Below are 109,260 nucleotides of genomic sequence, written 5' to 3'. Positions count from 1 at the left end.
CGGCCTGCGCGGAAGATGTAACGGGGCTCAAACCATGCACCGAAGCTACGGGTATCATCTTATGATGATGCGGTAGAGGAGCGTTCTGTAAGCCTGTGAAGGTGAGTTGAGAAGCTTGCTGGAGGTATCAGAAGTGCGAATGCTGACATGAGTAACGACAATGCGAGTGAAAAACTCGCACGCCGAAAGACCAAGGTTTCCTGCGCAACGTTAATCGACGCAGGGTTAGTCGGTCCCTAAGGCGAGGCTGAAAAGCGTAGTCGATGGAAAACAGGTTAATATTCCTGTACTTCCAGTTATTGCGATGGAGGGACGGAGAAGGCTAGGCCAGCTTGGCGTTGGTTGTCCAAGTTTAAGGTGGTAGGCTGAGATCTTAGGCAAATCCGGGATCTCAAGGCCGAGAGCTGATGACGAGTGCTCATTAGAGCGCGAAGTGGTTGATGCCATGCTTCCAAGAAAAGCTCCTAAGCTTCAGATAACTGGGAACCGTACCCCAAACCGACACAGGTGGTTAGGTAGAGAATACCAAGGCGCTTGAGAGAACTCGGGTGAAGGAACTAGGCAAAATGGCACCGTAACTTCGGGAGAAGGTGCGCCGGTGAGGGTGAAGCACTTGCTGCGTAAGCCCACGCCGGTCGAAGATACCAGGCCGCTGCGACTGTTTATTAAAAACACAGCACTCTGCAAACACGAAAGTGGACGTATAGGGTGTGACGCCTGCCCGGTGCCGGAAGGTTAATTGATGGGGTTAGCGCAAGCGAAGCTCTTGATCGAAGCCCCGGTAAACGGCGGCCGTAACTATAACGGTCCTAAGGTAGCGAAATTCCTTGTCGGGTAAGTTCCGACCTGCACGAATGGCGTAACGATGGCGGCGCTGTCTCCACCCGAGACTCAGTGAAATTGAAATCGCTGTGAAGATGCAGTGTATCCGCGGCTAGACGGAAAGACCCCGTGAACCTTTACTATAGCTTTGCACTGGACTTTGAGCTTGCTTGTGTAGGATAGGTGGGAGGCTTTGAAGTGGGGACGCCAGTTCTCATGGAGCCATCCTTGAAATACCACCCTGGCAACCTTGAGGTTCTAACTCAGGTCCGTTATCCGGATCGAGGACAGTGTATGGTGGGTAGTTTGACTGGGGCGGTCTCCTCCCAAAGAGTAACGGAGGAGTACGAAGGTGCGCTCAGACCGGTCGGAAATCGGTCGTAGAGTATAAAGGCAAAAGCGCGCTTGACTGCGAGACACACACGTCGAGCAGGTACGAAAGTAGGTCTTAGTGATCCGGTGGTTCTGTATGGAAGGGCCATCGCTCAACGGATAAAAGGTACTCCGGGGATAACAGGCTGATACCGCCCAAGAGTTCATATCGACGGCGGTGTTTGGCACCTCGATGTCGGCTCATCACATCCTGGGGCTGAAGCCGGTCCCAAGGGTATGGCTGTTCGCCATTTAAAGTGGTACGCGAGCTGGGTTTAGAACGTCGTGAGACAGTTCGGTCCCTATCTGCCGTGGACGTTTGAGATTTGAGAGGGGCTGCTCCTAGTACGAGAGGACCGGAGTGGACGAACCTCTGGTGTTCCGGTTGTCACGCCAGTGGCATTGCCGGGTAGCTATGTTCGGAAGAGATAACCGCTGAAAGCATCTAAGCGGGAAACTTGCCTCAAGATGAGATCTCACTGGAGCCTTGAGCTCCCTGAAGGGCCGTCGAAGACTACGACGTTGATAGGTTGGGTGTGTAAGCGCTGTGAGGCGTTGAGCTAACCAATACTAATTGCCCGTGAGGCTTGACCATATAACACCCAAGCAATTTGCGCCGAGGCCAAATTGTGGTGGTGAAGACGAAAGAACCGAAAGTTCGCGACGAACCACAAAGATCACATATCCGAATTGGCTGGAGTATCCATCTGGATGTTCTGGCAACAGAATTTCTTGACGACCATAGAGCATTGGAACCACCTGATCCCATCCCGAACTCAGCAGTGAAACGATGCATCGCCGATGGTAGTGTGGGGTTTCCCCATGTGAGAGTAGGTCATCGTCAAGATTCATTTCGCAAAACCCCTATCTGCGCGAGCAGGTAGGGGTTTTGTCTTTTCTGCGTTGCAAAATAAACACAGTCTCCCCCTGTAGGAGCGGCCTTGCGCCGCGAAAGGGCCGCAACGCGGCCCCAGGATTTGTGCATCAAGCTGATATCGCCGGGTCTGCTACGCAGCCCTTTCGCGGCACAAGGCCGCTCCTACACAGGCATCGCGCCGGCGGCAAGCCCGGCGGTAGCCCTTTTCCTATGCAAGCCCTCGGGGCGTGGCTATCATGCCAGCCTTATTCCAAGTCGAGACTGGCATGCTGAAGTTGTTGAATCTCCTCAAGGATGGCCGGTTCCATTCCGGTGAAGCCCTGGGGGCCGCCCTCGGGGTAAGTCGCAGCGCCGTCTGGAAGCAGCTGCAGCACCTTGAGAGCGAACTGAACCTGACCATTCACAAGGTCCGTGGCCGTGGCTATCAGCTGGCAGCGCCGCTGAACCTGCTCGAATCGCAGGCGATCGCCGGGTTCTCGGAAGCTGAGGCGTGGCCGACCTTCATTCACGACACCATCGACTCCACCAATGCCGAGGGTCTGAGGCTCGCCGCCCAGGGGCAAGTCGCGCCGTTCCTGGTGCTGGCCGAGCGCCAGAGCGCCGGGCGCGGACGTCGTGGCCGCCAATGGGTCAGTCCGTTCGCCGAAAACCTCTATTACAGCCTGGTACTGCGCATCGATGGTGGCATGCGCCAGCTCGAGGGCTTGAGCCTGGTGGTTGGCCTGGCGGTCATGCGCACGCTGAAGGCGTTCGGCCTGAAGGATGTCGGGCTGAAATGGCCTAATGATGTATTAGCCAGCGGGCGCAAGATCACCGGCATCCTCCTGGAGCTGGTCGGCGATCCGGCGGATGTCTGTCATGTGGTGCTGGGCATCGGTATCAATGTGAACATGCAGGGCGGGGATCAGATCGACCAACCCTGGACCTCCATGCGCGGCGAGACCGGACAACTGGTGGACCGTAACCGCTTGGTGGCGGAGCTCAGCCAGCAGCTGCAGCACGAGCTGGCTCGTCATCGCCGCTATGGTTTCGCCGCGTTCCAGGAAGAATGGGAGCAGGCGCACCTGTGGCAGGGGCGCAAAGTCTCGCTGGTCGCCGGCACCACTCGCGTCGATGGGGTGGCGTTGGGTGTGGATGGACAAGGCGGCTTGCGTCTCGAGGTGGAAGGTGTGGAAAAGAGCTTCAGCGGTGGCGAGCTCAGTCTGAGGTTGCGTGATGATTCTTGAGCTCGATTGCGGAAACAGCTTCATCAAGTGGCGCGTCATCCATGCGGCCGACGCCACCATCAATGGTGGTGGTATCGTCGACTCCGACCAGGCGCTGGTTGCGGCCGTCGCGGCGCTTTCATCCCTGCGCCTGATCGGCTGTCGCATGGTCAGTGTGCGCAGTGAAGAAGAAACTTCGGCGCTGTGCGCGTTGATCCTGTCTTCGTTCGGGGTCGCAGTACGCGTGGCCCAGCCGGTGAAAGAAATGGCCGGCGTTCGCAATGGCTATGAGGACTACCAGCGCCTGGGTATGGATCGCTGGCTCGGCGCGCTGGGCGCCTATCACCTGGCGGGTCGCGCCTGCCTGGTCATCGACTTCGGTACCGCGGCCAAGGCCGACTATGTCGCGGCCGACGGTGAGCACCTCGGTGGGTATATCTGTCCGGGCATGCCGCTGATGCGTAGTCAGCTGCGCACCCACACCCGGCGAATCCGCTATGACGATGCCTCGGCCGAGCGTGCCCTGGGCAGCCTGGCACCGGGGCGCTCCACGGTCGAAGCGGTCGAGCGTGGTTGCGTGCTCATGCTCCAGGGGTTTGCCCGTACCCAGATCGAGCAGGCCAGGGGGCTTTGGGGTGAGGACTTCACGGTCTTCCTGACTGGGGGCGATGCGCCGCTGGTGCAGGACGCCGCACCGCAGGCGCGCATCGTGCCGGATCTGGTCTTTGTCGGCCTGGCCATGGCCTGCCCAATTGAGTCGAGGTGACTATGCGCTGGTTATTTCTGCTGTTGGTGGTGCTCAACGTCGTCTATTACGTATGGCATCAGCAGGAGGCTCCACTTAAGGTCAAGGAAGTCGCCCCGTTATCGTTGTACAAAGGTTCCCAGCAGGAAATACGCCTGCTGCGCGAGACCGGGGCCGCGGCACCGGCCAGGCGGCGCGACGAATGCCTAGTGGTGGGCGGGCTGGCCGCACGCGAGCAGCTCGATGCCCTGCGTCAGCGCCTGCTCAGCCTGGATATCGCCGCCCTGCCGGTGGTTGGGCAGCTGCCGGGAGCCGAGGGTTTCTGGCTCAAGGTAGCCCCTGAAAGCGAGCGTTTGTTGGACCCTGCGGTGCTCTCGACTCTTTCCAAGGATTTCAAAGACTTAAAACACAAAATTATTTTGTGCGAGGGTATTGCAACTGCTGAATAGCTTGATAGAATGGCGCCCGCTTCACAGGGAACACCACCGAGGTGGTAGAGCTGGAGGCGGTGTCAAAGCAGCTAAGTTTCAGATTTGATTGAAAAAATTTGAAAAAACGCTTGACACTAGGACGGCAGACAAATAGAATGCCGGCCACATCTGGAGGGATTCCCGAGCGGTCAAAGGGGACGGACTGTAAATCCGTTGCGAGAGCTTCGAAGGTTCGAATCCTTCTCCCTCCACCAGTTTTAGCGAGAGCCGCAAGCTCCGCGGGTATAGTTTAGTGGTAGAACCTCAGCCTTCCAAGCTGATGATGCGGGTTCGATTCCCGCTACCCGCTCCAAGTTTGCTGTTGTTGCACAAAGTGTTTCGCTCTTGTAGCTCAGTTGGTAGAGCACACCCTTGGTAAGGGTGAGGTCAGCGGTTCAAATCCGCTCAAGAGCTCCATATAAACAAGGCAGATATGAAAATATCTGCCTTTGTTTTATAGGCTGTATGACTATTTCTTCTGCGGAGGACTGTATCGATGGCTAAGGAAAAGTTTGATCGTTCGCTACCTCACGTTAACGTCGGCACTATCGGCCACGTTGACCACGGTAAGACCACTCTGACTGCAGCGCTGACTCGCGTTTGCTCCGAGGTTTTCGGTTCGGCAATCGTTGAGTTCGACAAGATCGACTCGGCTCCGGAAGAAAAAGCACGCGGTATCACCATCAACACCGCTCACGTTGAGTACAACTCGACCATTCGTCACTACGCTCACGTTGACTGCCCAGGTCACGCTGACTACGTGAAGAACATGATCACCGGTGCTGCCCAGATGGACGGCGCGATCCTGGTTTGCTCGGCCGCCGATGGTCCGATGCCACAAACCCGTGAGCACATCCTGCTGTCTCGTCAGGTTGGCGTTCCGTACATCGTGGTCTTCCTGAACAAGGCTGACCTGGTAGACGACGCTGAGCTGCTGGAACTGGTCGAGATGGAAGTTCGCGACCTGCTGTCCACCTACGACTTCCCAGGCGACGACACTCCGATCATCATCGGTTCCGCTCGTATGGCCCTGGAAGGCAAAGACGACAACGAAATGGGCACTACCGCTGTCAAGAAGCTGGTAGAGACTCTGGACAGCTACATTCCTGAGCCAGTTCGTGCCATCGACCAGCCGTTCCTGATGCCGATCGAAGACGTATTCTCGATCTCGGGTCGTGGTACCGTTGTTACCGGTCGTATCGAGCGTGGTATCGTCCGCGTTCAGGATCCGCTGGAAATCGTTGGTCTGCGTGACACCACTACCACCACCTGCACCGGTGTTGAGATGTTCCGCAAGCTGCTGGACGAAGGTCGTGCTGGCGAGAACTGCGGCGTTCTGCTGCGTGGTACCAAGCGTGACGACGTTGAGCGTGGCCAGGTTCTGGTCAAGCCAGGTTCGGTCAAGCCGCACACCAAGTTCACCGCAGAAGTCTACGTCCTGTCGAAGGAAGAAGGCGGCCGTCACACTCCGTTCTTCAAAGGCTACCGTCCTCAGTTCTACTTCCGTACCACTGACGTGACCGGTAACTGCGAGCTGCCGGAAGGCGTTGAGATGGTAATGCCAGGTGACAACATCCAGATGACTGTCACCCTGATCAAGACCATCGCGATGGAAGACGGTCTGCGCTTCGCCATCCGTGAAGGCGGTCGTACCGTCGGCGCCGGAGTCGTAGCGAAAATTATTGAATAAGTAGTTGATTTACTTGATCAGGCCGGTATAATGGCCGGCCTGATACAGCGTTATAGGTCAGTAGCTCAATTGGCAGAGCGACGGTCTCCAAAACCGTAGGTTGGGGGTTCGATTCCCTCCTGACCTGCCATTCACCTCGGTGTGATGGCTTTCTTCTCACAGGATCCTCCTCGATGACTCCCAAAACTGAAGCCCAAGAATCGCGTTTTGATCTGTTCAAGTGGCTCGCTGTTGTCGCATTGGTAGTCGTTGGTGTCGTGGGTAATCAGTATTACTCCGCTTCTCCGATCCTGTATCGCGTACTTGTCCTGCTTGCCCTGGCTGCTGTCGCTGGCTTCGTTGCCCTGCAGACCGCCAAAGGCAAGTCGTTCTTTGCGCTGGCGAAGGAAGCTCGTACCGAGATCCGTAAAGTCGTGTGGCCGACCCGCCAAGAAACCACTCAGACCACGCTGATTGTCGTGGCTGTAGTTCTGGTCATGGCGTTGCTGTTGTGGGGTCTTGATTCCCTGCTCGGCTGGTTGGTCTCCTTGATCGTTGGCTAAGGGTGTCTCGTGGCTAAGCGTTGGTATGTTGTGCATGCTTACTCGGGTTACGAGAAGCATGTAATGCGCTCCCTGATCGAGCGCGTCAAGCTGGCTGGCATGGAAGACGAATTCGGCGAGATCCTGGTCCCGACCGAAGAAGTCGTCGAAATGCGCAATGGCCAGAAGCGCAAGAGCGAGCGTAAGTTTTTCCCTGGCTATGTATTGGTCCAGATGGAAATGAACGAAGGGACTTGGCACCTTGTCAAGGATACCCCTCGAGTCATGGGTTTCATTGGTGGTACCGCAGACAAGCCTGCGCCGATCACCGATAAAGAAGCTGAGGCCATTCTGCGTCGCGTTGCCGACGGCAGTGACAAGCCGAAGCCGAAGACGCTGTTCGAGCCGGGTGAAGTGGTTCGCGTCATTGACGGTCCATTTGCCGACTTCAATGGCAGTGTCGAAGAAGTTAACTACGAGAAGAGCCGCCTGCAGGTTGCAGTGCTCATTTTCGGTCGCTCCACCCCGGTGGAGCTCGAGTTCAGCCAGGTCGAAAAGGTCTAGCGGAACGCAGCATCCCATACCCCGCAGCCCTATGTGCTGCGGGGTTTTGTCGTCACTGGGATAAAACGCAAGTCATACGGGGAGCCATCAGGCGTTCGTACCCGAATTTGGAGTAGCTCATGGCTAAGAAGATTCAGGCTTACATCAAGCTGCAAGTAAAGGCCGGCCAGGCCAACCCAAGCCCACCCGTTGGTCCAGCACTGGGTCAACACGGTGTGAACATCATGGAATTCTGCAAGGCCTTCAACGCCCGTACCCAGGGTCAAGAGCCAGGTCTGCCGACTCCAGTGATCATCACTGTCTACAGTGACCGTAGCTTCACCTTCGAGACCAAGAGCACCCCTGCCTCGGTTCTGCTGAAGAAAGCTGCTGGCCTGACCAGCGGTTCGGCTCGTCCGAACACCGTCAAGGTCGGTACCGTTACCCGTGCTCAGCTGGAAGAGATCGCCAAGGCCAAGCAGGCCGATCTGACCGCCGCTGACATGGACGCTGCTGTACGCACCATCGCCGGCTCCGCCCGCAGCATGGGCCTGAACGTGGAGGGTGTGTAATGGCTAAGCTGACCAAGCGCCAAAAGGCTATCGCCGAAAAAATCGAAGCAGGCAAGGCCTACAACTTCGAAGAGGCCGCAACCCTGCTGGCTTCGCTGCCGGCCGCCAAGTTCGTCGAGTCGTACGACATCGCCGTTAACCTCGGTGTAGACCCGCGTAAATCCGACCAGGTCGTTCGTAGCGCTACTGTGCTGCCACACGGCACTGGCAAGACCGTACGTGTTGCCGTCTTCACCCAGGGTCCAGCTGCTGAAGCCGCTCTGGCTGCCGGCGCTGATCGCGTAGGTATGGACGACCTGGCTGCCGAAATGAAAGGCGGCGACCTGAACTATGACGTCGTCATCGCATCGCCTGATGCCATGCGCGTTGTGGGTCAGCTGGGTCAGGTTCTGGGTCCTCGCGGCCTGATGCCTAACCCGAAAGTTGGTACCGTGACCCCAGACGTAGCCACTGCCGTGAAGAACGCCAAGGCTGGTCAGGTTCGCTACCGTACCGACAAGAACGGTATCATCCATACCTCCGTTGGCAAGATCGGCTTCGAAGCCGGCAAGCTGAAGGAAAACGTTGAAGCCCTGATCGCTGATCTGAAGCGTATCAAGCCGGCTTCCTCGAAAGGTATCTACGTCAAGCGCGTTACCCTGAGCACCACCATGGGCCCAGGTCTGATCATCGATCAGAGCTCGCTGGACGTGTAATGCTCGGTCGGTGCGACCTGGTCGCACCGACTATTAAATTGGGGTCCCTGCCTGGCGGGGGCTATCCAAGACCGTAGGCGGCGCAAGCCTTAAACCTAAAGCCTACGCAGATGGTGCTCCCGATTCGTTCGCGAATCAGACACCAAAACGACATCCGGCTCCGGCCAGATGAAACGGTAGAAACCAGGAGTAAACCCGTGGCAATTAAACTCGAAGACAAGAAGGCCATCGTCGCTGAAGTCAACGAGGCTGCCAAAGTCGCTCTGTCCGCTGTCGTGGCTGATGCCCGTGGTGTGACTGTAAGCGCAATGACCGGACTCCGTAAAGAGGCCCGCGAGGCTGGCGTTTACGTGCGTGTCGTACGTAATACCCTGCTCAAGCGCGCTGTTGAAGGCACCGAATTCTCGATCCTCAACGACGCGTTCAAAGGCCCGACCCTGATTGCTTTCTCCAACGAACACCCGGGCGCTGCTGCTCGTCTGTTCAAAGAGTTCGCCAAGGGTCAGGACAAGTTCGAGATCAAGGCAGCTGCGTTTGACGGCAATTTCATTGCCGCCAACCAGATCGATGTACTGGCTACCTTGCCGACCCGTGACGAAGCTATCGCACGTCTGATGAGCGTTATTCAAGGCGCCACCAGCAAGCTGGCTCGTACTCTGGCGGCCGTTCGCGACCAGAAAGAAGCTGCTGCTGCCTAAGGCCGCGTAACCTCTTTCAAAATCATATGTTTAATTTGATGGCTGCGTAGGCTGTCACCCCAATACAGGATTTAAGTCATGTCCCTGACTAACGAGCAAATCATCGAAGCAATCGGCCAGAAAACCGTTCTGGAAGTTGTTGAGCTGATCAAAGCCATGGAAGAAACCTTCGGCGTTACCGCTGCTGTTGCCGCTGCTGGCCCAGCTGCTGCTGCTGCCGTTGTTGAAGAGCAGACCGAGTTCAACGTTGTTCTGGTTGAAGCCGGCGACAAGAAAGTGAACGTGATCAAGGCCGTTCGCGAGCTGACCGGTCTGGGCCTGAAAGAAGCCAAAGAGAAAGTCGATGGCGCTCCTCAGGTTGTAGCTGAAGGCGTTTCGAAAGAAGCCGCTGAAGACGCTAAGAAGAAGCTGGAAGAAGCAGGCGCCAAAGTCGAGCTGAAGTAATTTCGACTTTGCGACTCCAGTCCGAGCGTTAAGCGAAGGGCTGATGGCTGGTGGCTTATGCCACCGGCCTTTTTCCGTTATTGGCGGCCGATCAGGTCGGCCCCGATAGCGAAGTGGCAACCACCATATCGGTGGCGCAAACCATGGGGTTTGCACGATTTTCTGGCTGCTCCCGCCGGGAGATGCCAAACAAGCAGGTGACCAAGCTGGGGAATGCTGATGGCTTACTCATACACTGAGAAAAAACGTATCCGCAAGGACTTTAGCAAGTTGCCGGACGTCATGGATGTGCCTTACCTCCTGGCCATCCAGCTGGATTCGTATCGCGAATTCCTGCAGGCGGGAGCATCCAAGGATCAGTTCCGCGACGTCGGCCTGCATGCGGCCTTCAAATCGGTATTCCCGATCATCAGCTACTCCGGCAATGCTGCCCTGGAGTACGTCGGCTATCGCCTGGGCGAGCCGGCGTTCGATGTGAAGGAATGTGTCCTGCGTGGTGTGACCTTCGCGGTCCCGCTGCGGGTGAAGGTGCGCCTGATCATCTTCGACAAGGAATCGTCGAACAAAGCGATCAAGGACATCAAAGAGCAAGAAGTCTACATGGGTGAAATCCCCCTGATGACTGAGAACGGTACCTTCGTAATCAACGGTACCGAGCGTGTGATCGTGTCTCAGCTGCACCGCTCGCCGGGTGTGTTCTTCGACCACGACCGTGGCAAGACCCACAGCTCGGGCAAGCTGCTTTACTCCGCGCGCATCATCCCTTACCGCGGTTCCTGGCTGGACTTCGAGTTCGACCCGAAGGACTGCGTGTTTGTGCGTATCGACCGTCGCCGCAAACTGCCGGCCTCGGTACTGCTGCGCGCGCTGGGCTACAGCACCGAAGAAGTACTCAACACCTTCTACACCACCAACGTGTTCCACCTGTCCGGCGAGAAACTGAGCCTGGAGCTGGTGCCTCAGCGTCTGCGTGGTGAAGTTGCGGTCATGGACATCCATGACGGCAGCGGCAAGGTCATCGTCGAGCAAGGCCGCCGTATCACTGCGCGCCACATCAACCAGCTGGAAAAGGCTGGCGTGAAAGAGCTGGACGTGCCGCTGGAGTACGTACTGGGTCGCACCACCGCCAAGGCGATCGTGCATCCTGCCACCGGCGAGATCATCGCCGAGTGCAACACCGAGCTGACCACCGACCTGCTGGTGAAGATCGCCAAGGCCCAGGTTGTCCGCATCGAGACCCTGTACACCAACGACATCGACTGCGGTCCGTTCATCTCGGACACCCTGAAGATCGACACCACCAGCAACCAACTGGAAGCGCTGGTCGAGATCTACCGCATGATGCGTCCAGGCGAGCCGCCAACCAAGGACGCCGCTGAGACCCTGTTCAACAACCTGTTCTTCAGCGCCGAGCGTTACGACCTGTCGGCCGTTGGTCGCATGAAGTTCAACCGTCGTATCGGTCGCACCGAGATCGAAGGTTCGGGCGTACTGAGCAAGGAAGACATCGTCGAGGTCCTCAAGACCCTGGTCGACATCCGTAACGGCAAGGGCATCGTCGACGACATCGACCACCTGGGTAACCGTCGCGTCCGTTGTGTCGGCGAGATGGCTGAGAACCAGTTCCGCGTTGGCCTGGTGCGCGTCGAGCGCGCGGTCAAAGAGCGTCTGTCGATGGCTGAAAGCGAAGGCCTGATGCCGCAGGACCTGATCAACGCCAAGCCGGTTGCGGCGGCGGTGAAAGAGTTCTTCGGTTCCAGCCAGCTCTCGCAGTTCATGGACCAGAACAACCCGCTCTCCGAGATCACCCACAAGCGCCGTGTCTCCGCACTCGGCCCTGGTGGTCTGACCCGTGAGCGCGCCGGCTTCGAAGTCCGTGACGTACACCCGACCCACTACGGCCGTGTGTGCCCGATCGAGACCCCTGAAGGTCCGAACATCGGTCTGATCAACTCCCTGGCGGCATATGCCCGCACCAACCAGTACGGCTTCCTGGAAAGCCCGTACCGCGTGGTGAAAGAGGGTGTGGTCAGCGACGACATCGTGTTCCTGTCGGCGATCGAAGAAGCCGATCACGTCATCGCCCAGGCTTCGGCCGCGATGAACGAGAAGAAGCAGCTGATCGACGAGCTGGTAGCCGTTCGTCACCTGAACGAATTCACCGTCAAGGCGCCGGAAGACGTCACCCTGATGGACGTTTCGCCGAAGCAGGTAGTTTCGGTCGCAGCGTCGCTGATTCCGTTCCTCGAGCACGACGACGCCAACCGTGCGTTGATGGGTTCGAACATGCAGCGTCAGGCTGTACCGACCCTGCGTGCCGACAAGCCGCTGGTAGGTACCGGCATGGAGCGCAACGTCGCCCGTGACTCCGGTGTCTGCGTGGTTGCTCGCCGCGGTGGTGTGATCGACTCGGTCGACGCCAGCCGTATCGTTGTTCGCGTGAACGATGATGAAGTCGAGACCGGTGAAGCAGGTGTGGATATCTACAACCTGACCAAGTACACCCGCTCCAACCAGAACACCTGCATCAACCAGCGTCCGCTGGTCAGCAAAGGTGACAAGGTTCAGCGTAGCGACATCATGGCCGATGGTCCGTCCACCGACATGGGTGAGCTGGCACTGGGTCAGAACATGCGCATCGCGTTCATGGCGTGGAACGGCTTCAACTTCGAAGACTCCATCTGCCTGTCCGAGCGTGTGGTCCAGGAAGACCGCTTCACCACGATCCACATCCAGGAACTGACCTGTGTGGCCCGTGACACCAAGCTTGGCCCAGAGGAAATCACCGCGGACATCCCGAACGTGGGTGAGGCTGCGCTGAACAAGCTGGACGAAGCCGGTATCGTCTACGTGGGTGCCGAAGTCGGCGCTGGCGACATCCTGGTCGGCAAGGTCACTCCGAAAGGCGAGACCCAGCTGACGCCGGAAGAAAAACTGCTGCGTGCGATCTTCGGCGAGAAGGCCAGCGACGTCAAAGACACCTCCCTGCGCGTGCCGACCGGCACCAAGGGTACCGTCATCGACGTCCAGGTCTTCACCCGTGACGGTGTCGAGCGCGACAGCCGCGCCCTGGCCATCGAGAAGATGCAGCTGGACGAGATCCGCAAGGACCTCAACGAAGAGTTCCGCATCGTCGAAGGCGCGACCTTCGAGCGTCTGCGTTCTGCCCTGAACGGCCAGGTGGTCGACGGTGGCGCGGGCCTGAAGAAAGGCACCGTGATCACCGACGACGTGCTGAACGGTCTGGAGCACGGCCAGTGGTTCAAACTGCGCATGGCCGAAGATGCACTGAACGAGCAGCTGGAAAAGGCTCAGCAGTACATCGTCGATCGCCGTCGCCTGCTGGACGACAAGTTCGAAGACAAGAAGCGCAAGCTGCAGCAAGGCGATGACCTGGCTCCGGGCGTACTGAAGATCGTCAAGGTCTACCTGGCAATCCGTCGTCGCATCCAGCCGGGCGACAAGATGGCCGGCCGTCACGGTAACAAAGGTGTGGTCTCGGTGATCATGCCGGTCGAAGACATGCCGCATGATGCCAACGGTACTCCGGTCGACGTCGTTCTGAACCCGTTGGGCGTACCTTCGCGTATGAACGTCGGTCAGATCCTCGAAACCCACCTGGGCCTCGCGGCCAAGGGTCTGGGCGAGAAGATCGACCGCATGATCGAAGAGCAGCGTAAAGCCGCTGAACTGCGCACCTTCCTCACCGAGATCTACAACGAGATCGGTGGTCGTCAGGAGAACCTGGAAGAGTTCACCGACGAAGAGATCCTCGCCCTGGCGAACAACCTGAAGAAAGGCGTGCCGATGGCCACCCCAGTCTTCGACGGTGCCAAGGAGCGTGAGATCAAGGCCATGCTGAAACTGGCAGACCTGCCAGAAAGCGGCCAGATGGTGCTGTTCGATGGCCGTACCGGCAACAAGTTCGAGCGTCCTGTGACCGTGGGTTACATGTACATGCTCAAGCTGAACCACTTGGTGGACGACAAGATGCACGCGCGTTCCACTGGTTCCTACAGCCTGGTTACCCAGCAGCCGCTGGGTGGTAAGGCGCAGTTCGGTGGTCAGCGTTTCGGGGAGATGGAAGTGTGGGCGCTGGAAGCATACGGCGCGGCATACACCCTGCAAGAAATGCTCACAGTGAAGTCGGACGACGTGAACGGCCGTACCAAGATGTACAAGAACATCGTGGATGGCGATCACCGTATGGAGCCGGGCATGCCCGAGTCCTTCAACGTGTTGATCAAAGAGATCCGTTCGCTCGGTATCGACATCGATCTGGAAACCGAATAACACGTGACGCGAAGGGGAGTGGGGCAGGCAATGCCCGCTCCCTGCTCCGCCAGGAGGAAAGGCCTTGAAAGACCTACTGAATTTGCTGAAAAACCAGGGTCAAGTCGAAGAGTTCGACGCCATCCGCATCGGTCTGGCGTCGCCTGAGATGATCCGTTCGTGGTCGTTCGGTGAAGTTAAGAAGCCGGAAACCATCAACTACCGTACGTTCAAGCCTGAGCGTGACGGCCTGTTCTGCGCCAAGATCTTTGGCCCAGTCAAGGACTACGAGTGCCTGTGCGGTAAGTACAAGCGCCTGAAACACCGTGGTGTGATCTGCGAGAAGTGCGGCGTCGAAGTCGCCCTGGCCAAGGTTCGTCGTGAGCGCATGGCGCACATCGAACTGGCTTCGCCAGTTGCCCACATCTGGTTCCTGAAGTCGCTGCCGTCCCGTATCGGCCTGCTGATGGACATGACCCTGCGTGACATCGAGCGCGTGCTCTACTTCGAGAGCTACGTCGTAATCGACCCGGGCATGACCACCCTCGAGAAGGGTCAGCTGCTCAACGACGAGCAGTACTTCGAAGCGCTGGAAGAGTTCGGTGACGACTTCGACGCCCGTATGGGTGCCGAGGCTGTCCGCGAGCTGCTGCACGCTATCGACCTGGAGCACGAGATCGGCCGCCTGCGCGAAGAGATTCCGCAGACCAACTCGGAAACCAAGATCAAGAAGCTGTCCAAGCGCCTGAAGCTGATGGAAGCTTTCCAGGGCTCGGGCAACCTGCCTGAGTGGATGGTCCTGACCGTCCTGCCAGTACTGCCGCCGGACCTGCGTCCGCTGGTGCCGCTGGATGGCGGCCGCTTCGCGACCTCCGACCTGAACGACCTGTATCGTCGGGTGATCAACCGTAACAACCGTCTGAAGCGCCTGCTCGATCTGTCGGCGCCGGACATCATCGTGCGCAACGAAAAGCGCATGCTGCAGGAAGCGGTCGACGCCCTGCTCGACAACGGCCGTCGCGGTCGCGCCATCACTGGCTCGAACAAGCGTCCGCTGAAGTCCCTGGCCGACATGATCAAAGGTAAGCAAGGTCGCTTCCGTCAGAACTTGCTTGGCAAGCGCGTGGACTACTCCGGCCGTTCGGTAATTACCGTAGGTCCGACCCTGCGTCTGCACCAGTGCGGTCTGCCGAAGAAAATGGCCCTCGAGCTGTTCAAGCCGTTCATTTTCGGCAAGCTGGAAATGCGTGGTCTGGCGACCACCATCAAGGCCGCCAAGAAAATGGTCGAGCGCGAGCTGCCAGAGGTGTGGGACGTTCTCGCCGAAGTGATTCGCGAACACCCCGTACTGCTCAACCGTGCACCGACCCTTCACCGTCTGGGTATCCAGGCGTTCGAGCCTGTGCTCATCGAAGGTAAGGCGATTCAGCTGCACCCGCTGGTCTGCGCCGCGTACAACGCCGACTTCGACGGTGACCAGATGGCCGTTCACGTGCCGCTGACCCTGGAAGCCCAGCTCGAAGCGCGCGCGCTGATGATGTCGACCAACAACATCCTGTCGCCAGCCAACGGTGAGCCAATCATCGTTCCGTCGCAGGACGTTGTACTGGGTCTGTACTACATGACCCGCGAAGCCATCAACGCCAAGGGCGAAGGTCGCGTGTTCGCCGACCTGCAGGAAGTCGACCGCGTATTCCGCGCCGGCGAAGCCGCCCTGCACGCGAAAATCAAGGTCCGTATCAACGAGACCGTGAAAGATCGTGATGGCAGCATCACCAAGAACACCCGTATCGTCGACACCACTGTCGGCCGTGCGCTGCTGTTCCAGGTTGTGCCTGCCGGCCTGCCGTTCGACGTGGTCAACCAGTCGATGAAGAAGAAGGCGATCTCCAAGCTGATCAACCAGTGCTACCGCGTGGTTGGTCTGAAAGAGACCGTGATCTTCGCCGACCAGCTGATGTACACCGGTTTTGCCTACTCGACCATTTCCGGCGTTTCGATCGGTGTTAACGACTTCGTTATCCCGGATGAAAAAGCCCGCATCATCGGTACCGCCACCGACGAAGTGAAGGAAATCGAGAGCCAGTACGCCTCCGGCCTGGTCACCCAGGGCGAGAAGTACAACAAGGTCATCGACTTGTGGTCCAAGGCGAACGACGAAGTGTCCAAGGCGATGATGGCCAACCTCTCGAAAGAGAAGGTCATCGACCGCGAGGGCATGGAAGTCGAGCAAGAGTCCTTCAACTCGATGTACATGATGGCCGACTCCGGTGCGCGTGGTTCGGCTGCGCAGATCCGTCAGCTGGCCGGTATGCGTGGCCTGATGGCCAAGCCGGACGGCTCGATCATCGAGACGCCGATCACTGCGAACTTCCGTGAAGGTCTGAGCGTACTCCAGTACTTCATCTCGACCCACGGTGCTCGTAAGGGTCTGGCGGATACCGCACTGAAGACCGCTAACTCCGGTTACCTGACTCGCCGTCTGGTAGACGTTGCCCAGGATCTGGTAGTTACCGAGATCGACTGCGGCACCGACCAGGGCCTGCTGATGACTCCGCACATCGAAGGCGGCGACGTTGTCGAGCCGCTGGGTGAGCGCGTACTGGGTCGTGTCATCGCCCGTGACGTGTTCAAGCCGGGCACCGAGGACGTCATCGTTCCTGCCGGTACCCTGGTGGATGAGCAGTGGGTCGAGTTCATCGAGCTGAACAGCATCGACGAAGTGATCGTGCGTTCGCCGATCAACTGCGAAACCCGCTACGGCATCTGCGCCAAGTGCTACGGTCGTGACCTGGCTCGCGGCCACCAGGTGAACATCGGTGAAGCTGTCGGCGTTATCGCTGCGCAGTCGATCGGTGAGCCGGGTACCCAGCTGACCATGCGTACGTTCCACATCGGTGGTGCTGCAAGCCGTACCTCGGCTGCCGACAGCGTCCAGGTGAAGAATGGCGGCATGGTGCGTCTGCACAACCTCAAGCAGGTCGTGCGTGCCGATGGCAACCTGGTTGCCGTATCGCGTTCGGGTGAGTTGGCCATTGCCGACGAATTCGGCCGTGAGCGCGAGCGCTACAAGCTGCCTTACGGTGCGGTGATTTCGGTCAAGGAAGGTGAGAAGGTCGAAGCTGGCGCCATTGTCGCCAAGTGGGACCCGCACACCCACCCGATCGTTACCGAGCTGAAAGGTACCGTGACCTTCGTGGGCATGGAAGAAAACATCACCATCAAGCGCCAGACCGACGAACTGACCGGCCTGACCAACATCGAGGTCCTGGACGTCAAGGATCGCCCTGCCGCAGGCAAGGAAATCCGTCCGGCAATCAAGATGGTCGACGCCAATGGCAAGGACCTGTACCTGCCAGGTACCGACGTACCTGCCCAGTACTTCCTGCCGGCCAACGCCCTCGTCGGTGTGGCTGACGGTGCCCAGATCGGTGTCGGTGACGTTATCGCGCGTATCCCGCAAGAAACGTCGAAGACCCGTGACATCACCGGTGGTCTGCCGCGCGTTGCCGACCTGTTCGAAGCGCGCCGTCCGAAGGAAGCTTCGATCCTGGCTGAAGTCAGCGGCACCATCGCGTTCGGTAAAGAGACCAAGGGCAAGCGTCGTCTGGTCATCACTCCGACCGACGGTAGTGATCCGTACGAAGAGCTGATTCCGAAGTGGCGCCACCTGAACGTCTTCGAAGGCGAACAGGTCAACCGCGGCGAAGTCATCTCCGACGGTCCGAGCGATCCGCACGACATCCTGCGTCTGCTGGGTGTGAGCGCGCTGGCGAAGTACATCGTCAACGAGATCCAGGACGTTTACCGTCTGCAAGGCGTGAAGATCAACGACAAGCACATCGAGACCATCCTGCGTCAGATGCTGCGCAAGGTCGAGATCTCCGAGTCGGGCGATTCCAGCTTCATCAAGGGCGACCAGATGGAACTGACTCACGTACTGGTCGAGAACGAGCGTCTCGCCGGCGAGGACAAGTTCATCTCGAAGTTCACCCGCGTGCTGCTGGGTATCACCAAGGCCTCGCTGTCCACCGAATCGTTCATCTCGGCGGCTTCCTTCCAGGAAACCACCCGCGTACTGACCGAAGCGGCGGTAACCGGCAAGCGCGATTACCTGCGCGGCCTGAAAGAGAACGTGGTCGTGGGTCGTCTGATCCCGGCCGGTACTGGTCTGGCCTACCACAGCGAGCGCAAGCGTCGCCGTGATGCCGACAAACCGCTGCGCGTAAGTGCCAGTGAGGTGGAAGCCGCACTGACCGAAGCGCTGAATTCCAGCGGTAACTAAGTACAGGGCAGGGCCCCGGCTGGCCTCGAGCGATCATCGGTGACATGAATTGTTGCCGATGATCGGGCGAGGAGGGCCGGGGCCTCGTCTTGACTGGGTGCAAGATCCTCCGTAGACTTTTGTACCCTTAAATTTGGTGAGGCTCCGTCTCGCCAATTTTTGGCTTTCTTGCAAGACAATAGAGTCGCAAGACAATCAGTGGAGCTAGTAGATGGCAACTATCAACCAGCTGGTACGTCAGCCGCGCAAGCGTTCGGTCGAGAAGTCCGACGTTCCTGCGCTGCAGAACTGCCCGCAGCGTCGTGGCGTGTGCACCCGTGTGTACACCACCACGCCGAAAAAACCTAACTCGGCACTGCGTAAAGTATGCCGTGTGCGTCTGACCAACGGTTTCGAGGTTTCCTCGTACATCGGCGGTGAAGGCCACAACCTGCAAGAGCACAGCGTCGTCCTGATCCGTGGCGGCCGTGTAAAAGACTTGCCAGGTGTTCGTTACCACACCGTTCGCGGCTCTCTGGATACTTCGGGCGTCAAAGGCCGTAACCAGGGTCGTTCGAAGTACGGTACCAAGCGTCCGAAGTAATCGGCCGTTTGCAGACATCCATTTTTTTGAGTCGATAAGAGTAAGGTCGGGCAGGGGTCGAAGACCCACGTCCCGGGCTAACCTGAAGACCGTTTGAGGGCTTATCATGCCAAGACGTCGTGTAGCAGCAAAACGTGAGATCCTTGACGATCCGAAGTACGGATCCCAGATCCTCGCCAAGTTCATGAACCACGTGATGGAAAGCGGCAAGAAGGCCGTAGCCGAGCGCATCGTTTACGGTGCCCTGGATACCGTCAAAGCACGCAAGAACAGCGACCCCCTGGAAATCTTCGAGAAAGCTCTCGACGCCATCGCTCCGCTGGTCGAAGTAAAGTCCCGCCGTGTCGGCGGTGCCACTTACCAGGTCCCGGTTGAAGTTCGTCCATCCCGTCGTAACGCTCTGGCAATGCGCTGGCTCGTAGACTACGCCCGCAAGCGCGGCGAGAAGTCGATGGCTCTGCGCCTGGCTGGCGAGCTGCTGGATGCTGCTGAAGGCAAAGGTGCTGCAGTCAAGAAGCGTGAAGACGTTCACCGTATGGCTGAAGCCAACAAAGCGTTCTCGCACTACCGCTTCTAATTCAAGCATCAATCATTTTGCGAGGGCTTTATGGCTCGTACTACAGCAATTAACCGCTACCGTAACATTGGTATCTGTGCCCACGTTGACGCGGGCAAGACCACCACTACCGAGCGGATCCTGTTCTACACAGGTCTGAGCCACAAGATGGGCGAGGTGCATGACGGCGCCGCGACCACCGACTGGATGGTGCAGGAGCAGGAGCGCGGTATCACCATTACCTCCGCTGCCGTTACCACCTTCTGGAAAGGTTCCGTTGGTCAGTACGACAACTACCGCGTAAACGTCATCGATACCCCCGGCCACGTTGACTTCACCATTGAAGTAGAGCGTTCGCTGCGTGTACTCGACGGCGCGGTCGTTGTGTTCTGCGGTACCTCCGGCGTTGAGCCGCAGTCCGAAACCGTATGGCGTCAGGCCAACAAGTACGGCGTTCCACGTGTTGTCTACGTGAACAAGATGGACCGTGCCGGTGCCAACTTCCTGCGTGTTGTTGGTCAGATCAAGAATCGCCTGGGTCACACCCCGGTCCCGATTCAGCTGGCCATCGGTTCGGAAGATAACTTCCAGGGTCAGGTCGACCTGATCAAGATGAAGGCTATCTACTGGAACGACGACGACAAAGGCACCACCTACCGCGAGGAAGAAATTCCTGCGGACATGCTCGAGCTGGCCGAAGAGTGGCGCGCGAACATGGTGGAGGCTGCTGCTGAAGCCAACGAAGAGCTGATGAACAAGTACCTTGAAGAAGGTGAGCTGACCGTCGAAGAGATCAAGGCAGGCCTGCGCGCGCGCACCCTGGCCAGCGAGATCGTTCCGGCTGTCTGCGGTTCGTCGTTCAAGAACAAGGGCGTTCCCCTGGTTCTCGACGCCGTTATCGAGTTCCTGCCTGCTCCGACCGAGATCCCTGCAATCCAGGGTATCAACCCGGACGACAAGGACCTGGATAAAGAAGATCCGGCTGTTCGTAAAGACGAGCGTCACGCAGACGACAACGAGCCGTTCTCGGCTCTGGCCTTCAAGATCGCGACCGACCCGTTCGTAGGTACTCTGACCTTCGTTCGCGTCTACTCGGGTGTTCTGAAGTCCGGTGACTCCGTGATCAACTCGGTCAAGGGCAAGAAAGAGCGCGTTGGTCGTATGGTGCAGATGCACGCCAACCAGCGTGAAGAGATCAAGGAAGTGCTCGCTGGCGACATCGCGGCGCTGATCGGCATGAAAGATGTGACCACCGGCGAAACCCTGTGCGACATCGACAAGCCAATCATCCTTGAGCGTATGGACTTCCCTGAGCCGGTTATTTCGCTCTCCGTCGAGCCGAAAACCAAGGCTGACCAGGAGAAGATGGGTATCGCTCTGGGCAAGCTGGCCCAGGAAGACCCGTCGTTCCGCGTCAAGACCGACGAAGAGACTGGCCAGACCATCATCTCGGGCATGGGTGAGCTGCACCTGGACATCCTCGTTGACCGCATGAAGCGCGAGTTCAACGTCGAAGCCAACATCGGCAAGCCTCAGGTTTCGTACCGCGAGAAGATCACCAAGTCCAACGTCGAGATCGAAGGCAAGTTCGTCCGTCAGTCGGGTGGTCGTGGTCAGTTCGGTCACTGCTGGATCCGTTTCTCGGAGCCAGATCAGGACGACAAGGGCAACATCACCGAAGGTCTGGTGTTCTCCAACGAAGTCGTTGGTGGTGTGATTCCTAAGGAATTCATTGCCCCGATCCAGAAGGGTATCGAAGAACAGATGAAAAACGGCGTTGTTGCCGGTTATCCTCTGATCGGCCTGAAGGCCGCGGTATTCGACGGTTCGTACCACGACGTCGACTCCAACGAAATGGCGTTCAAGATCGCTGCTTCGATGGCAACCAAGCAACTGGCCCAGAAGGGCGGTGGCGTGGTCCTCGAGCCGATCATGAAGGTCGAAGTTGTAACCCCGGAAGACTACCTGGGTGACGTGATGGGTGACCTGAACCGTCGTCGTGGTCTGGTCCAGGGTATGGATGAGTCGGTCTCCGGCCGCGTCGTCCGTGCTGAAGTTCCGCTCGGAGAGATGTTCGGTTATGCGACCGACGTTCGTTCCATGTCTCAGGGTCGCGCAAGCTACTCCATGGAATTCTCCAAATACGCCGAAGCTCCGTCGAACATCGTCGAAGCACTCGTTAAAAAACAAGGCTAATCCCCTTTAGGCAAGAGGTTCACTGTCGTGGCTAAAGAAAAATTTGATCGTTCCCTTCCGCACGTTAACGTTGGCACCATCGGCCACGTTGACCACGGTAAGACCACTCTGACCGCAGCTCTGACTCGCGTTTGCTCCGAAGTTTTCGGTTCGGCAATCGTTGAGTTCGACAAGATCGACTCGGCTCCGGAAGAAAAAGCACGCGGTATCACCATCAACACCGCTCACGTTGAGTACAACTCGACCATTCGTCACTACGCTCACGTTGACTGCCCAGGTCACGCTGACTACGTGAAGAACATGATCACCGGTGCTGCCCAGATGGACGGCGCGATCCTGGTTTGCTCGGCCGCCGATGGTCCGATGCCACAAACCCGTGAGCACATCCTGCTGTCCCGTCAGGTTGGCGTTCCGTACATCGTGGTCTTCCTGAACAAGGCTGACCTGGTAGACGACGCCGAGCTGCTGGAACTGGTCGAGATGGAAGTTCGCGACCTGCTGTCCACCTACGACTTCCCAGGCGACGACACTCCGATCATCATCGGTTCCGCTCGTATGGCCCTGGAAGGCAAAGACGACAACGAAATGGGCACTACCGCTGTCAAGAAGCTGGTAGAGACTCTGGACAGCTACATTCCTGAGCCAGTTCGTGCCATCGACCAGCCGTTCCTGATGCCGATCGAAGACGTATTCTCGATCTCGGGTCGTGGTACCGTTGTTACCGGTCGTATCGAGCGTGGTATCGTCCGCGTTCAGGATCCGCTGGAAATCGTTGGTCTGCGTGACACCACCACCACCACCTGCACCGGTGTTGAGATGTTCCGCAAGCTGCTGGACGAAGGTCGTGCTGGCGAGAACTGCGGCGTTCTGCTGCGTGGTACCAAGCGTGACGACGTTGAGCGTGGCCAGGTTCTGGTCAAGCCAGGTTCGGTCAAGCCGCACACCAAGTTCACCGCAGAAGTCTACGTCCTGTCGAAGGAAGAAGGCGGCCGTCACACTCCGTTCTTCAAAGGCTACCGTCCTCAGTTCTACTTCCGTACCACTGACGTGACCGGTAACTGCGAACTGCCGGAAGGCGTTGAGATGGTAATGCCAGGTGACAACATCCAGATGACTGTCACCCTGATCAAGACCATCGCGATGGAAGACGGTCTGCGCTTCGCCATCCGTGAAGGCGGTCGTACCGTCGGCGCCGGCGTCGTAGCCAAAATCATCGAGTAATCACTCGACCGATTGAAAAAACCCCCGCTCAGCGGGGGTTTTTTTTATTGGGTTGACACTAAATTGGGGCGTCTATAGAATCACGCCTCCTTTTAGCGGGCGTAGTGCGTCCGTTGGGAACAGCCTGGAGTCTGAAATCCAATGCAAAATCAGCAAATCCGTATCAGGTTGAAGGCTTTCGACCATCGCCTGATCGACCAATCCACCCAGGAAATCGTGGAAACCGCGAAACGTACTGGTGCACAAGTGCGTGGTCCAATTCCACTGCCTACCCGCAAAGAGCGTTTCACCGTTCTGGTCTCCCCGCACGTCAACAAAGACGCGCGTGACCAGTACGAGATTCGCACTCATAAGCGTGTTCTGGACATCGTCCAGCCAACGGATAAAACCGTTGACGCGCTGATGAAGCTTGATCTGGCGGCCGGCGTGGAAGTGCAGATCAGCCTCGGCTAAGACTTCGGTCTGGTCGTGTAACGCTCTGAAATGGGCGGCCATAGCGGGTGAAAGCCCCGTACACTCATGAGGTTTACAACATGACTATTGGTGTAGTCGGTCGAAAAGCGGGTATGACCCGTATTTTCACCGAAGAAGGTGTCTCCATTCCGGTCACGGTCATTGAGATCGAGCCGAATCGCGTCACCCAGTTCAAAACCGAAGAAACTGATGGCTACCGTGCAGTGCAAGTCACTGTCGGCGAGCGTCGTGCTTCGCGCGTGACCGCCGCTCAGGCAGGCCACTTTGCCAAGGCCAACGTTGCCGCTGGTCGCGGTGTCTGGGAGTTCCGTCTTGAAGAAGGCGATTTCCAGGCTGGCGATCTGATCAAAGCTGAACTCTTCACTGCAGGCCAGCTGGTAGACGTAACCGGTCAGTCCAAAGGTAAAGGCTTCGCCGGTACCATTAAGCGTTGGAACTTCCGTGGTCAAGATAACACCCACGGTAACTCCGTATCGCACCGTGTCCCTGGCTCCATCGGCCAGTGCCAGACTCCTGGTCGTGTATTCAAGGGCAAGAAAATGTCCGGTCACATGGGCGCCGAGCGCGTGACTGTTCAGTCCCTGGAAGTAGTACGCGTAGACGCTGAACGCAACCTGCTGCTGATCAAGGGTGCCGTTCCAGGCGCTACTGGCGGCGACGTGGTCGTGCGTCCGGCTGTCAAGGCTCGCGGGTAAGGGGAAACTGACATGCAACTTAATGTAAATGACGCTCAGGCGATCGAAGTTTCCGAACTGACTTTCGGTGGCGAATTCAACGAGACGCTGGTTCACCAGGCAGTCGTAGCCTACATGGCTGGCGGTCGTCAGGGCACCAAGCAGCAGAAGACCCGTTCTGACGTGGCCGGTGGCGGTAAGCGCCCATGGCGTCAGAAAGGTACTGGCCGTGCTCGTGCCGGTACTACCCGTGGTCCGATCTGGCGTGGCGGTGGTGTAACCTTCGCAGCTCGTCCTCAAGATCACTCGCAGAAGCTCAACAAGAAGATGTACCGCGCAGCCCTGCGCTCCATCCTCGCTGAGCTGGTGCGTAGCGACCGTCTGGTCGTGGTTCAGGACTTCGCTGTCGAAGCACCGAAAACCAAGGATCTGCTGAACAAGCTGAACGGCATGGGTCTGAGCGACGTTCTGATCGTTTCCGACGCTGTTGATCAGAACCTGTACCTGGCTGCTCGCAACCTGCCGCACGTCGACGTACGTGACGTTCAAGGTTCCGACCCGGTCAGTCTGATCGCATACGAGAAAGTGTTGATCACTGTCTCGGCCGTGAAGAAATTCGAGGAGCTGCTGGGATGAACCAGGAACGCGTATTCAAAGTCCTCCTTGGCCCGCACGTTTCCGAGAAGGCTACCGTTCTGGCTGAGAAAAAAGGCCAGTTCGTATTCAAGGTTGCTACCGATGCGACCAAGCTGGAAATCAAGAAAGCTGTCGAAGGCCTGTTCAACGTAAAAGTTGAAAACGTGTCGACTGTCAACGTTCTGGGTAAAACCAAGCGTACCGCACGTGGTCTGGGCAAGCGTAATGACTGGAAGAAGGCGATCGTCTCCCTTCAGCCAGGCCAAGATCTCGATTTCAGCAGCAGTGCTGAGTAAGGAAGGGGTGCATCATGGCAATCGTTAAATGCAAACCGACTTCCCCTGGCCGCCGTTTTGTGGTCAAGGTGGTCAACAAGGAGCTGCACAAAGGCGCTCCTCACGCACCGCTGCTCGAGAAAAAATCGAAGTCTGGTGGTCGTAACAACAATGGCCGCATCACCACTCGTCACGTTGGTGGTGGTCATAAGCAGCATTACCGTCTGGTCGACTTCCGTCGCAACGATAAAGATGGCATTCCAGCCACTGTCGAGCGTATCGAATACGATCCGAACCGTACTGCTCACATCGCCCTGCTGTGCTACGCAGACGGCGAGCGTCGCTACATCATCGCCCCTAAAGGCGTGAGTGCTGGCGACCAGCTGATCGCAGGTGCCCTGGCCCCAATCAAGGCCGGTAACTCCCTGCAACTGCGCAACATCCCAGTAGGTAGCACCATTCACGGCATCGAACTGAAGCCGGGTAAAGGTGCTCAGATCGCTCGTTCCGCTGGTGCTTCCGCTCAGCTGATCGCGCGTGAAGGCGTCTACGTGACTCTGCGTCTTCGCTCTGGCGAAATGCGTAAAGTACTGGCTGAGTGCCGTGCGACCCTGGGCGAAGTCTCGAACTCCGAGCACAGCCTGCGTTCGCTGGGTAAAGCTGGTGCCAAACGCTGGCGCGGCGTTCGCCCAACCGTTCGTGGTGTTGCCATGAACCCGGTTGACCACCCGCATGGTGGTGGTGAAGGTCGTACCTCCGGTGGTCGTCATCCGGTATCGCCATGGGGCTTCCCAACCAAGGGTGCTAAAACCCGTGGTAATAAGCGTACCGACAACATGATCGTCCGTCGTCGCAAGTAACTAGAGGGATACGACAGTGCCACGTTCTCTGAAAAAAGGTCCTTTTATCGATCTTCACCTGCTGAAGAAGGTCGAAGTGGCGGTGGAGAAGAATGATCGCAAGCCAGTTAAAACCTGGTCGCGTCGTTCGATGATCCTGCCACAAATGGTCGGTCTGACCATCGCCGTACACAACGGTCGTCAACATGTCCCAGTTCTCGTGAACGAAGACATGGTCGGCCACAAACTGGGCGAGTTCGCCGGTACCCGCACCTACCGCGGGCACGTGGCTGACAAGAAAGCCAAGCGTTAAGGGGTAAGGAAATGGAAGTAGCCGCTAAGTTGTCGGGCGCTCGCATCTCCGCCCAGAAAGCCCGCTTGGTCGCCGACCAGATCCGCGGGAAGAAGGTGGGCGAAGCGCTCAACCTGTTGGCCTTCAGCAGCAAAAAAGCCGCTGAAATCATGAAGAAAGTCCTCGAGTCGGCCGTTGCCAACGCCGAACACAACGAAGGCGCAGACGTTGATGACCTGAAGGTCTCCACCGTCTTCGTCAACGAAGGGCGTTCGCTGAAGCGCATCATGCCACGTGCCAAAGGCCGTGCTGATCGCATCGTCAAGCGGTCTTGCCATATCACTGTCAAGGTTGCGGACAAGTAACGGAGTCGATCAGATGGGTCAGAAAGTACATCCCACTGGCATTCGCCTGGGAATCGTCAAGGAGCACACCTCCGTCTGGTATGCAGACGGCGCTACTTACGCAGATTACCTGTTGAAGGATCTGAAAACGCGTGAGTACCTCCAAGACAAACTAAAAAGCGCGTCCGTAAGCCGTATCGATATTCATCGCCCGGCTCAAACTGCACGCATCACCATCCACACCGCTCGTCCCGGTATCGTTATCGGCAAGAAAGGTGAAGATGTTGAGAAACTGCGTCAGGACCTGACCAAGCAGATGGGTGTGCCTGTGCACATCAACATCGAAGAGATCCGCAAGCCGGAACTCGACGCCATGCTGGTTGCTCAGAGCGTTGCCCAGCAGCTGGAGCGCCGCGTTATGTTCCGTCGCGCCATGAAGCGCGCCGTGCAGAACGCCATGCGTATTGGTGCCAAGGGCATCAAGATCCAGGTGAGCGGTCGTCTCGGCGGTGCCGAGATCGCACGTACCGAGTGGTATCGCGAAGGTCGTGTGCCTCTGCACACCCTGCGTGCCGATATCGACTACAACACCTACGAAGCTCACACCACCTACGGTGTGATCGGTGTGAAGGTTTGGATCTTCAAAGGCGAAGTAATTGGTGGTCGCCAGGAAGAGCTGAAGCCTCAAGCACCAGCGCCTCGTAAAAAAGCTGCTAAGTAAGGGGTACGCCAAATGTTGCAACCAAAGCGTACAAAATTCCGCAAGCAGATGACCGGCCACAACCGTGGTCTGGCACTGCGCGGTAGCAAGGTCAGCTTCGGCGAGTTCGCTCTGAAAGCTGTTGCTCGCGGTCGCCTCACCGCCCGCCAGATCGAGTCGGCACGTCGTGCCCTGACCCGTCACGTAAAACGTGGCGGCAAGATCTGGATCCGTGTCTTCCCGGACAAGCCGGTTACCAAGAAGCCTCTCGAGGTTCGTATGGGTAAAGGTAAAGGTTCCGTGGAATACTGGGTTGCCCAGATTCAGCCAGGCAAAGTCCTGTACGAAATCGAGGGTGTTTCTGAAGAGCTGGCGCGCGAAGCTTTCGCCCTGGCCGCTGCAAAGCTGCCTCTCGCCACCTCCTTTGTTAAGCGGACGGTGATGTGATGAAAGCGAATGAACTTCGTGAAAAATCCGCACAGCAACTGAATGAGCAACTGCTCGGCTTGCTGCGCGACCAGTTCAATCTGCGCATGCAGAAAGCAACTGGCCAGTTGGGGCAGTCGCACCTGCTCTCGCAAGTTAAGCGTGACATCGCTCGCGTGAAAACTGTGCTCAACCAGCAGGCAGGTAAGTGATCATGGCTGAAGCTGAAAAAACCGTCCGTACGCTGACTGGCCGTGTCGTCAGCGACAAAATGGACAAGACCATCACCGTTCTGATCGAGCGTCGCGTAAAGCACCCGATCTACGGTAAATACGTTAAGCGTTCGACTAAGCTGCACGCGCACGACGAATCCAACCAGTGCAAGATCGGCGACAAGGTTTCCATCCGTGAAACCCGTCCGCTGGCCAAGACCAAGTCCTGGGCACTGGTTGAAGTCCTCGAACGCGCTGTTGAAGTCTAAGGGCTAGGGGTCGGAGAAATTTTATGATTCAGACTCAATCCATGCTCGATGTGGCCGATAACAGCGGCGCTCGTCGCGTCATGTGCATCAAGGTGCTCGGCGGTTCCCACCGTCGTTACGCCGGCATCGGTGACATCATCAAAGTAACCGTCAAGGAAGCAATTCCGCGCGGCAAGGTCAAAAAAGGCCAGGTGATGACCGCTGTTGTCGTCCGTACCCGTCACGGTGTACGTCGCGCTGACGGTTCCATCATTCGTTTCGACGGCAACGCTGCTGTTCTGCTGAACACCAAGCAAGAGCCGATCGGCACTCGCATCTTCGGGCCAGTGACCCGTGAACTTCGTACCGAGAAGTTCATGAAGATCGTCTCGCTCGCCCCAGAAGTGCTCTAAGGAGATCCGACATGCAAAAGATTCGTCGTGACGACGAGATCATCGTGATCGCCGGCAAAGACAAAGGTAAGCGCGGTAAGGTGCTGAAGGTTCTGGCTGATGACCGCCTGGTCATCGGTGGTGTGAACCTGGTCAAGCGTCATACCAAGCCTAACCCGATGGCGGGCGTCCAGGGCGGTATCGTCGAGAAAGAAGCGCCTCTGCACGCTTCCAACGTTGCCATCTTCAACGGCGAAACCAACAAGGCTGACCGCGTTGGTTTCAAAGTAGAAGACGGTAAGAAAATTCGTGTCTTCAAGTCGACCCAAAAAGCGGTTGATGCTTGAACACTGCTAGGTAGAAGACCATGGCACGACTGAAAGAGATTTACCGGAACGAAATCGCTCCTAAGCTTAAGGAAGAACTTAAGCTGTCGAACGTGATGGAAGTTCCGCGCGTTACCAAAATCACCCTGAACATGGGTCTGGGCGAAGCGATCGGCGACAAGAAAGTCATCGAGCACGCTGTTGCCGACCTGGAAAAGATCACCGGTCAAAAGCCGGTCGTGACTTTCGCTCGTAAATCCATCGCGGGCTTCAAAGTCCGTGAGGGCTGGCCGATCGGCGTCAAGGTGACCCTGCGTAGCGACAAGATGTACGAATTCCTGGACCGCCTGCTGGCGATCTCCCTGCCTCGGGTTCGCGACTTCCGCGGCCTGAATGCCAAGTCCTTCGATGGCCGTGGCAACTACAGCATGGGCGTGAAAGAGCAGATCATCTTCCCGGAAATCGACTACGACAAGATCGATGCTCTGCGCGGTTTGGACATCACCCTGACCACCACTGCTCGTTCGGACGACGAAGGCCGCGCTCTGCTGCGTGCTTTCAAGTTCCCGTTCCGCAACTGATTGGAGTAGGAAAATGGCCAAGAAGAGCATGAAAAACCGCGAGCTGAAGCGTCAGCTCACGGTAGCCAAGTTCGCTAAAAAGCGCGCTGAGCTGAAAGCGACCATCGTCAACCTGAACGCCTCTCCAGAAGAGCGTTTCGCTGCCGTTGTCGCTCTGCAGAAGCAACCACGTGACGCCAGCGCCTCGCGCCTGCGTAACCGTTGCCGCCTGACCGGTCGTCCGCACGGTGTATACCGTAAGTTCGGCCTGGGCCGTAACAAGCTGCGCGAAGCCGCCATGCGCGGTGACGTGCCAGGTCTGGTCAAGGCCAGCTGGTAATCCCGGTTGGCGTGACGCCGGCGCGAGGGGAGCAATCTTCCGACCGTCGGTGACCTCGCAACGAAACAAGCCCCTATATGGGGCTTGTTTCGTTTCTGCCTTGTGTCTAGAATGACCGGCTCACCTGAGCCTGGGTTTTTTGCCCTGCCTGCTCGGGTGGTTGTGATAGCCGCAAGGCTAATAATTCTTGTATCAGGAGCATCTAGCCCATGAGTATGCAGGACCCGTTAGCGGACATGCTAACTCGCATCCGTAATGCCCAGATGGCTGAAAAGTCTGTCGTAAGCATGCCTTCTTCCACCCTGAAGGTCGCGGTTGCCAAAGTACTGAAAGACGAAGGCTACATCGCCAGCTACGAAGTGACCGGCGAAGCCAAGCCTTCCCTGTCGATCGAGCTGAAGTACTTCGAAGGCCGTCCGGTCATCGAAGAGCTGAAGCGTACCAGCCGTCCTGGCCTGCGCCAGTACAAGGCCGTTACCGAGCTGCCGAAAGTACGTGGCGGCCTGGGCGTGTCTATCGTCTCCACCAACAAAGGTGTGATGACTGACCGCGCTGCGCGCGCTGCCGGTGTCGGCGGCGAAGTTCTGTGCACAGTGTTCTAAGGGGAGATAGGCATGTCTCGCGTCGCTAAGAACCCCGTTAAGCTGCCAGCAGGCGTCGAAGTCAAATTCGCCGGCCAGCAGCTTTCGGTGAAGGGTGCCAAGGGCACTCTCGAACTGAACGTTCACTCGTCTGTTGAAGTTACCGAAGAAGCTGGTGAGCTGCGTTTCGTTGCTCGCAACGGTGACCAGCAAGCTCGCGCCATGGCCGGTACTACCCGCGCCCTGGTGAACAACATGGTCCAAGGCGTAAGCCAAGGCTTCGAGCGCAAGCTCCAGCTGGTCGGTGTTGGTTACAAGGCTCAGGCTAAAGGCACCGTCCTGAACCTGGCTCTGGGCTTCTCGCACCCAGTGGATTACGAACTGCCAGCCGGTATCACCGCTGAAACCCCAAGCCAGACCGACATCCTGATCAAGGGTATCGACAAGCAGCTGGTGGGTCAGGTGGCCGCTGAAGTCCGCGGTTTCCGTCCGCCAGAGCCTTACAAGGGCAAGGGTGTGCGTTACGCGGATGAAGTAGTCCGTCGTAAAGAAGCCAAGAAGAAGTAGGGCCTAGCAAATGACCGACAAAAAAGTTATTCGACTGCGTCGCGCTCGCAAAGCACGCCTGAAAATGCACGAGCTCGAAGCCGTGCGTCTGTGCGTGTTCCGCTCCTCGCAGCACATCTATGCCCAGGTCATCTCGGCCGACGGCAGCAAGGTTCTGGCAAGCGCCTCGACCTTGGACAAAGAACTGCGTGATGGCGCCACCGGCAACATCGACGCGGCCACTAAGGTTGGCAAGCTGGTAGCTGAGCGTGCGAAAGCCGCCGGTGTATCTCAAGTTGCCTTTGACCGTTCCGGCTTCAAGTACCACGGCCGCGTCAAGGCGCTGGCTGATGCTGCTCGTGAAGGCGGGCTGGAGTTCTAAGTTATGGCAAATAACGATCAAAAGCGCGACGAAGGCTACATCGAGAAGCTGGTTCAAGTTAACCGCGTAGCCAAAACCGTTAAAGGCGGCCGTATCTTCACCTTCACCGCGCTGACCGTGGTAGGTGATGGCAAGGGTCGTGTTGGCTTTGGCCGTGGCAAATCGCGCGAAGTACCTGCCGCGATCCAGAAAGCCATGGAAGCTGCTCGTCGCAACATGATTCAGGTTGACCTGAAGGGCACCACCCTGCAGTACGCCACCAAGGCCGCCCACGGCGCCTCGAAGGTCTACATGCAGCCTGCCTCGGAAGGTACCGGTATCATCGCCGGTGGCGCAATGCGTGCCGTCCTGGAAGTTGCTGGCGTTCAGAACGTCCTGGCCAAGTGCTACGGTTCGACCAACCCGGTGAACGTGGTTCACGCCACCTTCAAGGGTCTGAAAGCCATGCAATCCCCTGAGTCCATTGCTGCCAAGCGCGGCAAGACTGTCGAGGAGATCTTCTGATCATGGCAACCGTAAAAGTAACGCTGATCAAGAGCGTCTCGGGCCGTATCCCTAACCACAAGCTGTGCGTCAAGGGTCTGGGTCTGCGTCGCATCGGTCACACTGTAGAAGTCCAGGATACTCCCGAAAACCGCGGGATGATCAACAAGGCCTACTACATGCTGAAGGTCGAGGGTTAATCGATGAAACTCAATGATCTGAGTCCAGCGCCGGGTTCCCGTCGCGAGAAGCACCGTCCGGGCCGTGGTATCGGTAGCGGTCTGGGTAAGACCGGTGGCCGTGGCCACAAGGGTCAGACCTCCCGTTCCGGTGGCTCCATCGCTCCAGGCTTCGAAGGCGGTCAACAGCCGCTGCACCGTCGCCTGCCGAAGTTCGGCTTCGTTTCCCTGAAAGCCATGGACCGCGCAGAAGTGCGTCTGTCCGAGCTGGCCAAGGTGGAAGGCGATCTGATCACCGTTCAGTCCCTCAAGGACGCCAACGTGATCGGCCAGCACGTACAGCGCGTGAAAATCATGCTGTCGGGCGAAGTCACTCGCGCAGTCACCCTCAAGGGTATCGCCGTCACCAAAGGTGCACGTGCGGCTATCGAAGCAGCTGGCGGCAAGTTCGAGGAATAAATGGCTAAGCAAGGTGCTCTCTCTTCGCTCGGTAAGGGCGGGATGTCGGAACTCTGGGCTCGTCTGCGTTTTCTGTTCATGGCGATCATCGTCTATCGGATTGGCGCGCACATCCCAGTGCCAGGCATTAACCCGGACCGTCTCGCGGATCTGTTCCGGCAGAATGAGGGGACCATTCTTAGCTTGTTCAACATGTTTTCCGGTGGCGCGCTGGAGCGCATGAGCATCTTTGCACTGGGGATCATGCCGTACATCTCGGCATCGATCATCATGCAGCTCATGACCGCTGTCAGCCCGCAACTGGAGCAGTTGAAGAAGGAAGGTGAAGCTGGCCGTCGCAAGATCAGCCAGTACACCCGCTACGGCACCGTTATCCTGGCGCTGGTTCAAGCCATTGGCATGTCCATTGGCCTGGCCAACCAGGGCGTGGCGTTTTCTGCGGGCCTGGGCTTCCATGTCGTCGCTGTCTCCACCTTCGTGGCGGGCGCGATGTTCATGATGTGGCTCGGCGAGCAGATTACCGAGCGCGGTGTGGGCAACGGTATCTCGATGTTGATCTTCGCGGGTATCGTTGCCGGTCTTCCGAGAGCAATCGGGCAGTCTTTCGAGTCTGCACGCACAGGCGATATCAACATCTTCGCCCTGGTCGCAATCGGTTTGCTGGCAGTAGCGATTATCGGTTTCGTGGTGTTCATTGAGCGTGGTCAGCGTCGTATCGCCGTTCACTACGCCAAGCGTCAGCAGGGCCGCAAGGTCTTCGCTGCGCAGACCAGCCACCTGCCGCTGAAGGTGAACATGGCGGGCGTAATTCCGGCCATTTTCGCGAGCAGCATCTTGCTGTTCCCGGCTTCGCTGGGTGCCTGGTTCGGTCAGTCCGAAGGTATGGGCTGGCTGCAGGACATCTCGCAGTCGATCGCTCCTGGTCAGCCGTTGAACATTTTGCTGTTTAGTGCAGGGATCATTTTCTTCTGCTTCTTCTACACAGCGTTGATGTTCAACCCGAAAGACGTAGCGGAAAACCTGAAGAAGTCCGGTGCCTTTATTCCGGGCATCCGTCCTGGTGAGCAGTCGGCGCGCTACATTGATGGCGTCCTGACCCGTCTGACCATGTTCGGTGCTCTTTACATGATGGCCGTCTGCCTTCTGCCCCAGTTCCTGGTGGTGGCAGCAAACGTGCCGTTCTACCTTGGCGGGACCTCGTTGCTGATTGTGGTAGTGGTTGTGATGGACTTCATGTCCCAAGTACAATCGCACCTCGTTTCGCACCAGTACGAATCCCTGATGAAGAAAGCCAACCTGAAAGGCTACGGCGGCAGCGGTCTGCTGCGCTGATTTAGCCCCCTAAGGTTCGAGGAGTCGGTAATGAAAGTTCGTGCATCGGTGAAAAAGCTGTGCCGCAACTGCAAGATCATTCGACGCGAAGGCGTCGTGCGCGTGATCTGCAGCGCGGAACCGCGTCACAAGCAGCGCCAAGGCTGAGTGTGATCCGCGCTTCAAACCCAGCAGCTAGTGTGCTGCTGGGTTGATTATTCGTTTCTACAGCGATATTATCTCGCGCCCTATTTCTTGGCTTCCGGGGCGTAGGTAGCTGTCAATTGGAGTCCCACTGAATGGCCCGTATTGCAGGCGTCAACATTCCAGATAACAAGCATACTGTTATCTCGCTGACCTACATCTATGGTGTCGGTCGCACTACCGCGCAGAAAATCTGTGCGGACGCTGGTGTGAATCCAGCCGCAAAGATCAAGGATCTGAGCGACGAGCAAATCGAAACCCTGCGTGGCGAAGTTGCGAAGTTCACCACCGAAGGTGACCTGCGTCGTGACATCAACATGAAGATCAAGCGCTTGATGGACCTGGGTTGCTACCGCGGCCTGCGTCATCGTAAAGGTCTGCCGGTTCGCGGTCAGCGCACCAAGACCAACGCACGCACCCGTAAGGGCCCGCGTAAGCCGATCCGCAAGTAATCGCCCAGGAATATAGACATGGCAAAACCTGCTGCTCGTCCTCGTAAAAAAGTCAAAAAGACAGTGGTTGATGGCATCGCCCACATCCATGCGTCTTTCAACAACACCATCGTGACCATCACCGACCGTCAGGGCAACGCACTGTCCTGGGCTACTTCCGGTGGTTCGGGTTTCCGTGGTTCGCGCAAATCCACCCCGTTCGCAGCCCAGATCGCTGCTGAGCGTGCTGGTCAAGCTGCGCTGGAATATGGTCTGAAGAACCTCGACGTCAACGTCAAGGGTCCAGGTCCAGGTCGTGAATCCGCCGTTCGTGCACTGAACAGCTGCGGCTACAAGATCGCCAGCATCACCGACGTGACGCCAATCCCGCATAACGGGTGCCGTCCGCCGAAGAAGCGTCGCGTGTAATCAGGAGACAGATAAATGGCACGTTACATTGGTCCAAAATGCAAACTGTCTCGCCGTGAAGGCACTGACCTGTTCCTGAAGAGCGGCGTTCGCGCTCTGGAATCGAAGTGCAACATCGAAGCAGCCCCAGGTATCCACGGCCAGCGCCGTGGCCGTCAGTCCGACTACGGTACCCAGCTGCGCGAGAAACAAAAAGTCCGTCGTATCTACGGTGTTCTGGAGCGTCAGTTCCGCGGTTACTACCAGGCTGCAGCCTCGAAAAAAGGCGCAACCGGTGAGAACCTGCTGCAACTGCTCGAGTGCCGTCTGGATAACGTCGTCTACCGTATGGGCTTCGGCTCGACTCGTTCCGAGTCGCGTCAGCTGGTTTCGCACAAAGCGATCAGCGTCAACGGTAAGACTGTGAACATTCCATCCTACCAAGTTCGTCCGGGTGACGTGGTCTCGGTTCGCGAGAAGTCGCTGAACCAGCTGCGCATTGTTCAAGCCCTTGAACTGTGCGCCCAGCGTGGCCGCGTTGAGTGGGTAGACGTGGATGCTGCTAAAAAGTCGGGCGTTTTCAAGAACGTTCCTGCTCGCAGCGACCTGTCCGCCGACATCAACGAAAACCTGATTGTCGAGCTCTACTCCAAGTAAGGGCTAGAAAATAGGTGCATCCATGCAGATTTCGGTAAATGAGTTTCTGACACCCCGTCACATCGACGTGCAGGTTGTCAGTCCAACCCGCGCCAAGATCACGCTCGAGCCTCTCGAGCGTGGCTTCGGCCATACCCTGGGCAACGCGCTGCGCCGCATCCTGTTGTCCTCCATGCCTGGCTGTGCAGTAGTCGAGGCCGAGATCGACGGCGTACTCCACGAGTACTCCGCGATCGAAGGTGTTCAGGAAGACGTCATTGAAATCCTGTTGAACCTGAAAGGCCTGGCTATCAAACTGCACGGTCGTGACGAAGTTACGCTGACCTTGTCGAAAAAGGGTTCGGGGGTGGTTACCGCTGCCGATATTCAGCTGGATCACGATGTCGAGATCGTCAACCCCGATCACGTAATCGCGAACCTGGCGTCCAACGGCGCCCTGAACATGAAGCTCACCGTAGCTCGTGGTCGCGGTTACGAGCCGGCCGACTCCCGTCAGACCGACGAAGACGAAAGCCGCAGCATTGGCCGTCTCCAGCTGGACGCTTCGTTCAGCCCGGTGCGTCGTATCGCCTACGTGGTCGAGAACGCCCGTGTTGAACAGCGTACCAACCTGGACAAGCTGGTCATCGATCTGGAAACCAACGGTACCCTGGATCCTGAAGAGGCTATCCGTCGTGCCGCGACCATCCTGCAACAGCAGCTGGCCGCGTTCGTCGACCTCAAAGGTGACAGCGAGCCAGTTGTGGTTGAGCAGGAAGACGAGATCGATCCGATCCTGCTGCGCCCGGTTGACGACCTGGAACTGACCGTACGTTCGGCCAACTGCCTCAAGGCGGAGAACATCTACTACATCGGCGACCTGATTCAGCGTACCGAAGTAGAGCTGTTGAAGACTCCTAACCTGGGCAAGAAGTCCCTGACTGAAATCAAGGACGTCCTGGCCTCCCGTGGTCTTTCCCTCGGCATGCGCCTCGACAACTGGCCGCCTGCAAGTCTTAAGAAAGACGACAAGGCGACTGCCTGATCGTCGTAATCACCGAACGTAGTGTTTGGTAAGGAATGAATCATGCGTCATCGTAAAAGTGGACGTCACCTGAGCCGTACCAGCTCTCACCGCAAGGCTATGTTCCAGAACATGGCAGTGTCGCTGATCGAGCACGAGCTGATCAAAACCACCCTGCCGAAAGCCAAGGAACTGCGCCGCGTTGCCGAGCCGCTGATCACCCTGGCCAAGGAAGACAGCGTTGCCAACCGTCGTCTGGCCTTCGACCGTACCCGTTCGAAGTCCGCCGTTGGCAAACTGTTCAACGACCTGGGCAAGCGTTACGCCACCCGTCAGGGCGGCTACCTGCGCATCCTGAAGTGCGGTTTCCGCGCTGGCGACAACGCGCCTATGGCGTACGTCGAGCTGGTTGATCGTCCGGTCGGTGGTGCTGTAGAAGCTGCCGAGTAAGACGTTCTGTCTGCTGCAAAGAACCGGGCCTAGGCCCGGTTTTTTGTTGCCTTATAAATTGTTATTTTCTATTGATGTAAGTCAGGTAATGAATTTGTTCTTGTAACATGGGTCGACAATACTCTCTCCAAGCCGATTAGCCGGCAGTTCAAGACCGATCAGGAGAGCCCATGAGCAAGATTCTCACCACCGCAAGCGGCGCGCCCGTAGCCGACAACCAGAATTCCCGTTCCGCAGGCCCCCGTGGCCCGCTGCTGCTCGACGATTTCCACCTGGTCGAGAAGCTCGCCCACTTCAACCGCGAGAACATCCCTGAGCGTCGCGTGCACGCCAAGGGCTCCGGCGCCTACGGTACCTTCACTGTCACCCGCGATATCACTGAACTCACCAGTGCCAAGCTGTTCGACAGCATCGGCAAGCAGACCGAGACGTTCCTGCGCTTCTCCACCGTGGGCGGCGAACGCGGCTCGGCGGACACCGAACGCGACCCGCGAGGTTTCGCGGTGAAGTTCTACACCGAGGAAGGCAACTGGGACATCGTCGGCAACAACACCCCGGTGTTCTTCATCCGTGATCCGCTGAAGTTCCCCGACTTCATCCACACCCAGAAGCGTCACCCGCAGAGCAACCTGAAGAACGCGCAGATGATGTGGGACTTCTGGTCGCATTCGCCCGAGGCGCTGCACCAGGTCACCATCCTGTTCTCTGATCGAGGCATCCCGGACGGCTACCGTCACATGCACGGTTTCGGCAGCCACACCTACAGCCTGATCAACGCCAAGGGTGAGCGCACCTGGGTCAAGTGGCACTTCAAGACCCAGCAAGGTATCAAGAACCTGGCGCCGGCCGAGGCCGCCCGCCTGGCGGGCAGCGACCCGGACTACGCCCAGCGCGACCTGTTCCAGGCCATCGAGCGTGGCGACTTCCCGCGTTGGAGCGTGTGCATCCAGGTGATGAGCGAAGCCGAGGCCGCCAGCCGTGACGAGAACCCCTTCGACGTGACCAAGACCTGGTCGCAGAAGGACTACCCGTTAATCGAGGTCGGCGTGCTGGAGCTCAACCGCAACCCGCTCAACTACTTCGCCGAAGTCGAGCAGGCGGCGTTCGGGCCCAGCAACATGGTGCCCGGGGTCGGCCTGTCGCCGGACCGCATGCTGCAGGGCCGGGTGTTCGCCTATGCCGATGCTCACCGCTACCGCGTAGGCACCAACCACCAGCACTTGCCGGTCAATGCACCACGCTGCCCGGTGCACAGCTACCAGCGCGATGGCTCCATGGCCACCGGCGCCTACGGCAGTGCTCCGAACTACGAGCCCAACAGCTACGCGGACGCGCCGAAGCAGTCGCCGCGCCATGCAGAACCGGCATTGGCCCTGAACGGTTCGGCGGACCGCTACGACCACCGCGAAGACAACGACTACTACAGCCATGCCGGCGCGCTGTTCCGCCTGATGAGCGATGAGCAGAAGGCGCTGTTGATCGGCAACATCGCCGGCACCATGGCTGGCGTCAGCGAGGATGTCGTCCAGCGTCAACTGCAGTACTTCTTCAAGGCAGATCCTGCCTACGGAGAAGGCATCGCCAAGGCCTTGGGCGTGAACCTCGCCTAAGTCGAAGTGATAACAAGAACCGCCCTCGTTTGGGCGGTTTTTCAATGAATATCACTACTGTTTAGCCGATTATTTGCTTCTAATTGCGCGTTTTTCAGTGACCGCGAACAAAACCTGGTTCACACTATGTCCCATAGACGTATTCACAGGGAGAATCAGGGCGATGCAAGGTCACCCGGACGTAATCAACTACCTCGTCACGTTGCTGAAGGGCGAACTGGCAGCACGCGATCAGTACTTCATTCACTCGCGGATGTACGAAGATTGGGGCTTGGGCAAGCTCTACGAGCGTATCAACCACGAGATGGAAGAAGAGACGCAGCACGCCGATGCCCTGATGCGCCGTATCCTCATGCTCGAAGGCACCCCGGACATGCGCGCCGATGACCTGCACGTTGGCAGCACCGTGCCGGAAATGATCGAGGCCGATCTGAAGCTCGAGTACAAGGTCCGCGCCGCGCTGTGCAAGGGCATCGAGCTGTGCGAGCTGCACAAGGACTACATCAGCCGCGATATCCTGCGTGCGCAGCTGGCCGATACTGAAGAAGATCACACCTACTGGCTGGAGAAGCAGCAGGGGCTGATCAAGGCCATTGGCCTGGAGAACTACCTGCAGTCGCAGATGTAAAAGCTTGGGGCTGCCTTGCAGCCCTTTCGCGGCACGAGGCCGCTCCTACAGGCGATCGCGTAATCTTTTGATTGACGCGTTCAAATGTAGGAGCGGCCTTGTGCCGCGAAAGGCGCGCAAAGCGCCCCTAATGCCTCAAGCCCGATCCCGCTCCAGCAGCGGCTTCAGGTAATGCCCGGTATACGACTGCTTCTTCTCGGCCAGTTCCTCCGGCGTACCGCAGGCAATGATCTGCCCACCCTTGGAGCCACCCTCCGGCCCCAGGTCCACCAGCCAGTCGGCAGTCTTGATCACATCCAGGTTGTGCTCGATCACCACCACGGTATTGCCGTGGTCACGCAGGCGGTGCAGCACGTCCAGCAGTTGCTGGATATCGGCGAAGTGCAGGCCGGTGGTCGGTTCGTCGAGGATATACAGGGTCTTGCCGGTGTCGCGCTTGGACAGCTCGCGTGACAGCTTGACCCGCTGCGCCTCGCCACCCGACAGGGTGGTCGCCGATTGTCCCAGCTTGATGTACGACAGGCCGACATCCATCAGCGTCTGCAGCTTGCGCGCCAGGGCCGGGACCGCGTCGAAGAACTCGCGGGCATCCTCGATGGTCATTTCCAGCACCTCGTGGATGTTCTTGCCCTTGTACTTGATCTCCAGGGTTTCGCGGTTGTAACGCTTGCTCTTGCACACGTCGCAGGGCACGTAGATGTCCGGCAGGAAGTGCATTTCCACCTTGATCAGGCCGTCACCCTGGCAGGCCTCGCAGCGCCCGCCCTTGACGTTGAACGAGAAGCGCCCCGGGCCGTAGCCACGGGAGCGCGACTCCGGCACGCCGGCGAACAGCTCGCGGATCGGCGTGAAGATGCCGGTGTAGGTCGCCGGGTTGGACCGAGGCGTGCGGCCGATCGGGCTCTGGTCGATATCCACGACCTTGTCCAGGTGCTGCAGGCCATCGACGCTGGCGTGCGGCGCGGCCTCCAGGCTGCTCGCGCCGTTGAGCGCGGTGGCGGCGAGGGGGAACAGGGTGTTGTTGATCAGCGTCGACTTGCCCGAGCCGGACACGCCGGTCACGCAGGTCAGCAGGCCGATCGGCAGCTCCAAGTCAACGTTCTGCAGGTTGTTGCCGCGCGCGCCCTTGAGCTTGAGCGACAGCTTCTTGTTGCGCGGGGTGCGCTTGGCCGGAACGACGATCTTCTTGCGCCCGGACAGGTATTTGCCGGTCAGCGAGTCGGGGTGCGCCATGACCTCCTCGGGCGAGCCCTCGGCGACGATCTGGCCGCCATGCACGCCAGCGCCCGGGCCGATATCCACCACGTAGTCGGCCAGACGGATGGCGTCCTCGTCGTGCTCGACCACGATCACTGTGTTGCCCAGGTCGCGCAGGTGGTTGAGGGTGGCCAGCAGGCGGTCGTTGTCCCGCTGATGAAGACCGATGGACGGTTCATCGAGGATGTACATCACTCCCACCAGGCCGGCGCCGATCTGGCTGGCCAGGCGGATACGCTGGGCCTCGCCGCCGGACAGGGTATCGGCGCTGCGGTCCAGCGTCAGGTAATCGAGGCCGACGTTGACCAGGAACTGCAGGCGCTCGCAGATCTCCTTGAGGATCTTCGCCGCGATCTCGCCACGGCGGCCGGTCAGGGTTAGGTCGCTGAAATAGTTGCTGGCTTCACCGATCGGCAGGTTGGTCACCGCCGGCAGGGTCTTCTCGCCCACCCACACATGCCGCGCCTCACGGCGCAGGCGGGTGCCGCGGCAGTCGGGGCAGGGCTGGGTGCCGAGGAACTTGGCCAGCTCTTCGCGCACGGTGGCCGATTCGGTCTCGCGGTAGCGGCGCTCGAGGTTGGGCACGATGCCTTCGAAGGGGTGCGAGCGCTTGACGATGTCGCCACGGTCGTTGAGGTACTTGAAATCGACGCTCTGCTTGCCGCTGCCCTGCAGGATGACCTTCTGGTGCTCGGCCGACAGCTCGCCGAACGGTTCCTCGAGACTGAAGCCGTAGTGCGCGGCGAGTGAGCCGAGCATCTGGAAGTAATAGACGTTGCGCCGGTCCCAGCCACGTATCGCGCCTTCGGCCAGGGTCAGCTCGGCGTTGACCAGGCGCTTGGTGTCGAAGAACTGCTTCACCCCCAGACCGTCACAGGTCGGGCAGGCGCCGGCCGGGTTGTTGAAGGAGAACAGCTTGGGCTCCAGCTCGCTGATCGCATGGCCGCACACCGGGCAGGCGAAGCGCGCCGAGAAGATCACGTCCTCGCCGTCCTCGTCGTCCATCGGCGCGACCAGGGCGATGCCGTCGGCCAGCTTGAGCGCGGTCTCGAACGATTCGGCCAGGCGCTGCTGCAGGTCGGCGCGGACCTTGAAGCGGTCGACCACCACATCGATGCTGTGCTTCTTCTGTTTATCCAGCTTGGGCAGTTCGTCGAGCTCGTAGAGCTTGCCGTTGACCCGGGCGCGGACGAAGCCCTGGGCGCGCAGTTCGTCGAACACCGCCAGGTGCTCGCCCTTGCGCTCGCGGATCACCGGAGCCAGCAGCATCAGCTTGCTGCCTTCGGGCTTTTCCAGCACCAGGTCGACCATCTGGCTGATCGTTTGCGCTTCCAGCGGGATATCGTGGTCCGGGCAGCGTGGAGTACCGACGCGGGCATAGAGCAGGCGCAGGTAGTCGTAGATCTCGGTGATGGTGCCAACGGTCGAGCGCGGGTTGTGCGAGGTCGACTTCTGCTCGATGGAGATCGCCGGCGACAGGCCTTCGATGGTGTCGACGTCGGGCTTTTCCATCATCGACAGGAACTGCCGGGCATAGGCCGACAGCGATTCGACGTAACGGCGCTGGCCTTCGGCGTACAGCGTGTCGAACGCCAGCGAGGACTTGCCGGATCCGGACAGGCCGGTGATCACGATCAGTTTGTCCCGAGGCAGGGTCAGGTCGATGTTCTTCAGGTTGTGGGTACGCGCCCCACGGATCAGGATCTTGTCCACTACGGCCTCGCTCGGCGGGCATAAACAAAGGAGTATACGGCGCGCTGCCATTACGCGGCAAAGCGTCGCGTATATGCCGCCAAGGCGTCGGACTGATAGAATCGCCGCCGGTTCACACGAGGTTAATCCATGCACGACACCCACAACGAGCGCATGAGTGGCAGCGAAACCCGCGCCGCCAGCGGCCTGGCCCTGGTCTTCGCCTTTCGTATGCTGGGCATGTTCATGGTACTGCCGGTGCTGGCCACCTACGGCATGGACCTGGCCGGTGCCACGCCTGCGCTGATCGGCCTGGCCATCGGTGCCTACGGCCTGACCCAGGCCGTGCTGCAGATTCCGTTCGGGGTGATTTCCGACCGCATCGGCCGCCGTCCGGTGATCTACGTGGGGTTGATCATCTTCGCCCTGGGCAGCGTGCTGGCGGCCCAGGCCGATTCCATCTGGGGCGTGATCGCCGGGCGCATCCTGCAGGGCGCGGGGGCCATTTCCGCGGCGGTGATGGCGTTGCTCTCCGACCTGACCCGCGAGCAGCACCGGACCAAGGCCATGGCCATGATCGGCATGAGCATCGGCCTGTCGTTCGCGGTGGCGATGGTGGTCGGCCCGCTGTTGACCCGCGCCTTTGGCTTGTCAGGATTGTTCCTTGCCACCGCAGGACTTGCCCTGGTCGGCATCGGCCTGATCGCCTTCGTCGTGCCCAATTCGCACAATGTGTTGACCCATCGCGAGTCCGGTGTCGCCCGTCAGGCTCTAGGTCCGACCCTGCGCAATCCGGACCTTCTGCGCCTGGATATCAGCATCTTCGTGCTGCACGCGATCCTGATGGCCAGCTTCGTGGCGCTGCCCCTGGCCTTCGTCGAGCGCGGCGGGCTGCCCAAGGAGGAGCACTGGTGGGTGTACCTGACCGCGTTGCTGGTTTCATTTTTTGCAATGATCCCCTTCATCATCTACGGGGAAAAGAAGCGCAAGATGAAACGCGTGTTGCTCGGCGCGGTCAGTGTCCTGCTGCTGGTGGAGGTGTTCTTCTGGCAGTGGGCTGACAACTTGCGCGGACTGGTGATCGGCACCGTGGTATTCTTTACTGCATTCAACCTGCTGGAGGCATCCTTGCCTTCGCTGGTCAGCAAGGTGTCACCTGCCGGTGGCAAGGGGACGGCGATGGGGGTGTACTCCACCAGCCAGTTCCTCGGCGCCGCGCTGGGAGGCATCCTCGGTGGCTGGTTGTTCCAGCACGGTGGCTTGAGCATGGTGTTCCTGGGATGCGCGGTGTTGTGCGTCCTGTGGTTGCTCACTGCGTTGCGCATGAATGAGCCGCCGTACGTGACCAGCCTGCGCATGCCGCTGACGCCTGAAGCGGTCCGGGAAGCCGGGCTGACCGAGCGCCTGATGGCCGTGCCGGGTGTGACCGACGCCGTGGTGGTGGCAGAAGAAGCCGCCATCTATATCAAACTGGATACGAAAATTTTGGACCGTGCGACCCTCGAGCGTCTGGTGAACCCAGCCTCTGCGGCGTGCGAAGCCTAGGAGAACGTTATGGCCCGTGGGGTTAACAAAGTCATTCTGGTCGGTACCTGCGGTCAGGATCCCGAAGTCCGCTACCTGCCCAACGGTAACGCCGTGACCAACCTGAGCCTGGCCACCAGCGAGCAGTGGACCGACAAGCAGTCGGGCCAGAAGGTCGAGCGTACCGAGTGGCACCGTGTGTCGCTGTTCGGCAAGGTTGCCGAGATTGCCGGCGAGTACCTGCGCAAGGGTTCGCAGTGCTACATCGAAGGCAAGCTGCAGACCCGCGAGTGGGAAAAGGACGGTATCAAGCGCTACACCACCGAGATCATCGTCGACATCAACGGCACCATGCAGTTGCTCGGCGGTCGTCCGCAGGGTCAGCAGGGTGGTGGCGACCAATACAACCAGGGTGGTGGTAACAACTACAACCAGGGTGGCCAGCAGCAACAGTACAACCAGGCTCCTCGTCAGCAGGCCCCGCGTCCGCAGCAGGCACCACAGCGCCCGGCGCCGCAACAGCCGGCTCCGCAGCCAGCCGCTGACTTCGATAGCTTCGACGACGATATTCCGTTCTGATACTTCCAGGAGGCGCCATGGGTGCCTCCCGCGAAAACGGAGCTGAAACAAGAAACCCGCTTCATGCCTGAAGCGGGTTTCTTTTTTGCCTGGAAGACCGCTGGTCCAATTTCGGCACCGTTCGGGTTCAACCTTCTTCGAGTGCCGCCCTGGCAAACTGGGCGTCCAGTTCCGGTGTCGCTCCGCTGATGCCGATACCGCCGATGTGTTTGCCGTTCACATCCATGATCGGCAGCCCGCCTTCCAGCAGGGTGAAGCCGGGTAGCGAGGCATAGGGGTTGGCGGGCAGCGCGGCGCTGCGCTCTCCGAGCGAGCGGGACGACAGCGGGAAACGGGCGGATGTCTCGGCCTTGAGCTGCGCAACCTGGATGCTGCCGCTACTGGTGCCATCCATGCGCTGGAAGTACTTCAGGTTGCCGTGGTTGTCGACGATGCTGATGACGATGGCAAAGCCTTGGGCACGGGCGGCTCGTTCTGCGGCATCGGCCATGGCCCGCGCGCGCTCGGTTGTGATCTGCAGGGCGGTGGGAGGCATATGAGCATTGTCTGCCGTCGCCGCTACGGTGGGTTGAAGGAATACCGAAGTGCCAATCAAGAGTGTGGTCAAAAGGTACTTGATGTTCATGCCCGTGAGCCTCGTCCATGTGTGGCCCGTTAACCTAACAGGCACAGGATATTTCGCGACGTAGTCCGTTTCCGATAGCGACGTAGGAGCTCGCAATTGCCGACGTAGTGCTGTTCTTGAATGCCGCCATGTGGCTTGAACTTTGGAAGTGACGATGGCTATCGTCACGCTCCTTCCATTCAGGAACCGAGACATGGATGTGCTCATGGGACTGCTGGCTGCCGTACTCTGGGGAGCCACCGACTTTCTGGTCGGCATGAATGCCCGGGCGGTCGGCGTAAGGCGGGCGGTATTCTTCGGACAGTTGTTGGGCCTGTTGTTGATGGGGCTCATCATTGCCGTATCTTCCCAGCAACTCATCAAGATGGTCGCGGCTCCGGCGAGCGTGCTGCTGCTCGCCTGCCTGGCGGCGCTATGTACCCTGAGCGGCGCGTTGGCACTTTCGAAGGCGTTCGCGATCGGCAAGACCTCGGTGGTTGCACCGCTGGTGACTTCCTATGGTGTGTTCACCACGCTGCTGGCCTGGCTGGGCGGTGAGACGCTGGGTACCTGGCAGATCTTCGGGTTGCTGACCTGCTTTCTGGGTGTGGTCCTGGCCAGCCGTGAGGCAAAGGGCGGCAGTGGGCAAGCGCATGCGGGCGGTCGTCTGTCGGTCGGCTTCGCCCTGCTGGCGGCGCTGCTGTATGGCGTCAGCTTCTGGGTCCAGGGCAAGTACGCACTGCCAGTGCTGGGGCCGGTAAATATGCTGGCGCTGGGCTACGGAGTAGGGGTGTTGTTCCTGCTGCCTGAAGCGCTGCGAATGTTTCGAGACCAGGTTACGGTCAGGCTCAAGACCTGGGGCACCTTGTGTGGTGCCAGCCTTTTCAACCTGGGAGGTTTCTCGGCGTTTTCCTGGGGTGCATTGCATGGCTCGATTGCGGTCGTCACGGTGATCAGTACCTTGTCGGGAGGCATTGCCGCGATTCTCGGCTTCCTGTTCTACCGCGAGCGCCTGTCCCTGCTGCAGGTCGTCGGGGTGATCCTGGTGTTGGTGGGCGCTGTCCTCCTGCATCTGTATGGATGAAGCGGTGAAATGCCCTGAGCCTGATCCAGATCATCGCGCTTTGCAGATTCTTGACTAGGCTTAACAGTTGGCGGTCTCTGTCCACCGCCACCGTGAAGTCCCTGAGGCGCCGGCCAAGTCCCGCGCGCCCGAGAACCTGATCAGGAGTGCACGATGGATCTCAACCGTCGGCAATTCTTCAAGGTCGCCGCCGTCGGCCTTGGAGGCTCGAGCCTCGCGGCGTTGGGCATGGCCCCGACACCCGCGTTCGCCGAGCAGGTGCGCCACTTCAAGCTGGCGCACACCAAAGAAACCCGTAACACCTGTCCTTACTGCTCGGTCGGCTGCGGCCTGATCATGTACAGCCAGGGTGACGCGGGCAAGAACGTCAAACAGAACATCATCCACATTGAGGGCGACGCGGACCATCCGGTCAACCGCGGCACCCTGTGCCCGAAAGGCGCTGGCCTGCTGGACTTTATCCACAGCCCCAGCCGCCTCAAGTACCCCGAGGTGCGCAAGCCGGGCAGCAACGAGTGGACCCGTATCGACTGGGACGAAGCCCTCGATCGTGTCGCCGACCTGATGAAACAGGACCGCGACGCCAACTTCATCGAGAAGAATGCCCAGGGCCAGACGGTCAACCGCTGGCTCACCACGGGCTTTCTCGCCGCGTCCGCCGCTTCCAGCGAAGCGGGTTACATGACGCACAAGGTGATCCGTTCGCTGGGCATGCTGGGGTTCGATAACCAGGCGCGTGTCTGACACGGCCCGACGGTGGCAAGTCTTGCCCCGACGTATGGCCGTGGCGCGATGACCAATCACTGGTCTGACATCGCCAACGCAAACCTGGTCCTGGTGATGGGCGGCAACGCCGCTGAAGCGCACCCGTGCGGCTTCAAGTGGGTGACCGAAGCCAAGGCGCACAACAAGGCGCGGCTGATCGTGGTCGACCCGCGGTTTACCCGTACCGCCTCGGTGGCCGATTACTACGCGCCGATCCGTACAGGCAGCGATATCGCCTTCATGGGTGGGCTGATCAATTACCTGCTGAGCAACGACAAGATCCAGCACGAGTACGTGCGCAACTACACCGACGTGTCGTTCATCGTCAAAGAGAACTATGGCTTCGAGGACGGGCTGTTCAGCGGCTACGACGCGGCCAAGCGCGTGTACGCCGACAAGTCCGGCTGGGGCTACGAGCTGGGCGAGGACGGTTTCGCCAAGGTCGATCCGACCCTGCAGCACCCGCGTTGCGTCTACCAGCTGATGAAGCAGCACTACAGCCGCTACACGCCGGAGCTGGCGAGCATGACCTGCGGCATGCCCCAGGACCAGATGATGAAGATCTGGGAAGAGATCGCCACCTGCTCGGTGCCGGGCAAGACCATGACGATTCTCTACGCCTTGGGCTGGACCCAGCACTCCATCGGCGCGCAGATCATCCGAAGCGCGGCCATGGTGCAGTTGCTGCTGGGCAACGTCGGCATGCCGGGTGGCGGGGTCAACGCCCTGCGCGGTCACTCCAACATCCAGGGCCTGACTGACCTGGGGCTGCTGTCGAACTCGCTGCCGGGTTACCTGACCCTGGCCGGTGATGCCGAGCAGGACTACACCGCCTACATCGACAAGCGCGCCTCCAAACCGCTGCGCCCGGGGCAGCTGTCGTACTGGCAGAACTACGGCAAGTTCCACGTCAGCCTGATGAAGGCCTGGTACGGCGCTAACGCCACCGCCGCCAACAACTGGGGCTACGACTGGCTGCCCAAGCTCGACGTGCCGGCCTACGACGTGCTGCGCATGTTCGAGATGATGGGCCAGGGCAAGGTCAACGGCTACATGTGCCAGGGCTTCAACCCGATCGCCGCGCTGCCGGACAAGAACCGCGTCACCGCGGCCCTGGCCAAGCTCAAGTGGCTGGTGATCATGGACCCGCTGGCCACCGAGACCTCGGAGTTCTGGCGCAACGCCGGCCCGTTCAACGACGTCGACACCGCCAACATCCAGACCGAGGTGATCCGCCTGCCCACCACCTGCTTCGCCGAGGAGGACGGCTCGCTGGTCAACAGCAGCCGCTGGCTGCAGTGGCACTGGAAAGGCGCCGACGGTCCGGGCGAGACCCGTACCGACGTGCGCATCATGAGCGAGCTGTTCCTGCGCCTGCGCAAGCGCTATCAGGCCGAAGGCGGCGCCTACCCCGACCCGATGCTCAACATCAGTTGGCCGTACAAGGTGCCTGAAGAGCCTTCGCCCGAGGAGTTGGCCAAGGAGATGAACGGCTGGGCGGTCAGCGACCTCACCGACGCCACCGGTGCCACGCTCAAGGCCGGCCAGCAGCTGGCCGGCTTCGCCCAGATGAAGGACGACGGCAGCACCGCGTCCGGCTGCTGGATCTTCGCCGGCAGCTGGACCGAGCAGGGCAACCAGATGGCCCGGCGCGACAACAGCGACCCGTACGGCATGCACCAGGTGCAGAACTGGGCCTGGGCCTGGCCGGCCAACCGGCGCATCCTCTACAACCGTGCCTCCAGCGACCCGCAAGGCAAGCCGTGGGACCCGGAGAAGAAGCGCCTGGTGTGGTGGAACGGCAAGGCCTGGACCGGCACCGACGTGCCGGACTTCAAGGTCGACTCGCCACCGGAAGCGGGGATGAACCCGTTCATCATGAACCCCGAGGGCGTGGCGCGGTTCTTCGCCATCGACAAGATGGCCGAGGGGCCGTTCCCCGAGCACTACGAGCCGTTCGAGACGCCGATCGGCATCAACCCGCTGCACCCGCAGAACAAGAAGGCCACCAGCAACCCGGCCGGGCGGATCTTCGATTCGGTGTGGGACACCCTCGGCACCCACGACGAGTTCCCCCATGCGGCGACCACCTACCGGCTGACCGAGCATTTCCACTTCTGGAGCAAGCATTGCCGGCTCAACGCCATCGCCCAGCCCGAGCAGTTCGTCGAGATCGGCGAGGTGCTGGCGAACGAGAAGGGCATCAAGGCCGGCGACCGGGTGCGGGTGTCGAGCAAGCGCGGGCATATCGATGCGGTGGCAGTGGTGACCAAGCGGATCCGTCCGCTGCAGGTCAACAACCAGACCGTGCATCAGATCGGTATCCCGTTGCACTGGGGCTTCACCGGTGCCACCCGGCATGGCTACCTGACCAATACCCTGGTGCCGTTCCTCGGTGACGGCAACACGCAGACGCCGGAGTCCAAGTCGTTCCTCGTCAAAGTGGAGAAACTCTGATGGCCAGCCAAGATATCATCGCCCGCTCGGCCACCACCACCGTACCGCCCTCGGTACGCCAGCAGCAGGAAGTCGCCAAGCTGATCGACACCACCAAGTGCATCGGCTGCAAGGCCTGCCAGGTGGCGTGCTCGGAGTGGAACGAACTGCGTGACGAGGTTGGCCACAACCACGGCACCTACGACAATCCCCAGGACCTCAGCGCCGAGACCTGGACCCTGATGCGCTTCACCGAGCACGAGCGCGACGACGGCAACCTGGAGTGGCTGATCCGCAAGGACGGCTGCATGCACTGTGCCGAGCCAGGTTGCCTGAAGGCCTGCCCGAGCCCGGGGGCGATCATCAAGCACGCCAACGGTATCGTCGACTTCAACCAGGACCATTGCATCGGTTGCGGCTACTGCATCACCGGCTGCCCGTTCAACATCCCGCGCATCTCGCAGAAGGATCACAAGGCCTACAAGTGCACCCTGTGTTCCGACCGCGTGAGCGTGGGCCTGGAGCCGGCCTGCGTGAAGACCTGCCCGACCGGGGCGATCGTCTTCGGCAGCAAGGAGGAGATGAAGGTGCATGCCGACGAGCGCATCGTCGACCTGAAGTCGCGGGGGTACGAGAACGCCGGGCTGTACGATCCGGACGGGGTCGGTGGCACCCATGTGATGTATGTGCTGCACCACGTCGACACGCCGCGAATCTACGCCGGCCTGCCGGACCAGCCTGTGATCAGCCCGCTGGTGGGGCTGTGGAAGGGCTTCAGCAAGCCGCTGGCGTTGCTGGCCATGGGCGCGGCGGTACTGGCCGGGTTCTTCCACTATGTGCGCGTGGGGCCGCAGCGGGTCGAGGAGGACGAGCATCAGACACCTGTGGATGACACTGTCCACCAGGTGGACCCGGCGGTGCATGTCTATGATCCGAACCGCCCGGGCGGGCAGGGGGAGCAGCGGCCATGAACGACAACAAGCCTATCCTGCGCTACAACGCCAACGAGCGGAGCAACCACTGGGTCGTAGCGATCCTGTTCGTGCTGGCCGGCCTCTCGGGGCTGGCGCTGTTCCACCCGGCGCTGTTCTGGCTCAGCCACCTGTTCGGCGGCGGGCCATGGACGCGGATCCTCCATCCGTTCATCGGCGTGGCCATGTTCGTGTTCTTCCTCGGGCTGGTGCTGCGCTTCTGGCGCGCCAACTTCATCACCGCCAACGACCGCCTGTGGCTGCGCCGCATCGACCGGGTGATGCTCAACAAGGAAGAGGGCGTGCCGCCGATCGGCAAGTACAACGCCGGGCAGAAGCTGCTGTTCTGGACCTTGCTGGCCTGCATGCTGGTGCTGCTGGTCAGCGGCGTGGTGATCTGGCGCGCGTACTTCAGCCATTGGTTCGGCATCGACGTCATTCGCCTGTCCGCGCTGCTGCATGCCCTGGCGGCGTTCGTGCTGATCCTCAGCATCATCGTGCATATCTATGCCGGGATCTGGATCAAGGGCTCGATCGGCGCCATGCTGCATGGCTGGGTCAGCCGCGCCTGGGCACGCAAGCACCATGAACTGTGGTACCGGGACGTGACCGGCGACAAGACGCCACACAACCACGGTGGAAAAGAAGGATGACCGTTTGAGCACGATTCTCGAACCCGGGCAGATCGAAGCGTCGGCAGTGATGCCGCCGTTCCTGCACCTGCCCGCCGCCAACCTCTTCGAGGTGCGCGCCAACCGGCTTGAGCAGCTGGCCGAGGGCAACGCCCTAAGCGACTACCTGCGGTTGATGGCCCGGCTATGCCGGATTCAGCAGCTGCTTGTGGATAACCCACCTGCTGGGGTGCCAGTGGCCGAAGAGCGCCAGCGCCTGTGCATAAGTCATGGCCTGCCGCCGCTGACGGCCGACAGCCTGGTACGTGAAGGGCCGTGGCTGGTCTGGTTGCAGGCGTTGCTCGAGCATTTCGCCGCGGAGCCTGATGGGCCGCTGGCGGACGCGCTGGGGACGTTGCGCGGCAGCGATGAGGCGCAACGCAAAGGCTGGGGCATCGCCCTGCTCGGCGGCCAGTACGACGCGGTACCGGCGGCGCTGGTGCCCTTTATCGGCGCCGCGTTGCAGGCGGCGTGGTCCAGCTGGCTGCTGGCCTTGCCTGCGCCTGAGCTCAAACCCGCCGGCAGCCTGGCCCAGTGCCCGGCCTGCGGCTCGCCGGCGATGGCCGGGGTGGTGCGCAATCGCGGCAAGCACAATGGCCTGCGCTACCTGGCCTGCTCGCTGTGTGCCTGCGAATGGCATATTGTGCGGGTCAAGTGCGTGTACTGCGAGTCGAGCAAGGACCTGCGCTACAGCAACCTCGAGGATGACCGCCACGCGCCAGGCAAGGCGCCGCTGCGTGCCGAGTGCTGCCCGGGGTGCCAGAACTACCTCAAGCAGTGCTACCTGGAGAACGACGCTGCGGCCGAGCCGTTGGCCGATGACCTGGCGAGCCTGGCGCTGGACATGCGCCTGGACGAGGAGGGCTTCCAGCGGCTGGCGCCGAATCTGCTGCTGGCGCCGGGGTAGTGTCTACACTGCATTACCGAGTCGCCCTTTTCGCGGGTAAACCCGCTCCCACAGGAAGTGCGCTGGCATCATGGCCGGTGCTGTACCTGTGGGAGCGGGTTTACCCGCGAATGGGCCAGAAAGGACAACGGATCAGTTCAAGGTAGTACCTGAATGTCTTCAACCCTCGCCAGCGACACCCCACGCCTGCCCTCCATCGACACCCTGCTGCGCCACCTGGTCTGCGCGCCCCTGATCGATCGCCATGGCCGCGATGCGGTGTTGGCAACTTTGCGCCAACTGCTCGACGACCTGCGCGAGCCTGCTCGCCTCGGCCAACTGAGTGCCACCGAACTGACCGCCGAAGTCCTCCTGGGCCGAGCCGGCGAACGCCTGGCCATCCAGCAACGCAGCCAGGTACGTCGGGTGTTCAACCTCACCGGCACGGTGCTGCACACCAACCTCGGCCGGGCCTTGCTGCCCGAGGAAGCGGTCGACGCCATGCAGACCGCCGCCCGCTACCCGCTGAACCTGGAGTTCGACCTCAACACCGGCAAGCGCGGCGACCGCGACGACCTGATCGAAGGCCTGATCCGCGAACTGACCGGCGCCGAGGCCGTCACCGTGGTCAACAACAACGCCGCCGCCGTGCTGCTGGCGCTCAACAGCCTGGGCGCACGCAAGGAAGGCATCATCTCCCGTGGCGAGCTGATCGAGATCGGCGGCGCCTTCCGCATACCCGACATCATGGCCCGCGCCGGCGTGAAGCTGCACGAGATCGGCACCACCAACCGCACCCACGCCCGCGACTACGAAGGCGCGATCAACCCGCGCACGGGGCTGCTGATGCGTGTGCACTGCAGCAACTACAGCATCCAGGGTTTCACTACCCAGGTGCCCACCGCGGAACTGGCGCGCATTGCCCATGCACATGAGCTGCCGCTGCTCGAAGACCTGGGCAGCGGCAGCCTGCTCGACCTGACCCGCTGGGGCCTGCCGGCCGAGCCGACCGTGCGTCAGGCCCTGACCGATGGGGCCGACATCGTCACTTTCAGTGGCGACAAGCTGCTCGGCGGGCCGCAGGCGGGGATCATCGTCGGGCGCAAGGAGCTGATCGCGAAGATCAAGAAGAACCCGCTCAAGCGTGCCCTGCGGGTGGACAAGATCACCCTCGCGGCGCTCGAAGCGGTGCTGGCGCTGTACCGCAATCCGGACCGCCTGGCCGAGCGCCTGCCGAGCCTGCGCCTGCTCACCCGGCCCCAGCCCGAAATTGCCGCCCAGGCCGAGCGCCTGGCGCCTGAACTGGCCGCGCGGCTGGGGGCGCAATGGGCAGTCAGCGTCGAACCAGCCCTGGGCATGATCGGCAGCGGCAGCCAGCCCGTGGCGCGCCTGCCCAGCGCGGCCTTGTGCCTGCGTCCACTGGTGTCGAAGAAACTGCGCGGGCGCAGCCTGCATGTACTGGAGCGGGCGCTGCGCGACCTGCAGGTTCCGGTACTGGGCCGCATCGACGACGATGCCCTGTGGCTCGACCTGCGCCAGCTGGACGACGAGGCCCAGTGGCTGGCGCAGCTGCCGAGGTTGCAACTGGGGCCGGTGCAGTGATCGTCGGTACCGCCGGCCACATCGATCACGGCAAGACCGCGCTGCTCCAGGCCCTGACCGGCCAGGCCGGCGACACGCGCCAGGAGGAGCGTGCCCGGGGCATGACCATCGACCTCGGCTACCGCTATGCCGCGCTGGCCGAAGGTGCTCCGCTGACGGGTTTCATCGATGTGCCCGGCCATGAGCGTTTTATCCACAACATGCTCGCCGGCGCCCATGGCATCGATCTGGTGCTGCTGGTGGTCGCCGCCGACGACGGGGTGATGCCACAGACCCGCGAGCATCTGTCGATCATCGAGTTGCTGGGCATTCCCCAGGCGCTGGTGGTCATCAGCAAGTGCGATCGGGTCGAGCCGCAGCGGTTGGCCGAAGTCCAGGCGCAGGTCACGGCGTTGCTGGCGCCCGGGCCATATGCCGGGGTAGCGCAGTTCCCGGTGTCGAGCCTGAGTGGCGAGGGGATCGACGCTTTGCGCGAAGCGTTGCTGGCCGCCGAGGCCCAGGTGCGTCGACGCAGTGTGCGGGGTGGATTCCGCCTGGCCGTGGACCGCGCCTTCGCGGTGTCCGGGGCGGGCGTGGTGGTCACCGGGACGGCCCTGGCCGGGCAGGTCAGTGCCGGTGACACGCTGTTGCTGGGCAAGGCCGGCAAGCCGGTGCGGGTGCGTGGCCTGCATGCGCAGAACCAGGCGGCGCTGGTGGCCGAGGCCGGGCAGCGGGTCGCGTTGAACATCAGCGCTGAACGGCTGGCGGCAGAGCAGGTGCACCGGGGCGACTGGCTGGTGCCGCAGTGGCTGCATGCACCGAGCGTGCGGGTCGATATCGATTTCACCTTGCTGCCGGGCGAGACCCGGACGTTCGAGCATTTCAGCGCGGTGCATGTGCACCTGGGGACCCAGGATGTCACGGCCCGTGTTGCGTTGTTGGAGGGTGAACGGCTCGGCGCCGGCCAGCGCATGTTCGCCCAGTTGCTGCTCAACGCGCCGTTGCAGGCGGTGCATGGCGATCGGCTGGTGCTGCGCGACCAGCGCGCCCAGCGCACCCTCGGCGGTGGCCGCGTGCTCGATCCCTTTGCGCCGAGCCGACAGCGACGCAGCGAGGCGCGCCTGCGCCAGCTGCAGGTACTGCGTGATGCCTCTGAACTGGAGCAGGCCTTGCCGGCGTTGCTCGAAACTGCACCGGGCGGGCTCGATCCGCAGCGGCTCGAGCGCCAGTTCAACCGTCTGCGCGAGACCTGGCAGTTGCCGGAGGATGTGCAGGTAATCGCCACCCGCCAGGGCCAGTTGCTGTTCTCACGCCAGCAGTGGCATTCACTCAAGCAGCAGGTACTGGCGCGGCTGGCGCAGTTCCACGAGCAGGAGCCCGACCAGCTCGGCCCGGACCGCGACCGCCTGCGCCGTTTTACAGCGATGCCGCTGGAGCGTCCGGCGTTTGTCAGCCTGCTGGATGAGCTGCTGGGCGAAGGGGGGATCAGCAGCAGTGGTCCGTGGCTGCATCTGCCTGGGCACAAGGTTCAGTTGAGCGAAGCCGATACTGCACTGTGGGAGCGCTTGCTGCCGCGCTTGCTGGCGGGTGAGTTCGATCCGCCCTGGGTGCGTACGCTGGCTGCCGAGGAGCGCTGCGAGGAGGCCGAGGTGCGCCTGCTGCTGCGCAAGCTCGCCCGCCTGGGCCTGTTGCACCAGGTGGTGCGTGACCTGTTCTACCCGGAGGTGACGCTAAGGCGCATGGCAGAGCTGTTGTTGCAGCAGGCCGAGGCATCGCCGATAGTGCAGGTTGCGGCGTTTCGCGATATGTTGGGCATCGGTCGCAAGCGCAGTGTGCAGATACTCGAGTACTTCGACCGCGTTGGCCTGACCCGGCGGGTCGGCGACCAGCGGCATATCCGCGTCGACAGCGCCCTGGCCCAGTTGCAACGCGGGCCCTGATTTCAAGGAAGGCAATCGCGCCCGGTGGCGCGGCCGGGCTTCAAACCCGGTTGGGGACGGCAGCCGTTCCCGGGCAGGTTCGACTCCCGCTGCCTTCCGCCACTTTTCCAGATGCTGAAACGATCGCGGGGCAAGCCCGCTCCCACGATGCCCTGGGCAGGCTTGTGGGAGCGGGCTTGCCCCGCGATGGCGAACGGAAGATCTACAGGTCAGGCGCGCTCGCCGCACAGGTCCAGCGCGAACCAATGCTCCGCCGCCTGCACATCCAGCCCCGCGCCCAGCAGCGCAAACAGCTTGCCCAGCGCAGCCTCGCGGGTCATGCCACCGCCACTGACAAGTCCGGTGTCACGCAGCCGGCTGCCAGCGGCATAGGTGTCGAACACCACCGAACCTTCCGGACACTGGCTGATGGCGACAATCATCACCCCGCCCTGACGGGCGTCATGCAGGACATCGAGCAGCGCCTGGTCGTCGGACGGCCCGGTACCACTGCCATAGCACTCCAGCACCAGCCCCTGGATACCGCTGTCGAACAAACCACGCAGGTGCTCGGCAGCCAGGCCCGGGAACACCGGCATGACCGCCAGCTTGACCGTCTGGCGCGGCTGGCGATAGTCCAGGCGGGCCGGCAGTTCTGGAGCGCGCTCGCCGTCACGGTGGCGGGGCAGCACGGTGAAGGCGTCGAACGCCTCGCTGCGCAGCTTCGAAGCGCGGCAGCCGTGCAGCAACTGACCGTGGAAGTACAGCTGCACGCCGTCCTCCAGGCCGTTTTCGAACAGGTTCAGGGCTCCGACAAGGTTGGCCCAGGCATCGCTGTCCGGCGCGCCGGCCGGCAGCATGGAACCGGTCAACAGCACCGGCGCCGGCAAACCCAGCAGCAGGAACGACAGGGCCGCGGCGCTGTAGGCCAAAGTATCGGTGCCATGCAGCACCAGCACGCCATCGTGGCCGTCACGCTCGACCGCCTCGACGATGGCGTCGCGCATCGCCAGCCAGTTGGCCTGTTGCATGTTGGCGCTGTCGATCAGCGGGTTCAGCTCACGCAGCGACCAGTGCACCTTCGGCGCATCGCCGCAGCTGGCGAAGTGGTCACGCATGCGCGCTTCGAAGCCACCGGCCGGCGCGAGGCCTTCGGCGGTCTGCAGCATGCCGATGGTGCCACCGGTGTAAAGGACGAGAAGATTCTTGACTGGACGCATGGGAGCATTCCGTAGCGATGTGGCTTCGTACGAAAAGTGCCTGCGCGACGATCAGGCTGCGTTGAAAACAGGCTCGGAATGCTCATTGACAACCCGTCAACTCCGCTTCCTCGCCTGTTTTCGCCTTGCCTGATCGCCGCTCGGCGACTTTTCGTATGAAGCCGCGCGAAAGAAGAGTCAGCCGCCCACGAACGGGGCGGCTGGGGCAGGGGAGAATATCAGCGCTGAGCGTGCGCCTGAACGGCGGCTTTGTCAGTGGCTGTTTCAGCCTGCGGATTGGCCGGCCAGGCGGCACGGTCCAGGTCCAGGTCGGTGAACTTGCTGGAGTCGAACACCGGCTGCTTGATACCGGCCTTGCGCTGTGCGTCGTAGTCGCGCATGACGCGCAGGCCGACCTTGAACAGCATGGCCAGGGCGATCAGGTTGACGAACGCCAGGCAGGTCATGGTGATGTCGGCGAAGGCGAACACGGTCGACAGGTCCTGCGTCGAACCCCACACCACCAGCGCCAGCACCAGGCCGCGGAAGGTCATCAGCACGGCGCGGTTGCGGCTGAGGAACTGCAGGCTGTTCTCGCCCAGGTAGTAGTTGTAGAGAATGCAGGTGAAGACGAACAGCGACAGCGCGACGCTGACGAACACGCGGCCCCAGTCACCGACCACGGCGGCCAGCGAGTTCTGGGTCAGGACGATGCCGTCACCTTCGAAGCCCGGGGTGTAGAAGCCCGACAGCAGGATCAGCAGCGCGGTGCAGGTGCAGATCACGAAGGTGTCGAGGAACACGCTGAAGGCCTGGACCACGCCCTGGGCGCCAGGGTGTTTCACGGCGGCCACGGCGGCGACGTTCGGCGCGCTGCCCAGGCCTGCTTCGTTGGCGAACACGCCACGCTTCACGCCCATGACGATGGCGCTGCCCAGCAGGCCAGCGAACGCAGGGTCGAGGCCGAAGGCGCTCTTGAAGATGGTTTCCAGCATGGCCGGGACGTGTTCGATCTGGGTGCCGATCACGTACAGGGTCACGCCGATGTAGGCCAGGGTCTTGACCGGTACCAGCAGATCGGACACCGCGGCGATGCGCTTGATACCGCCGATGAAGGTCAGGGCCAGTAGGGCTGCCAGGACGATACCGGTGTGCTTCGGATCGAAGGCAAAGGCGTTCTGCAGCGAGTGGGTCACGGTGTACGACTGCAGGCCGATGAAGGCGAAGCCGTAGGTGACCAGCAGCAGGATCGAGAACACGATCGCCATGCTTTTCAGCTTCAGGCCGTGCTGGATGTAGTACGCCGGGCCGCCGCGGTACAGGCCGTCGCCGTCGGCGCGCTTGTAGACCTGGGCCAGGGTGCATTCGAAGAAGCTGCTGGACATACCCACCAGCGCAGTGACCCACATCCAGAACACGGCGCCTGGGCCGCCGAGGGTCACGGCGATACCGACACCGGCGATGTTACCGGCGCCGACGCGACCGGCCAGGCTCAGCATCAGGGCCTGGAACGAGCTCAGTTGGCCTGCCTGGCCGCGAAGGGATTCCTTGAAGACACCGAACATATGGCCGAAATGGCGGAACTGGACGAACCGCGAGCGGATCGTGAAGTAACTGCCGAGACCGACAATCAGCACGATGAGAAGCTTCCCCGAAAGGAAATCGTTGAGTGCTTCGAGCATTGGGAAATGACCTCGATTCTTATTCTTCGCGTGGAAAGACCAGCGGGCGGCAGGCGCACCGCTTTTCATTGGGGGCGCATGGTTGGCTATGACAACTGTGGTTACAATTTCGCGGGTTGCTCCATTTTGGTGCGACTTGATGCTAGAATGGCGTCACCCGCATCATCCGGACCCGCGCATCATGGGCGATCACTTCGCTATCAACCTCAAATTGGCCTGCAGTCACTACCGCTCTATCTCCGAGGTTTGCCGGCAGCTGTCGATCAATCGCGCGCAGTTCAACAAGTACCTGAGCGGCCAGAGCCGCCCGACGGCCTACAACCTCAAGCGCATCGGCGACTTCTTCGGCGTCGAGGATTACGAGCTGGGTCTGCCGCCCGAGCAGTTCGCCCGCTTGATCGGCGCACGCAACCAGGATCAGCGGGTCGGCTTCCAGGACGACCCGATCAGCGAACTGTTCAAGCCGCTGCATAAAGAAGCCGGCAACCTGTCGCGCTATTGCGGCTATTACTTCGAATACTCCAACTGCATGTCGGTGCCGGGCTCGATCCTGGTGTCGCTGGTGCACCTGTGGGAGGAGCGCGGCAGCTTTTTGTTCGAGCGCCAGGAACGCCAGGAGCGCAGCAGCGGCCTGGACCAGCACGCCGAGGTGCGTTGTCGCTACCTCGGCGCGGCGTTCCAGCTGCAGGACCGGATGTTCCTGATCGACTACGAGTCGCTCACCCTCAACGAGATGAGCCAGACCGTCCTCATTCCCAGCTTCAAGAGCCGCATCAGCCGCCTGAACGGCCTCAAGACCGGGGTCTCCAGCGGTGACCGGCGCAATCCGGCGTGCACCCGGGTGGTGTGGGAATACCTGGGCGAGGAGATCAATCGCATCAACGCCTTCCGGCAGATCAAGCTGTACCGCCCGGACGATCCGCGCATCGACGACGACATCCGTGACCGGCTGAGCGCGGGGATGGTCAGCAACGGGTTGTTCGAGATCGAATAGCCATGTCGCACAGGGAGCCATGATTGCGCGGCCAGCGCGCATCCTGTGGGAGCGGCTTTAGCCGCGAAGCAAGCGACGCGGTGTATGGCACCGGCTTCGCCGGTGTTCGCGGCTAAAGCCGCTCCCACAGGTCCCTGCTAAATCAGTAATTCATGTGCAGATCCATGAAAAGCGGGCTTGCCCCGCGATGGGCGCCCGCAGGACTAGTCGAGAATGAACGCCGCCACCGCATCGGCCACCTGGTCCGCCACCTCGGGCCGGTCGCGCAGGTGCGCGGCGATGCCGTGGTCGCAGTCGGTGAGCATCAGGCATTCCACATGGGGCGCCGGCACCGAGCGCAGCAAGGCGTGGGTGACCTCCTCGGGAATCGGGCTGTAGCGCTCGACGCCCGCCAGCCGCCGGGTACCGGCCGAGGTGCCGGGCCCCTGGCCGTGGACCCTGGAGTTGAGCCCGTCGTACTCGCCGATCACCAGCAGCACTCGGCCCTGGAACTGGCGCAGAAAGGCATAGCTGTCGCAGTCAAGGAAGGCAAAAGGTTTGCGGATGGCCTCGCTGAAGGCCGGCCCGAAGGGCGCGGCATGGGCCGCGTCGGGGTAGACCGCCGGGCAGATCAGCACCAGCTTGCGCACGCTGGGGCGCTGGGCGGCCAGCTTCAGGGCGATGGCGGCGCCCAGACTATGGCCGACCAGGGTGTCGCTGCGCGCGTCCAGATGCCGGTGAAAGCGCAGGGCCTCCTGCAGGTTGCTGGCCAGCGAGGCGTCCTTCGCCCCGGGCTCGCTGGCCAGGCTATGGCCGGAGAGGTTGCCGGTCAGCGAGCCGATGCCCTGCTGCTGGAGACGGTAGAGCAACGGGTTGAGGCGGGTGAAGTCGGAGCGTGCGCCGCCGACCACGAAGACCGTGGGGGCACGTTCGGCGTCTGGCAGCAGCAGGCGCGCCTGCTGGCGATAGTCATCGAAATCCTCGTCGATGAACCGCTCCGGGCCGGGCGCGGGCTCGTCGAATTGCCAGCTGGCGCGTTGTGCAGTGTTCAGTTCGGCATCCATGTTGATCTCCTTGAACAGGCCTGGCGCAGTATAAGTAGCTGTCGGCAAAGGCGGAATACCGCCCCGACCGGTGCCAATCGGTATGCGGCGCGCGCCAGGCCTTGCCTGGGTTGGACTTCCCCTGCCGGAAACAGCAAAATGAACCCTTTCCTCCATCGACCAGACCGGACCTGTTGACTCTATGCGTATGCGCCTGATGCTGTTGGGTGGTGGCAATGCCCTCGGGCAAGCGCTGATTCGTCTCGGGGCCGAGGAAGACATCGCCTTCCTGGCGCCTCGCCCGCCGGAAAACGGCTGGGATCCGGCCAGCCTGACCCTGCTGCTCGACGAGCAACGTCCGCACGCCGTGGTCAACCTGGCCTATTATTTCGACTGGTTCCAGGCCGAGTCCGTCAGCGAGCAACGCCTGGCCCAGCAGGAGCGGGCGGTGGAGCGACTCGCCGAGCTGTGCCAGCACCACGAGATGATCCTTGTGCAACCGTCCAGCTACCGTGTGTTTGACGGCTCGCGCGCCACTGCCTACAGCGAGAAGGACGAGCCGGTGCCGCTCGGCCTGCGCGGCCAGGCGCTCTGGCGCATCGAGCAGAGCGTGCGCGCCACCTGTCCACAGCATGTGCTGCTGCGCTTCGGTTGGCTGCTTGACGAAAGCATCGACGGCGCGCTCGGGCGCTTCCTGACCCGCGCCGAACAGCCCCAGGAACTGCTGCTGGCCGATGACCGGCGCGGCAACCCGACGCCAGTGGATGATGCCGCGCGGGTGATCCTTTCGGTGCTCAAGCAGCTCGATTGCCAGGCGCCGCTGTGGGGCACCTACCACTATGCTGGCAACGAGGCCACCACGCCGCTGGTGCTGGGCCAGGCGATCCTCACCGAGGCCACCCAGTGGCGCAAGCTGGCCGTGCAGGCGCCGACCGCCCAGGCCCACGCCGCCCGCCCGGATGCCAGCGAGGAACCGCAGCACGCGGTGCTGGCCTGCAAGAAGATCCTTCACACCTTCGGCATCAAGCCCCGCGCCTGGCGCGCCGGCTTGCCGCCCCTACTGGACCGATTCTACCGACATGGCTGACGCCCCCATCCTGATCACCGGCGGTGCCGGCTTTATTGGCTCCCACCTGTGCGATGCGTTGCTGGAGAAAGGCTACGCGGTGCGTATCCTCGACGACCTGTCGACCGGCAAGCGCAGCAACCTGCAGCTCGGCCATCCGCGCCTGGAGCTGCTCGAAGGCGATGTCGCCGACGCCGCCCTGGTGGCCCGTGCCGCCAATGGTTGCCAGGCAGTGGTGCACCTGGCTGCGGTGGCCTCGGTGCAGGCCTCGGTGGAAAACCCGGTGAAGACCCACCAGAGCAATTTCATCGGCACGCTCAACGTCTGCGAGGCGATGCGCCTGAACGGCATCCGTCGCGTATTGTTCGCCTCCAGTGCGGCGGTGTACGGCAACAATGGCGAGGGCCAGTCGATTGCCGAGGACACGCCCAAGGCACCGTTGACCCCCTATGCGGTGGACAAGCTGGCGAGCGAGCAGTACCTGGACTTCTACCGCCGCCAGCATGGGCTGGAGCCGGTGGTGTTCCGCTTCTTCAATATCTTCGGGCCGCGCCAGGATCCTTCCTCGCCGTATTCGGGGGTGATCAGCATCTTCTGCGAGCGCGCCACCCGGGGTGCGCCGATCACCGTGTTCGGTGATGGCGAGCAGACCCGCGACTTCCTGTTCGTCGGCGATCTGGTCCAGGTGATGGTGCAGGCGCTTGAACAGCCGGAGGTGGAAGAGGGCGCGGTGAATATCGGCCTGAACCAGGCGACTTCGCTGAACCAGCTGCTCAGGGCGCTGGAGCAGGTGGTGGGCGGTTTGCCGGCGGTCAGCTACGGTCAGGCCCGCTCGGGCGATATCCGCCATTCGCGGGCGGACAATGCGCGCTTGCTGGCGCGTTTCGCGTTCCCTGAGCCGACGCCGTTCGTCGAGGGGCTGGCGCGGTTGCTCGGCAAGGCCTGAATCTCTATTGCATGTAGGAGCGGCCTTGTGCCGCGAAAGGGCTGCAAAGCAGCCCCCAGCGATATCGAATGATGCTGGGATCCCGAGGCCGCTACGCGCCCTTTCGCGGCACAAGGCCGCTCCTACAGGGATCGTGCAGGGCAGGTGGAGCAGGCATCACGAATGCCGGACCACCCGCCGCCGGCAATCCTCCGGCGCCACCTCCCGCCCATCCCGGGCCCGCACCTGCAGCGTCTCCAGCCCTTGGCCACGATCATCGACCAGCTGCGAGCGTGACTCCCCCGCTGTGAACAGGTAGCGCTCCCCCCACTGGCGCAAGCCGATCACGATCGGAAACACCGAGCGTCCCCGTTCGGTCAGCACATATTCCTTGTAGGCACTGCCATCCGAGGCCGGCTGCTGCACCAGCAGTTCCGCCTCCACCAGCAGCTTCAAGCGCGAAGCGAGGATGTTCTTCGCCAGCCCCAGGTTTTTCTGGAACTCGCTGAAACGGCGCAGGCCATCGAAGGCATCGCGCAGGATCATCAGCGCCCAGCGGTCGCCGAGCACTTCCAAGGCGCGGGCCACGGGGCATTGCTGGTTGTTCTCGTCGAGCATGGCGCGATCCTTGAATGTCTGTCTGGTTGCAGAATAAAACCACATTTGCTAGAAATCCAGTCAGGTGGTTTTAAATTGAAACCAGAATTGAAAGGGAGTCTTCGATGTCGACGCTCACCCGTGGATTGACGTTTTTGTTGGCCGCTGCCTGCGCCCTGGCCGTGGCCACGGTGTATCTCGCCCAGCCGCTGCTGGAGTCGATGGCGGCGAGCCTTGGGGTGAGCAGCGCCCGCTCCGGCCTGGTAGTGGGGATGACCCAGGCCGGCTATGCCTTGGGGCTGGTGCTGATCGTGCCACTCGGGGACTTGGTCGATCGCAAGCGACTGATCCTCGGCCAGTTGCTGGTCTCGTCCGGCGCCTTGCTGGCCGTAGCCTTTACCGTGGACTGGGCCGTGCTGCTGGCCGCAATGTCCCTGGTCGGCCTGGCAGCGGTGGTGGTGCAAGTGATGGTGGCGCATGCCGCCACATTGGCCTCGCCCGCCGAACAAGGGCAGGCGGTGGGCACGGTGACCAGCGGCGTGGTGCTGGGCATCCTCTCGGCGCGTCTGATATCGGGCGCAGTGGCTGACCTGTTCGGCTGGCAGGGTGTCTATGCGGTGGCGGCGGGACTGGCGCTGGCAATGGCGGGGCTGCTCGCCTGGCGCTTGCCTGCCGCCAGGCCGCAGGGGCCAGGGCAGCGCTATGGGGCGTTACTGGCATCGGTGCTGCGGCTGTATCGACATGACCGCCTGCTGCGCCAGCGCGGCCTGTTCGCGGTGCTGGTGTTCGCGGCGTTCAGCGTGCTGTGGAGCGCGATGGTGCTACCCTTGAGCGCCGCGCCACTGGCGCTGGACCATACGCAGGTCGGGTTGTTCGGCCTGGCCGGTGTGGCGGGAGCGCTGGCGGCAGCACGTGCCGGACGCCTGGCCGATCAGGGGCATGCGCGGCGGGTGAGCGGCTGGGCACTGGGCCTGCTGACGCTGTCGTGGCTACCCATCGCCTACCTCGAGCAGTCATTGCTGGCATTGGTGATCGGGATACTGATGCTGGACCTGGCTGTGCAGGCGGTGCACGTGACCAACCAGAGTGTGCTGCTGGCGGGGCGCGGCGAGATGGCCAGCCGGCTGATCGGCGCCTACATGTGCTGTTATTCGCTCGGCAGCGGGGTGGGAGCGGTCGTGGCGACCTGGGTGTACGGGCAGTGGGGCTGGGTGGCGGTGTGCGGCTTGGGGGCGGGGATAAGCGCGCTAGCCTGGGGCTATTGGGGGTATCTCTGGAGCATCGAGACGATGCGCGGCGCGCCCGCTCCAGTCGGAGCAGGCGCGCCTGCGGATCAGAACTTGTAGCCGATACCGACCATGTAGACCCACGGATCGACATCGACGTCGACCTTGGTCTTGCCCACGCCCAAGGCGCTCGGGCCGTCGATGCTGGCCTTGGTGTCGATGTCGACGTACCAGACCGCGGCGTTGAGCAGCAGGTTGTCGGTGAGCATGTAGTCCATGCCCAGCTGGCCGGCGATGCCGACCGAGTCCTTCAGCTTCATGTTGCTGAAGCCCTGGGCCTTGCGGTCGCTGGTCAGGTCTTCATCGAAGAACATCGTGTAGTTGATGCCCACGCCGGCGTACGGCTGGAACTTCGAGGACGGCGCCATCGGGTAGTACTGCAGCGACAGGGTCGGCGGCAGTTGCTTGATGTCGGCCAGCTTGCCGTCCAGGCCAGGGCCGAGGCCCTTGACGCCGACTTTGTGCTGGAACGGGGTGGCGGCCAGCAGCTCGAGACCAATGTGGTCGGTGAGCATGTAGGCGAAGGCCAGGCCCAGCTGGGTGTCGCTGTCCAGGGTCGCCTTGGTGCCCGAGACCTTGGCGCCGTCGAGCTTGATGTCGCCGCTGTTCTCGTTGGGCGCGGTGGTGATGGCGCCGGCGCGGAGGATGAAATCCCCCGCCTGGTGGGCGTGGGCGACAGGGGCTGCAAGCGCCAACGCGACGAGCGAGGCACCGAGCAAGGACTTGTTCATGGAAGCTCCCAGAGGACGTGAGTAATCGAGTAGTCCAATGGTACGAAGCTGACTAAACAGAAAGTTTGACCCAGCTCAAAGAAGCCGTGCTATCGGGGTGACGCAGTGCTCACTTGAGCTCATACGCGTAGATTTTCTCTGCTTCCATCTGGTAACCGGCATCCGCCAGCTCGCTGCTGCTGGCCTTGACCTGCATCGTCCCCTCGATCCAGTAGGGCTGGTACAGGTCTTCGATGCGCACGCCCATCTCGCTGACGATATGCACGATCTGGTTCGACGGCGGTGGCGGCACATGGATGCAGGCGCCGTAGTAGGGCACCAGGAGGAACTCGGTGGTGCGGCCTTCGTCGCTGACTTCCAGCGGCACGATGTAGCCGGGGATCTTCACCTGCTGGCCGTCCAGGGTTTTCACCACCGGTGCGTTGGGCGCCTGCTGGCGGGCGGCGGGGGCCGCCTCGGCGGACAGCGCGTTGCTGATCTGCGACAGGTCGTGCAGGGGCGTCAGTTGTGGCGGGATGACCGGCGCGCCCTCGGGGATCAGGGCGGGCCAGTCCAGTTCGCGCGGGTCGGCGGCCCACAGGGGCAGCGAAGTCATCAGCATGATCGTGAGCAGCAAGTACTGAATGATCGGTGTTGCCTTCTTCGCGGGTAAACCCGCTCCCACAGGAGGTGAGGCGATCCCTGTGGGAGCGGGTTTACCCGCGAAGAGGGCGGTGAAGTCTAGAGTCATGTCTGTCTCTTAAAGATGAATCGACAAACCATCGGCCAACGACTGCCGATAGGCGCGCCAGGCCGGCACGCTGCCCATCAGCAGCGCCGCGCCTAGGATGATGGCCAGCAACGTCCACTCGTGGGCGCTCGGCCAGGCCAGTGGCAGGTATAGCCCATAGTTGGCCTGTACATAGCCTTGAGCCAGGGCGATGCCCGCATACAGCAACCCCAGCCCGGCGGCGATGCCCGCCAGCGCCAGGGCCAGTGCCTCGAGCACCAGTAGCCCGGCGATGTGCCAGGGACGGGCACCCACCGAACGCAGGATGGCCATCTCCCGGCGGCGCTCGTTGAGGCTGGTGAGAATGGCCGTGAGCATGCCGATCAGGCCGGTGAGCACGACGAACAGCGACACCACGAACAAGGCCTGCTCCGCCGTGCCCATCAGGCTCCACAGCTCCTGCAGGGCCACGCCGGGCAGGATCGCCAGCAGCGGTTCGGCACGGTACTCGTTGATCTCGCGCTGCAGGCTGAAGGTGGCGATCTTGCTGTTGAGCCCGAGCATGAAGGCGGTGATTGCTGCGGGCTGCAGGTCCATGGTTCGAGCCTGCTCGGCGCTGATACGCCCGGCACCACGGGCCGGCACGCCGTTGTGCCAGTCGATGTGGATCGCCTCCATGCCGGCCAGGCTGATGTGCAGGGTGCGGTCCACCGGGGTGCCGGTGCGCTCGAGCACGCCGACCACGGTGAACGGCTTGTCGTCATGCTTGACCAGGCTGATGGCGGCTACACCATGCGCCAGCACCAGCTTGTCGCCGAGCTTGTAGTGCAGCGCCTGGGCCACTTCGGCGCCAAGCACCACCTCGAACGGATCGTCGGCGAATGCCCGGCCCTGGTCGAGTGCCAGGTGCTGGCGGCGGCCGAACTGGTAATGGCTGAAGTAGTCGGTGGTGGTGCCCATCACCCGGTAGCCACGGTGCGAGTCGCCCAGGGAGATCGGGATGGCCCATTTCACCCGCGGGTCGCTGGCGTAGTGCTGGTAGCTGTCCCAGCGGATGTTATTGGTGGCGTTGCCGATGCGGAACACCGAGTACAGCAGCAGGTTCACCGACCCCGAGCGGGCGCCGACGATCAGGTCGGTACCGCTGATGGTGCTGGCGAAGCTGGCGCGGGCCTCGGTGCGCACCCGCTCGACGGCCAGCAGCAGGCACACCGACAAGGCGATGGCGAACGCGGTGAGCAGGGCGGTGAAGCGGCGGTTGGCCAGGCTGGCCAAGGCAAGGCGAAGCAGGTACATCAGGCCTCCCGGGGCTTGGCGGCGCGGTTGAGCTCGGCCAGGGACAGGTGCCGGTCGAACAGCGGCGCCAGGCTCTGATCATGGCTGACGAACAGCAGGCTGGCGCCGGCGTCGCGGCATTCGTCGAACAGCAGGCGGATGAAGGCCTCGCGGGTGTCGGCGTCGAGGGCCGAGGTGGGCTCGTCGGCGATCACCAATTCGGGCTGGCCGATCAGCGCCCGTGCCGCGGCGACCCGCTGCTGCTGGCCGATCGACAGGCTGTCGGCGCGGCGGGCGAGCAGGGCCGGGTCGTCCAGGCCCAGGTGGGCGAGCAATCGGGCGGCGGCCTGGTCGATGCTGCCATGGCGCTGGGCGGCGCGGGCCGCGCGGCTTTTCGAGAAGCGGCAGGGCAGCTCGACATTCTCTCGCACCGACAGGAATGGCAGCAGGTTGAACTGCTGGAAGATATAGCCGGTGTGATCGACCCGGAAGCGGTCGCGCGCGCCCTGGCCCAGGGTCGCGAGGTCCTGGCCAAGCAGGCGGATGCTGCCTTGCCCGGGGCGGTTGACGCCACCCAGCAGGCCGAGCAGGGTGGTCTTGCCGCTGCCGCTGGGGCCCTTGAGGAACAGCGCTTCGCCGGGCTCCAGACGAAAGGCCGGGATTTCCAGCAGCGGCGCCTGGCCGGGCCAGGCGAACACCAGGTCATGCAGTTCGATCAGCGGCTGGTTCATTCAGAACGCGACCACGGCCTTGGCGGGGGTGGCCTCGACGCCTTTCTGGCCGTTGCGGCCGATCAGTTGCACGTTGATCTTCTGGGTCTGCGGGAAGGTCTTGAACAGCGGGCCGAGGTCGATCTGGGTGAGTTTGCCCGGGGTGGCGCAGGTCAGCTGATAGTGGGCGTTGACGTCGGCGTGCGCGTGACCGTGTTCATGGCTGTCGCCATCCTCGTCGGCGTCACCGAACAGCGGGCTTTCCAGCTCCTGGGCGTCTTCCTTGCAACCGGCGGCCTGTGCAATGCCGAACAGTTTCAGGGGCTGTTCGAGCTGTTGGCGGGCGGCGGCGACCTTGGCCTTGTCGGCATCGCTGCTGGCCACGTGCTCGAAACCGACCAGGTTCATCGCCGGGCTGTCCAGTTCCAGTTCGAGGGTGTTGCCGTCGAGCACCGCGTTGAGCTTGGCCACGCCATGCTCGTGGGTGCCCAGGGTGCCATGGGCGTGGTCATGTTCATGGTCGTCGTGGGCATGGGCCACGGCCAGGGGTAGCAGGGCGAAGGGCAGGGCGAGCAACAGACGACGCATGGACGGCTCCACAGGCGGCTTGGAATGAATTTGTGATGTTATAACAATTTGCATTTGCGCCGCCAGCCTGCCTGGCACAGGTTTCATGTTCGTGGGAGCATGGCGTAATCGAGCCTGGAAACAAGGAAATAATCGTGAGAATTCGTGGACAGATCGGCGAGTGGCCGGTGGACCTGACTGTCGAGCTGGAGCCGCATGAATGGGCGCAGCTGGGGCGTAGGATGGATGTCCAGGCCCCGGTGGAAGCTGCGCCGGTCAGCGCCAGCCCCGTACCCCGACAGGATGACGGACAGTGGGCGGCGGTGCGTGAAGTGCTGCGTCAGGCGGGGCAGATGGGTGGTCCGGAGCTGCTGGAGCGTCTGGAAGGTTTGGCCGGAAGCGTGGCGGCAGGCAAGCGGCTGCTGGTGCGCTTGCGCCACAGCAGTGAGGTGAAGGTGGAAAGCGGCGTGGATGCGCCGGTGTATCGCTGGGTAGGATGAGGGGTCGCTTTGCGACCCTTTCGCGGCACAAGGCCGCTCCTACAGGGGCGCGCGCTCGTCTGTAGGAGCGGCCTGGTGCCGCGAAAGGGCTGCAAAGCAGCCCCAACAAACTCAGAACAGCGCAGCGGACAGCTTGCGGCGATACACGCTGACCAGCGGGTGAGCGTTGCCCAGCAATTCGAACACCTGCAGCAGCGCCTTCTGCGGCAAGCCGTTCTCGTAGGCGCGGTTGCGCTGGAACAGCTTCAGCAGCCCGTCCATCGCGGCCTCGTACTGCTGGCGCGCCAACTGCTGGATGCACAGCTGGTAGGCTGCTTCGTCGTCCTGCGGATTCTGCGCCAGGCGACTCTTCAGCTCGGCGGCTTCCGGCAGGCTGGCGGCCTGGCGCAGGAAGGTCAGCTGGGCCTTGGCGCCGGCCAGGGCGGCCTTGTGCTCGTCGGTCTTGACCGCGTCGAGCACCACCTGGGCCTCGCCCAGCTCGCCGCGCTCGGCCAGGCAGCGGGCATAGAGGATCAGCGCCTCGGCATTGCTGTTGTCTTCACCCAGCAGCACCTGCAGCAGTGCCTCGGCTTCGCTGAAACGGCTTTCGGCGAACAGCGCCTTGGCCTGCTCCAGCGGCGCGGCGGCGGGCGGCGCGGGCATCTGCACATGGGGTTCTAGCATGGCGCGGATGGCCGACTCGGGCTGGGCGCCGGCGAAACCGTCGACCGGCTGGCCGTCCTTGAACAGCACCACGGTCGGCAGGCTGCGGATGCCGAACTGGGCGACGACCTGCTGCTCGATGTCGCAGTTGATCTTGGCCAGCAGCAGTTCGCCCTGATAACCCTCGGTGATCTTTGCCAGCAACGGCATCAGCGCCTTGCACGGCGCGCACCACTCGGCCCAGAAGTCGACCAGCACCGGCTTGTGGAAGGAGTTCTCGATGACCAGTTGCTGGAAGGTGGCATCGGTGGCATCGAAGATGTACGGCACATCTTTGTTATCAGGAGCTTGGCTCATCGCAACTCTCGCAAATCCGTGAATACCCCCACTATAAGGGCTCGCGGCTGGCATGGTACAGGCTGACCCGGCGGAATTCGTGCGGCTCGGCCAGATCCGGCAGGGTCAGCGCCTCGAGCACGCCGAGCGGGCGGTACAGCGGGTGGCTGAAGTCGCGCACCCGCGAGTCGGCCACTAGCGCCTGGCGACCACGGCTGAGGAACTCGTCCAGCAGCGGCAGGTTGGCGCGGTCGTAGAGCACATCGGCGACCAGAATCAGGTCGAAGCGGTCGGCCTCGGCGAAGAAATCGCTGCTGTAGCTCAGCGTCACACCGTTCAGCGCGGCGTTGGCGCGACAGGCGTCCAAGGCCAGCGGGTCGAGGTCGCAGGCCACCACCTCCAGGGCGCCGGCCCGGGCTGCGGCGATCCCGGCGATGCCGGAACCGGCGCCGAAATCCAGCACGCGCTTGCCGCGCACCCATTGCGGGTGCTCGGCCAGGTAGCGCGCCATGGCCAGGCCGCTGGCCCAGCAGAAGCTCCAGTAGGGCGGCTCCTCGAGAATGCGCCGGGTTTCCTCGCGGGTGAATTCGCGGTCCATGTTCTGGTCGTCGATCAACCAGAGTTTCAGCTCGCACCCGGGCAGTTCGCTGACGATCAGCCGCGCTTCGCCGATCAGGCCGCTCAGGGCCTGTTGCAGGATTGCCGGGGCCATCTAGGGTGCCTTTTCGAAACGCAGCGGGCCGGTGGCCTGGGTCTGGGCCTGGGCGATGCGTACCGGCGGCAGGTGCAGGATCAGCTGGCCGGAGCGGCTGGCGCGACCGCGCAGTTCGACGCGGGCTCCGGCGGGGAAGGCTTCGGGGTTGAAGCGCAGGCGGTAGGGCAGGGCCTGGCCAGTGCCGCTCAGGGTGCTGCTGGCCAGCAGTTGCTGTGGTCGGCCGCGCTCGTCGATCACCAGCAGGGCCAGCTCCACGTCGGCGCCCGCCGGGATTTCCAGCAGGGTGCCGCTCAGCTCGCGCTGGTAGGCCGGCAGCGGGCCCAGGGGTTCGGTTTTCTTGGCCACCTTGGCCGGCACAGGGGCAGGGGCCTGTTCCGGCTTGGGGCGGTCGCTGCCGCAGGCGGCGAGCAGGGCGGCGCAACACAGCACGACGAGCGCTCGAGGGTGCATGGGGTAGTCCTTCACGGGCAGATTTGCATGGATGGTAAACCCTTTGGCTTGTCTTGCCAGTGCAATGCGCTACCATGGCCCTCCCTTTTTTTGTTGCCTGCCACCATGCACTGTCCGTTTTGCGGTGCCAACGACACCAAGGTCATCGACTCGCGTCTGGTCGCCGAGGGCGAACAGGTGCGTCGTCGGCGCGAATGCGTCGCCTGCGGCGAGCGCTTCACCACCTTCGAAACCGCCGAGCTGGTCCTGCCCCGGCTGATCAAGCAGGACGGCACGCGCCAGCCCTTCGACGAAGACAAGCTGCGCGCCGGCATGCAGCGCGCGCTGGAAAAGCGCCCGGTCAGCGTCGAGCGACTGGAAGCGGCGCTGGCGCATATCAAGAGCCGCCTGCGCGCCACCGGCGAGCGCGAAGTGAAGTCACTGGTGGTCGGCGAGATGGTGATGGCCGAGCTGCGCAAGCTCGACGAAGTGGCCTACATCCGTTTCGCCTCGGTCTACCGGCGGTTCCAGGACCTCGACGAATTCCGCGAAGAAATCGACCGCCTGGCCCGCGAGCCGGCTAAAGAGTAAGCATGTCCAGCCAAGCCATTCTCGACGCCCACTACATGGCCCGGGCCGTGGAACTGGCCCGCAAGGGCCTGTACAGCACCCACCCCAACCCCCGCGTGGGTTGCGTGATCGTGCGTGACGGCGAGGTGGTCGGCGAAGGCTGGCATGCGCGCGCCGGCGAGCCGCACGCCGAGGTCCATGCCCTGCGCCAGGCCGGTGAGCGCGCCCGCAGCGCCTGCGCCTATGTCACCCTCGAGCCCTGCAGCCACCATGGCCGCACGCCGCCGTGCGCCGAGGCGCTGGTCAAGGCCGGGGTGGCGCGGGTGGTGGCGGCCATGCAGGACCCCAATCCGCAAGTGGCCGGCAATGGCCTGCAGCGGCTGCGCGAGGCCGGCATCGAAGTCGCCAGCGGTGTGCTCGAGGCCGAGGCTCGCGCGCTCAACCCGGGCTTTCTCAAGCGCATGGAGCAGGGCCTGCCGTTCGTGCGCGCCAAGCTGGCCATGAGCCTGGACGGCCGCACCGCAATGGCCAGCGGCGAAAGCCAATGGATCACCGGCCCTGCGGCGCGTGCCGCGGTGCAGCGCTTGCGCGCCTGCTCCAGCGTGGTGCTGACCAGCGCCGAGAGCGTGCTGTTCGACAACGCCCGCATGACCGTGCGTGGCGAGGAGCTGGGCCTGGATGACGCGCTCACCGCCCTGGCCCTGTCGCGCCCGCCGTTGCGCGTGCTGATCGACGGGCGCCTGCGTCTGCCGCTGGACGCGCCGTTCTTCCAGGCCGGCCCGGCACTGGTGGTGACCGCCGCCGGTGAAGACCCACGCTATGCGGCCGCCGGCCATGAACTGATCAACCTGCCCGGCAGCGAGGGGCGTGTCGACCTGCCGGCACTGCTGCGCACCCTGGCTGGGCGCGGGGTCAACGAAATCCTGCTGGAGGCCGGCGCCGGCCTGGTCGGCGCTTTCGCCCGCCAGGGCCTGGTCGACGAGTACCAGCTGTTCGTCGCCGGCACCTTCCTCGGCTCCGAAGCGCGCCCGTTGCTGGACTGGCCGCTGTCGAAAATGAGCGAGGCGCCGCGGCTGAAGATCACCGAAATGCGCGCGGTCGGCGATGACTGGCGAGTCACTGCCATCCCCCTGCCGCCCCCCGGCGTATAATGCCAGGCTTGCCTCGCGCAGCCCGTATCTAGGAGAACACCATGTTCACCGGCATCATCGAATCCATCGGCACCATCCGCAGCCTCACCCCCAAGGGCGGTGACGTGCGCGTCTACGTAGAGACCGGCAAGCTCGACCTGGGCGACGTCAAGCTTGGCGACAGCATCGCGGTCAACGGCGTGTGCCTGACCGCCGTCGAGCTGCCCGGCGACGGCTTCTGGGCCGACGTCAGCGTCGAGACCCTCAAGCGCACTGCCATGGTCGATCTCAAGAGCGGCAGCCGGGTCAACCTGGAAAAGGCCCTGACCCCCACCACCCGCCTGGGCGGCCACCTGGTCAGTGGCCACGTCGACGGCGTCGGCGAGATCGTCTCGCGCGCCGATAGCGCCCGCGCCATCCAGTTCCGCGTGCGCGCGCCCAAGGAGCTGGCCAAGTACATCGCCCACAAGGGCTCGATCACCGTCGACGGCACCAGCCTGACGGTCAACGAAGTCGATGGCGCCGAGTTCGAGCTGACCATCGTCCCGCACACCCTGTCCGAAACCATCATGGCCGACTACCGCGCAGGGCGTCGGGTGAACCTTGAGGTCGACCTGCTGGCCCGTTACCTGGAGCGTCTGCTGCTGGGCGACAAGGCCGCCGAGCCGAGCAAAGGCAGTGGCATCACCGAAAGCTTCCTGGCCGCCAACGGCTTCTTGAAATCCTGATTGAGAAGGGGGTGCCGCGTGGCGCTCAACAGCATCGAAGAACTGGTCGAAGACATCCGCCAGGGCAAAATGGTCATCCTCATGGATGACGAAGACCGCGAGAACGAAGGCGACATCATCATGGCGGCCGAGTGCTGCCTGCCCGAGCACATCAACTTCATGGCCAAGCACGCCCGCGGCCTGATCTGCATGCCGATGACCCGCGAGCGCTGCGAAACGCTCAAGCTGCCGCTGATGGCGCCGCGCAACGGCTCGGGCTTCGGCACCAAGTTCACCGTGTCGATCGAAGCCGCCGAAGGCGTCACCACCGGCATTTCCGCCGCCGACCGCGCCCGCACCGTGCAGGCCGCCGCCGCCAAGGACGCCAAGGCCGAGGACATCGTCAGCCCCGGTCATATCTTCCCGCTGATGGCCCAGCCCGGCGGCACCCTGGCCCGCGCCGGTCACACCGAGGCCGCCTGCGACCTGGCGCGCATGGCCGGCTTCGAGCCAAGCGGGGTGATCTGCGAAGTGATGAACGACGACGGCACCATGTCGCGCCGCGCCGAGCTGGAAGTGTTCGCCGCCGAGCACGGCCTGAAGATCGGCACCATCGCCGACCTGATCCACTACCGCATGATCCATGAGCGCACCGTGCAGCGCGTCTCCGAGCAACCGATCGAGAGCGAGCTGGGCCAGTTCAACCTGGTCACCTACCGCGACGCGGTGGAAGGCGATGTGCACATGGCCCTGACCCTCGGCAAGATCTGCGCCGAGGAGCCGACCCTGGTGCGCGTGCACAACATGGACCCGCTGCGCGACCTGCTGATGGTCAAGCAACCGGGCCGCTGGAGCCTGCGCGCGGCCATGAGCGCCGTGGCCGAGGCCGGCAGCGGCGTGGTGCTGCTGCTGGGCCACCCGCTGGACGGCGACGTGCTGCTGGCGCATATCCGCGAGAGCGCGGGCGATGCCCCGGCGAAAGCGCCGACCACCTACAGCACCGTCGGTGCCGGTTCGCAGATCCTGCGCGACCTCGGCGTGCGCAAGATGCGCCTGATGAGTTCGCCGATGAAGTTCAATGCGATATCCGGATTCGATCTGGAAGTTGTAGAATACGTGCCCTCCGAGTGACTTGAGGCGGCATTTTCGCCCCTGGACTCGAGTCCAAACCCTCCCGAGGCCGCCACAGCGCGGCCTCGCTCTTGAAGATGAGAACTCCGGAATGACCCTGAAGACCATCGAAGGTACCTTCATCGCCCCCAAAGGTCGCTATGCTTTGGTGGTTGGCCGCTTCAACAGCTTCGTCGTCGAAAGCCTGGTAAGCGGTGCAGTCGATGCCCTGGTACGCCACGGCGTCAGTGAAAGCGACATCACCATCATTCGTGCCCCGGGCGCGTTCGAAATCCCGCTGGTAGCGCAGAAAGTCGCCCAGCAGGGTGCTTATGACGCGATCATCGCCCTGGGCGCAGTAATCCGTGGCGGTACCCCGCACTTCGAATACGTGGCGGGCGAGTGCACCAAGGGCCTGGCCCAGGTGTCCATGGAGTTCGGTGTTCCGGTGGCCTTCGGCGTCCTGACCGTCGACTCCATCGAGCAGGCCATCGAGCGTTCCGGCACCAAGGCCGGCAACAAAGGTGCCGAAGCTGCCCTGTCGGCCCTGGAAATGGTCAGTCTGCTGGCGCAGTTGGAGGCCAAGTGATTAGCGACGAAAGCGATCGTTTCAACCCGCGCGATCCAAAACCTGCGGATGCCGGCAAGCCCTCGAAGAGCGCCAAGCGTCGCGAAGCCCGCAAGCTCGCCACGCAAGCCCTCTACCAGTGGCACATGGCCAAGCACTCGCTGAACGAAGTGGAAGCGCAGTTCCGGGTCGATAACGATTTCACCGATGTCGACGGCGCCTACTTCCGCGAGATCCTGCACGGGGTCCCGGCGAAGAAGGCCGAGATCGACGAGGCGCTCAAGCCTTGCCTGGACACGCCGCTGGAAGAGCTCGACCCGGTCGAGCTGGCCGTGCTGCGCCTGTCCACCTGGGAGTTCATGATGCGCGTCGACGTGCCGTACCGCGTCGTCATCAACGAAGGCGTGGAACTGGCGAAGGTCTTCGGCGCCACCGACGGCCACAAGTTCGTCAATGGCGTGCTGGACAAGCTGGCTCCGCGTCTGCGTGAGGCGGAAGTCAAGGCGAACAAGCGCTGATCGCGGCGCTGACCAGCCATGGGTGAGTTCGAGCTGATCCGTCACTACTTCGCCGCCGCGCCTTGTGCGCAGGGCGGCGAGGGCGTGGCCCTGGGGATCGGCGACGACTGCGCCCTGCTGGACCTGCCCGCCGGCGAGCAACTGGCGATCTCCACCGACACGCTGGTGGCCGCTGTGCATTTCCCCGCCGTCTGCGACCCGCTGCTGCTGGGCCAGCGCTCGCTCGCCGTGGCGGCCAGCGACCTGGCGGCCATGGGCGCCACGCCCATCGGCTTCACCCTCGCCCTGACCCTGCCCGAAGTCGGCCCGGACTGGCTTGAAGCCTTCGCCGATGGCCTCGGCCGCATGGCCCACCGTTGCCGCATGACCCTGATCGGCGGTGACACCACCCGTGGACCGCTGAGTATCACCGTGACCGTGTTCGGCCGGGTACCGGCGGGCCAGGCCCTGCGTCGCAGCGGCGCGCAGCCGGGCGACCTGCTGTGCGTCGGCGGTTTCCTGGGCAATGCGGCGGGGGCCTTGCCGCTGGTGCTGGGCGAGCGCGAGGCGGCTGCCGAGGTGGCCGGCCCGCTGCTGGAGCACTACTGGTCGCCCTTGCCCCAACTGCAACTGGGCGAGCGCCTGCGTGGCCTGGCCACGGCGGCACTGGATATCTCCGACGGCCTGCTGGCCGACTGCGGGCATATCGCCAAGGCGTCCGGCGTCGCGCTTGAGGTGAACCTGGCGCAGGTCCCCGTGTCTGCTCCTTTACAGGCTTTCCTGGGGCGCGAGGCGGCGGTGCAGGCGGCGCTCACTGGCGGCGACGACTACGTGCTGGCCTTCACCCTGCCGGAAAGCGCACTGACCTCCCTGGCCCGCGAGGTGCACGTCATCGGGCGTGTGCTGCAAGGCCAGGGTGTGACCCTGCGTGACCCGCAGGGCCAGGACATCACCCCCGTGCAGCGGGGCTATCAACATTTCAGGGAGACACCGTGACCGACCACCCCAACCAGGTGCCTGCGGAGTTCGTTCCGCCTTCGGTCTGGCGCAACCCGTGGCACTTCATCGCCTTCGGCTTCGGCTCCGGCACCCTGCCCAAGGCCCCCGGTACCTGGGGTTCGCTGGTGGCGCTGCCGTTCATCCCGCTGTGGCAGATGCTGCCCGACTGGGGCTACTGGCTGCTGCTGGGCATCAGCATGCTGTTCGGCGTGTGGCTGTGCGGCAAGGTGGCCAACGACTTGCGCGTGCACGACCACGAGGGCATTGTCTGGGACGAGATCGTCGGCATGTGGATCACCCTGTGGCTGGTGCCGGAAGGCTGGCAGTGGCTGCTGGCGGGGTTCCTGATGTTCCGCTTCTTCGACATCCTCAAGCCGTGGCCGATCCGCTGGGTCGACCGCCATGTGCATGGTGGGTTCGGGATCATGCTCGACGATATCCTGGCCGGCGTGTTCGCCTGGCTGGGCATGCAGGTTCTGGTGTGGGCGGTGGCCTGATACAGGGAGCGTTGCAATGGCCTTGAGGAGTGTGTTGCTGGCGTGGGTGCTGCTTTGCGCGGTGCCCGGCGTCATGGCGCAGGAACAGCAGGTGCGCCTGGTCAGCGAGGAGTGGCTCGACTACACCAACGCCGATGGCAGCGGGCTGGCCTGGGACGTGCTGCGCCAGGTGTTCGAGCCGGCCGGGGTCAAGGTCAAGGTGCTGAGCGCGCCGTACAGCCGCTCGGTCGGTTTGGTGAAACGGGGCGAGGCGGATGCCTGGGTCGGCTCGTACAAAGAAGAGAACGACGACAACCTCTATCCGCGCTGGCATTTCGACATGGACCATATCTACGCCCTTGGCCTGGCCGGCAAGCCGCAGCCCACGCTGGACACCATCGGCCAGTACCGCCTGGCCTGGGTGCGTGGCTATGACTACGCCAGCTACCTGCCCAAGGTGCACAACTTCCGCGAGGTCCAGCGCCGTGAAGGGATCCTGCCCATGCTTGAGCATGACCGGGTGGACTTCTACGTCGATGCGCAGACCGAGGTCGAATATGTGCTCGGACAGGCGCCCGAGCCCCAGCGTTTTCGCAGCACCCACGTTGCCGAGCTGCCGCTGTACCTGGCGTTTACCCGCAGTGCGCAGGGCGAGGCCTTGCGCGACCTGTTCGACCGGCGCATGGCGCAACTGGTGCACAGCGGTGAGTTGAAGCCGATCTTCGAGCGCTGGAAGCAGCCGTATCCGTTCACTGCGGATAGCCAGCCGCATTAGGCTCATGTCGCTGTTCTTGTAGGAGCGGCCTTGTGCCGCGATGGGCTGCGTAGCGGCCCCAGCAATTTCGATGGTGGCTCGGAATCTGGGGCCGCTGCGCGCCCCTTTCGCGGCACAAGGCCGCTCCTACAGGATTTGGTCCTTGTTCCATAAGCATCGAACATTTCGATCTTAAGCCACCATATTCCTCCTGCGCACCTGCGCCGGGCTGCTGATACAATCGGCCGATCTGAAAAATCCTACTATCCAGGAGCACAACGTGCCCGTCGTCTTTGTTGCCGCCTCTAAACTCCCGACGCCCTTTGCGATCTTCACCATGCATGGCTTCCTCGACGAAGCCACTGGCCGCGAGCATGTGGTGCTCAGCCTGGGTGACATCGCGGACGGCGAGCCGGTGCTGGGGCGCCTGCACTCCGAGTGCCTGACTGGCGATGCCCTGTTCAGCCAGCGCTGCGACTGCGGCTCGCAACTTGAAGCCGCGCTGCAGGCCATCGCCCGCGAAGGCCGTGGCGTGCTGCTGTACCTGCGTCAGGAAGGCCGTGGCATTGGCCTGCTGAACAAGATCCGCGCCTACGAGCTGCAGGATGGCGGCGCCGACACTGTCGAGGCCAACGAGCGCCTGGGCTTCGCCGCCGACCAGCGTGACTACGCCATGTGCCTGCCGATGCTCGAACACCTGGGCGTGAAATCGCTGCGTCTGATGACCAACAACCCGCGCAAGGTCAAGGCCCTGACCGACATGAGCATCAAGGTTGCCGAGCGCGTGCCGCTGCACACCGGTCACAACCCGCACAACCGCCTGTACCTGGCCACCAAGGCCGACAAGCTTGGCCACATGATGGGCAACAAGCACCAGGGCGAGGTGCCACAGGCGTGACCCGCGGCGAGGTGAAGCGGCGGCTGGCCCTGGCCTGGTGGCAGTACCTGGCCATGGGGTTGTTGCCGTTGCCGATAATGGCCTGGGCGTTCGGCGGCGGTGAGCCGCTGATCCCGGTGCTGGCCATGCCCTTGTTCATCGCCGGGGCCGCGACCATGTTCCTCAGCCTGCCGCGCTTCGGCGCCTACAAGCGGGCATTGATCGCCACCGACAAGCAGCTGGGCACGCCGGACGAACCCGCTGCCTGGATCGAGTTGGCGCGGGTTCGACGCCTGGCCATGCTGTTCGCCTGCTTCCCGGCCTGGGTCGCTGCACTGTCGGTGTTGGTCGGGCTGGAGGCCGTGCCGCAGATCCTCCTCGCCCTGTCTACTGTGGTGCTGCTGTACCTCTACCGTATTCCGCGCCAGCTCGGCTGATGCGGGCGCTTCTCGCCTCCTTCGCATTGCTGTGCCTCGGTACCCTGGCCGAGGCCGGGCCACGGGTGGTCAGCCTGGCGCCGTCGATGACCGAGATCGTCCTCGAGCTGGATGCTGATGACCTGCTGGTGGGCCTGCTGGATGCAGGCGAGCGTCCGCCCGGCCTTCAGGCCCTGCCCTCGGTCGGGCGCCATGGCCAGCTGGATATGGAGCGCTTGCTCAGCCTCAAGCCTGACCTTCTGCTGCTCTGGCCCGGCAGTGTCGCGCCAGCCCAGCGTGACCAGCTCAAGCGCCTGGGTATCGCCACGTTCAGTGGCGAGCCCGGCGACCTCGACCAGTTGATCGAGCAGATCGAAGCCATCGCCCGGCGCCTCGGGCGGGACGAGCAGGGTCGCGCCTATGCCGCCGGCCTGCGTGATCGACTGCAGGCGCTGCGCGAGCGCTACCGGCGCGACACGCCGCTGCGGGTGTTCTATCAGGTCTGGGACAAGCCGCTGTACACCTTGGGTGGACGCCAGGTGGTCAGCGATGCCTTGCGCGTCTGCGGGGCGCGCAATGTGTTCGACGACCTGACCCAGCCTGCGCCGCAGGTCAGCGTGGAGTCGGTGCTGTTGCGCGATCCCGAGGTGATCCTGGCGGGTGACGCGGCGCAGCTGGCCAGCTGGCGTAGCTGGCCGCAGTTGAGCGCCGTTAAGGGGGAGCGCTTGCTGGTGGTGCCGGACAAGGGACTGGAGCGGCCCAGCGGGCAGATGATCGAGGCTACCGCCCGGTTGTGTGCGCTGCTGGAGGCTAGAGGGTCGGTGTCCAGGTAAGGCTCAGCAGCCAGGTGCGGCCTTCTTCGCGATAGCCGTACTGGCTGTCGTCGAAGCTGTACAGGGCACGGCTGTAGTGCTTGTCCAGCAGGTTGTCGAGTTTCAGTTCCAGCCGAACCTCGTCGGTCGCGGCCCAGCCTCCACGCAATCCAAGCAGGCCGTAGCCACCCAGCGCATTGCGATTGGCCTCGTCATCGTAGCTGCCGCTCACTGCCTGCCAGCTACCGCCCAGGCTGAACCGTTCGAATTGTCGATCCAGATCCAGGCTCAAGGTCCGTCGGGCGCGGCGGGCGAGGGTGTGCCCGCTATCGCGATCGCGAGGGTCGATCAAGGCCAGGCCCAGTTGGCTGTGCCATGCGCCCCACTGCTGCTCCAGGCCCAGCTCAAAGCCGTTGATCCGGGCCGATGCCACGTTACGGGGGATGGAGCCTGCGCCGAAGATGATCGCGTCACGCAGGTCGGTGCGGTACAGCGAGGCCTCCAGGCGGCTTTCCTTGCTCAGTTGGCTGCGCCACTGCAACTCGTAGCTTTTCGAGCGCTCGGGGTCGAGGTTCGGGTTGCTGTACTGGGGGTAGTACAGATCGTTGAACGTCGGTGCGCGGAAACCTTCGCTGTAGGACAGCAACACATCGTTGTCGACATTGACCGGTACCGTGACGCTGCCGCTCCAGGTGGTCTGGCCGCCGAACTGCTGGTTCTGGTCGCGGCGCAGGCCCAATTCGGTGGAAAAGTGTTCACCGGTGAAGCGATGCTGGATGAACACAGCGCGATTGAAGCGGCTGTCCTCGGTGAAGTCGGTGCTGGCGTGGACGCGATCCTGATACCAGTCGGCCCCCGCCAGCAGGTTGTTGCGCTCATCCACGACGAAGTCGTTCTGCCAGGTCACCTGGTCGCGATAGGTGTTGAACACGAAGCGCTCATTGCTGAGCTTGTCGCGTTTGTCGTCGCGATTTTCGCTGTGACCCAACTCCAGGCGCGAATGCCAGGCCTCGGTGAGCTGGGCGTCCAAGTAAGTGCCCAGGCTGCTGACCGTGAAATCGGTATAGGGCTTTTGGCCGAAGCTCTGGAAAGTGGCCATGTCGAAGCGGCCAAAGGGATTGTCGTACTCGCTGCGTCCTCGGCTGTCGAGCAGGTTCAGGCCGGCTTCGTAACGTTCATTGAAGGCATGGCTCAGGCTGAGGTTGAATGAACGGTTGCGATAGGCGTCATGGTCGCCATCGCTGGCATACGACGGTCCGGTCGAATCGATGCCGGCGGTTTCGTCCAGGCTGGCGCCGAGGTTGAAGCGGGTCGCGCCATCACCGCCCGACAGCCCCAGGCTGCGTTGCCAGGTCTGATTGCTGCCGGCGGCCAGGCGCAGGCGCGGTTGCAGGCCCTGGCCGTCACCACGGCGGGTGAAGATCTGGATCACCCCGCCAATGGCGTCGCTGCCGTAGATCGCTGAGCGCGAGCCGCGCAGCACTTCCACACGTTCGATCTGGTCGATGCCGAGGAACTGCAGGCCGCTGTCGCCAGAGGTGGCATTGGCAATGCGCACGCCGTCGACCAGCACCAGGGTCTGGGCGGCCTTGGTGCCGCGGATGAAGATGCCGGGCAGGCTGCCGCGACCGCCGGTGGGCGCCACCTGCACGCCGGGGACGCGGTTGAGCAGGTCGGTGACGCCGCTCGGTTGCAGGCGATCGATATCGGCACGGGTGAACACCGTGTTGGCGGCGCTGGTGGCGGTGCGTGACTCGACCTGGCGGCTGGCGCTGATCAGTACGTCGGGGAGTTTCAGGGCGTCATCGCGCTCGGCGGCCAGCAGGAATGTAGGGGCGCAGAGGAGTGCGGCACAGGCGGATTTTTTCATGGGCAGTTCCATCGCATTCGCGGGTAAACCCGCTCCCACAGGATCTCCACAGACCTTGAATACTGTGCAGTCCCTGTGGGAGCGGGTTTACCCGCGAAAGGGCCCTAGAGGCCGAGCTTGGCCATCCGGGCTTTGACGGAGGCTTCGATACCGGCCGCATCCAACCCACATTCAGCCAGCATCTGCGCAGGCTTGGCATGCTCGACATAGATATCCGGCAGGCCCAGGTGCAGCAGCGGCTTGACCACGCCCTCGCGGGCCAGGAACTCGCCGACGGCGGCGCCGGCACCACCCATGATGGCGTTCTCCTCGATGGTCACCAGCAGCTCATGGCTGGCGGCCATCTCCAGCACCAGCGCCTCGTCCAGCGGCTTGACGAAACGCATGTCGACCACGCTGGCGTCGATCTGCTCGGCCACCTGCAAGGCTTCGGTCAGTTGCACGCCGAACACCAGCAGGGCGACCTTGCCGCCCTGGCGGCGGATCACGCCCTTGCCGATCTCCAGTGGTTCCAGGTCGCCGCTGATCGGCGCGTTGGGGCCGGTGCCGCGCGGGTAGCGCACGGCGGCCGGGCCCTTGTAGTGGTGGCCGGTGCTGAGCATCTTGCGCAGCTCGTTCTCGTCGCTCGGGGTCATCACCAGCATGCCGGGGATGCAGCGCAGGTACGAGAGGTCGTAGGCGCCGGCGTGGGTCGGGCCGTCCTCGCCGACCAGGCCGGCGCGGTCGATGGCGAACAGCACATCGAGGTCCTGCACCGCCACGTCGTGGATCAGCTGGTCATAGGCGCGCTGCAGGAAGGTCGAGTAGATCGCCACCACCGGCTTGGCGCCCTCGCAGGCCATGCCCGCGGCAAAGGTCACCGCGTGCTGTTCGGCGATGGCGACGTCGAAGTAGCGCTCGGGATAGCGTTCGCTGAAGTCGATCAGGTCCGAGCCTTCCTTCATTGCCGGGGTGATGCCCACCAGGCGGTTGTCGGCGGCGGCCATGTCGCACAGCCACTGGCCGAACACCGAGGCGTATTTTGGCCCGCTGGCTTTTTTCGGCGCGACCGGCTTGTCGGCCGGCTCCAGCTTGGTGATCGCGTGGTAGCCGATCGGATCGACCTCGGCCGGGGCGAAGCCCTTGCCCTTCTTGGTCACCACATGCAGGAACTGCGGGCCCTTGAGGTCGCGCATGTTGCGCAGGGTGGCGATCAGGGTCGGCAGGTCGTGGCCGTCGATCGGGCCGATGTAGTTCCAGCCCAGTTCCTCGAACAGGGTGCCGGGCACCAGCATGCCCTTGGCGTACTCTTCGGTACGACGGGCGATCTCCCAGGCCCCGGGCAGGCGTGACAGCACTTTCTTGCTGCCTTCGCGCATGCTGGCGTAGGTGCGGCTGGAGAGGATCTTGGCCAGGTAGTTGGACAGGCCGCCGACGTTGCGCGAGATCGACATGTCGTTGTCGTTGAGGATGACCAGCATGTTGGCATCCACTTCCTGCGCGTGGTTCAGCGCCTCGAAGGCCATGCCGGCGGTCAGCGCGCCGTCGCCGATCACGGCGATCGACTTGCGCGGATCGTTCTGCAGGCGGGCGGCGATGGCCATGCCCAGCGCGGCGCTGATCGAGGTGCTGGAATGACCGACGCCGAAGGTGTCGTACTCGCTCTCGCTGCGGCGCGGGAAGGCGGCGATGCCGTCCTTCTGGCGCAGGCTGAGCATGCGCTCGCGGCGGCCGGTGAGGATCTTGTGCGGGTAGGCCTGGTGGCCGACGTCCCACACCAGCCGGTCGTCCGGGGTGTCGAAGACGTAGTGCAGGGCGATCGTCAGTTCGATGACGCCCAGGCCCGCACCAAAATGCCCACCGGTCTGCCCCACGGTATAGAGCAGGTCCTGGCGCAGCTCGTCGGCCAGGGTCTCCAGGTCGGCTTCGGCCAGCCGGCGCAGGCCGGCGGGCGTGTCGGCGCGGTCCAGCAAAGGCGTGACCGGGCGTTCGCGGGGGATCTCTTGAAACGTCGTGGGCATCAGGCGTGTCGTTATAGGTGTGAAGACGCGGCAGTTTACCCCATTGTAGGAAAAGCTGCCCATTCGGACGGGTGTGCAGGAAGCTCAATGCAGCGCAGATCCTGTAGGAGCGGCCTCGTGCCGCGAAAGGGCCGCAAAGCGGCCCCAGGATTTCAGCGTTGACGCAAAGATTGCCGGGGCCGCTTTGCGGCCCTTTCGCGGCACGAGGCCGCTCCTACAGGGGGACTTAGTGACGGCGTTCGACGATGTAGCGGGCCAGCGCCCGCAACGGCTCGGCGTTGTCGCCAAAGCCTTGCAGCGCGGCCAGCGCCTGGTCGCGCAGCTCCACGGCATAGGCCTTGGCCGCCTCCAGCCCGAGCAGCGCCGGGTAGGTCGGCTTGTCGCGGGCGATGTCGGCGCCCTGGCGTTTGCCCAGGGTGGCGGTGTCGCTCTCCACGTCGAGGATGTCGTCCTGCACCTGGAACGCCAGGCCGATGGCCTGTGCATAAGTCTGCAGGGCATCGAGCTGGGTCTGATCGGCGCGGGCGCTGGCCAGGGCGCCGAGGCGCACGCTGGCTTCGATCAGCGCGCCGGTCTTGTGCCGGTGCATGTATTCCAGGGCTTGCTGGTCGAGCTTGACGCCCACCGAGCCCAGGTCGATGGCCTGGCCGCCGACCATGCCGGCGGGACCGGCGGCCTTGGCCAGGGTCTGGACCATCTGCAGGCGGATAGCGTCGGACTGCGGGCTCAGGCGTGGCTCGAGCAGGGCACTGAAGGCCAGGCTCTGCAGGCCGTCGCCGGCGAGGATCGCGCAGGCTTCGTCGAACGCCTTGTGGGTGGTGGGCTGGCCGCGACGCAGGTCATCGTCGTCCATCGCCGGCAGGTCGTCATGCACCAGCGAGTAGGCGTGGATCAGCTCCACCGCGCAGGCCGCGCCGTTGGCTTGCTCGGGCGGCACGCCGAAGGCTTCGCAGGCGGCATAGGCCAGCAATGGGCGCACGCGCTTGCCGCCGTTCATCACGCTGTAGCGCATGGCGGCGTAAAGGCGTTCGAGCTCCTTCGACGGTGCCTGGAACAGCGGTTCGAGGGCGGCATCGACCCGTGCCTGGGCGCTTTGCTGGTACTGGGCGATCATGCCTCGGGCTCCGCGTCGAACGGCTGGGCAGCCAGCTCGCCGTCACGCTCCAGCAGGATCTGCACCTTCTGCTCGGCCTGGGCCAGGGCGCCCTGGCAATCGCGGGTCAGGGCGATGCCCTGTTCGAAGGCGGCCAGCGACTCTTCCAGCGACAGTTCGCCGTTCTCCAGGCGCTCGACCAGGGCTTGCAGGTCGGCGAGGGATTGTTCGAAATCGATGGAGGTTTTTTTGCGGGCCATGGCGACTGTCTCGGTGGCGTTCAGAACGGCGCGACACTAGCAGAGCGGGGCAGGGGGAGCAAATTGCGTGGGCCTATCGTTCGTCGCATTTTGTTGCACTTGTCTGGCGCAAGCCATCTTGCAATCCGTCATGCAATCGAATTGTGGGGGTGGCGGCCCTCTGCCATAATCCGCGCGCTCTGGCCTGCGGGTCAAAGACCTTCCTCCCCGACGTCATGTAATGGACTACGTTGTGAGCTTCCTCTCGATCGAATTCGGCCTCTGTTTCACGCTGTTCTTCCTGCTCTATTGGAGCCTGTGCTGGAGCGTGCGGTTGCAGAACCTGCTGCTCCTGACCGCCAGCTACGGCCTGGTGGCGAGCTTCAGCCTGCAGTCGCTGTACATCCTGCTGGGCTACAGCGCGCTGGTGTACCTGCTCGGCCTGCTGGCGGGGCGCTATCCCGGGCGCTGGTTCAGCCGCGTGCTGCTGCTGACGCTGGTGCTGGGCTGCTTCTACCTGTTCAAGTACCAGGCGTTCTTCGTCGAAGGCGCGCAGGCCGCGCTGGCCACTGCCGGGTTCGACGTGGCGCTGCCGCTGCTGGAAGTGCTGGTGCCGATCGGGCTGTCGTTCTACACCTTCCATTCGGTCAGCTACCTGGTGTCGATCAACCGCCGCGAGCTGGCGCCGGTGCCGCCGCTGGACCTGGCCTTGTACCTGGCGTTCTTCCCCAGCCTGGTGGCCGGGCCGGTCAACCGTGCCCTGCACATGCTGCCGCAGATCCGCCCGCCGGCCATGCGCCAGGTGCTGGAACCGCAGCGGGCGCTGGGGCTGATCGCCATGGCGGTGGTCAAGCTGTTCTTCCTCAGCGCCTGGCTGGGCAGCGAGTGGGTCGACCCGGTGTTCGACACCCCGGGCAGCGCCAGCCCCGAGCAGGTGCTGCTGAGCGTGTACGGCTACAGCTTGCTGATCTACTTCAACTTCAGCGGCTACACCAACCTGGTCACCGGCATCGCCCTGTTGCTGGGCTTCCGTCTGCCGGACAACTTCGACGCGCCGTACGCCGCGCACAACCTCAAGGAATTCTGGGGGCGCTGGCACATCAGCCTGTCGCGCTTCATCCGCGACTATGTGTACATCCCGCTGGGCGGCAACCGCAAGGGCGTATGGCGCGGCAACCTGAACATGCTGCTGGCGATGCTGGTGTCCGGCCTGTGGCACGGGGCGAGCGTGAACTTCATCATCTGGGGCGCCCTGCATGGCGTCGGCCTGGCCATTTCCAAGCTGTTCAGCCAGTGGTTTCCGGGTTTCGCGCGGCTGCCGGGTTCGGGCCTGATGGCGCGGTTGATGACTTTCCACTACGTGGCCTTCGCCTGGATCTTCTTCCGCAGCCCGACGCTTGAGGGCGCGATGGAGATGCTCGGCAACATCGCCCAGCTGAGTCTGGCGGGCCTGAACAGCGCCACGGGCCTGATGCTGCTGGCCTGTGTGTTGTTCGTGGCCAGTTATCCCCAGTGGCTGGCGCTGTTGCGCCAGAGTGGCGCGCTGTTCCAGCGCCTGCCGTGGCAGTTGTACCCGATCCCGCTCGGGGTCGGTGTGTCGCTGGTGATTTTCGCTTCGCAGTCGGGCGTGCCGGGGTTCATCTATGCAAGCTTCTGATAGCAAACAGCTGTTCCAGGTGCAGATGGGCGCCGCCCGTGGCTTGTATGCGATCGTGGTCACCACCGCGTTGCTGTTCTGGCTGAACCAGGACTCGATCAAGCTTTATTGCCAGCAGAAATACCACCAGAGCTGCGAGATACCGCTGCTGGGCCAGCTGCCGGCCTGGCGCATGGGCGCGCAGTTGACGGCGATGCTGGAGGCGCAGCGCGATGACCTGCTCGAGCAGATGCGGCCTGCGTCGCAACTGGCCGAGGAGCCGGCGATCGAGGTACTGCCCGCGCCGATGCCGGTGGTCACGGTCGATCTGCAAACGCCGGCGACCCTGGCCAAACCGTTGCCACCGGTATCGACGCCCGCGCATGCACAGCCGACGCCTGCGCCGGTTCATGCGCCAGCCCCGGTCGTTGTCGCCCAACCTGTGCCGCCCACACCTGCACCGGCATTGCTGCAGCCGGGTACCGTGGCTTCACTGGCCGCTGGCGACGAAGTGTTCCTGGTCGGCGACTCGCTGATGCAGGGCGTGGCGCCGCACCTGGCCAACAGCCTGCGCAAGCGTTACCAGATCCGCACCGTCAACCTCAGCAAGCAGAGCACCGGCCTTGCCTATCCGGGCTTCTTCAACTGGCCGAAGACCGTGGCCGACACCCTCGATCACGAACCGAACGTGCGCTTGATGGTGGTGTTCCTAGGCCCCAACGACCCCTGGGACATGCCCCAGGGCAAGGGTAAGCCATTCCTGCGCTTCAAGTCGCCGGAGTGGGAGGTCGCCTACCGTGCCCGTATCGATTCGATCCTCGAGCAGGCGCGCACGCACAACGTGCAGGTGATCTGGGTCGGGCCGCCGAACATGGAGAAGGCGCGACTGTCCACGGCCATGGGCTACCTCAGCGGGCTCTACCAGGAGCAGACCGCGCTGTTCGGCCAGCATTACGTCTCGGCCAACCCGATCCTCGGCTACACCGACGCCAACTTCTCGTATACGGTGCAGACACCGCAGGGCAAGCGGGTCAAGGTGCGGGTCGACGACGGCATTCATTTCACCATCACAGGCCAGAAGATGATCGCCGAACAGGTTCTGTCGCTGATCAGCTTTCCGGGCCTGACCGTTACAGGACATTGAGATGCGCCAATGGCATCACCTGCTGGGCCTGGCCCTGCTGATCAGCGCCGCGCCGGGTTGCAGCACCGGCGCCAACAGCGTGAGCGCCCAGCCCACGGCGCGGCCCGCCGCCGCGCCAGCCGCCCGCCAGGACGGCAACCTCGCCTTGCTCGCCGGCAAGCTGCGCAATGCCGGCCGGGCACCGGTTGCCATCGTCCAGCTGGGTGACTCGCACACCGCCGCCGACCTGTTCAGCGGCGAGCTGCGCAAGCTGTTGCAGGCACGCTACGGCGACGGCGGCATCGGCCTGGTGCCGGCCTCGCCAGTGGCGGGGATCCGCAACGATCGGGTGATCATCAAGAGCGAGAAGCGCCAGTGGGAGCTGGTGTCGGCGCGCAACCAGCAGAGCCAGCAGTTCCCGTTGGGGGGCTACCTGTCGCTGCCGTTGGCCAATCGCGCCAGTGTGGTGCTGCAGGCGCGGGACGAGGACCGTCAGCGCTACAAAATCTCGGCGCTGTATCAGGCGAGCGCCAGCGCCAGCCTCTTCGTCAATGGTGGCCAGCGCCGCGTGCTGCCGGCGAGCAATGGCCAGTGGCGCTTCAGCCCGGCCTACGCCAATGTCGGCCTGCCGGTGCAATTGAGTGTCGAGGGTGGCCGGGGTGTCGCCCTGGGAGGCTGGTACATCCAGGGACAGAAGAATGCCGGGGTGACCTACTCGGCGCTGGGCATCAACGGTGCGCGCCTGGACGTGGTGGACAAGTGGCAGCCGGGTTGGCGTGACAGCCTCAAGGCCGTGCGGCCTGACCTGGTGATCCTGGCCTACGGCACCAATGAAGCGTTTGACGACAAGCTCGACCTGGCGCTGTACCAGACGCAACTGGAGGCGACCCTCGTCGGCCTGCGCAAGGACCTGCCCCAGGCGGCAATCCTGCTGGTCGGGCCGCCGGACTCGATCAAGCAGCGCAAGGCGCGCAGCTGTGCGGCGCGCCAGCCTCAACCGTTGGCCTCGGTGATCCGTATCCAGAAGCAGATGGCGCAGAAGTACAAGGCGCTGTTCTGGGATTGGCAGGGGTTCATGGGCGGGCCGTGCTCGATTGCCGGCTGGCAGGCGGGCGGGCTGGCGCGGCCGGATCTGGTGCACCTGACGGCTGATGGTTATCGCAAGAGTGCGGCGGGGTTGTATGAGTTTCTGAAGGGGCCGTTGGGGTTGCGTTGACGGCAGCTTGATCGGCATTGGGCTTTAGATTGTTGGGGCTGCTTTGCAGCCCTTTCGCGGCACGAGGCCGCTCCTACAGGGGATCGCAATTTCCTGTAGGAGCGGCCTTGTGCCGCGAATGGGCCGCACAGCGGCCCCAAGATGATTCAGGCGATCTCTGCTTCCAGCTCGACCATCGCCTCGCGATAGCGCGCCAGTTCCTCGATGGTCAGCACCGGCAGGTTGTACTGGCGGGCATACACCGCCACCTGCTCGCCGCGGGCCATGCTGCCGTCGGGGTTCATCAGTTCGCACAGCACCGCCGCCGGGCGCAGGCCGGCCAGGCGGGCCAGGTCCACCGAGCCTTCGGTGTGGCCGCGACGGGTCAGCACGCCGCCATCGCGGGCGCGCAGCGGGAACACGTGGCCCGGGCTGACGATATGACGTTCCTGCGCGGTCGAGCGCAGCGCGGCTTCGATGGTGGTGATGCGGTCCTGTGCCGACACACCGGTGCTGACCCCTTCGGCGGCTTCGATGGTGACGGTGAAGCCGGTGCCATGGCGGGCCTGGTTATTCTGCACCATCGGCGCCAGCTGCAGGGCGTCGACGGTGGCTTCGTCAAGGCACAGGCAGACGATGCCGCTGCAGTCGCGGATCATCATGGCCATGGTCTGCAGCGAAAGGTTCTCGGCGGCGGCGACGATATCGGCTTCGTCCTCGCGGTCGTCGTCGTCGAGCAGCAGCACGGGTCGCCCGGCCTGGAAGGCGGCGATGGCGGCGCTGACATTGGGGAATTGCTTGTTGAGCATGGTGGACATGAAACGCTCCTCGTGAATGATCGATGAACGTCTCGGGGCGAACAAAATGCGCGCGCAGGGGTGCCCGGACGGCCCCTGCCAAACGCCTTCTTTCATCCGGACTATGACCGTCGGCCCTGGAATCTCACCAGGTCTGCTGACCCCCGGCATGGCCGGAGCGCTCGCGGGCTCATCTTTCGATTTACCGCCGGTGGGGACTTTCACCCCGCCCTGAAGACCGGCCAAGCATACCCCACTGTGCCAGCGGGCTGGCAAGCCCTACGACGTTAGTTGCTGCCAGTCCAGTCCGAAGCGCGCCAGGTACTTGCGCAGGCGGTCGGCATCGTTGGGGTTGGCCTTCTCCTGGCGCGATACCGCGAACAGCTGGCGTCCGGCTTCTGACAGGCTCGGCGCGCGGCGGCAGACGTCGATCACCGCCTGCAACTGCACCTGGTCGAACAGGTCCAGCTCACGACCTGTGAGCAGTGGTTCGGTGTTCGATTCCAGGCCCCAGGCGTAACGCAATCGACCGATCTCCTCCTCGACCAATGCCTCGTCGATACGCCCGCTGTCGGCCAGGGTCGCCATGCGCGTGATCGACGCCGACAGCTCGCGGAAGTTGCCGGCCCAGCGTGCCTCGCCGGCATGGGCGAAGGCCAGGTAGCGGCGCTTGGCCTCGAGGTTGAAGCGCACCTGGCGCCCTTGTTCGCGGGCATGGCGCTGCAACTCGAAATCAAGGTTTGGTTCGATGTCCTCGCGGCGTTCGGCCAGGCCCGGGAGGGCGAAGGTCCACAGGTTGATGCGGGCGAACAGGTCTTCGCGGAACGAGCCATCGGCGACCTTGGCGCGCAGGTCGCGGTGGGTGCCGGCGATCAGCTGGAAGTCGCTTTCCACTTCGCGGTCGGCGCCCAGCGGGAAGAAGCGCTTTTCCTCGATGGCCTTGAGCAGCATGGCCTGTTCGTCAGCGCCCAGTTCACCGATCTCGTCGAGGAACAGCATGCCGCCGTCGGCGGCGCGCAGCAGGCCGTCGCGAGCGTTCTGGGCGCCGGTGAAGGCGCCCTTGGCGTGGCCGAACAGGGTCGACATGGCGCCGTCGCCGCGCAGGGTGGCGCAGTTCACTTCGATGAAGCGCCCGCCCAGCTGATGGCGGCCGCGCTTGAGCTCATGGACGCGGCGGGCCAGGAACGACTTGCCGGCGCCGGTCGGGCCGACCAGCAGCATGGGTGCCTTGGAGCGCAGGGCGACCCGCTCGATCTGCTCGATGGTGCGGTTGAAATCCGGGTTGCGCGTGGCGATGCCGGACTTGAGCAGCGACTGCCCCTCGACCTGCTCGCGGCGAAAGCGCGAGGCGATCGGGTCGTAGCGCGACAGGTCGAGGTCGATCAGCGTGGCGATGCCGGCCGGGTCGCTGTTTTCATCCTGCTTGCGCGAGGGCGAGGTCTGCACCAGGCGCGCCGGCAGGTAGCGGGCTTCGGTGAGCAGGAACCAGCAGATCTGCGCGACGTGGGTACCGGTGGTGATATGCACCAGGTAGTCCTCGCGCTCGGTGTCGAAGGTATAGCCGCTGGCGAAGTCGTGCAGGGCGCCGTAGACCTCTTCGAAGTCCCACGGGTTATGCAGTGCCAGCGGGTGCAGGCGCACCTCGGTGGCGGGCGAGACCTGCTGGATGTCGCCACGGATCCGCTCGGCCAGGCTCTGGTCGCGCGCGCTGGGGCCGTGGATCAGCTCCAGGCGATCGAGCGGCAGGTCGGCTTGCTGGCACAGGCCGATGGTTGGCCGCCAGCGGTTCCAGCGTGCGGCGCCCTTGCCGTTGCGGTCGAGGGTGGTGCCGAGGAAACCGATGGCGACGAGGGGCTTGGTCATCCGTGATTATCCAAAAAGATAAGTATGTATCTCAGGATATACGAAAAATGAAATCGGCATGACGCGTTGCAATACACAGGCTAACGCGAAACAAAAAATAAATACTTATAAATCAGATAGTTAAAAGATTTTTTCAAGAGCGAATGAAAACCTGGCACGCCGCTCGCTATATCCCTCTCGACCGCATCGCCAGGCAGGCCCTCGGGTCAGGGGATCAACCCCCGCCGGTGCACGTACCCACCTTCAGGTGTCGGTGTCGTGCATGCCGCCGCCGCAACGACCGGTCATTGCGGCGCAAGCCTGTGAACAGGCTTGCGAGGCGCTCGCCGGGCCACGTCTCGGCAATACCCTCCACGGTAGCTACACCCGCAACACCCGCAGGTGGGGCACAGGCAACGCAACCAGGGCCAGGACGGCCCGCCACTGCGAAGGAAGCCTGAGCCACCGCTGGTTCACCCGGCCCGCCGGCCGGACCAGGCGCAACGATGGCGGCCGCCGGAGCAATCGCTCCCAGCCCCGGACTCCGCCAGGTTTCGCCCACGGCGCTCGGTGAGTCGGCGACCACCCGCAGCCAAGGACATTGATAAAAGGATGAGCAAGATGAAACTGTTGAAACGCTTTGTGGTGAAGAAAAACGAACGCGGCCTGTTAATGAGCGAAGGCGACTTCGTGTCGATCCTCGAGCCTGGCCAGTACCAGCGTTTCGACTGGCAAGACCGGCTGACAGTGACCACCTTCAGCCTCCAATCCCCGCTGTTTGACCACCCGCTGGCGCAATACCTGCGTGGGCATGAGTCGGCACTGGTCGAGCAGTATTTCGAAGCCATGGACCTGGCGCCGCACGAGGCCGGCCTGCGCTTCGAGGACGGCCGCCTGGTTGAGTTGCTGGCCCCGGACAGCCGCCGCCTGTACTGGAAAGGTCAGGTCGAACATGGCTTGCAGCGCATCGACCTTGATCAAGGACGGCGCCTGGACGACGAACTGGTGGTTCGCCTGAACCGCCCCGGCGTGGCCGGCACGGACCTGGTCCTGCTGGCGCTGGTGCCTGCCTTCCATGTCGGCGTGCTGAAGATTGATGGCGTGGTGGCCGGGTTGCTCGAGCCAGGCCGGCATGGCTACTGGCGCTGCGGCAGCCAGGTAGCGGTGGAGATGGTCGACACCCGCCTGCAGGCGTTGGAGGTCAACGGCCAGGAGATCCTCACCCGCGACAAGGTCAGCCTGCGCTTGAGCCTGGTGGCCAACTGGCGCTACACCGATGTGCTTGGCGCCCACGGACAGATGAGCAAGCCGGTGGAGCACCTGTACCGCGAGCTGCAGTTCGGCTTGCGTGCGGCAGTGGGTACCCGCACCCTCGACGAGCTGCTGGAAGACAAGCAGTCCATCGACGGTAGCGTCACCGAGCACCTGCTGGCGCACCTGCAAGGCAGTGGCCTGGAGGTGAGCAGCCTGGGGGTGCGCGACATCATCCTGCCGGGCGAAATGAAGACCCTGCTGGCACAGGTGGTGGAGGCGGAAAAGGCCGCCCAGGCCAACGTGATCCGGCGCCGCGAGGAAACCCAGGCGACCCGTTCGCTGCTCAACACCGCCAAGGTGATGGAAGGCAACCCGACGGCCCTGCGCCTGAAGGAGCTGGAAACCCTGGAGCGGGTGGCCGAGCGCATCGACCGGATTTCGGTGTTCGGTGGCCTGGATCAGGTATTGAATGGAATGGTCAGCCTCAAGGCGGGTTGACCCTTTGCGACACGACGTAGCGCAACAAGGAACAAGGCAATGAACATACTCGAAGTGGCGGGCGGCAAGCCGATCAAACTGTGGACCGACGGTGTACCGGTCGAGGACGACGCCCGCAAGCAACTGATGAACACGGCGAAGATGCCGTTCATCTTCAAGCACCTGGCGGTGATGCCGGATGTGCACCTGGGCAAGGGCTCGACCATCGGCAGCGTGATCCCCACCGTGGGCGCGATCATTCCGGCGGCGGTGGGGGTGGACATCGGCTGCGGCATGATCGCCGCGCGCACCTCGCTGCACGCCCGCGACCTGCCGGACCACCTGCACGGCCTGCGCACGGCCATCGAGAAGGCCGTGCCCCATGGCAAGACCTTCGGCCGTCGCGACCAGGGTGCCTGGGACACTGTGCCGGACCAGGCCGACCAGGTGTGGAGCGGCCTGGCCGGACGCTTCAAGGCGATCACCAACAAGCACCCGCGGCTGGAGAAGACCAACAACCGCCAGCACCTGGGGACACTGGGTGGCGGCAACCACTTCATCGAAGTCTGCCTGGACGAGGCCGACCGCGTCTGGTTCATGCTGCACAGCGGCTCGCGTGGTGTCGGTAACGCCATCGGCAACCTGTTCATCGAACTGGCCCAGGCCGACATGCGCCAGCACATGGTCAACCTGCCGGACCGGGACCTTGCGTATTTCGAGGAGGGCAGCCGGCACTTCGCCGACTATGTCGAGGCGGTCGAGTGGGCGCAGGACTTCGCCCGGCACAACCGCGAGCTGATGATGCAGGCGGTGGTTGCCGCCACCCGCAAGGTGCTGGGCAAACCGTTCGAGGCCAGCCTCGAGGCGGTCAACTGCCACCATAACTATGTGCAGAAGGAACAGCACTTCGGCCGTGAGGTGCTGGTGACCCGCAAGGGCGCGGTGTCGGCGCAGAAGGGCCAGCTGGGCATCATTCCCGGTTCCATGGGTGCCAAGAGCTTCATCGTCCGGGGCCTGGGTAACGAGGAATCGTTCTGCTCGTGCAGTCACGGCGCAGGCCGGGTGATGAGCCGCACCAAGGCCAAGAGCCGCTTCACCGTCGAGGACCAGCAGCGCGCCACCGCCCATGTGGAGTGCCGCAAGGACAAGGATGTGATCGACGAGATCCCGATGGCCTACAAGGACATCGATGCGGTGATGCAGGCCCAGCGGGAGTTGGTCGAGGTGGTGCACACCCTGCGCCAGGTGGTGTGCGTGAAAGGTTGAAACGGGCGCCGCGTGGCGCCCTGTACAAGGAACGAAGACATGTATCAGGACGACTCCCACCCATTGCCCGAGGCCATGCGCGCCCGGGTGCTCGATGAGCTGCAACGTATCGAGCGCGAGCACGAGGTGACCGTGCTTTATGCCTGCGAGTCCGGCAGCCGTGCCTGGGGTTTCGCTTCGCCGGACAGCGACTACGACGTACGCTTCGTCTACGTGCCGCGCAACGACTGGTACCTGCGGGTGGACGAGCCTCGCGATGTGATCGAGCGGCCGCTCTGCGACGAGCTGGACATCAGCGGCTGGGAGCTGCGCAAGACCCTGCGCCTGATGCGCGGCGCCAATCCGAGCCTGCTCGAGTGGCTGGGCTCGCCGCTGGTGTACCGCGCCGACGCCGAAGCCGCCGGTCGCCTGCGCGAGCTGGGCGAGGCGTTCTACTCGCCGCGCGCCGTGCGCCACCACTACCTGTCGATGGCACGCAAGAACCTGCGTGGCTACCTGATGGGCGAGACGGTGCGCTTCAAGAAGTACCTGTATGTGCTGCGGCCGTTGCTGGCGGTGCGCTGGATCGACCAGGGGCTGGGCATGCCGCCGACGGCGTTCGCCGCGTTGATGGCGCGTACTGTCGATGATCCGCGACTGCAGGCGGCGATCGACGCACTGCTGGCTGTGAAACGACGCAGCGGCGAGGCCGAGCACGGACCTCGGGACGAGGTGCTGCATGGGTTCATCGAGGCCGAGCTGGCGCGAGCCGATGAGGTGCGGGAGGTGCCGGTGATGCGCGGTGAGAGCGGGTTGCTGGATGAGTTTCTGCGGGACACCGTGCACAAATATCCTGCATGACTGGGTAAGCACGTAACTCTTTGACTTAGCGAGACCCTGTGGGAGCGGGTTTACCCGCGAAGAATCCAACGCGGTGCTTGGCACCGGCTCCGCCGGTGTTCGCGGGTAAACCCGCTCCCACAGAGGTAACCGTTCCCTGCGCGACAGCGCAGCCCGAAGGGCTGGGCGATCTGGCATGGAACAAACCATAACCCATTGATTTAGCTTGACCCTGTGGGAGCGGGTTTACCCGCGAAGAATCCAACGCGGTGCATGGCTCCGGCTTCGCCGGTGTTCGCGGGGTAACCCGCTCCCACAGAGGTAACCGTTCCCTGCGCGACAGCGCAGCCCGAAGGGCTGGGCGATCTGGCATGGAACAAACCATAACCCATTGATTTAGCTTGACCCTGTGGGAGCGGGTTTACCCGCGAAGAATCCAGCGCGGTGCTTGGCACCGGCTTCGCCGGTGTTCGCGGGTAAACCCGCTCCCACAGAGGTAACCGTTCCCTGCGCGACAGCGCAGCCCGAAGGGCTGGGCGATCTGGCATGGAACAAACCATAACCCATTGATTTAGCTTGACCCTGTGGGAGCGGGTTTACCCGCGAAGAATCCAACGCGGTGCTTGGCACCGGCTCCGCCGGTGTTCGCGGGTAAACCCGCTCCCACAGAGGTAACCGTTCCCTGCGCGACAGCGCAGCCCGAAGGGCTGGGCGATCTGGCATGGAACAAACCATAACCCATTGATTTAGCTTGACCCTGTGGGAGCGGGTTTACCCGCGAAGAATCCAACGCGGTGCATGGCTCCGGCTTCGCCGGTGTTCGCGGGTAAACCCGCTCCCACAGAGGTAACCGTTCCCTGCGCGACAGCGCAGCCCGAAGGGCTGGGCGATCTGGCATGGAACAAACCATAACCCATTGATTTAGCTTGACCCTGTGGGAGCGGGTTTACCCGCGAAGAATCCAACGCGGTGCTTGGCACCGGCTCCGCCGGTGTTCGCGGGTAAACCCGCTCCCACAGAGGTAACCGTTCCCTGCGCGACAGCGCAGCCCGAAAGGCTGGGCGATCTCCTACAAGGCCCCTTCATGCCTGGACATCCTGTCCATCACGAACCGCAGCGAGGTCGGCAGCATTGGCCCGTGGCCCAGACCATCGAATGGCTGGAAGGCTACTGACAATCCCTTCACCCCGGCCAGACTGGCCACCAGCCCCTGGGCCGCTCGTTGTACATCACCCGACACCGACCCACGCGGATTGGCCGGTTCTTGCGTGCCGCGCATCAGCAGCAGGCTTGTTCGGTGGCTGCCCAGCCGCCCCTGCATCCCGTGCACCTCGGCCACGATGGCGCCGTTGTTCCACCACAACGATGGGCTGGCCGCCGCATAGTCGCTGAACAGCCATGGGCGGGTGAATAGCGTATGCAGCACCGCCAGCCCGCCATAGGAGTGACCCCAGAGCGTCTGCCGTTGCGGGTCGACGGACGCGACAGCGGCGACCATCGGGCGCATGCGCTGTTCCAGCAGGTCGAGGAATTCATCGGCACCACCGCTGGCCTGGCCAGTCAGGGGATCGCGTTGCTCGGCCAGCCCGGGCACCACGGGGGTGTAGTCGTAGGTCCGGGCGGCACGTTCGATGCGTTGGTCAGTCTGGTAGCCGATGGCGACCAGCAGCGGTGCCTGGCCGCCGGCGAGCGCCTGAAGTTGCTGTGGCTCAAGGGCGCTGATGGCGGCGTTGCCGTCGAGCATCCACAGCACCGGGTAACCGCTGGCGGGGGCCGGGCGTCGGGGCTGGCCGATCCACAGGCGGTAATGGCGCTGGCCGTCGCGCGAATCCAGGTCGAGGTGGCTGAAGCGATAGGCCAGGTCCTGGCGCTGCAGCAGGGTGTCGTCCATCTTCTGCTCGGCTTGCGGCTGGGCCAGGGCCGAACCGCTCAGCAGCAGTGCCAGGACAAGGGAAAGGATCTTCATCGGTGTTCTCGTGAGGTCTTCCATGACAAGCCGCCGCGCCATCGTCGAGTGCAGCGGCGGCACGGGTTCAGAAGGAGGCGGTCAGGCTGGTGTAGAGGGTGCGCCCGGGTTCGTTGTAGGTGGCTGCGCCCGCGCCCTCGATACCGTTCACCGCCTGGGCGTTGCCGGCCCGGTACAGGCGTTTGTCGAACAGGTTGTCGATGCCGGCGGTCACGCTCAGGTTTTTAGTGAGCGCATAGGTGCCGCTGGCGCCGACCAGCGCGTAAGGGGCCACCTGGTCGTTGGCGGTGCCGGTGACCCGCTTGCCCTGGTAGTCGTACTTCTTCGGCGTCTGCTTGCCGTACCAGGCCACGCTCAGCTGCAGCGACAGGTCGTCGGAGGCTTGCCAGTCGAGCATGGAATTGAGCGTGTAGGCAGGGGTCACCGACAGGGTCTCGCCAGTGGTCTTGTTTTTCGATTGCAGCATGTAGGTGAAGTTGTTGCTCCACTTCAGCTGTTCGCTCAGCGGGATGGTCAGGGTGCCCTCGAGTCCCTCTACCAGTGCCTTGGGGATGTTCTCCCACTGGTAGAGGGTGGCATTGGCGTTGAGGCCTGCGCCACCGGATGCCTGGCCGATGCCGCTCAGGCCCGAGTCGATCTTGTTCTTGTAGTCGTTGCGAAAGTACGTCAGGCCGGCGACCCAGCCGTTGTCCTGGAACTCGATGCCCAGTTCCTTGTTGACGCTGGTCTCGGCCTCCAGATGCGCGTTGCCCTGCAGGTAGCAGCTGGTGCTCTGCCCGTAGCAGCCCTGGCCACGGCTGTAGAGCAGGTAGTCGGGGTTGAGCTGGTACAGGTTCGGCGCCTTGTAGGCGCGGGCGATGCCGGCCTTGAGCGTCAGGGTGTCGGTCAGCGCGTGGGACAGGTTGAGCGACGGGCTCCAGTTGTCGCCGACGATGCTGTGGTGATCGAAGCGCAGCGCCGGAGTGAGCATGGTGCCGGGCAGCAGTTCGATGTTGTCCTCGGCAAACAGCGAGAAGATCTGCGCCTGGCTGCTGGTGCTGCGGCCGTTGCTGGCCAGGCCGGGCACGCTGCCGCCTTCGCTGGTGGTCTGGGTATTGGCGCTGGGGTCGTCCAGTTTCTGCTGGCTCCACTCGCTGCCCAGGGTCAGGGTCTGGTCGCGCCAGGCGTGCAGTGGCAGGTTGAGCTCACCGTGGGCGGTCAGGTCGCGCAGCGTCGAGGTGTAGAAGTCGGTGTTGCTGAAGATGCCTTCGGTGCCGCCGGCCAGGCCTTCGTTGATGCGCTGGTTGCGGGTCTTCTCGTATTGCAGGAAGGCCATGCTGCTGCCGAAGTCCCAATCGCCGCGGTGGGTGATGGCGAAATTTTCTCGGTAGAGAATGTTGGTCTCCTTGCCGAGCATGCTTTTGACGTTAGCATTGGAGTTGGTGTTCTGCGTATCGCCCGCGTACAGGTTGCCCTGGCGGCTGAAGCCGGCTTCGAGCTCCAGGGTCTGCTCCGGGGTCAGGCGCCAGCTCAGCAGGCCGTTGAGGTCCTTGTTGCGCACGCCTTCGCGGCCGGCGGGCAAGGTACCGGCCTGGGTGCCGCTGCGCGCGGACTGGTGGCCGGCGTTGATGTCCCAGTCGTCCGCGTCGGTCTTGGCCACGTTACCGTAGACCCGGTAGCTGAGGGTGTCGGTCAGTGGGCCGTTGAGGCCGAAGCTCACGCGCTTGGTGGCGCCTTCGTCACCGTGCTGCGGGAAGTTCTGGTACACGGTCATGTTGCCGTGGGTCTCTCCCGCCGGTTGCTTGGTGATGATGTTGATCACCCCGCCCATGGCCCCGGAACCGTAGCGCGCCGCCGCCGGGCCGCGGATCACCTCGATGCGCTCGACCTGGTCGGCCGGCACCCAGTTGGTGTCGCCGCGCGAGTCACGTTCGCCGCGCCAGCCGTAGCGCACCGAGCTACGGCTGCTGACCGGCTTGCCGTCGACCAGGATCAGGGTGTTTTCCGGGCCCATGCCGCGGATGTCGATCTGCCGGTTGTTGCCGCGCTGGCCGCTGGTGGAGTTGCCGGTCAGGTTGACCCCCGGCATGGTGCGGATGATCTGCGACAGGTCATTGGCCGGTGGTCGTTTCTGGATGTCCTCGGCGGTGATGACCGACACCCCCGGCGCCTGCTTGGTCTCCTCCAGGGCGGTGGCCACCACGTTCTGGCTTTCCAGCACGATCGGTTCTGGCTGGTTGGCGGCCTGCACGGCGCTGCTCAGCAGGCAGCTGGACAGCAGCAGGAAGGGGGCGAAAGGAAGCGGGCGGGGCGACATGTGTGATCTCCGGCACGGCGGGCTGAATTCAAGAGATCACAAATAGTAATAACTCCTATTTGAGAGTAAAGCGCATTAACTTTCTAAACACTTTCGCTGGCCGGCAGCAGCAGGTGCAGGCATAGCCCGGGATGGCCATTGCTTGCCCACAGGCGTCCGCCCTGCAACTCAATGGCGCGCCGGGCAATGGCCAGGCCCAGGCCGAAGCCGGCGCCGCTGCCGGGCAGGCGGCGGTAGGGCTGGAAGATCTGCTCGAGTTCGTCCTCCACTACCCCAGGTCCTTGGTCGCGCAGGCACAAGTGCCAGAAGGCACCCTCGCGCCAACCGTCCAGGCTGACCCGGCCGGTGGCGGGCGAGTGGCGGATGGCATTGCGCAGCAGGTTTTCCAGGGCCTGGGCCAGGCTGTCCAGGTGCGCCTGGACCTGGCAGTCGAGCCCGAGCAAGCAGGGCAGCCGTTCGACCGGCCAGCCGCTTTCGAAGCAGCTGTCCTGGACCAGCGCCTCCCAGACCGAGAGCACCAGTACCGGTTCGGTCGCCAGTTGCGGCCGCTCGGTGTCCAGCCAGGCCAGGTCGAGGGTGTTCTCCAGCAGTTTCTGCATGTCGTCCACTTCGCGGTCCAGGCGCTGGCGTAGCAGTTCCGCCGGTAGTTCGCTGTCGTGGGCGATGCGCAGGCGCGCCAGCGGGGTGCGCAGTTCGTGGGACAGGGTACGCAGCAGCAGGCGTTGCTGGTCGAGGCTTTTGCGCAGGCGCACGGCCATGTGCTCGAAGGCCTGGGCCAGCTCGCCCAGCTCGTCGCGACGTTCCTGCAGGGGCAGGCCGGGGCTGTCCAGATCGTCGGCGCGCAGGGCGTCGGCACGGTCACGCAGGCGGTTGAGCGGCACGACCAGGTGGCGGTAAAGCGCCAGGCCCAGCAGCAGGGCGAGCAGGGCGGGGGCCACGCCGTGGGTGATCACGTGGGTCCAGGGTGTCAGGCCGGTGGGCAGCAGGTGTTCGGGGAGCTGGATGACCAGGCGGCCGTCCTCGGGGTGTTCGGGGAAGGCGATGCTCACGTATGGCAGCTCGTCCTGCAGGCGCCGGCTCATCGGCCAGTCGAGCTTGCGCATGAAGGTAAGGCGGCTGGCTTCATCGGCGTTCAGCGGGGTAGTGCCGAGACTCTGCAGATGGGGGCCGATGATGGCGACCCAGGTGTCCTCCTCGGTTTCGAGCCGACGGCGCAGGCGTTCCACGCCATCGGCTCCCTCCGCGTGCCAGGCCTGCTCGGCCTGTTCGGCGAAGCCGGCGAGGAACACCCGGTCGGCGGGGGCGAGGAAGTAGGTGCTGCGTTCGACCGACAGGCCCCAGGTCCAGATCAGCCAGGTCAGCAGCAGGCAGAAGCACACCTGCAGCAGCGCCAGCTTCCACAGCAGCGGATGACGGCGCATCAGCTGCTGCCCGCATCGACCAGGATATAGCCCTGACCGCGCACGGCCTGGATCTCCAGGTGTCCGGCGCCGATGGCGCCGAGCTTGCGGCGCAGGTTGCACACATGCACGTCCAGGCCACGGTCGAGGCGGGTGTAGGCCCGGTGCAGGACGCTCTGGTACAGGAAGGCCTTGCTCAGTGCCTCGCCTGGATGGGCCTGCAGGGTCAGCAGCAATCGGTATTCGGAACCGGTCAGCCCGGCACTCTGGCCATGCTGGGCGACATCATGGTTGGCGGTATCGAAGGTCAGCGTGCAGGCGTTGCGTGGCGTGGGCGTGCGTCGGTCCAGCGCCACCCGGCGCAGCAGGGCATCGACCCGGGCATCCAGCTCGGCCAGGCTGAAGGGCTTGGGCAGGTAGTCGTCGGCGCCGCGGGTGAAGCCGCTGATGCGGTCCTGCTCGGCGCCCAGGGCCGACATCAGCATCACCGGTACCGCCTGGTGCCGGCGCAGTTCGTCGAGCAGGCTGAGGCCATCGATGCCGGGGAGCATGATGTCCAGCAGCAGCAGGTCGAAGGGCGCCTGGTGCATCGCGTTCAATGCCTGGGTGCCGTTCTCGCAGGCCTGGACGCTGAAGCCGCGACGCAGGAAGTGCTGTTCCAGGTCCTGGCGCAATCGGGGGTCGTCTTCGGCGAGGAGGAGTTTGGGGGGCACGGGGTGACCTTGATGAGAATTCATTGCAAATACGAATCATCCCATTGGCGATGGTGCCGGGGCAATGCCCGGATGCTGGCATTGCGTCGAGTGGTTCGTCACATAGCTCCCGTGGGCGCGGGCTTCACATGAATTATCGACCTGGAAGGGACCTGTGGGAGCGGCTTCAGCCGCGAACACCGGCGAAGCCGGTGCCATCCATCGAGTTGCTTGCTTCGCGGCTAAAGCCGCTCCCACAGGGTACGTGTTGGCCGCATAGTCCTAGGTTCCCTGTATGACAGAAGGGGGATCAGCGACTTATGAACATCCCACCAGCTTCGCTACGCACTCGCAGGCCATGGCTCTCGCCCAGCATGGCCAGGGCCAGTGGCAGGTCATCGACCGGGAAGCTGCCGGAGACCCGCAGCTCGGCCACGGCCGGGTCGCAGACCAGGCGCTGGTCGGCGTAGCGCATCAGCTCCTGGGCCCACTGCAATAGCGGCATGTCGTCGACCACCAGCAAACCCCTGCGCCAGGCCAGCTGGGTGTCGCGGGCGGTTTCCACCAGGCCGAGCCGGTCGCGGTCGAAGCGTACCTGCGAGCCTGCGTGGATGACGCTGCCACGGCCAGCTTCGGGGGTGACGCGCACGGCGCCTTCATAAACCGCGAGCTGGGTCTCGTGAAGGAGCTGGCGCACGCTGAAGCGGGTGCCCAGCGCCTGCATCAGGCCGTGATCGGAGCGCACCCGCAACGGCCGCGACGGGTCCGTCGCGGTGACGATGTGCACCTCGCCACGGCGCAGGTACAGCAGGCGCTCCTCGGCCGAATACAGCACACGCAGCTCGCTGTGACTGTTGAGCGTGACCTGGGTGCCATCGCTCAGCAGCAACTCGCGCCGTTCGCCCACTGCGGTCTGGCAGTCGACACCCTCCCGGGCCTGACGCCATGCCCACCAGCCCAGCGGGGCCGCGCCGATCAGCCCCAGCAGGCCACGCAGTACGGTGCGCCGGCTGCTGTCCTGCGGGCGAGCGAGGGTTTGCCGGGCGAGGGTCGGCGGCAGGGTGCCGAGGCGGGTCAGCAGGCGCTGGGCACGCTTCCAGGCGCGTTCGTGGTCCGGGTCGCGGCGCCGCCAACACTCCAGTTCGAGCTGCTGCGCCGGGGTCAGCGGGCCTTCCTGCATCAGCAGCAACCAGGCGGCGGCCTCGGCGAGCACGGCCTGGGCAATGGCGGGCTGGTTAGTCATCGGGCATCTGGCTCAGACAGGCCATGTAGCCCTCGTGGATGTACTTCTTCACCGTCGGCAGGGCGATGTCCAGCGCCTGCGCGATGTCTTTCTGCTTCATGCCGTCCAGGGTGGCCATCAGGAATGCCTGCCTGACCCGTGGGCGCAGGCCGTCGAGCACTGCGTCGATCTCGTGCAGGGTCTCGAGGATGACGCTCTGCTGCTCGGGCGACGGCTGCAGCGCTTCGGGCACCAGCGCCAGCGCTTCGAGCCAGGCCTGCTCCAGCGAATGACGGCGGCGCCAGCTGACCAGCACGCAGTTGGCGATGCGGGTCAGGTAGGCGCGTGGCTGGCGCAGGGTATCGGGCTGGTTGCTGTCGCGGCTGGCGAGCACGCGCACGAAGATGTCCTGGGCCAGGTCGTCGGCCACGCCACGCCCCCAGGAGCGCAGTCGATACGCCAGCCAGCCGCGCAACCAGGCGTGGTGCTCGATGTACAGCGTGGTCACGGCGCAGCGCTCGGCGGGCTGGGGCGGAGTATTGAAAAGGGTCATGGCGGGGAGGTGTCAGGGTGTAAATGCAAACAATTATCACTAGATTTGGCTAAATCACAAGATCAAGTGAAAATGCGAATCGCACGCATATACCTTTTTCGCCGTCATGCGACAGAAGGGGTGCAAGCCCGCATCGAGTGCCGGGCACTGACCTCACGAGCGAGAAAAGCATGCCCGCAATCCGTCGGCTTTCCCCTGTTTCGCGTCCTTCGCAACGCTTGTCCCCGATCAGCTTCGCCGTGCGTTGTGCGATGCTCGGCTGCCTGATGGGCACGGCTTCGAGTCTGGCCCAGGCCGCCGATGCCCCGGCCATGGCTTCTACCCGGCCCGACGATGCCACGCTGCGCGACTACGACATCGCCAAGGGCCCGCTGGGCACCGCGTTAAGCGTGTTCGCCAGCCAGTCGGGGCTGCTGCTGTCCTATGATCCCGAGCTGACCCGCGGCCGCGCCGCGCCGGCACTCAAGGGCCGCTACACCGTGCAGGAGGGGGCCCGGCGCCTGCTGGCCAACAGCGGCCTGCAACTGCTGTCGAACTCCCGGGGGGCCTATATCCTCATCCCGCAGGCCCAGGCATCGACGATGGCGACGGAACTGACGCCGACCATGGTCGCGGCCAGCGAGTTGCTGGACCCACAGCGCGACACCTATCGCGCGCCACGCTCGACGGTGCACCTGTCGCGTGAGGACCTCGACCGCTTCAGCACCGTCTCGGTGGGCGACATGCTCAAGGGCGTGGCCGGCGTGCAGGTCGGCGACAGCCGCAACGGCGGAGCGCTGGACGTCAACATCCGCGGCATCCAGGGGCAGAGCCGGGTGGCGGTCAGGGTCGATGGCTCGGAGCAGGCGGTGGATGTCTACCGGGGCTACGGCGGCACCCAGCAGCGCAGCTACATCGACCCCGACCTGATCAGCAGTGTCACCGTGAACAAAGGCCCCAGCACTCGCTCGGGAGCGATCGGTGGCTCGGTGGAGATGAAGACCATCGGTGTCGATGACATCCTGGTCGATGGCAAGGATGTCGGCGTGCGCCTGACCGGCAACCTGTGGAACAACGGCGTGGAGCCCGAACACCGCAACCGCAACTCCAGGGACGAGGACCTGAGCGCGGTGCCGCGTGACGAACGCGGCAGCCTGTTCGGCTCCAAGGCCGAGTCCGGCAGCGCCGCCTTTGGCTACTCCCATGAACGCTTCGACCTGGTGGCGGCCTATGCGCACCGCAACCAGGGCAACTACTTTTCCGGCAAGAAGGGCCAGGACCGCTACCGCCTGTATGACCGCTGGGGTGACGAGCAGGCCAGTGTCGCCAATACCTACAACGCCGGCGAGGAGGTACTCAACTCGTCGTCCGAGACCGACTCCTATCTGCTCAAGACCACCTGGCGGCTGGCCGACGACCATACCCTGGACCTGGGTTATCGCCGCTTCGACGGGCACATGGGCGAGATCATGCCCTCGGACATCTTCCGCTACGGCACCGCCGGCATCTATCAGTACCCCACCAGCGAAATCCAGATCGACACCTACACCGCCCGCTATCACTACCTGCCCGAGGGCAATCCGTGGGTGGACCTCACCAGCAGGCTGTGGATGACCGACTCGAAGACCAGTACCTTGAGCGCGGCCTGGATGGCACCCAAGTCGCAGCTGTACCGTACCGACCGCGCCTGGTCCCGCCAGGACAACCGCCGCATCGGCGGCGACCTGACCAACGTTTCGCGCTTCACCACAGCCCATGGTGATTTCAAACTCGACCTGGGCGGCGCCTTCCAGCTCGAGGACCTCCAGCCGCAAAGCAACGTGGTCTCCACCCAGCACGACATCAACGCCAACCGCATGTTGCGCGATGCCTCGCGTCAGGAGTTCAGCTTCAACGGCAACCTGGAATACAAACCCACTGAAACACTGACGCTGTGGGGCGGCGGCCGCTATGCCCACTACCAGACCAAGGACAACACCGTGCTGGCCGAGGCGCGCCGCGAAGAGCGGGAAATGCGCTGGATCACCGCCAGCAGCCCGGGGCACTGGGGCAGCATGACGTGGTTCCCCGACCAGAACGGCCAGTACACCGACGCCACCGACCCACGCCTGAACAACGGCATCGTCTTCGAGAACAGCAACGAGCCGTTCAATGGCGTGCCGTTCAACGAGTCCGGCGCGACCAACGTGGTGGTCCATCCCGAAAGTGTCAGCAACGTGGTCACCGGCTACGACTACACCCCGCAGGGCAAGAGCAGCGGCGGTGGCTTCGCGCCGGCCTTCGGTATCAATGTCGAGTTCCTCCCGGACACCTTCGTCTACGCCTCCTACACCCAGGGCCTGCGCCTGCCGTCACTGTTCGAGACCAGCCAGGGCACCCAGCAGGTCACCCCGGGCAAGCACCTCAAGCCCGAGCGTTCGCGCAGCTGGGAAGTGGGCGTGAGTGCCTTGCGCAGCGACCTGCTGACCGCGGGCGACGAGGCGTCGGCCAAGCTGGCCTGGTTCGACAACGACATCAAGAACTACATCACCCGCTACTACGACCCGAGCCCGGGCCTGTGGGGGCAGATGACCTTCAGCAACACCGACAGCTTCCACACCCGTGGGCTGGAACTGCAGTCGCACTACGATGCCGGGCGCGTGTTCGCCGACCTTTCGGCCACCTACTACCTGATGACCGAGACCTGCGACGCGGCCTTCGCCGCCAAGCTGCGCGCCAGCGCCAATCGCTACCAGCGCACTCAGGACACCCCGGACTGCACGTCGGGCAGCTACATGGGCTCGTACACCAACACCCAGAACCCGCCACGCTTCTCGGCCAACCTGCTCGGCGGGATGCGCTTCTTCGACGAGGCACTGACCGTGGGCGGGCGCATGACCTACAGCTCGGGACCCACCGCGCAGATGGACAAACCCTGGCAGACCGGCGCGACCACGCCGCAGATCGACTACCGCTCGGTGGCGTTGTTCGACCTGTTCCTCAAGTACAAGCTGCTGGAGCACACCGAGCTGAATGTGTCGGTGCAGAACCTGACCGACCGCTACTACCTGGACCCGCTGGCGCAGAGCTTCATGCCGGCGCCGGGACGTACCTGGCGGGTGGGGATGGTGGCGCGCTTCTGAGAGCGCCTGCCTTGTCCAGCGCCTTGGCCCGATCGTCGGGGTGGCTGGAGCCCGCCGCAACCCTTGCAGCCGAGCGCCGCCCGCGCGGCGTTCGATCTCAAGTGCGCTGCAACGCTAACCCCTGATACCCCGCATCGCCGCTAGCCAATTGCAATGCCGAGCAGGTCCCGACTGCTGCTCGGGCAATGGCCAGGGTGCGAGCGTTGCCCCCCCTGATATCGAGCAGCGCTGCCATATGTTTCGGCGGGCCTGCTGAATACAGGCGTGCCGGATAATAGATTGTGCTTTATCTCGCGCATCTGCTGCGTGCGATAGTCGCCTCGTTGCGCAGGGCTATCGATAATGGCTAAAGAGTGGCTTGTATTGTCTTGGCGCTCCGTTTAGTATCCGCGAATATTCTAAGTTAATAACTATTTCTTCTGTTGGCGTTCGTCCGGATTGGCCACGCCAAAACGCTTGGCGAGTACTGTGCACGCGGCTGCAATTCTCGGGTGTTATTGTGCGCTGCAGCGTCTATCCAGCCTGAGTTGGCATTTTCAAGTCATTGATTTTAAGTGTTTTTATGCTTGTTTTTGAGCCGGGCTTGTTGGTTCTGCTTTCAAGGTTGCTTTGGCTTGCTGCGCTCGGTTGCCTGGCAATTAAACTTACGAGTTTAGTTTGTTCGCACCAGCGACTGACAAATTAAACTTTGCAGTTTAAAAGTGCCAATAGTGTACTGAGGGTTTTATTAATTGGCGGTGTTGCGCAACTACTGCGTGGTGTCTCGTTGTGCCTGCGATTTGCCGTTGTTTATTTACTCGTCGGTTTAATTAGTTGGCCGGTGCGATAGGGCCGGCTTGAAATTGTTTGTGACATTTTGCCGAAGGAAGTATTGGCAACGTGTCCTTCCTGCGCCTCGCAGGAGGCATGGCGGCCTCTGGCAGCATTGCCAAGGCAAGGATCCACACACGTGAGAAAAGGAGTTTCAGGATGAGCAACGACGATATGCTGAACCGCTCGCTACCTCTGTTGACCGAGGCGGGCATCGACAAGCTTGCGTCCAGCCGGGTGGTGATCGCCGGTTGTGGCGGCGTGGGTGGCGCCATGGCACTCACCCTGTGCCGGATGGGCGTACAGTCATTCAAGCTGGCTGACCCGGGCGCTTTCGATCCGCCCGACATGAACCGCCAATGGGCCGCGACGGGTGCTTCGCTGGGCCGAAACAAGGCCCTGGTGTATCGCGAGCTGATTCTCGACCTCAATCCCCGGGCCAAGGTCGAGATCTTTGTCGAAGGTATCACCGACCACAACCAGGACGAGTTTTTGTCGGGCGCTGACATCCTGGTCGACTGCCTGGATGCCAACGTGCCCCACTCGCTGCGTGAGTCCATCCACCGCAAGGCACACGAGCGTGGGGTGTTCAGCGTTGTCGGGCCGATCATGGGCTTCGGCTGCTTTGCCTTGTGCTCCTCACCGCAAGGGTTGGGAATGGAGTACTGGACGCAGACGCTCAAGGTGGCCAAGGAGCAGGGCTCCCTGCCGCGGATCTTCGACGAAATCTTCGTGCCCCAGCACATGCAGGCGATCGTCCGCAGCCTCGAGGTTGGCAAGGTGCCAACGGTAGCTGTGGGGCCTCTGATCGCGACATCGCTGTTGGCCACTGAGTGTGTGAACCACCTGCTGCATGACCTGGTGCCGGGTTTCCGTGAACCGATCGTGCTGCCAAAGGTGATGTTCTTCGACCTCAATCGCATGAACCACAGGATCATCGACGTGTCCGAGGGAGCCTTGGCATGACGTTGCTGGCCGACACCGTCGAGGCCCGCGCGCGGGTCCTGGCTCAACATGGGTTCAACCTCGACCTGATACCGTCGCGGCTGGTCCTGGACGACTACCAGACCGACAGCCTGATGCACCGCGACTACCCGAGCGTTCCTCTATTGCGCCAGGACGGCGACGGTGAGCTGGACGAGCGACTGGCTGCGGCGTTCCAGGCCTTGTTCGGCCTGCCCCAGGTGCTGGCGTTGGCCCAGGGGCGGCTGGCGGAGGCGTTGCTGGTCAACGCCCTGGTCACGGCGGGCGACTGCGTGCTTGGCAGCGCGCCATTTCCCACGCTGCAGGCGCACCTGCAGCTCAGGGGCGCCACATACTGCACGGTGTCGACGGCAGATGCCGGTGGCCAATTTCGCGCTGACCTGGACTGCGTGGCCCTGGAGCAGGCGATCAAGCGTGTGGGCCGCCAGCGCATACCTTTCCTGCTGGTCGAAGCCTGCACCAATGCCATTGGCGGCGTGCCCGTTTCGCTGGACAACCTGCGTGCAGTGAAGGCAGTGGCTGATCGTTACGGCATCCCGCTGCTACTCGACGCGACGCGGATCCTCAGCAATGCCTGTCTGATCCGCGAGTACGCCTGCGACTGGCGTGACCATGACGAACTGAGCATCGTTCAGGCCCTGTGCGCACTGGCAGACGGTGTGTTGCTGAGCGCGACGAAGGAGATGCCGACGACCATCGGTGGTTTCCTCGCGCTACGTGACCGCACCCTGTTCGAGCGTTGTCGCGACCAGGCGCTGATCTTCGGCACGGGCTTGGACCTGCTGGGCAAGCGTCGTTTGCTGGCGGCAATGCGCGAGCCGCATGGGTTGGTGAAGCAAGTTCGTTCGCGCATTGACCAGGTACGCCGTTTCCACGGCCTGTTGCAGTTGGGCGACGAGTCACAGGTGGGTGTCCATGGCGTGTTCCTCATGGCTGGCGCGCAGTTCACGGCCATGCATGCTCGCGCCTTCCTCAATCATCTGTATGTGGGCTACGGTGTGCGTGGCGCGCTCAACCCAGGGGGCTCGGCCGGCCCTGGCGATGCCCTGGTGCGTTTCGCTCTTGGCGTTCCAGGCAAGGACGAGCGTGTCCTGGACACGGCTGCGATCTGCATCCGCGAGGCGCTGCGCGAAACCGACCAGCACCTCGCCCTGGAGGAGGTCCACCGCCCTGCAGGCCTCGCCGGCGGCATGCTCGCCACTTATCGCCAGGCCGGGAGCGTGCAGCCATGAAGCGTTTGCTGATGATCATCGGCGTGCTCTGTCCGCTGCTGGCCTTCGCTGGCATGCCGGCGGGCAACCTGGTGCCAAGGGATATCATCGAGCGTTCCGAGGACCGCCCAACCGGCAAGGATTCGGTCTCGATGTTGTTGGTCACCCTGACCGACAAGGCTGGAACCAAGCGGCAGCGCGGGTTGCTTTGGTATCACCTGGCAGGCGAGCAGGGTGACCTCGACCTGCAGAAGTTCTTCTATCCCCGCAGCATTCGCAACATCGCCACCTTCAACGAGGAGGTGCG

The 109,260-nt window shown here is 62.9% G+C and carries 108 protein-coding genes, 5 tRNA genes, 2 rRNA genes and 1 riboswitch (2 of these 116 running past the window's edge); of the genes, 89 read left to right on the top strand and 26 right to left on the bottom strand.

Annotated elements, in window-relative coordinates; all coding sequences use genetic code 11:
• From AC0MAZ_RS01250 to bfr, 52 genes are all read left to right on the top strand, one after another.
• Nucleotides 1-1,789: ribosomal RNA gene (locus AC0MAZ_RS01250) — 23S ribosomal RNA — on the top strand (it extends 1,105 nt beyond the left edge of the window).
• Nucleotides 1,790-1,925: 136 nt separating this feature from the next.
• Nucleotides 1,926-2,041: ribosomal RNA gene (rrf, locus tag AC0MAZ_RS01245) — 5S ribosomal RNA — on the top strand.
• 296 nt (nt 2,042-2,337) lie between these two features.
• Nucleotides 2,338-3,297, top strand: coding sequence for a bifunctional biotin--[acetyl-CoA-carboxylase] ligase/biotin operon repressor BirA (birA, locus tag AC0MAZ_RS01240; protein WP_267813363.1), 960 nt, complete (start codon nt 2,338-2,340; stop codon nt 3,295-3,297).
• Nucleotides 3,287-4,042: a pantothenate kinase gene (locus AC0MAZ_RS01235; protein ID WP_203649987.1), complete on the top strand. Its 756-nt coding sequence runs from the start codon at nt 3,287-3,289 to the stop codon at nt 4,040-4,042. Before birA ends, AC0MAZ_RS01235 begins: the two co-directional genes overlap by 11 nt.
• 2 nt (nt 4,043-4,044) lie before the next feature.
• Nucleotides 4,045-4,470: a hypothetical protein gene (locus tag AC0MAZ_RS01230; RefSeq protein WP_110739041.1), complete on the top strand. Its 426-nt coding sequence runs from the start codon at nt 4,045-4,047 to the stop codon at nt 4,468-4,470.
• A gap of 152 nt (nt 4,471-4,622) precedes the next feature.
• Nucleotides 4,623-4,706 (top strand) — tRNA-Tyr (locus AC0MAZ_RS01225).
• A 24-nt stretch (nt 4,707-4,730) separates the two neighbouring features.
• Nucleotides 4,731-4,804, top strand: a tRNA-Gly gene (locus AC0MAZ_RS01220).
• A 28-nt stretch (nt 4,805-4,832) separates the two neighbouring features.
• Nucleotides 4,833-4,908 (top strand) — tRNA-Thr (locus AC0MAZ_RS01215).
• Between the two features lie 79 nt (nt 4,909-4,987).
• Nucleotides 4,988-6,181 carry an elongation factor Tu gene (gene tuf / locus AC0MAZ_RS01210; RefSeq protein WP_003255489.1) on the top strand — a complete coding sequence of 398 codons (1,194 nt, stop codon included), beginning with the start codon at nt 4,988-4,990 and terminating at the stop codon, nt 6,179-6,181.
• A gap of 54 nt (nt 6,182-6,235) precedes the next feature.
• A tRNA-Trp gene (locus tag AC0MAZ_RS01205) sits at nt 6,236-6,311 on the top strand.
• Between the two features lie 43 nt (nt 6,312-6,354).
• Entirely contained in the window at nt 6,355-6,723 is a 369-nt protein-coding gene (gene secE, locus AC0MAZ_RS01200; RefSeq protein WP_011531879.1) for a preprotein translocase subunit SecE, read from the top strand.
• 9 nt (nt 6,724-6,732) lie between these two features.
• Nucleotides 6,733-7,266 carry a transcription termination/antitermination protein NusG gene (gene nusG, locus AC0MAZ_RS01195; RefSeq protein WP_011531880.1) on the top strand — a complete coding sequence of 178 codons (534 nt, stop codon included), beginning with the start codon at nt 6,733-6,735 and terminating at the stop codon, nt 7,264-7,266.
• Nucleotides 7,267-7,385: 119 nt separating this feature from the next.
• A complete protein-coding gene (gene rplK / locus AC0MAZ_RS01190) occupies nt 7,386-7,817 on the top strand; it encodes a 50S ribosomal protein L11 (protein ID WP_028692261.1) in 432 nt (143 codons plus the stop codon).
• On the top strand, nt 7,817-8,512 hold the full coding sequence (rplA, locus tag AC0MAZ_RS01185) for a 50S ribosomal protein L1 (protein WP_023628747.1): 696 nt from the start codon (nt 7,817-7,819) through the stop codon (nt 8,510-8,512). Before rplK ends, rplA begins: the two co-directional genes overlap by 1 nt.
• Nucleotides 8,513-8,709: 197 nt before the next feature.
• Nucleotides 8,710-9,210 (top strand): 50S ribosomal protein L10, encoded by a 501-nt coding sequence (rplJ, locus tag AC0MAZ_RS01180; RefSeq protein WP_008089133.1) that lies wholly within the window; start codon nt 8,710-8,712, stop codon nt 9,208-9,210.
• Between the two features lie 78 nt (nt 9,211-9,288).
• Nucleotides 9,289-9,654 carry a 50S ribosomal protein L7/L12 gene (gene rplL, locus AC0MAZ_RS01175; protein ID WP_003255496.1) on the top strand — a complete coding sequence of 122 codons (366 nt, stop codon included), beginning with the start codon at nt 9,289-9,291 and terminating at the stop codon, nt 9,652-9,654.
• 219 nt (nt 9,655-9,873) lie between these two features.
• Nucleotides 9,874-13,947, top strand: coding sequence for a DNA-directed RNA polymerase subunit beta (gene rpoB, locus AC0MAZ_RS01170; RefSeq protein ID WP_203649991.1), 4,074 nt, complete (start codon nt 9,874-9,876; stop codon nt 13,945-13,947).
• A gap of 64 nt (nt 13,948-14,011) precedes the next feature.
• A complete protein-coding gene (gene rpoC, locus AC0MAZ_RS01165) occupies nt 14,012-18,211 on the top strand; it encodes a DNA-directed RNA polymerase subunit beta' (protein WP_475859872.1) in 4,200 nt (1,399 codons plus the stop codon).
• A 211-nt stretch (nt 18,212-18,422) separates the two neighbouring features.
• The gene (gene rpsL, locus AC0MAZ_RS01160) at nt 18,423-18,794 is read left to right on the top strand and encodes a 30S ribosomal protein S12 (protein WP_003255492.1); all 372 of its coding nucleotides are present in this window, start codon (nt 18,423-18,425) and stop codon (nt 18,792-18,794) included.
• Nucleotides 18,795-18,900: 106 nt separating this feature from the next.
• The gene (gene rpsG / locus AC0MAZ_RS01155) at nt 18,901-19,371 is read left to right on the top strand and encodes a 30S ribosomal protein S7 (protein WP_003246741.1); all 471 of its coding nucleotides are present in this window, start codon (nt 18,901-18,903) and stop codon (nt 19,369-19,371) included.
• 30 nt (nt 19,372-19,401) lie between these two features.
• The gene (fusA, locus tag AC0MAZ_RS01150; RefSeq protein WP_232857405.1) at nt 19,402-21,546 is read left to right on the top strand and encodes an elongation factor G; all 2,145 of its coding nucleotides are present in this window, start codon (nt 19,402-19,404) and stop codon (nt 21,544-21,546) included.
• A 27-nt stretch (nt 21,547-21,573) separates the two neighbouring features.
• A complete protein-coding gene (tuf, locus tag AC0MAZ_RS01145) occupies nt 21,574-22,767 on the top strand; it encodes an elongation factor Tu (RefSeq protein ID WP_003255489.1) in 1,194 nt (397 codons plus the stop codon).
• 141 nt (nt 22,768-22,908) lie between these two features.
• Nucleotides 22,909-23,220 carry a 30S ribosomal protein S10 gene (gene rpsJ, locus AC0MAZ_RS01140; protein WP_003186070.1) on the top strand — a complete coding sequence of 104 codons (312 nt, stop codon included), beginning with the start codon at nt 22,909-22,911 and terminating at the stop codon, nt 23,218-23,220.
• Nucleotides 23,221-23,300: 80 nt separating this feature from the next.
• Complete coding sequence (rplC, locus tag AC0MAZ_RS01135; RefSeq protein ID WP_011531887.1) at nt 23,301-23,936, top strand: 50S ribosomal protein L3; 636 nt, start codon at nt 23,301-23,303, stop codon at nt 23,934-23,936.
• A gap of 12 nt (nt 23,937-23,948) precedes the next feature.
• Entirely contained in the window at nt 23,949-24,551 is a 603-nt protein-coding gene (rplD, locus tag AC0MAZ_RS01130) for a 50S ribosomal protein L4 (RefSeq protein WP_003255485.1), read from the top strand.
• A complete protein-coding gene (rplW, locus tag AC0MAZ_RS01125) occupies nt 24,548-24,847 on the top strand; it encodes a 50S ribosomal protein L23 (RefSeq protein WP_003255484.1) in 300 nt (99 codons plus the stop codon). The genes rplD and rplW overlap by 4 nt, the downstream gene beginning before the upstream one ends.
• Nucleotides 24,848-24,861: 14 nt before the next feature.
• Nucleotides 24,862-25,686, top strand: a complete 825-nt coding sequence (gene rplB, locus AC0MAZ_RS01120) for a 50S ribosomal protein L2 (RefSeq protein WP_027915105.1) — start codon at nt 24,862-24,864, stop codon at nt 25,684-25,686.
• 16 nt (nt 25,687-25,702) lie between these two features.
• Complete coding sequence (gene rpsS, locus AC0MAZ_RS01115; protein WP_003255482.1) at nt 25,703-25,978, top strand: 30S ribosomal protein S19; 276 nt, start codon at nt 25,703-25,705, stop codon at nt 25,976-25,978.
• An 11-nt stretch (nt 25,979-25,989) separates the two neighbouring features.
• Nucleotides 25,990-26,322, top strand: coding sequence for a 50S ribosomal protein L22 (gene rplV, locus AC0MAZ_RS01110; protein ID WP_003103908.1), 333 nt, complete (start codon nt 25,990-25,992; stop codon nt 26,320-26,322).
• 13 nt (nt 26,323-26,335) lie between these two features.
• On the top strand, nt 26,336-27,022 hold the full coding sequence (gene rpsC / locus AC0MAZ_RS01105; RefSeq protein WP_003255481.1) for a 30S ribosomal protein S3: 687 nt from the start codon (nt 26,336-26,338) through the stop codon (nt 27,020-27,022).
• A gap of 12 nt (nt 27,023-27,034) precedes the next feature.
• Entirely contained in the window at nt 27,035-27,448 is a 414-nt protein-coding gene (gene rplP / locus AC0MAZ_RS01100) for a 50S ribosomal protein L16 (protein WP_009397508.1), read from the top strand.
• The gene (rpmC, locus tag AC0MAZ_RS01095) at nt 27,448-27,639 is read left to right on the top strand and encodes a 50S ribosomal protein L29 (protein ID WP_002555481.1); all 192 of its coding nucleotides are present in this window, start codon (nt 27,448-27,450) and stop codon (nt 27,637-27,639) included. The genes rplP and rpmC overlap by 1 nt, the downstream gene beginning before the upstream one ends.
• Nucleotides 27,640-27,641: 2 nt before the next feature.
• Nucleotides 27,642-27,908, top strand: a complete 267-nt coding sequence (gene rpsQ / locus AC0MAZ_RS01090) for a 30S ribosomal protein S17 (RefSeq protein WP_008089812.1) — start codon at nt 27,642-27,644, stop codon at nt 27,906-27,908.
• Between the two features lie 23 nt (nt 27,909-27,931).
• On the top strand, nt 27,932-28,300 hold the full coding sequence (gene rplN, locus AC0MAZ_RS01085; protein ID WP_008089810.1) for a 50S ribosomal protein L14: 369 nt from the start codon (nt 27,932-27,934) through the stop codon (nt 28,298-28,300).
• 11 nt (nt 28,301-28,311) lie between these two features.
• Entirely contained in the window at nt 28,312-28,626 is a 315-nt protein-coding gene (gene rplX / locus AC0MAZ_RS01080) for a 50S ribosomal protein L24 (RefSeq protein ID WP_003255476.1), read from the top strand.
• A 20-nt stretch (nt 28,627-28,646) separates the two neighbouring features.
• Nucleotides 28,647-29,186 carry a 50S ribosomal protein L5 gene (gene rplE / locus AC0MAZ_RS01075; protein ID WP_003255474.1) on the top strand — a complete coding sequence of 180 codons (540 nt, stop codon included), beginning with the start codon at nt 28,647-28,649 and terminating at the stop codon, nt 29,184-29,186.
• Between the two features lie 13 nt (nt 29,187-29,199).
• Nucleotides 29,200-29,505 (top strand): 30S ribosomal protein S14, encoded by a 306-nt coding sequence (gene rpsN / locus AC0MAZ_RS01070; protein WP_011531890.1) that lies wholly within the window; start codon nt 29,200-29,202, stop codon nt 29,503-29,505.
• Nucleotides 29,506-29,714: 209 nt separating this feature from the next.
• The gene (gene rpsH / locus AC0MAZ_RS01065) at nt 29,715-30,107 is read left to right on the top strand and encodes a 30S ribosomal protein S8 (RefSeq protein WP_028690236.1); all 393 of its coding nucleotides are present in this window, start codon (nt 29,715-29,717) and stop codon (nt 30,105-30,107) included.
• Between the two features lie 12 nt (nt 30,108-30,119).
• The gene (rplF, locus tag AC0MAZ_RS01060; protein ID WP_110739044.1) at nt 30,120-30,653 is read left to right on the top strand and encodes a 50S ribosomal protein L6; all 534 of its coding nucleotides are present in this window, start codon (nt 30,120-30,122) and stop codon (nt 30,651-30,653) included.
• 10 nt (nt 30,654-30,663) lie between these two features.
• Complete coding sequence (gene rplR, locus AC0MAZ_RS01055) at nt 30,664-31,014, top strand: 50S ribosomal protein L18 (RefSeq protein ID WP_023629183.1); 351 nt, start codon at nt 30,664-30,666, stop codon at nt 31,012-31,014.
• Between the two features lie 3 nt (nt 31,015-31,017).
• The gene (rpsE, locus tag AC0MAZ_RS01050) at nt 31,018-31,518 is read left to right on the top strand and encodes a 30S ribosomal protein S5 (protein ID WP_011531894.1); all 501 of its coding nucleotides are present in this window, start codon (nt 31,018-31,020) and stop codon (nt 31,516-31,518) included.
• 2 nt (nt 31,519-31,520) lie between these two features.
• Nucleotides 31,521-31,697: a 50S ribosomal protein L30 gene (gene rpmD, locus AC0MAZ_RS01045; RefSeq protein WP_011531895.1), complete on the top strand. Its 177-nt coding sequence runs from the start codon at nt 31,521-31,523 to the stop codon at nt 31,695-31,697.
• 3 nt (nt 31,698-31,700) lie between these two features.
• Complete coding sequence (rplO, locus tag AC0MAZ_RS01040) at nt 31,701-32,135, top strand: 50S ribosomal protein L15 (protein WP_011531896.1); 435 nt, start codon at nt 31,701-31,703, stop codon at nt 32,133-32,135.
• Nucleotides 32,136-33,467 carry a preprotein translocase subunit SecY gene (gene secY / locus AC0MAZ_RS01035; RefSeq protein WP_003255459.1) on the top strand — a complete coding sequence of 444 codons (1,332 nt, stop codon included), beginning with the start codon at nt 32,136-32,138 and terminating at the stop codon, nt 33,465-33,467.
• 30 nt (nt 33,468-33,497) lie between these two features.
• Nucleotides 33,498-33,614, top strand: a complete 117-nt coding sequence (rpmJ, locus tag AC0MAZ_RS01030; protein ID WP_002555468.1) for a 50S ribosomal protein L36 — start codon at nt 33,498-33,500, stop codon at nt 33,612-33,614.
• 131 nt (nt 33,615-33,745) lie between these two features.
• Complete coding sequence (rpsM, locus tag AC0MAZ_RS01025; protein ID WP_003255457.1) at nt 33,746-34,102, top strand: 30S ribosomal protein S13; 357 nt, start codon at nt 33,746-33,748, stop codon at nt 34,100-34,102.
• A gap of 18 nt (nt 34,103-34,120) precedes the next feature.
• The gene (rpsK, locus tag AC0MAZ_RS01020) at nt 34,121-34,510 is read left to right on the top strand and encodes a 30S ribosomal protein S11 (RefSeq protein ID WP_003255454.1); all 390 of its coding nucleotides are present in this window, start codon (nt 34,121-34,123) and stop codon (nt 34,508-34,510) included.
• Between the two features lie 15 nt (nt 34,511-34,525).
• Nucleotides 34,526-35,146 (top strand): 30S ribosomal protein S4, encoded by a 621-nt coding sequence (gene rpsD, locus AC0MAZ_RS01015; RefSeq protein WP_023629185.1) that lies wholly within the window; start codon nt 34,526-34,528, stop codon nt 35,144-35,146.
• A gap of 22 nt (nt 35,147-35,168) precedes the next feature.
• The gene (locus AC0MAZ_RS01010) at nt 35,169-36,170 is read left to right on the top strand and encodes a DNA-directed RNA polymerase subunit alpha (RefSeq protein WP_003255452.1); all 1,002 of its coding nucleotides are present in this window, start codon (nt 35,169-35,171) and stop codon (nt 36,168-36,170) included.
• A 42-nt stretch (nt 36,171-36,212) separates the two neighbouring features.
• Entirely contained in the window at nt 36,213-36,599 is a 387-nt protein-coding gene (gene rplQ / locus AC0MAZ_RS01005; protein WP_003255451.1) for a 50S ribosomal protein L17, read from the top strand.
• Between the two features lie 170 nt (nt 36,600-36,769).
• Entirely contained in the window at nt 36,770-38,209 is a 1,440-nt protein-coding gene (locus AC0MAZ_RS01000) for a catalase (protein ID WP_203650001.1), read from the top strand.
• Nucleotides 38,210-38,372: 163 nt separating this feature from the next.
• Complete coding sequence (gene bfr / locus AC0MAZ_RS00995; protein ID WP_050703558.1) at nt 38,373-38,837, top strand: bacterioferritin; 465 nt, start codon at nt 38,373-38,375, stop codon at nt 38,835-38,837.
• A 135-nt stretch (nt 38,838-38,972) separates the two neighbouring features.
• Here bfr and uvrA read toward each other — a convergent pair whose 3' ends face one another.
• Nucleotides 38,973-41,807, bottom strand: a complete 2,835-nt coding sequence (gene uvrA, locus AC0MAZ_RS00990; protein WP_254464850.1) for an excinuclease ABC subunit UvrA — start codon at nt 41,805-41,807, stop codon at nt 38,973-38,975.
• Between the two features lie 129 nt (nt 41,808-41,936).
• Between uvrA and AC0MAZ_RS00985 the strand changes: the two genes are divergently transcribed.
• Nucleotides 41,937-43,331: an MFS transporter gene (locus AC0MAZ_RS00985; protein WP_203650012.1), complete on the top strand. Its 1,395-nt coding sequence runs from the start codon at nt 41,937-41,939 to the stop codon at nt 43,329-43,331.
• Nucleotides 43,332-43,340: 9 nt separating this feature from the next.
• A complete protein-coding gene (locus tag AC0MAZ_RS00980) occupies nt 43,341-43,889 on the top strand; it encodes a single-stranded DNA-binding protein (protein ID WP_203650014.1) in 549 nt (182 codons plus the stop codon).
• Between the two features lie 127 nt (nt 43,890-44,016).
• Here the strand turns inward: AC0MAZ_RS00980 and AC0MAZ_RS00975 are convergent, their stop codons facing one another.
• Nucleotides 44,017-44,514, bottom strand: coding sequence for a GlcG/HbpS family heme-binding protein (locus AC0MAZ_RS00975; RefSeq protein ID WP_475859858.1), 498 nt, complete (start codon nt 44,512-44,514; stop codon nt 44,017-44,019).
• Nucleotides 44,515-44,707: 193 nt separating this feature from the next.
• Between AC0MAZ_RS00975 and AC0MAZ_RS00970 the strand changes: the two genes are divergently transcribed.
• The 8 genes from AC0MAZ_RS00970 to AC0MAZ_RS00935 all read left to right on the top strand — a co-directional run bounded on the left by AC0MAZ_RS00970 (nt 44,708) and on the right by AC0MAZ_RS00935 (nt 54,929).
• Complete coding sequence (locus AC0MAZ_RS00970) at nt 44,708-45,577, top strand: EamA family transporter (RefSeq protein WP_475859856.1); 870 nt, start codon at nt 44,708-44,710, stop codon at nt 45,575-45,577.
• Between the two features lie 153 nt (nt 45,578-45,730).
• Nucleotides 45,731-48,799: a formate dehydrogenase-N subunit alpha gene (gene fdnG / locus AC0MAZ_RS00965; protein WP_475859854.1), complete on the top strand. Its 3,069-nt coding sequence runs from the start codon at nt 45,731-45,733 to the stop codon at nt 48,797-48,799.
• Complete coding sequence (fdxH, locus tag AC0MAZ_RS00960) at nt 48,799-49,749, top strand: formate dehydrogenase subunit beta (protein ID WP_475859853.1); 951 nt, start codon at nt 48,799-48,801, stop codon at nt 49,747-49,749. The genes fdnG and fdxH overlap by 1 nt, the downstream gene beginning before the upstream one ends.
• Nucleotides 49,746-50,402 carry a formate dehydrogenase subunit gamma gene (locus AC0MAZ_RS00955; RefSeq protein ID WP_203650023.1) on the top strand — a complete coding sequence of 219 codons (657 nt, stop codon included), beginning with the start codon at nt 49,746-49,748 and terminating at the stop codon, nt 50,400-50,402. The genes fdxH and AC0MAZ_RS00955 overlap by 4 nt, the downstream gene beginning before the upstream one ends.
• Nucleotides 50,403-50,406: 4 nt before the next feature.
• Nucleotides 50,407-51,327: a formate dehydrogenase accessory protein FdhE gene (fdhE, locus tag AC0MAZ_RS00950; RefSeq protein WP_475859851.1), complete on the top strand. Its 921-nt coding sequence runs from the start codon at nt 50,407-50,409 to the stop codon at nt 51,325-51,327.
• Nucleotides 51,328-51,480: 153 nt separating this feature from the next.
• A complete protein-coding gene (gene selA, locus AC0MAZ_RS00945; protein WP_475859850.1) occupies nt 51,481-52,908 on the top strand; it encodes an L-seryl-tRNA(Sec) selenium transferase in 1,428 nt (475 codons plus the stop codon).
• Nucleotides 52,905-54,827, top strand: coding sequence for a selenocysteine-specific translation elongation factor (gene selB / locus AC0MAZ_RS00940; RefSeq protein WP_475859848.1), 1,923 nt, complete (start codon nt 52,905-52,907; stop codon nt 54,825-54,827). Before selA ends, selB begins: the two co-directional genes overlap by 4 nt.
• A gap of 6 nt (nt 54,828-54,833) precedes the next feature.
• Nucleotides 54,834-54,929: transfer RNA gene (locus AC0MAZ_RS00935), tRNA-Sec, on the top strand.
• A 107-nt stretch (nt 54,930-55,036) separates the two neighbouring features.
• Here the strand turns inward: AC0MAZ_RS00935 and AC0MAZ_RS00930 are convergent.
• Nucleotides 55,037-56,026: an asparaginase gene (locus tag AC0MAZ_RS00930; protein WP_234560559.1), complete on the bottom strand. Its 990-nt coding sequence runs from the start codon at nt 56,024-56,026 to the stop codon at nt 55,037-55,039.
• 218 nt (nt 56,027-56,244) lie between these two features.
• A complete protein-coding gene (locus tag AC0MAZ_RS00925; RefSeq protein ID WP_050703570.1) occupies nt 56,245-57,687 on the bottom strand; it encodes an alanine/glycine:cation symporter family protein in 1,443 nt (480 codons plus the stop codon).
• Between the two features lie 181 nt (nt 57,688-57,868).
• On the opposite strand from AC0MAZ_RS00925, the gene AC0MAZ_RS00920 reads away from it, so the two are divergent.
• Nucleotides 57,869-58,681 (top strand): helix-turn-helix domain-containing protein, encoded by an 813-nt coding sequence (locus tag AC0MAZ_RS00920; protein ID WP_203652580.1) that lies wholly within the window; start codon nt 57,869-57,871, stop codon nt 58,679-58,681.
• 203 nt (nt 58,682-58,884) lie between these two features.
• Here AC0MAZ_RS00920 and AC0MAZ_RS00915 read toward each other — a convergent pair whose 3' ends face one another.
• Nucleotides 58,885-59,724 (bottom strand): alpha/beta hydrolase, encoded by an 840-nt coding sequence (locus AC0MAZ_RS00915; RefSeq protein WP_203650041.1) that lies wholly within the window; start codon nt 59,722-59,724, stop codon nt 58,885-58,887.
• 181 nt (nt 59,725-59,905) lie between these two features.
• Here AC0MAZ_RS00915 and AC0MAZ_RS00910 point away from each other — a divergent pair, with 181 nt between their 5' ends.
• Nucleotides 59,906-60,790: a sugar nucleotide-binding protein gene (locus AC0MAZ_RS00910; protein ID WP_028690262.1), complete on the top strand. Its 885-nt coding sequence runs from the start codon at nt 59,906-59,908 to the stop codon at nt 60,788-60,790.
• Complete coding sequence (locus tag AC0MAZ_RS00905) at nt 60,783-61,715, top strand: NAD-dependent epimerase/dehydratase family protein (protein WP_475859847.1); 933 nt, start codon at nt 60,783-60,785, stop codon at nt 61,713-61,715. Before AC0MAZ_RS00910 ends, AC0MAZ_RS00905 begins: the two co-directional genes overlap by 8 nt.
• A 156-nt stretch (nt 61,716-61,871) precedes the next feature.
• Here the strand turns inward: AC0MAZ_RS00905 and AC0MAZ_RS00900 are convergent, their stop codons facing one another.
• Nucleotides 61,872-62,312 carry a winged helix-turn-helix transcriptional regulator gene (locus AC0MAZ_RS00900; protein WP_232856666.1) on the bottom strand — a complete coding sequence of 147 codons (441 nt, stop codon included), beginning with the start codon at nt 62,310-62,312 and terminating at the stop codon, nt 61,872-61,874.
• A 104-nt stretch (nt 62,313-62,416) separates the two neighbouring features.
• On the opposite strand from AC0MAZ_RS00900, the gene AC0MAZ_RS00895 reads away from it, so the two are divergent.
• A complete protein-coding gene (locus tag AC0MAZ_RS00895) occupies nt 62,417-63,637 on the top strand; it encodes an MFS transporter (protein WP_254464856.1) in 1,221 nt (406 codons plus the stop codon).
• Here AC0MAZ_RS00895 and AC0MAZ_RS00890 read toward each other — a convergent pair.
• The 5 genes from AC0MAZ_RS00890 to AC0MAZ_RS00870 form a co-directional block, all read right to left on the bottom strand.
• The gene (locus AC0MAZ_RS00890; RefSeq protein ID WP_028690266.1) at nt 63,625-64,308 is read right to left on the bottom strand and encodes an OmpW/AlkL family protein; all 684 of its coding nucleotides are present in this window, start codon (nt 64,306-64,308) and stop codon (nt 63,625-63,627) included. The two genes, AC0MAZ_RS00895 and AC0MAZ_RS00890, sit on opposite strands and share 13 nt — an antisense overlap.
• A gap of 109 nt (nt 64,309-64,417) precedes the next feature.
• Nucleotides 64,418-64,909, bottom strand: coding sequence for a DUF3299 domain-containing protein (locus AC0MAZ_RS00885; RefSeq protein WP_254464860.1), 492 nt, complete (start codon nt 64,907-64,909; stop codon nt 64,418-64,420).
• A gap of 138 nt (nt 64,910-65,047) precedes the next feature.
• Nucleotides 65,048-66,313 carry an ABC transporter permease gene (locus tag AC0MAZ_RS00880; RefSeq protein ID WP_062361877.1) on the bottom strand — a complete coding sequence of 422 codons (1,266 nt, stop codon included), beginning with the start codon at nt 66,311-66,313 and terminating at the stop codon, nt 65,048-65,050.
• Nucleotides 66,313-67,023 (bottom strand): ABC transporter ATP-binding protein, encoded by a 711-nt coding sequence (locus AC0MAZ_RS00875; protein WP_232856664.1) that lies wholly within the window; start codon nt 67,021-67,023, stop codon nt 66,313-66,315. Before AC0MAZ_RS00875 ends, AC0MAZ_RS00880 begins: the two co-directional genes overlap by 1 nt.
• Nucleotides 67,024-67,590 (bottom strand): DUF2796 domain-containing protein, encoded by a 567-nt coding sequence (locus AC0MAZ_RS00870; RefSeq protein WP_475859844.1) that lies wholly within the window; start codon nt 67,588-67,590, stop codon nt 67,024-67,026.
• Between the two features lie 134 nt (nt 67,591-67,724).
• On the opposite strand from AC0MAZ_RS00870, the gene AC0MAZ_RS00865 reads away from it, so the two are divergent.
• Nucleotides 67,725-68,069 carry a hypothetical protein gene (locus tag AC0MAZ_RS00865; RefSeq protein WP_475859843.1) on the top strand — a complete coding sequence of 115 codons (345 nt, stop codon included), beginning with the start codon at nt 67,725-67,727 and terminating at the stop codon, nt 68,067-68,069.
• A 111-nt stretch (nt 68,070-68,180) separates the two neighbouring features.
• On the opposite strand, the gene trxA is transcribed toward AC0MAZ_RS00865, so the two are convergent.
• From trxA to AC0MAZ_RS00850, 3 genes are read right to left on the bottom strand one after another with little or no spacing between them, the layout of a single operon-like run.
• Nucleotides 68,181-69,068 (bottom strand): thioredoxin, encoded by an 888-nt coding sequence (gene trxA / locus AC0MAZ_RS00860; RefSeq protein ID WP_475859841.1) that lies wholly within the window; start codon nt 69,066-69,068, stop codon nt 68,181-68,183.
• A 31-nt stretch (nt 69,069-69,099) separates the two neighbouring features.
• Nucleotides 69,100-69,759, bottom strand: a complete 660-nt coding sequence (locus tag AC0MAZ_RS00855) for a class I SAM-dependent methyltransferase (RefSeq protein WP_475859840.1) — start codon at nt 69,757-69,759, stop codon at nt 69,100-69,102.
• Nucleotides 69,760-70,212: a YbaY family lipoprotein gene (locus AC0MAZ_RS00850; protein WP_028690274.1), complete on the bottom strand. Its 453-nt coding sequence runs from the start codon at nt 70,210-70,212 to the stop codon at nt 69,760-69,762. It abuts the gene before it with no gap.
• A gap of 105 nt (nt 70,213-70,317) precedes the next feature.
• Between AC0MAZ_RS00850 and nrdR the strand changes: the two genes are divergently transcribed.
• The 12 genes from nrdR to AC0MAZ_RS00790 all read left to right on the top strand — a co-directional run bounded on the left by nrdR (nt 70,318) and on the right by AC0MAZ_RS00790 (nt 79,128).
• Entirely contained in the window at nt 70,318-70,782 is a 465-nt protein-coding gene (gene nrdR / locus AC0MAZ_RS00845; RefSeq protein ID WP_009685710.1) for a transcriptional regulator NrdR, read from the top strand.
• Nucleotides 70,783-70,784: 2 nt separating this feature from the next.
• Entirely contained in the window at nt 70,785-71,912 is a 1,128-nt protein-coding gene (gene ribD, locus AC0MAZ_RS00840; protein WP_475859837.1) for a bifunctional diaminohydroxyphosphoribosylaminopyrimidine deaminase/5-amino-6-(5-phosphoribosylamino)uracil reductase RibD, read from the top strand.
• 41 nt (nt 71,913-71,953) lie between these two features.
• The gene (locus tag AC0MAZ_RS00835; RefSeq protein ID WP_050703585.1) at nt 71,954-72,619 is read left to right on the top strand and encodes a riboflavin synthase; all 666 of its coding nucleotides are present in this window, start codon (nt 71,954-71,956) and stop codon (nt 72,617-72,619) included.
• Between the two features lie 18 nt (nt 72,620-72,637).
• Complete coding sequence (ribBA, locus tag AC0MAZ_RS00830; RefSeq protein WP_050703586.1) at nt 72,638-73,729, top strand: bifunctional 3,4-dihydroxy-2-butanone-4-phosphate synthase/GTP cyclohydrolase II; 1,092 nt, start codon at nt 72,638-72,640, stop codon at nt 73,727-73,729.
• A gap of 91 nt (nt 73,730-73,820) precedes the next feature.
• Complete coding sequence (ribH, locus tag AC0MAZ_RS00825; protein WP_003255395.1) at nt 73,821-74,297, top strand: 6,7-dimethyl-8-ribityllumazine synthase; 477 nt, start codon at nt 73,821-73,823, stop codon at nt 74,295-74,297.
• Nucleotides 74,294-74,794: a transcription antitermination factor NusB gene (gene nusB / locus AC0MAZ_RS00820; protein ID WP_203650064.1), complete on the top strand. Its 501-nt coding sequence runs from the start codon at nt 74,294-74,296 to the stop codon at nt 74,792-74,794. The genes ribH and nusB overlap by 4 nt, the downstream gene beginning before the upstream one ends.
• Before the next feature lie 18 nt (nt 74,795-74,812).
• Nucleotides 74,813-75,769 (top strand): thiamine-phosphate kinase, encoded by a 957-nt coding sequence (thiL, locus tag AC0MAZ_RS00815; protein WP_203650066.1) that lies wholly within the window; start codon nt 74,813-74,815, stop codon nt 75,767-75,769.
• Nucleotides 75,766-76,269 carry a phosphatidylglycerophosphatase A family protein gene (locus AC0MAZ_RS00810; RefSeq protein WP_023632630.1) on the top strand — a complete coding sequence of 168 codons (504 nt, stop codon included), beginning with the start codon at nt 75,766-75,768 and terminating at the stop codon, nt 76,267-76,269. The genes thiL and AC0MAZ_RS00810 overlap by 4 nt, the downstream gene beginning before the upstream one ends.
• Nucleotides 76,270-76,285: 16 nt before the next feature.
• A complete protein-coding gene (locus tag AC0MAZ_RS00805; RefSeq protein ID WP_475859834.1) occupies nt 76,286-77,023 on the top strand; it encodes a substrate-binding periplasmic protein in 738 nt (245 codons plus the stop codon).
• A 259-nt stretch (nt 77,024-77,282) separates the two neighbouring features.
• A complete protein-coding gene (gene ribA, locus AC0MAZ_RS00800; protein ID WP_011531972.1) occupies nt 77,283-77,900 on the top strand; it encodes a GTP cyclohydrolase II in 618 nt (205 codons plus the stop codon).
• Entirely contained in the window at nt 77,897-78,316 is a 420-nt protein-coding gene (locus tag AC0MAZ_RS00795) for an MFS transporter (protein ID WP_203650070.1), read from the top strand. Before ribA ends, AC0MAZ_RS00795 begins: the two co-directional genes overlap by 4 nt.
• The gene (locus tag AC0MAZ_RS00790; RefSeq protein WP_203650072.1) at nt 78,316-79,128 is read left to right on the top strand and encodes a cobalamin-binding protein; all 813 of its coding nucleotides are present in this window, start codon (nt 78,316-78,318) and stop codon (nt 79,126-79,128) included. The genes AC0MAZ_RS00795 and AC0MAZ_RS00790 overlap by 1 nt, the downstream gene beginning before the upstream one ends.
• On the opposite strand, the gene AC0MAZ_RS00785 is transcribed toward AC0MAZ_RS00790, so the two are convergent.
• The 4 genes from AC0MAZ_RS00785 to AC0MAZ_RS00770 all read right to left on the bottom strand — a co-directional run bounded on the left by AC0MAZ_RS00785 (nt 79,106) and on the right by AC0MAZ_RS00770 (nt 84,330).
• Complete coding sequence (locus AC0MAZ_RS00785; RefSeq protein ID WP_475859832.1) at nt 79,106-80,977, bottom strand: TonB-dependent receptor domain-containing protein; 1,872 nt, start codon at nt 80,975-80,977, stop codon at nt 79,106-79,108. The genes AC0MAZ_RS00790 and AC0MAZ_RS00785 overlap by 23 nt on opposite strands.
• Before the next feature lie 104 nt (nt 80,978-81,081).
• Nucleotides 81,082-82,977, bottom strand: coding sequence for a 1-deoxy-D-xylulose-5-phosphate synthase (gene dxs, locus AC0MAZ_RS00780; protein WP_234560574.1), 1,896 nt, complete (start codon nt 82,975-82,977; stop codon nt 81,082-81,084).
• A gap of 226 nt (nt 82,978-83,203) precedes the next feature.
• Nucleotides 83,204-84,091 carry a (2E,6E)-farnesyl diphosphate synthase gene (gene ispA / locus AC0MAZ_RS00775; protein ID WP_475859830.1) on the bottom strand — a complete coding sequence of 296 codons (888 nt, stop codon included), beginning with the start codon at nt 84,089-84,091 and terminating at the stop codon, nt 83,204-83,206.
• Nucleotides 84,088-84,330, bottom strand: a complete 243-nt coding sequence (locus AC0MAZ_RS00770; protein ID WP_028690287.1) for an exodeoxyribonuclease VII small subunit — start codon at nt 84,328-84,330, stop codon at nt 84,088-84,090. Before AC0MAZ_RS00770 ends, ispA begins: the two co-directional genes overlap by 4 nt.
• Before the next feature lie 220 nt (nt 84,331-84,550).
• On the opposite strand from AC0MAZ_RS00770, the gene AC0MAZ_RS00765 reads away from it, so the two are divergent.
• From AC0MAZ_RS00765 to AC0MAZ_RS00755, 3 genes are read left to right on the top strand one after another with little or no spacing between them, the layout of a single operon-like run.
• Complete coding sequence (locus tag AC0MAZ_RS00765) at nt 84,551-85,966, top strand: MBOAT family O-acyltransferase (RefSeq protein WP_475859828.1); 1,416 nt, start codon at nt 84,551-84,553, stop codon at nt 85,964-85,966.
• Nucleotides 85,953-87,089 carry an SGNH/GDSL hydrolase family protein gene (locus tag AC0MAZ_RS00760; protein WP_475859826.1) on the top strand — a complete coding sequence of 379 codons (1,137 nt, stop codon included), beginning with the start codon at nt 85,953-85,955 and terminating at the stop codon, nt 87,087-87,089. The genes AC0MAZ_RS00765 and AC0MAZ_RS00760 overlap by 14 nt, the downstream gene beginning before the upstream one ends.
• Nucleotide 87,090: 1 nt before the next feature.
• On the top strand, nt 87,091-88,284 hold the full coding sequence (locus AC0MAZ_RS00755; protein WP_475859824.1) for an SGNH/GDSL hydrolase family protein: 1,194 nt from the start codon (nt 87,091-87,093) through the stop codon (nt 88,282-88,284).
• 146 nt (nt 88,285-88,430) lie between these two features.
• Here AC0MAZ_RS00755 and ribB read toward each other — a convergent pair whose 3' ends face one another.
• Nucleotides 88,431-89,081, bottom strand: a complete 651-nt coding sequence (ribB, locus tag AC0MAZ_RS00750) for a 3,4-dihydroxy-2-butanone-4-phosphate synthase (protein WP_203650081.1) — start codon at nt 89,079-89,081, stop codon at nt 88,431-88,433.
• Between the two features lie 80 nt (nt 89,082-89,161).
• Nucleotides 89,162-89,303, bottom strand: a riboswitch (FMN riboswitch).
• A 36-nt stretch (nt 89,304-89,339) separates the two neighbouring features.
• Nucleotides 89,340-90,923 (bottom strand): RNA repair transcriptional activator RtcR, encoded by a 1,584-nt coding sequence (gene rtcR, locus AC0MAZ_RS00745; protein WP_475859822.1) that lies wholly within the window; start codon nt 90,921-90,923, stop codon nt 89,340-89,342.
• A gap of 600 nt (nt 90,924-91,523) precedes the next feature.
• Between rtcR and AC0MAZ_RS00740 the strand changes: the two genes are divergently transcribed.
• The 3 genes from AC0MAZ_RS00740 to AC0MAZ_RS00730 are packed head-to-tail and all read left to right on the top strand — an operon-like array spanning nt 91,524 to nt 94,739.
• The gene (locus AC0MAZ_RS00740) at nt 91,524-92,654 is read left to right on the top strand and encodes a slipin family protein (RefSeq protein ID WP_203650092.1); all 1,131 of its coding nucleotides are present in this window, start codon (nt 91,524-91,526) and stop codon (nt 92,652-92,654) included.
• Nucleotides 92,655-92,693: 39 nt separating this feature from the next.
• The gene (locus AC0MAZ_RS00735) at nt 92,694-93,899 is read left to right on the top strand and encodes an RtcB family protein (RefSeq protein WP_475859820.1); all 1,206 of its coding nucleotides are present in this window, start codon (nt 92,694-92,696) and stop codon (nt 93,897-93,899) included.
• Nucleotides 93,900-93,938: 39 nt separating this feature from the next.
• Nucleotides 93,939-94,739 (top strand): nucleotidyltransferase domain-containing protein, encoded by an 801-nt coding sequence (locus AC0MAZ_RS00730; RefSeq protein ID WP_475859818.1) that lies wholly within the window; start codon nt 93,939-93,941, stop codon nt 94,737-94,739.
• Between the two features lie 1,048 nt (nt 94,740-95,787).
• Here AC0MAZ_RS00730 and AC0MAZ_RS00725 read toward each other — a convergent pair.
• The 6 genes from AC0MAZ_RS00725 to AC0MAZ_RS00700 all read right to left on the bottom strand — a co-directional run bounded on the left by AC0MAZ_RS00725 (nt 95,788) and on the right by AC0MAZ_RS00700 (nt 102,847).
• Nucleotides 95,788-96,684 carry an alpha/beta hydrolase gene (locus AC0MAZ_RS00725; RefSeq protein WP_475859817.1) on the bottom strand — a complete coding sequence of 299 codons (897 nt, stop codon included), beginning with the start codon at nt 96,682-96,684 and terminating at the stop codon, nt 95,788-95,790.
• A 67-nt stretch (nt 96,685-96,751) separates the two neighbouring features.
• The gene (locus AC0MAZ_RS00720; protein ID WP_475859816.1) at nt 96,752-98,980 is read right to left on the bottom strand and encodes a TonB-dependent siderophore receptor; all 2,229 of its coding nucleotides are present in this window, start codon (nt 98,978-98,980) and stop codon (nt 96,752-96,754) included.
• Nucleotides 98,981-99,063: 83 nt separating this feature from the next.
• Nucleotides 99,064-100,401, bottom strand: a complete 1,338-nt coding sequence (locus AC0MAZ_RS00715; protein ID WP_475859814.1) for a HAMP domain-containing sensor histidine kinase — start codon at nt 100,399-100,401, stop codon at nt 99,064-99,066.
• Nucleotides 100,401-101,093, bottom strand: coding sequence for a response regulator transcription factor (locus AC0MAZ_RS00710; protein ID WP_475859812.1), 693 nt, complete (start codon nt 101,091-101,093; stop codon nt 100,401-100,403). The genes AC0MAZ_RS00715 and AC0MAZ_RS00710 overlap by 1 nt, the downstream gene beginning before the upstream one ends.
• A 289-nt stretch (nt 101,094-101,382) precedes the next feature.
• Complete coding sequence (locus AC0MAZ_RS00705) at nt 101,383-102,315, bottom strand: FecR family protein (RefSeq protein ID WP_475859810.1); 933 nt, start codon at nt 102,313-102,315, stop codon at nt 101,383-101,385.
• Nucleotides 102,308-102,847, bottom strand: a complete 540-nt coding sequence (locus AC0MAZ_RS00700) for a sigma-70 family RNA polymerase sigma factor (protein WP_475859808.1) — start codon at nt 102,845-102,847, stop codon at nt 102,308-102,310. Before AC0MAZ_RS00700 ends, AC0MAZ_RS00705 begins: the two co-directional genes overlap by 8 nt.
• 170 nt (nt 102,848-103,017) lie before the next feature.
• On the opposite strand from AC0MAZ_RS00700, the gene AC0MAZ_RS00695 reads away from it, so the two are divergent.
• From AC0MAZ_RS00695 to AC0MAZ_RS00680, 4 genes are all read left to right on the top strand, one after another.
• Entirely contained in the window at nt 103,018-105,948 is a 2,931-nt protein-coding gene (locus AC0MAZ_RS00695) for a TonB-dependent receptor (RefSeq protein WP_475859807.1), read from the top strand.
• A gap of 969 nt (nt 105,949-106,917) precedes the next feature.
• A complete protein-coding gene (locus AC0MAZ_RS00690; RefSeq protein WP_254465167.1) occupies nt 106,918-107,724 on the top strand; it encodes a ThiF family adenylyltransferase in 807 nt (268 codons plus the stop codon).
• Nucleotides 107,721-108,974 carry a beta-eliminating lyase-related protein gene (locus tag AC0MAZ_RS00685; RefSeq protein ID WP_232856638.1) on the top strand — a complete coding sequence of 418 codons (1,254 nt, stop codon included), beginning with the start codon at nt 107,721-107,723 and terminating at the stop codon, nt 108,972-108,974. The genes AC0MAZ_RS00690 and AC0MAZ_RS00685 overlap by 4 nt, the downstream gene beginning before the upstream one ends.
• On the top strand, nt 108,971-109,260 hold the beginning of the coding sequence (locus AC0MAZ_RS00680; RefSeq protein WP_203650124.1) for an outer membrane lipoprotein-sorting protein. It continues 550 nt past the right edge of the window; 290 of the gene's 840 nt are visible here — the first part of the coding sequence; the start codon lies at nt 108,971-108,973; its stop codon lies beyond the right edge, outside the window. The genes AC0MAZ_RS00685 and AC0MAZ_RS00680 overlap by 4 nt, the downstream gene beginning before the upstream one ends.

The organism is Pseudomonas sp. A (assembly GCF_056270345.1).
The sequence above is the reverse complement of the archived record's forward strand: the minus strand, read 5'-3'. Positions and strand labels throughout refer to the sequence as shown.

Bases quoted from the DNA above. Each gene is read 5' to 3' on its own strand.
- rplV (WP_003103908.1), top strand. From the start codon at position 25,990: ATGGAAGTAGCCGCTAAGTTGTCGGGCGCTCGCATCTCCGCCCAGAAA.
- rpsK (WP_003255454.1), top strand. From the start codon at position 34,121: ATGGCAAAACCTGCTGCTCGTCCTCGTAAAAAAGTCAAAAAGACAGTG.
- AC0MAZ_RS00970 (WP_475859856.1), top strand. From the start codon at position 44,708: ATGGATGTGCTCATGGGACTGCTGGCTGCCGTACTCTGGGGAGCCACC.
- AC0MAZ_RS00910 (WP_028690262.1), top strand. From the start codon at position 59,906: ATGCGTATGCGCCTGATGCTGTTGGGTGGTGGCAATGCCCTCGGGCAA.
- rpmJ (WP_002555468.1), top strand. From the start codon at position 33,498: ATGAAAGTTCGTGCATCGGTGAAAAAGCTGTGCCGCAACTGCAAGATC.
- AC0MAZ_RS00915 (WP_203650041.1), bottom strand. From the start codon at position 59,724: ATGGATGCCGAACTGAACACTGCACAACGCGCCAGCTGGCAATTCGAC.
- tuf (WP_003255489.1), top strand. From the start codon at position 4,988: ATGGCTAAGGAAAAGTTTGATCGTTCGCTACCTCACGTTAACGTCGGC.
- AC0MAZ_RS00805 (WP_475859834.1), top strand. From the start codon at position 76,286: ATGGCCTTGAGGAGTGTGTTGCTGGCGTGGGTGCTGCTTTGCGCGGTG.
- rplN (WP_008089810.1), top strand. From the start codon at position 27,932: ATGATTCAGACTCAATCCATGCTCGATGTGGCCGATAACAGCGGCGCT.
- AC0MAZ_RS00985 (WP_203650012.1), top strand. From the start codon at position 41,937: ATGCACGACACCCACAACGAGCGCATGAGTGGCAGCGAAACCCGCGCC.
- AC0MAZ_RS00725 (WP_475859817.1), bottom strand. From the start codon at position 96,684: ATGAAGATCCTTTCCCTTGTCCTGGCACTGCTGCTGAGCGGTTCGGCC.
- AC0MAZ_RS00790 (WP_203650072.1), top strand. From the start codon at position 78,316: ATGCGGGCGCTTCTCGCCTCCTTCGCATTGCTGTGCCTCGGTACCCTG.
- thiL (WP_203650066.1), top strand. From the start codon at position 74,813: ATGGGTGAGTTCGAGCTGATCCGTCACTACTTCGCCGCCGCGCCTTGT.
- AC0MAZ_RS00870 (WP_475859844.1), bottom strand. From the start codon at position 67,590: ATGCGTCGTCTGTTGCTCGCCCTGCCCTTCGCCCTGCTACCCCTGGCC.
- AC0MAZ_RS00930 (WP_234560559.1), bottom strand. From the start codon at position 56,026: ATGCGTCCAGTCAAGAATCTTCTCGTCCTTTACACCGGTGGCACCATC.
- rplA (WP_023628747.1), top strand. From the start codon at position 7,817: ATGGCTAAGCTGACCAAGCGCCAAAAGGCTATCGCCGAAAAAATCGAA.
- rpsM (WP_003255457.1), top strand. From the start codon at position 33,746: ATGGCCCGTATTGCAGGCGTCAACATTCCAGATAACAAGCATACTGTT.
- AC0MAZ_RS00685 (WP_232856638.1), top strand. From the start codon at position 107,721: ATGACGTTGCTGGCCGACACCGTCGAGGCCCGCGCGCGGGTCCTGGCT.
- bfr (WP_050703558.1), top strand. From the start codon at position 38,373: ATGCAAGGTCACCCGGACGTAATCAACTACCTCGTCACGTTGCTGAAG.
- AC0MAZ_RS00880 (WP_062361877.1), bottom strand. From the start codon at position 66,313: ATGTACCTGCTTCGCCTTGCCTTGGCCAGCCTGGCCAACCGCCGCTTC.
- ribB (WP_203650081.1), bottom strand. From the start codon at position 89,081: ATGTCCACCATGCTCAACAAGCAATTCCCCAATGTCAGCGCCGCCATC.
- AC0MAZ_RS00925 (WP_050703570.1), bottom strand. From the start codon at position 57,687: ATGCTCGAAGCACTCAACGATTTCCTTTCGGGGAAGCTTCTCATCGTG.
- rpoB (WP_203649991.1), top strand. From the start codon at position 9,874: ATGGCTTACTCATACACTGAGAAAAAACGTATCCGCAAGGACTTTAGC.
- AC0MAZ_RS00740 (WP_203650092.1), top strand. From the start codon at position 91,524: ATGAAACTGTTGAAACGCTTTGTGGTGAAGAAAAACGAACGCGGCCTG.
- rplC (WP_011531887.1), top strand. From the start codon at position 23,301: ATGACTATTGGTGTAGTCGGTCGAAAAGCGGGTATGACCCGTATTTTC.
- rpsC (WP_003255481.1), top strand. From the start codon at position 26,336: ATGGGTCAGAAAGTACATCCCACTGGCATTCGCCTGGGAATCGTCAAG.
- birA (WP_267813363.1), top strand. From the start codon at position 2,338: ATGCTGAAGTTGTTGAATCTCCTCAAGGATGGCCGGTTCCATTCCGGT.
- ribH (WP_003255395.1), top strand. From the start codon at position 73,821: ATGACCCTGAAGACCATCGAAGGTACCTTCATCGCCCCCAAAGGTCGC.
- nrdR (WP_009685710.1), top strand. From the start codon at position 70,318: ATGCACTGTCCGTTTTGCGGTGCCAACGACACCAAGGTCATCGACTCG.
- AC0MAZ_RS00900 (WP_232856666.1), bottom strand. From the start codon at position 62,312: ATGCTCGACGAGAACAACCAGCAATGCCCCGTGGCCCGCGCCTTGGAA.
- dxs (WP_234560574.1), bottom strand. From the start codon at position 82,977: ATGCCCACGACGTTTCAAGAGATCCCCCGCGAACGCCCGGTCACGCCT.
- trxA (WP_475859841.1), bottom strand. From the start codon at position 69,068: ATGAGCCAAGCTCCTGATAACAAAGATGTGCCGTACATCTTCGATGCC.
- AC0MAZ_RS00920 (WP_203652580.1), top strand. From the start codon at position 57,869: ATGGGCGATCACTTCGCTATCAACCTCAAATTGGCCTGCAGTCACTAC.
- AC0MAZ_RS00760 (WP_475859826.1), top strand. From the start codon at position 85,953: ATGCAAGCTTCTGATAGCAAACAGCTGTTCCAGGTGCAGATGGGCGCC.
- AC0MAZ_RS00895 (WP_254464856.1), top strand. From the start codon at position 62,417: ATGTCGACGCTCACCCGTGGATTGACGTTTTTGTTGGCCGCTGCCTGC.
- rplQ (WP_003255451.1), top strand. From the start codon at position 36,213: ATGCGTCATCGTAAAAGTGGACGTCACCTGAGCCGTACCAGCTCTCAC.
- rpsE (WP_011531894.1), top strand. From the start codon at position 31,018: ATGGCAAATAACGATCAAAAGCGCGACGAAGGCTACATCGAGAAGCTG.
- AC0MAZ_RS00890 (WP_028690266.1), bottom strand. From the start codon at position 64,308: ATGAACAAGTCCTTGCTCGGTGCCTCGCTCGTCGCGTTGGCGCTTGCA.
- rplD (WP_003255485.1), top strand. From the start codon at position 23,949: ATGCAACTTAATGTAAATGACGCTCAGGCGATCGAAGTTTCCGAACTG.
- AC0MAZ_RS00755 (WP_475859824.1), top strand. From the start codon at position 87,091: ATGCGCCAATGGCATCACCTGCTGGGCCTGGCCCTGCTGATCAGCGCC.
- AC0MAZ_RS00785 (WP_475859832.1), bottom strand. From the start codon at position 80,977: ATGAAAAAATCCGCCTGTGCCGCACTCCTCTGCGCCCCTACATTCCTG.
- rpmC (WP_002555481.1), top strand. From the start codon at position 27,448: ATGAAAGCGAATGAACTTCGTGAAAAATCCGCACAGCAACTGAATGAG.
- AC0MAZ_RS00730 (WP_475859818.1), top strand. From the start codon at position 93,939: ATGTATCAGGACGACTCCCACCCATTGCCCGAGGCCATGCGCGCCCGG.
- AC0MAZ_RS00695 (WP_475859807.1), top strand. From the start codon at position 103,018: ATGCCCGCAATCCGTCGGCTTTCCCCTGTTTCGCGTCCTTCGCAACGC.
- fusA (WP_232857405.1), top strand. From the start codon at position 19,402: ATGGCTCGTACTACAGCAATTAACCGCTACCGTAACATTGGTATCTGT.
- rplR (WP_023629183.1), top strand. From the start codon at position 30,664: ATGACCGACAAAAAAGTTATTCGACTGCGTCGCGCTCGCAAAGCACGC.
- selA (WP_475859850.1), top strand. From the start codon at position 51,481: ATGTCTTCAACCCTCGCCAGCGACACCCCACGCCTGCCCTCCATCGAC.
- rplX (WP_003255476.1), top strand. From the start codon at position 28,312: ATGCAAAAGATTCGTCGTGACGACGAGATCATCGTGATCGCCGGCAAA.
- rpsD (WP_023629185.1), top strand. From the start codon at position 34,526: ATGGCACGTTACATTGGTCCAAAATGCAAACTGTCTCGCCGTGAAGGC.
- AC0MAZ_RS00765 (WP_475859828.1), top strand. From the start codon at position 84,551: ATGGACTACGTTGTGAGCTTCCTCTCGATCGAATTCGGCCTCTGTTTC.
- rpsN (WP_011531890.1), top strand. From the start codon at position 29,200: ATGGCCAAGAAGAGCATGAAAAACCGCGAGCTGAAGCGTCAGCTCACG.
- AC0MAZ_RS00850 (WP_028690274.1), bottom strand. From the start codon at position 70,212: ATGCACCCTCGAGCGCTCGTCGTGCTGTGTTGCGCCGCCCTGCTCGCC.
- rpmD (WP_011531895.1), top strand. From the start codon at position 31,521: ATGGCAACCGTAAAAGTAACGCTGATCAAGAGCGTCTCGGGCCGTATC.
- AC0MAZ_RS00715 (WP_475859814.1), bottom strand. From the start codon at position 100,401: ATGCGCCGTCATCCGCTGCTGTGGAAGCTGGCGCTGCTGCAGGTGTGC.
- fdxH (WP_475859853.1), top strand. From the start codon at position 48,799: ATGGCCAGCCAAGATATCATCGCCCGCTCGGCCACCACCACCGTACCG.
- rplL (WP_003255496.1), top strand. From the start codon at position 9,289: ATGTCCCTGACTAACGAGCAAATCATCGAAGCAATCGGCCAGAAAACC.
- rplP (WP_009397508.1), top strand. From the start codon at position 27,035: ATGTTGCAACCAAAGCGTACAAAATTCCGCAAGCAGATGACCGGCCAC.
- AC0MAZ_RS00885 (WP_254464860.1), bottom strand. From the start codon at position 64,909: ATGCTGATGACTTCGCTGCCCCTGTGGGCCGCCGACCCGCGCGAACTG.
- rtcR (WP_475859822.1), bottom strand. From the start codon at position 90,923: ATGACCAAGCCCCTCGTCGCCATCGGTTTCCTCGGCACCACCCTCGAC.
- rplW (WP_003255484.1), top strand. From the start codon at position 24,548: ATGAACCAGGAACGCGTATTCAAAGTCCTCCTTGGCCCGCACGTTTCC.
- AC0MAZ_RS00980 (WP_203650014.1), top strand. From the start codon at position 43,341: ATGGCCCGTGGGGTTAACAAAGTCATTCTGGTCGGTACCTGCGGTCAG.
- rpsG (WP_003246741.1), top strand. From the start codon at position 18,901: ATGCCAAGACGTCGTGTAGCAGCAAAACGTGAGATCCTTGACGATCCG.
- ribD (WP_475859837.1), top strand. From the start codon at position 70,785: ATGTCCAGCCAAGCCATTCTCGACGCCCACTACATGGCCCGGGCCGTG.
- AC0MAZ_RS00705 (WP_475859810.1), bottom strand. From the start codon at position 102,315: ATGACTAACCAGCCCGCCATTGCCCAGGCCGTGCTCGCCGAGGCCGCC.
- AC0MAZ_RS00770 (WP_028690287.1), bottom strand. From the start codon at position 84,330: ATGGCCCGCAAAAAAACCTCCATCGATTTCGAACAATCCCTCGCCGAC.
- AC0MAZ_RS00835 (WP_050703585.1), top strand. From the start codon at position 71,954: ATGTTCACCGGCATCATCGAATCCATCGGCACCATCCGCAGCCTCACC.
- AC0MAZ_RS00700 (WP_475859808.1), bottom strand. From the start codon at position 102,847: ATGACCCTTTTCAATACTCCGCCCCAGCCCGCCGAGCGCTGCGCCGTG.
- rpsQ (WP_008089812.1), top strand. From the start codon at position 27,642: ATGGCTGAAGCTGAAAAAACCGTCCGTACGCTGACTGGCCGTGTCGTC.
- AC0MAZ_RS01010 (WP_003255452.1), top strand. From the start codon at position 35,169: ATGCAGATTTCGGTAAATGAGTTTCTGACACCCCGTCACATCGACGTG.
- rplE (WP_003255474.1), top strand. From the start codon at position 28,647: ATGGCACGACTGAAAGAGATTTACCGGAACGAAATCGCTCCTAAGCTT.
- rplO (WP_011531896.1), top strand. From the start codon at position 31,701: ATGAAACTCAATGATCTGAGTCCAGCGCCGGGTTCCCGTCGCGAGAAG.
- AC0MAZ_RS00875 (WP_232856664.1), bottom strand. From the start codon at position 67,023: ATGAACCAGCCGCTGATCGAACTGCATGACCTGGTGTTCGCCTGGCCC.
- AC0MAZ_RS01000 (WP_203650001.1), top strand. From the start codon at position 36,770: ATGAGCAAGATTCTCACCACCGCAAGCGGCGCGCCCGTAGCCGACAAC.
- rpsH (WP_028690236.1), top strand. From the start codon at position 29,715: ATGAGTATGCAGGACCCGTTAGCGGACATGCTAACTCGCATCCGTAAT.
- AC0MAZ_RS00690 (WP_254465167.1), top strand. From the start codon at position 106,918: ATGAGCAACGACGATATGCTGAACCGCTCGCTACCTCTGTTGACCGAG.
- AC0MAZ_RS00975 (WP_475859858.1), bottom strand. From the start codon at position 44,514: ATGAACATCAAGTACCTTTTGACCACACTCTTGATTGGCACTTCGGTA.
- secY (WP_003255459.1), top strand. From the start codon at position 32,136: ATGGCTAAGCAAGGTGCTCTCTCTTCGCTCGGTAAGGGCGGGATGTCG.
- AC0MAZ_RS00735 (WP_475859820.1), top strand. From the start codon at position 92,694: ATGAACATACTCGAAGTGGCGGGCGGCAAGCCGATCAAACTGTGGACC.
- AC0MAZ_RS00720 (WP_475859816.1), bottom strand. From the start codon at position 98,980: ATGTCGCCCCGCCCGCTTCCTTTCGCCCCCTTCCTGCTGCTGTCCAGC.
- AC0MAZ_RS00855 (WP_475859840.1), bottom strand. From the start codon at position 69,759: ATGGCCCCGGCAATCCTGCAACAGGCCCTGAGCGGCCTGATCGGCGAA.
- rplK (WP_028692261.1), top strand. From the start codon at position 7,386: ATGGCTAAGAAGATTCAGGCTTACATCAAGCTGCAAGTAAAGGCCGGC.
- AC0MAZ_RS00955 (WP_203650023.1), top strand. From the start codon at position 49,746: ATGAACGACAACAAGCCTATCCTGCGCTACAACGCCAACGAGCGGAGC.
- rplB (WP_027915105.1), top strand. From the start codon at position 24,862: ATGGCAATCGTTAAATGCAAACCGACTTCCCCTGGCCGCCGTTTTGTG.
- ispA (WP_475859830.1), bottom strand. From the start codon at position 84,091: ATGATCGCCCAGTACCAGCAAAGCGCCCAGGCACGGGTCGATGCCGCC.
- AC0MAZ_RS01235 (WP_203649987.1), top strand. From the start codon at position 3,287: ATGATTCTTGAGCTCGATTGCGGAAACAGCTTCATCAAGTGGCGCGTC.
- AC0MAZ_RS01230 (WP_110739041.1), top strand. From the start codon at position 4,045: ATGCGCTGGTTATTTCTGCTGTTGGTGGTGCTCAACGTCGTCTATTAC.
- rplF (WP_110739044.1), top strand. From the start codon at position 30,120: ATGTCTCGCGTCGCTAAGAACCCCGTTAAGCTGCCAGCAGGCGTCGAA.
- AC0MAZ_RS00905 (WP_475859847.1), top strand. From the start codon at position 60,783: ATGGCTGACGCCCCCATCCTGATCACCGGCGGTGCCGGCTTTATTGGC.
- rpsL (WP_003255492.1), top strand. From the start codon at position 18,423: ATGGCAACTATCAACCAGCTGGTACGTCAGCCGCGCAAGCGTTCGGTC.
- rpsJ (WP_003186070.1), top strand. From the start codon at position 22,909: ATGCAAAATCAGCAAATCCGTATCAGGTTGAAGGCTTTCGACCATCGC.
- secE (WP_011531879.1), top strand. From the start codon at position 6,355: ATGACTCCCAAAACTGAAGCCCAAGAATCGCGTTTTGATCTGTTCAAG.